General features: G+C 58.1%; 114 protein-coding genes, 1 tRNA gene, 1 other RNA gene and 1 pseudogene (2 of these 117 only partly in view). 55 read left to right on the plus strand and 62 right to left on the minus strand.

The features are described 5' to 3' along the window. Nucleotides 1-286, minus strand: partial view of a peptidase U32 family protein gene (locus ACVWZG_RS06095; RefSeq protein WP_457405664.1) — the 5' portion only. 2228 nt of this gene lie to the left of the window's left edge; 286 of the gene's 2514 nt are visible here — the first part of the coding sequence; its start codon is at nt 284-286; its stop codon lies off the left edge, out of view. Between the two features lie 145 nt (nt 287-431). Beyond that, a complete protein-coding gene (locus ACVWZG_RS06100) occupies nt 432-623 on the minus strand; it encodes a hypothetical protein (protein ID WP_011432601.1) in 192 nt (63 codons plus the stop codon). A 502-nt stretch (nt 624-1125) separates the two neighbouring features. Between ACVWZG_RS06100 and ACVWZG_RS06105 the strand changes: the two genes are divergently transcribed. The 3 genes from ACVWZG_RS06105 (at nt 1126) to ACVWZG_RS06115 (ending at nt 3777) form a co-directional block, all read left to right on the plus strand. Then, entirely contained in the window at nt 1126-1974 is an 849-nt protein-coding gene (locus ACVWZG_RS06105; RefSeq protein ID WP_457396708.1) for a Tic22 family protein, read from the plus strand. Between the two features lie 12 nt (nt 1975-1986). After that, on the plus strand, nt 1987-2874 hold the full coding sequence (gene prmC, locus ACVWZG_RS06110; RefSeq protein ID WP_457405667.1) for a peptide chain release factor N(5)-glutamine methyltransferase: 888 nt from the start codon (nt 1987-1989) through the stop codon (nt 2872-2874). Between the two features lie 120 nt (nt 2875-2994). Beyond that, a complete protein-coding gene (locus tag ACVWZG_RS06115; protein WP_457415302.1) occupies nt 2995-3777 on the plus strand; it encodes a sensor histidine kinase in 783 nt (260 codons plus the stop codon). A 24-nt stretch (nt 3778-3801) separates the two neighbouring features. On the opposite strand, the gene ACVWZG_RS06120 is transcribed toward ACVWZG_RS06115, so the two are convergent. Further along, nucleotides 3802-4305, minus strand: coding sequence for a YHS domain-containing (seleno)protein (locus ACVWZG_RS06120; protein WP_457392506.1), 504 nt, complete (start codon nt 4303-4305; stop codon nt 3802-3804). 176 nt (nt 4306-4481) lie between these two features. Next, nucleotides 4482-4883 (minus strand): photosystem II protein Psb27, encoded by a 402-nt coding sequence (gene psb27, locus ACVWZG_RS06125; protein ID WP_011432596.1) that lies wholly within the window; start codon nt 4881-4883, stop codon nt 4482-4484. Between the two features lie 65 nt (nt 4884-4948). Between psb27 and ACVWZG_RS06130 the strand changes: the two genes are divergently transcribed. Together ACVWZG_RS06130 and ACVWZG_RS06135 are read left to right on the plus strand one after the other, a co-directional pair. Next, nucleotides 4949-5689: an NnrU family protein gene (locus ACVWZG_RS06130; RefSeq protein ID WP_457392508.1), complete on the plus strand. Its 741-nt coding sequence runs from the start codon at nt 4949-4951 to the stop codon at nt 5687-5689. Between the two features lie 34 nt (nt 5690-5723). Then, the gene (locus ACVWZG_RS06135) at nt 5724-6116 is read left to right on the plus strand and encodes a thioredoxin family protein (protein ID WP_457405669.1); all 393 of its coding nucleotides are present in this window, start codon (nt 5724-5726) and stop codon (nt 6114-6116) included. Here the strand turns inward: ACVWZG_RS06135 and ACVWZG_RS06140 are convergent. The 5 genes from ACVWZG_RS06140 to ACVWZG_RS06160 form a co-directional block, all read right to left on the minus strand. Then, complete coding sequence (locus ACVWZG_RS06140; RefSeq protein ID WP_457392511.1) at nt 6053-7648, minus strand: hydantoinase B/oxoprolinase family protein; 1596 nt, start codon at nt 7646-7648, stop codon at nt 6053-6055. The genes ACVWZG_RS06135 and ACVWZG_RS06140 overlap by 64 nt on opposite strands. Before the next feature lie 5 nt (nt 7649-7653). After that, nucleotides 7654-7962, minus strand: coding sequence for a hypothetical protein (locus ACVWZG_RS06145; RefSeq protein WP_457392514.1), 309 nt, complete (start codon nt 7960-7962; stop codon nt 7654-7656). Nucleotides 7963-7993: 31 nt separating this feature from the next. Continuing rightward, nucleotides 7994-8533: a PDZ domain-containing protein gene (locus ACVWZG_RS06150; RefSeq protein ID WP_414344114.1), complete on the minus strand. Its 540-nt coding sequence runs from the start codon at nt 8531-8533 to the stop codon at nt 7994-7996. A gap of 240 nt (nt 8534-8773) precedes the next feature. Then, on the minus strand, nt 8774-9724 hold the full coding sequence (gene pip, locus ACVWZG_RS06155) for a prolyl aminopeptidase (protein WP_414344113.1): 951 nt from the start codon (nt 9722-9724) through the stop codon (nt 8774-8776). 27 nt (nt 9725-9751) lie between these two features. Then, the gene (locus ACVWZG_RS06160) at nt 9752-11959 is read right to left on the minus strand and encodes a glycoside hydrolase (RefSeq protein ID WP_457392517.1); all 2208 of its coding nucleotides are present in this window, start codon (nt 11957-11959) and stop codon (nt 9752-9754) included. Nucleotides 11960-12126: 167 nt separating this feature from the next. Here ACVWZG_RS06160 and ACVWZG_RS06165 point away from each other — a divergent pair, with 167 nt between their 5' ends. After that, complete coding sequence (locus ACVWZG_RS06165; RefSeq protein WP_414344109.1) at nt 12127-12645, plus strand: HNH endonuclease; 519 nt, start codon at nt 12127-12129, stop codon at nt 12643-12645. A gap of 166 nt (nt 12646-12811) precedes the next feature. Here ACVWZG_RS06165 and ACVWZG_RS06170 read toward each other — a convergent pair whose 3' ends face one another. Next, the gene (locus tag ACVWZG_RS06170; protein ID WP_457405781.1) at nt 12812-13045 is read right to left on the minus strand and encodes a zinc ribbon domain-containing protein; all 234 of its coding nucleotides are present in this window, start codon (nt 13043-13045) and stop codon (nt 12812-12814) included. Between the two features lie 745 nt (nt 13046-13790). Here ACVWZG_RS06170 and ACVWZG_RS06175 point away from each other — a divergent pair. The 3 genes from ACVWZG_RS06175 (at nt 13791) to ACVWZG_RS06185 (ending at nt 15833) form a co-directional block, all read left to right on the plus strand. Beyond that, a complete protein-coding gene (locus tag ACVWZG_RS06175) occupies nt 13791-14009 on the plus strand; it encodes a hypothetical protein (protein ID WP_414331694.1) in 219 nt (72 codons plus the stop codon). Between the two features lie 43 nt (nt 14010-14052). After that, entirely contained in the window at nt 14053-15333 is a 1281-nt protein-coding gene (locus tag ACVWZG_RS06180) for an MDR family MFS transporter (RefSeq protein ID WP_457405672.1), read from the plus strand. A 131-nt stretch (nt 15334-15464) separates the two neighbouring features. After that, nucleotides 15465-15833 carry a YccF domain-containing protein gene (locus tag ACVWZG_RS06185; RefSeq protein ID WP_414343163.1) on the plus strand — a complete coding sequence of 123 codons (369 nt, stop codon included), beginning with the start codon at nt 15465-15467 and terminating at the stop codon, nt 15831-15833. Nucleotides 15834-15980: 147 nt separating this feature from the next. Here ACVWZG_RS06185 and ACVWZG_RS06190 read toward each other — a convergent pair whose 3' ends face one another. Continuing rightward, the gene (locus tag ACVWZG_RS06190; RefSeq protein ID WP_457405674.1) at nt 15981-18335 is read right to left on the minus strand and encodes a transglycosylase domain-containing protein; all 2355 of its coding nucleotides are present in this window, start codon (nt 18333-18335) and stop codon (nt 15981-15983) included. Between the two features lie 3 nt (nt 18336-18338). Further along, nucleotides 18339-20246, minus strand: a complete 1908-nt coding sequence (locus ACVWZG_RS06195; protein ID WP_457405677.1) for a serine/threonine-protein kinase — start codon at nt 20244-20246, stop codon at nt 18339-18341. A 131-nt stretch (nt 20247-20377) separates the two neighbouring features. Here ACVWZG_RS06195 and ACVWZG_RS06200 point away from each other — a divergent pair, with 131 nt between their 5' ends. Beyond that, nucleotides 20378-21295 (plus strand): histone deacetylase family protein, encoded by a 918-nt coding sequence (locus ACVWZG_RS06200; protein WP_457405679.1) that lies wholly within the window; start codon nt 20378-20380, stop codon nt 21293-21295. 11 nt (nt 21296-21306) lie between these two features. On the opposite strand, the gene ACVWZG_RS06205 is transcribed toward ACVWZG_RS06200, so the two are convergent. The 12 genes from ACVWZG_RS06205 to ACVWZG_RS06260 all read right to left on the minus strand — a co-directional run bounded on the left by ACVWZG_RS06205 (nt 21307) and on the right by ACVWZG_RS06260 (nt 31327). Continuing rightward, nucleotides 21307-22026, minus strand: a complete 720-nt coding sequence (locus ACVWZG_RS06205) for a PP2C family protein-serine/threonine phosphatase (protein ID WP_011432581.1) — start codon at nt 22024-22026, stop codon at nt 21307-21309. Continuing rightward, nucleotides 22026-23768, minus strand: a complete 1743-nt coding sequence (locus ACVWZG_RS06210; RefSeq protein ID WP_457405681.1) for an ABC1 kinase family protein — start codon at nt 23766-23768, stop codon at nt 22026-22028. Before ACVWZG_RS06210 ends, ACVWZG_RS06205 begins: the two co-directional genes overlap by 1 nt. Then, nucleotides 23765-24076, minus strand: a complete 312-nt coding sequence (locus tag ACVWZG_RS06215) for a DUF6825 family protein (protein WP_414399370.1) — start codon at nt 24074-24076, stop codon at nt 23765-23767. The genes ACVWZG_RS06210 and ACVWZG_RS06215 overlap by 4 nt, the downstream gene beginning before the upstream one ends. A gap of 124 nt (nt 24077-24200) precedes the next feature. Further along, the gene (locus ACVWZG_RS06220) at nt 24201-24926 is read right to left on the minus strand and encodes a phycobilisome rod-core linker polypeptide (RefSeq protein WP_414406383.1); all 726 of its coding nucleotides are present in this window, start codon (nt 24924-24926) and stop codon (nt 24201-24203) included. A gap of 58 nt (nt 24927-24984) precedes the next feature. Continuing rightward, nucleotides 24985-25626, minus strand: coding sequence for a HEAT repeat domain-containing protein (locus ACVWZG_RS06225; protein ID WP_457405683.1), 642 nt, complete (start codon nt 25624-25626; stop codon nt 24985-24987). 64 nt (nt 25627-25690) lie between these two features. Next, complete coding sequence (locus tag ACVWZG_RS06230; RefSeq protein WP_457392537.1) at nt 25691-26461, minus strand: HEAT repeat domain-containing protein; 771 nt, start codon at nt 26459-26461, stop codon at nt 25691-25693. Nucleotides 26462-26534: 73 nt separating this feature from the next. Next, nucleotides 26535-26804: a phycobilisome linker polypeptide gene (locus ACVWZG_RS06235; RefSeq protein WP_414349914.1), complete on the minus strand. Its 270-nt coding sequence runs from the start codon at nt 26802-26804 to the stop codon at nt 26535-26537. A gap of 320 nt (nt 26805-27124) precedes the next feature. Continuing rightward, a complete protein-coding gene (locus ACVWZG_RS06240; protein WP_011432574.1) occupies nt 27125-27613 on the minus strand; it encodes a globin family protein in 489 nt (162 codons plus the stop codon). Between the two features lie 140 nt (nt 27614-27753). Further along, nucleotides 27754-28272, minus strand: a complete 519-nt coding sequence (locus ACVWZG_RS06245; RefSeq protein ID WP_011432573.1) for a phycocyanin subunit beta — start codon at nt 28270-28272, stop codon at nt 27754-27756. Between the two features lie 407 nt (nt 28273-28679). After that, nucleotides 28680-29495, minus strand: coding sequence for a tryptophan synthase subunit alpha (trpA, locus tag ACVWZG_RS06250; protein WP_457402160.1), 816 nt, complete (start codon nt 29493-29495; stop codon nt 28680-28682). 61 nt (nt 29496-29556) lie between these two features. Continuing rightward, entirely contained in the window at nt 29557-30972 is a 1416-nt protein-coding gene (locus tag ACVWZG_RS06255) for an ABC transporter substrate-binding protein (RefSeq protein WP_457405685.1), read from the minus strand. 139 nt (nt 30973-31111) lie between these two features. Further along, the gene (locus tag ACVWZG_RS06260; RefSeq protein WP_457405688.1) at nt 31112-31327 is read right to left on the minus strand and encodes a hypothetical protein; all 216 of its coding nucleotides are present in this window, start codon (nt 31325-31327) and stop codon (nt 31112-31114) included. A gap of 28 nt (nt 31328-31355) precedes the next feature. Here ACVWZG_RS06260 and ACVWZG_RS06265 point away from each other — a divergent pair, with 28 nt between their 5' ends. Beyond that, entirely contained in the window at nt 31356-32204 is an 849-nt protein-coding gene (locus tag ACVWZG_RS06265) for a class I SAM-dependent methyltransferase (protein WP_457405690.1), read from the plus strand. A gap of 8 nt (nt 32205-32212) precedes the next feature. Here the strand turns inward: ACVWZG_RS06265 and ACVWZG_RS06270 are convergent, their stop codons facing one another. Next, a complete protein-coding gene (locus ACVWZG_RS06270; protein ID WP_011432567.1) occupies nt 32213-33001 on the minus strand; it encodes an amino acid ABC transporter ATP-binding protein in 789 nt (262 codons plus the stop codon). 270 nt (nt 33002-33271) lie between these two features. Here ACVWZG_RS06270 and ACVWZG_RS06275 point away from each other — a divergent pair, with 270 nt between their 5' ends. The 9 genes from ACVWZG_RS06275 (at nt 33272) to ACVWZG_RS06315 (ending at nt 43571) form a co-directional block, all read left to right on the plus strand. Continuing rightward, nucleotides 33272-34309: an amino acid ABC transporter substrate-binding protein gene (locus ACVWZG_RS06275; protein WP_457405692.1), complete on the plus strand. Its 1038-nt coding sequence runs from the start codon at nt 33272-33274 to the stop codon at nt 34307-34309. A gap of 108 nt (nt 34310-34417) precedes the next feature. Then, the gene (locus ACVWZG_RS06280) at nt 34418-35590 is read left to right on the plus strand and encodes an amino acid ABC transporter permease (protein WP_457405694.1); all 1173 of its coding nucleotides are present in this window, start codon (nt 34418-34420) and stop codon (nt 35588-35590) included. A gap of 3 nt (nt 35591-35593) precedes the next feature. Next, a complete protein-coding gene (locus ACVWZG_RS06285; protein ID WP_457405697.1) occupies nt 35594-36799 on the plus strand; it encodes an amino acid ABC transporter permease in 1206 nt (401 codons plus the stop codon). Between the two features lie 158 nt (nt 36800-36957). After that, nucleotides 36958-37740, plus strand: coding sequence for a twin-arginine translocase subunit TatC (gene tatC, locus ACVWZG_RS06290; RefSeq protein WP_457405699.1), 783 nt, complete (start codon nt 36958-36960; stop codon nt 37738-37740). After that, complete coding sequence (locus ACVWZG_RS06295; RefSeq protein ID WP_414349906.1) at nt 37730-38344, plus strand: nucleotidyltransferase family protein; 615 nt, start codon at nt 37730-37732, stop codon at nt 38342-38344. The genes tatC and ACVWZG_RS06295 overlap by 11 nt, the downstream gene beginning before the upstream one ends. After that, the gene (locus tag ACVWZG_RS06300) at nt 38331-39779 is read left to right on the plus strand and encodes an NAD(P)/FAD-dependent oxidoreductase (protein WP_457405700.1); all 1449 of its coding nucleotides are present in this window, start codon (nt 38331-38333) and stop codon (nt 39777-39779) included. The genes ACVWZG_RS06295 and ACVWZG_RS06300 overlap by 14 nt, the downstream gene beginning before the upstream one ends. A gap of 82 nt (nt 39780-39861) precedes the next feature. After that, nucleotides 39862-40755, plus strand: a complete 894-nt coding sequence (locus ACVWZG_RS06305; protein ID WP_457415304.1) for an LmeA family phospholipid-binding protein — start codon at nt 39862-39864, stop codon at nt 40753-40755. A 224-nt stretch (nt 40756-40979) separates the two neighbouring features. Beyond that, nucleotides 40980-42575 carry a hypothetical protein gene (locus ACVWZG_RS06310; RefSeq protein WP_457405704.1) on the plus strand — a complete coding sequence of 532 codons (1596 nt, stop codon included), beginning with the start codon at nt 40980-40982 and terminating at the stop codon, nt 42573-42575. A gap of 78 nt (nt 42576-42653) precedes the next feature. After that, entirely contained in the window at nt 42654-43571 is a 918-nt protein-coding gene (locus tag ACVWZG_RS06315) for a methylenetetrahydrofolate reductase (RefSeq protein ID WP_457405705.1), read from the plus strand. Here ACVWZG_RS06315 and dapB read toward each other — a convergent pair. The 6 genes from dapB to rpsL form a co-directional block, all read right to left on the minus strand. Further along, entirely contained in the window at nt 43568-44428 is an 861-nt protein-coding gene (gene dapB / locus ACVWZG_RS06320; protein WP_457392707.1) for a 4-hydroxy-tetrahydrodipicolinate reductase, read from the minus strand. The two genes, ACVWZG_RS06315 and dapB, sit on opposite strands and share 4 nt — an antisense overlap. 121 nt (nt 44429-44549) lie before the next feature. Next, nucleotides 44550-44867 carry a 30S ribosomal protein S10 gene (gene rpsJ, locus ACVWZG_RS06325; RefSeq protein ID WP_414328725.1) on the minus strand — a complete coding sequence of 106 codons (318 nt, stop codon included), beginning with the start codon at nt 44865-44867 and terminating at the stop codon, nt 44550-44552. 124 nt (nt 44868-44991) lie between these two features. Further along, nucleotides 44992-46221, minus strand: coding sequence for an elongation factor Tu (gene tuf / locus ACVWZG_RS06330; RefSeq protein ID WP_414413642.1), 1230 nt, complete (start codon nt 46219-46221; stop codon nt 44992-44994). Nucleotides 46222-46252: 31 nt separating this feature from the next. Then, the gene (fusA, locus tag ACVWZG_RS06335) at nt 46253-48376 is read right to left on the minus strand and encodes an elongation factor G (RefSeq protein WP_011432555.1); all 2124 of its coding nucleotides are present in this window, start codon (nt 48374-48376) and stop codon (nt 46253-46255) included. Between the two features lie 153 nt (nt 48377-48529). Further along, nucleotides 48530-49000 carry a 30S ribosomal protein S7 gene (gene rpsG, locus ACVWZG_RS06340; RefSeq protein WP_011432554.1) on the minus strand — a complete coding sequence of 157 codons (471 nt, stop codon included), beginning with the start codon at nt 48998-49000 and terminating at the stop codon, nt 48530-48532. An 83-nt stretch (nt 49001-49083) separates the two neighbouring features. After that, entirely contained in the window at nt 49084-49491 is a 408-nt protein-coding gene (gene rpsL / locus ACVWZG_RS06345; RefSeq protein ID WP_011432553.1) for a 30S ribosomal protein S12, read from the minus strand. A 209-nt stretch (nt 49492-49700) separates the two neighbouring features. Here rpsL and ACVWZG_RS06350 point away from each other — a divergent pair, with 209 nt between their 5' ends. Further along, the gene (locus ACVWZG_RS06350; RefSeq protein ID WP_457405707.1) at nt 49701-50405 is read left to right on the plus strand and encodes a ComF family protein; all 705 of its coding nucleotides are present in this window, start codon (nt 49701-49703) and stop codon (nt 50403-50405) included. Here the strand turns inward: ACVWZG_RS06350 and ACVWZG_RS06355 are convergent. The 3 genes from ACVWZG_RS06355 to ACVWZG_RS06365 all read right to left on the minus strand — a co-directional run bounded on the left by ACVWZG_RS06355 (nt 50383) and on the right by ACVWZG_RS06365 (nt 53425). Next, a complete protein-coding gene (locus ACVWZG_RS06355) occupies nt 50383-51408 on the minus strand; it encodes an HD-GYP domain-containing protein (RefSeq protein ID WP_414356403.1) in 1026 nt (341 codons plus the stop codon). The genes ACVWZG_RS06350 and ACVWZG_RS06355 overlap by 23 nt on opposite strands. A gap of 194 nt (nt 51409-51602) precedes the next feature. Beyond that, nucleotides 51603-52541, minus strand: a complete 939-nt coding sequence (locus ACVWZG_RS06360; protein WP_457405709.1) for a prohibitin family protein — start codon at nt 52539-52541, stop codon at nt 51603-51605. An 80-nt stretch (nt 52542-52621) separates the two neighbouring features. Next, nucleotides 52622-53425, minus strand: a complete 804-nt coding sequence (locus ACVWZG_RS06365) for a prohibitin family protein (protein ID WP_414413669.1) — start codon at nt 53423-53425, stop codon at nt 52622-52624. A 248-nt stretch (nt 53426-53673) separates the two neighbouring features. Here ACVWZG_RS06365 and ACVWZG_RS06370 point away from each other — a divergent pair, with 248 nt between their 5' ends. After that, the gene (locus tag ACVWZG_RS06370; RefSeq protein WP_414330279.1) at nt 53674-53949 is read left to right on the plus strand and encodes a hypothetical protein; all 276 of its coding nucleotides are present in this window, start codon (nt 53674-53676) and stop codon (nt 53947-53949) included. A 19-nt stretch (nt 53950-53968) separates the two neighbouring features. Here ACVWZG_RS06370 and ACVWZG_RS06375 read toward each other — a convergent pair whose 3' ends face one another. Together ACVWZG_RS06375 and ACVWZG_RS06380 are read right to left on the minus strand one after the other, a co-directional pair. Beyond that, nucleotides 53969-54601, minus strand: a complete 633-nt coding sequence (locus tag ACVWZG_RS06375; protein ID WP_414330282.1) for a 4Fe-4S single cluster domain-containing protein — start codon at nt 54599-54601, stop codon at nt 53969-53971. 170 nt (nt 54602-54771) lie between these two features. Beyond that, the gene (locus ACVWZG_RS06380; RefSeq protein ID WP_457405711.1) at nt 54772-57048 is read right to left on the minus strand and encodes a ComEC/Rec2 family competence protein; all 2277 of its coding nucleotides are present in this window, start codon (nt 57046-57048) and stop codon (nt 54772-54774) included. A 257-nt stretch (nt 57049-57305) separates the two neighbouring features. On the opposite strand from ACVWZG_RS06380, the gene cphA reads away from it, so the two are divergent. The 3 genes from cphA (at nt 57306) to ACVWZG_RS06395 (ending at nt 61517) form a co-directional block, all read left to right on the plus strand. Further along, a complete protein-coding gene (gene cphA, locus ACVWZG_RS06385; protein ID WP_011432546.1) occupies nt 57306-60002 on the plus strand; it encodes a cyanophycin synthetase in 2697 nt (898 codons plus the stop codon). A gap of 322 nt (nt 60003-60324) precedes the next feature. Next, nucleotides 60325-60525, plus strand: coding sequence for a hypothetical protein (locus ACVWZG_RS06390; RefSeq protein WP_414330572.1), 201 nt, complete (start codon nt 60325-60327; stop codon nt 60523-60525). Nucleotides 60526-60650: 125 nt separating this feature from the next. Then, nucleotides 60651-61517: a prepilin peptidase gene (locus tag ACVWZG_RS06395; protein ID WP_457405782.1), complete on the plus strand. Its 867-nt coding sequence runs from the start codon at nt 60651-60653 to the stop codon at nt 61515-61517. 269 nt (nt 61518-61786) lie between these two features. Here ACVWZG_RS06395 and ACVWZG_RS06400 read toward each other — a convergent pair whose 3' ends face one another. From ACVWZG_RS06400 to ACVWZG_RS06410, 3 genes and pseudogenes are all read right to left on the minus strand, one after another. Next, nucleotides 61787-62161, minus strand: coding sequence for a DUF6883 domain-containing protein (locus ACVWZG_RS06400; protein ID WP_414330567.1), 375 nt, complete (start codon nt 62159-62161; stop codon nt 61787-61789). A gap of 117 nt (nt 62162-62278) precedes the next feature. After that, on the minus strand, nt 62279-66241 hold the full coding sequence (locus tag ACVWZG_RS06405; RefSeq protein ID WP_457405713.1) for a magnesium chelatase subunit H: 3963 nt from the start codon (nt 66239-66241) through the stop codon (nt 62279-62281). A 218-nt stretch (nt 66242-66459) separates the two neighbouring features. Further along, nucleotides 66460-66627: pseudogene (locus ACVWZG_RS06410) on the minus strand (tyrosine-type recombinase/integrase); the annotation flags it as partial. Nucleotides 66628-67095: 468 nt separating this feature from the next. Here ACVWZG_RS06410 and ACVWZG_RS06415 point away from each other — a divergent pair. The 5 genes from ACVWZG_RS06415 to ACVWZG_RS06435 all read left to right on the plus strand — a co-directional run bounded on the left by ACVWZG_RS06415 (nt 67096) and on the right by ACVWZG_RS06435 (nt 73331). Next, nucleotides 67096-67416 carry a hypothetical protein gene (locus ACVWZG_RS06415; protein ID WP_457405714.1) on the plus strand — a complete coding sequence of 107 codons (321 nt, stop codon included), beginning with the start codon at nt 67096-67098 and terminating at the stop codon, nt 67414-67416. 20 nt (nt 67417-67436) lie between these two features. Continuing rightward, on the plus strand, nt 67437-68276 hold the full coding sequence (locus ACVWZG_RS06420) for a VWA domain-containing protein (RefSeq protein ID WP_457405716.1): 840 nt from the start codon (nt 67437-67439) through the stop codon (nt 68274-68276). 11 nt (nt 68277-68287) lie between these two features. After that, the gene (locus tag ACVWZG_RS06425) at nt 68288-69052 is read left to right on the plus strand and encodes a protein phosphatase 2C domain-containing protein (RefSeq protein ID WP_457405718.1); all 765 of its coding nucleotides are present in this window, start codon (nt 68288-68290) and stop codon (nt 69050-69052) included. A 7-nt stretch (nt 69053-69059) separates the two neighbouring features. Next, entirely contained in the window at nt 69060-70712 is a 1653-nt protein-coding gene (locus ACVWZG_RS06430) for a hypothetical protein (RefSeq protein ID WP_457405721.1), read from the plus strand. 435 nt (nt 70713-71147) lie between these two features. Continuing rightward, nucleotides 71148-73331, plus strand: coding sequence for a DEAD/DEAH box helicase (locus tag ACVWZG_RS06435; RefSeq protein ID WP_457405723.1), 2184 nt, complete (start codon nt 71148-71150; stop codon nt 73329-73331). Between the two features lie 289 nt (nt 73332-73620). Here ACVWZG_RS06435 and ACVWZG_RS06440 read toward each other — a convergent pair whose 3' ends face one another. From ACVWZG_RS06440 to ACVWZG_RS06450, 3 genes are read right to left on the minus strand one after another with little or no spacing between them, the layout of a single operon-like run. Further along, complete coding sequence (locus ACVWZG_RS06440) at nt 73621-74613, minus strand: permease (protein WP_457405725.1); 993 nt, start codon at nt 74611-74613, stop codon at nt 73621-73623. A 15-nt stretch (nt 74614-74628) separates the two neighbouring features. Further along, nucleotides 74629-74871, minus strand: a complete 243-nt coding sequence (locus ACVWZG_RS06445; RefSeq protein ID WP_457392600.1) for a thioredoxin family protein — start codon at nt 74869-74871, stop codon at nt 74629-74631. Nucleotides 74872-74912: 41 nt separating this feature from the next. Continuing rightward, nucleotides 74913-75335, minus strand: a complete 423-nt coding sequence (locus tag ACVWZG_RS06450) for a heavy metal-responsive transcriptional regulator (RefSeq protein ID WP_457405783.1) — start codon at nt 75333-75335, stop codon at nt 74913-74915. A 220-nt stretch (nt 75336-75555) separates the two neighbouring features. On the opposite strand from ACVWZG_RS06450, the gene ACVWZG_RS06455 reads away from it, so the two are divergent. From ACVWZG_RS06455 to ACVWZG_RS06485, 7 genes are all read left to right on the plus strand, one after another. Further along, the gene (locus ACVWZG_RS06455; protein WP_457405727.1) at nt 75556-76755 is read left to right on the plus strand and encodes an alpha/beta hydrolase family protein; all 1200 of its coding nucleotides are present in this window, start codon (nt 75556-75558) and stop codon (nt 76753-76755) included. Nucleotides 76756-76891: 136 nt separating this feature from the next. Continuing rightward, on the plus strand, nt 76892-77116 hold the full coding sequence (locus ACVWZG_RS06460; RefSeq protein WP_414329510.1) for a hypothetical protein: 225 nt from the start codon (nt 76892-76894) through the stop codon (nt 77114-77116). Further along, nucleotides 77106-77441, plus strand: coding sequence for a putative toxin-antitoxin system toxin component, PIN family (locus tag ACVWZG_RS06465; RefSeq protein WP_414329508.1), 336 nt, complete (start codon nt 77106-77108; stop codon nt 77439-77441). The genes ACVWZG_RS06460 and ACVWZG_RS06465 overlap by 11 nt, the downstream gene beginning before the upstream one ends. Before the next feature lie 203 nt (nt 77442-77644). Beyond that, nucleotides 77645-77935 (plus strand): nucleotidyltransferase family protein, encoded by a 291-nt coding sequence (locus ACVWZG_RS06470; protein WP_414329506.1) that lies wholly within the window; start codon nt 77645-77647, stop codon nt 77933-77935. Then, a complete protein-coding gene (locus ACVWZG_RS06475) occupies nt 77925-78077 on the plus strand; it encodes a HepT-like ribonuclease domain-containing protein (protein ID WP_457392606.1) in 153 nt (50 codons plus the stop codon). Before ACVWZG_RS06470 ends, ACVWZG_RS06475 begins: the two co-directional genes overlap by 11 nt. Further along, nucleotides 78013-78264 (plus strand): HepT-like ribonuclease domain-containing protein, encoded by a 252-nt coding sequence (locus tag ACVWZG_RS06480; RefSeq protein ID WP_457392609.1) that lies wholly within the window; start codon nt 78013-78015, stop codon nt 78262-78264. Before ACVWZG_RS06475 ends, ACVWZG_RS06480 begins: the two co-directional genes overlap by 65 nt. 5 nt (nt 78265-78269) lie before the next feature. Then, nucleotides 78270-78584 carry a hypothetical protein gene (locus tag ACVWZG_RS06485; RefSeq protein ID WP_457405728.1) on the plus strand — a complete coding sequence of 105 codons (315 nt, stop codon included), beginning with the start codon at nt 78270-78272 and terminating at the stop codon, nt 78582-78584. A gap of 354 nt (nt 78585-78938) precedes the next feature. Here the strand turns inward: ACVWZG_RS06485 and ACVWZG_RS06490 are convergent, their stop codons facing one another. The 3 genes from ACVWZG_RS06490 to ACVWZG_RS06500 form a co-directional block, all read right to left on the minus strand. Continuing rightward, on the minus strand, nt 78939-79439 hold the full coding sequence (locus tag ACVWZG_RS06490; RefSeq protein WP_011432541.1) for a low molecular weight protein-tyrosine-phosphatase: 501 nt from the start codon (nt 79437-79439) through the stop codon (nt 78939-78941). 320 nt (nt 79440-79759) lie between these two features. Then, nucleotides 79760-80338: a leucyl/phenylalanyl-tRNA--protein transferase gene (gene aat / locus ACVWZG_RS06495; protein WP_414330332.1), complete on the minus strand. Its 579-nt coding sequence runs from the start codon at nt 80336-80338 to the stop codon at nt 79760-79762. A 17-nt stretch (nt 80339-80355) separates the two neighbouring features. Continuing rightward, nucleotides 80356-80808 (minus strand): hypothetical protein, encoded by a 453-nt coding sequence (locus ACVWZG_RS06500; protein WP_414424374.1) that lies wholly within the window; start codon nt 80806-80808, stop codon nt 80356-80358. Nucleotides 80809-81209: 401 nt separating this feature from the next. Between ACVWZG_RS06500 and purN the strand changes: the two genes are divergently transcribed. Further along, nucleotides 81210-81872, plus strand: a complete 663-nt coding sequence (purN, locus tag ACVWZG_RS06505; protein WP_414391117.1) for a phosphoribosylglycinamide formyltransferase — start codon at nt 81210-81212, stop codon at nt 81870-81872. Between the two features lie 26 nt (nt 81873-81898). Beyond that, a complete protein-coding gene (locus ACVWZG_RS06510) occupies nt 81899-82702 on the plus strand; it encodes a PIN domain-containing protein (protein ID WP_457405732.1) in 804 nt (267 codons plus the stop codon). Between the two features lie 454 nt (nt 82703-83156). Here ACVWZG_RS06510 and ACVWZG_RS06515 read toward each other — a convergent pair whose 3' ends face one another. The 5 genes from ACVWZG_RS06515 to mrdA form a co-directional block, all read right to left on the minus strand. Then, nucleotides 83157-84038, minus strand: a complete 882-nt coding sequence (locus tag ACVWZG_RS06515) for a hypothetical protein (protein WP_457405735.1) — start codon at nt 84036-84038, stop codon at nt 83157-83159. Nucleotides 84039-84320: 282 nt separating this feature from the next. Next, nucleotides 84321-84980 (minus strand): hypothetical protein, encoded by a 660-nt coding sequence (locus tag ACVWZG_RS06520; protein WP_457405738.1) that lies wholly within the window; start codon nt 84978-84980, stop codon nt 84321-84323. A gap of 25 nt (nt 84981-85005) precedes the next feature. After that, the gene (gene cobD, locus ACVWZG_RS06525; protein ID WP_457405740.1) at nt 85006-86139 is read right to left on the minus strand and encodes a threonine-phosphate decarboxylase CobD; all 1134 of its coding nucleotides are present in this window, start codon (nt 86137-86139) and stop codon (nt 85006-85008) included. Between the two features lie 35 nt (nt 86140-86174). After that, the gene (locus ACVWZG_RS06530; protein ID WP_414352206.1) at nt 86175-86480 is read right to left on the minus strand and encodes an HU family DNA-binding protein; all 306 of its coding nucleotides are present in this window, start codon (nt 86478-86480) and stop codon (nt 86175-86177) included. Nucleotides 86481-86796: 316 nt separating this feature from the next. Next, complete coding sequence (gene mrdA / locus ACVWZG_RS06535) at nt 86797-88776, minus strand: penicillin-binding protein 2 (RefSeq protein ID WP_457405742.1); 1980 nt, start codon at nt 88774-88776, stop codon at nt 86797-86799. Nucleotides 88777-88823: 47 nt separating this feature from the next. Here mrdA and ACVWZG_RS06540 point away from each other — a divergent pair, with 47 nt between their 5' ends. Further along, nucleotides 88824-90092: a lipopolysaccharide biosynthesis protein gene (locus ACVWZG_RS06540; protein ID WP_457405744.1), complete on the plus strand. Its 1269-nt coding sequence runs from the start codon at nt 88824-88826 to the stop codon at nt 90090-90092. Here ACVWZG_RS06540 and ACVWZG_RS06545 read toward each other — a convergent pair. Both ACVWZG_RS06545 and ACVWZG_RS06550 read right to left on the minus strand, forming a co-directional pair. Further along, nucleotides 90079-90444 carry an FHA domain-containing protein gene (locus tag ACVWZG_RS06545; RefSeq protein WP_011432528.1) on the minus strand — a complete coding sequence of 122 codons (366 nt, stop codon included), beginning with the start codon at nt 90442-90444 and terminating at the stop codon, nt 90079-90081. The genes ACVWZG_RS06540 and ACVWZG_RS06545 overlap by 14 nt on opposite strands. Nucleotides 90445-90561: 117 nt before the next feature. After that, nucleotides 90562-91398, minus strand: coding sequence for an SDR family oxidoreductase (locus ACVWZG_RS06550; RefSeq protein ID WP_457405746.1), 837 nt, complete (start codon nt 91396-91398; stop codon nt 90562-90564). 117 nt (nt 91399-91515) lie between these two features. On the opposite strand from ACVWZG_RS06550, the gene ACVWZG_RS06555 reads away from it, so the two are divergent. Continuing rightward, nucleotides 91516-92007, plus strand: a complete 492-nt coding sequence (locus ACVWZG_RS06555) for a YajQ family cyclic di-GMP-binding protein (RefSeq protein WP_011432526.1) — start codon at nt 91516-91518, stop codon at nt 92005-92007. Between the two features lie 187 nt (nt 92008-92194). On the opposite strand, the gene hemW is transcribed toward ACVWZG_RS06555, so the two are convergent. Further along, nucleotides 92195-93412, minus strand: coding sequence for a radical SAM family heme chaperone HemW (gene hemW, locus ACVWZG_RS06560; RefSeq protein ID WP_457405748.1), 1218 nt, complete (start codon nt 93410-93412; stop codon nt 92195-92197). A 68-nt stretch (nt 93413-93480) separates the two neighbouring features. On the opposite strand from hemW, the gene hisH reads away from it, so the two are divergent. From hisH to ACVWZG_RS06575, 3 genes are read left to right on the plus strand one after another with little or no spacing between them, the layout of a single operon-like run. Continuing rightward, nucleotides 93481-94137, plus strand: a complete 657-nt coding sequence (hisH, locus tag ACVWZG_RS06565) for an imidazole glycerol phosphate synthase subunit HisH (protein WP_457405749.1) — start codon at nt 93481-93483, stop codon at nt 94135-94137. Between the two features lie 6 nt (nt 94138-94143). Beyond that, nucleotides 94144-94617, plus strand: coding sequence for an EVE domain-containing protein (locus tag ACVWZG_RS06570; RefSeq protein WP_457405751.1), 474 nt, complete (start codon nt 94144-94146; stop codon nt 94615-94617). Beyond that, nucleotides 94614-94823, plus strand: a complete 210-nt coding sequence (locus ACVWZG_RS06575) for a pentapeptide repeat-containing protein (RefSeq protein WP_414328915.1) — start codon at nt 94614-94616, stop codon at nt 94821-94823. The genes ACVWZG_RS06570 and ACVWZG_RS06575 overlap by 4 nt, the downstream gene beginning before the upstream one ends. Nucleotides 94824-94845: 22 nt before the next feature. Here the strand turns inward: ACVWZG_RS06575 and surE are convergent, their stop codons facing one another. Continuing rightward, on the minus strand, nt 94846-95625 hold the full coding sequence (gene surE, locus ACVWZG_RS06580) for a 5'/3'-nucleotidase SurE (RefSeq protein ID WP_414328916.1): 780 nt from the start codon (nt 95623-95625) through the stop codon (nt 94846-94848). 416 nt (nt 95626-96041) lie between these two features. Here surE and ACVWZG_RS06585 point away from each other — a divergent pair, with 416 nt between their 5' ends. Both ACVWZG_RS06585 and ACVWZG_RS06590 read left to right on the plus strand, forming a co-directional pair. Then, nucleotides 96042-96707: a Crp/Fnr family transcriptional regulator gene (locus ACVWZG_RS06585; protein ID WP_011432518.1), complete on the plus strand. Its 666-nt coding sequence runs from the start codon at nt 96042-96044 to the stop codon at nt 96705-96707. Nucleotides 96708-96737: 30 nt separating this feature from the next. Then, nucleotides 96738-97655, plus strand: coding sequence for an alpha/beta fold hydrolase (locus tag ACVWZG_RS06590; RefSeq protein WP_457405753.1), 918 nt, complete (start codon nt 96738-96740; stop codon nt 97653-97655). On the opposite strand, the gene ACVWZG_RS06595 is transcribed toward ACVWZG_RS06590, so the two are convergent. The 5 genes from ACVWZG_RS06595 to ureG form a co-directional block, all read right to left on the minus strand. Next, complete coding sequence (locus tag ACVWZG_RS06595; RefSeq protein WP_457405755.1) at nt 97583-98194, minus strand: Ycf51 family protein; 612 nt, start codon at nt 98192-98194, stop codon at nt 97583-97585. The genes ACVWZG_RS06590 and ACVWZG_RS06595 overlap by 73 nt on opposite strands. Before the next feature lie 204 nt (nt 98195-98398). Further along, nucleotides 98399-98478 (minus strand) — tRNA-Leu (locus tag ACVWZG_RS06600). Nucleotides 98479-98536: 58 nt separating this feature from the next. Further along, the gene (locus ACVWZG_RS06605) at nt 98537-100051 is read right to left on the minus strand and encodes a hypothetical protein (RefSeq protein WP_457405756.1); all 1515 of its coding nucleotides are present in this window, start codon (nt 100049-100051) and stop codon (nt 98537-98539) included. A 51-nt stretch (nt 100052-100102) separates the two neighbouring features. Then, nucleotides 100103-100906: an urease accessory protein UreD gene (locus ACVWZG_RS06610; RefSeq protein WP_457405758.1), complete on the minus strand. Its 804-nt coding sequence runs from the start codon at nt 100904-100906 to the stop codon at nt 100103-100105. Then, entirely contained in the window at nt 100903-101565 is a 663-nt protein-coding gene (gene ureG, locus ACVWZG_RS06615; protein ID WP_457405759.1) for an urease accessory protein UreG, read from the minus strand. Before ureG ends, ACVWZG_RS06610 begins: the two co-directional genes overlap by 4 nt. A 59-nt stretch (nt 101566-101624) precedes the next feature. Between ureG and ACVWZG_RS06620 the strand changes: the two genes are divergently transcribed. Further along, the gene (locus ACVWZG_RS06620) at nt 101625-101879 is read left to right on the plus strand and encodes a hypothetical protein (protein WP_414331870.1); all 255 of its coding nucleotides are present in this window, start codon (nt 101625-101627) and stop codon (nt 101877-101879) included. A 165-nt stretch (nt 101880-102044) separates the two neighbouring features. Continuing rightward, entirely contained in the window at nt 102045-102602 is a 558-nt protein-coding gene (locus ACVWZG_RS06625) for a carboxymuconolactone decarboxylase family protein (RefSeq protein WP_414352218.1), read from the plus strand. Nucleotides 102603-102659: 57 nt separating this feature from the next. On the opposite strand, the gene ACVWZG_RS06630 is transcribed toward ACVWZG_RS06625, so the two are convergent. Beyond that, nucleotides 102660-102983 (minus strand): DUF3288 family protein, encoded by a 324-nt coding sequence (locus ACVWZG_RS06630; RefSeq protein ID WP_414383787.1) that lies wholly within the window; start codon nt 102981-102983, stop codon nt 102660-102662. 170 nt (nt 102984-103153) lie between these two features. Here ACVWZG_RS06630 and ACVWZG_RS06635 point away from each other — a divergent pair, with 170 nt between their 5' ends. From ACVWZG_RS06635 to ndhI, 4 genes are read left to right on the plus strand one after another with little or no spacing between them, the layout of a single operon-like run. Next, complete coding sequence (locus ACVWZG_RS06635; RefSeq protein WP_414331873.1) at nt 103154-104338, plus strand: NAD(P)H-quinone oxidoreductase subunit H; 1185 nt, start codon at nt 103154-103156, stop codon at nt 104336-104338. A gap of 39 nt (nt 104339-104377) precedes the next feature. Continuing rightward, on the plus strand, nt 104378-104581 hold the full coding sequence (locus tag ACVWZG_RS06640; RefSeq protein ID WP_011432507.1) for a hypothetical protein: 204 nt from the start codon (nt 104378-104380) through the stop codon (nt 104579-104581). 56 nt (nt 104582-104637) lie between these two features. After that, nucleotides 104638-105759, plus strand: coding sequence for an NADH-quinone oxidoreductase subunit NuoH (gene nuoH / locus ACVWZG_RS06645; RefSeq protein ID WP_414331864.1), 1122 nt, complete (start codon nt 104638-104640; stop codon nt 105757-105759). 38 nt (nt 105760-105797) lie between these two features. Then, a complete protein-coding gene (gene ndhI / locus ACVWZG_RS06650) occupies nt 105798-106421 on the plus strand; it encodes an NAD(P)H-quinone oxidoreductase subunit I (protein ID WP_457405761.1) in 624 nt (207 codons plus the stop codon). 583 nt (nt 106422-107004) lie between these two features. On the opposite strand, the gene ACVWZG_RS06655 is transcribed toward ndhI, so the two are convergent. Together ACVWZG_RS06655 and ACVWZG_RS06660 are read right to left on the minus strand one after the other, a co-directional pair. Next, complete coding sequence (locus tag ACVWZG_RS06655; RefSeq protein WP_457405763.1) at nt 107005-108558, minus strand: right-handed parallel beta-helix repeat-containing protein; 1554 nt, start codon at nt 108556-108558, stop codon at nt 107005-107007. A gap of 296 nt (nt 108559-108854) precedes the next feature. Beyond that, a complete protein-coding gene (locus tag ACVWZG_RS06660; RefSeq protein WP_457405765.1) occupies nt 108855-109208 on the minus strand; it encodes a hypothetical protein in 354 nt (117 codons plus the stop codon). Between the two features lie 220 nt (nt 109209-109428). On the opposite strand from ACVWZG_RS06660, the gene ACVWZG_RS06665 reads away from it, so the two are divergent. The 3 genes from ACVWZG_RS06665 to rnpB all read left to right on the plus strand — a co-directional run. After that, nucleotides 109429-109782 carry a rhodanese-like domain-containing protein gene (locus ACVWZG_RS06665; protein WP_457405768.1) on the plus strand — a complete coding sequence of 118 codons (354 nt, stop codon included), beginning with the start codon at nt 109429-109431 and terminating at the stop codon, nt 109780-109782. Nucleotides 109783-109803: 21 nt separating this feature from the next. Further along, nucleotides 109804-111027 (plus strand): C45 family autoproteolytic acyltransferase/hydolase, encoded by a 1224-nt coding sequence (locus tag ACVWZG_RS06670; protein WP_457405770.1) that lies wholly within the window; start codon nt 109804-109806, stop codon nt 111025-111027. Between the two features lie 32 nt (nt 111028-111059). Beyond that, nucleotides 111060-111205: RNase P RNA component class A (gene rnpB, locus ACVWZG_RS06675), an RNA gene on the plus strand (it continues 284 nt past the right edge of the window).

Here is a 111205-nt window from a genome sequence, read left to right on the forward strand (position 1 = left end):
TCAGCTCCCTTGGAAAAACCAGAGTATTCAAAGTAACATAGCCCCGTACCCCCCGCCGGTGCAGCCAGGCCATCAGTTCCGGCAAATCCGCTTCCGTAAAGTTGCGGGCGCGCATCCGGGCGTTGAAGCGCTCCAGCCCAAAGTAAATGGCATCGGCTCCGTTTTCCACTGCCGCCTTGGCACACTCCCAATCCCCCGCCGGGGCCAGCAGCAGGGGCAACTTGGTGGTCAGAGGCGGCGCCTCAAAGTGATCCGTTTCCGCGAAATCTATCCCAGCAGCTTTCATCGGAAGACAGCCCCACAAAGAGAACAAGGGATCCTTTCCCATTCAAAATCAAAAAACCTGAGAGCAGGATCCCCTTGTCTCAGGTCAAGCTGCCTCTGCCGGCGGCCTCTTAACAAAAAACTCGTTCCGTCCGCAAAGGGTCTAGCTAAGAAGCCACCAGCACATTCAGGATCCCGGTGAGGACGGCGCTGAACAAAGCCAGCGTTAGGTAGCGGCCAACAGCCGGGTTGTCACCCAGCAGCCGATCGGAAGCGCTGATGGTGAAAAACAAAGACCAGGCCTGAGTAGCGTTGATGGTCTCAAATTGGTTGAATTCAGCGGTGAAGATCTTAGCCATGACTCAATGCTCCCTACAGCTGTGGGTTCGCCCCCTACCTTAACAAAAGTTAACAGCAGCTGCCACGTTTGCGCGGCTACATCAGGACACCGCCGAACAAGGCTGGAATAGGCAGCGTTTTATGGGAGAGCTGGGTACACAACCCTCGGAGGGATCTGCATCTAGCGTGGATCAGTTGTATGCGACTCCGTATATAGTATTGGGTGATGCGGGATCCCCACCCAAAACAGGGGCTTTGCCCCTCGACAGAGGTCGAGCAGATGTTCTAACCTTGGCTTCTAGGGTGGCCCAAGAGCGCTCTTCAAGATAGGTGTGCCGGGGTGTTGTCAGCGATGGCCAACCGGGATCCTAAGGCTGAGAGTGTGCCGCATCGCTAGCCTAAGCCCTGTTGAGCGGGTTTAATCTAGGCAGCTTTTGATTTGCCCCAGGCTGTTGGTTAGTACTTAGGAAGCTGACCCCATAGCAACCAGAACAAGGCGCGATGCCGGGAGTTGAGATGAGAATGACGCGTTGTAATGTAGTATCGCCTGTGCGCTCCCTCTGCCGCTGTGCAGCTCAGGTGGGCGGCGTAGCCGGGATCCTGATCGGAACAGCTTGGGGGGGTTTGGCTGTGACTCCTGTTTGGGCTCAGGAGAATGCCCTACTGGCTCAGGCAGCCGCAGGCCCCATGAGCCGGCAAGAGGTGGCGGAGCGGCTAAATCTGGTGCCTGTTTTTGCCATTGTGTCTCAGAACGGCACCCCCGTTGTCGCCAATGTGGAGCGAGATGGCCGCACCATCCAAGTGGTTTCCTTCTGGCTGGATCAGGCCCAGGCCCAACAAATGTTGGAGCAGGTGAAAGCCAGCAACCCCGAGATAGCCAGTCAAGCCCGGGTGGTGCCTCTCTCGCTGGGGTATGCCTACGAAAAATCGGAAGAGGAGCGCGCCAAGAATAGTGACCTGTATTTTGAGGTGGTGCCTCGGGCTTCTGATGTGGAAGCAGCCAAGCAGGTGCTGAAGGAAACCGGACAAGATGTGCCCCCGGAGGCAATCGGCGTGCCTCTGTTCTATGGCCGCTCCGGAGAGGGGCTGCTGACCATCGAGCAGGATGGCCATGAGGTGGTGCCCTTCTTCTTCGACCGCAACGATTTGCGGAGGGCTTTGGATCGGGCGGCGGCGCAGAACCCGGATGTGGTTGGGAAAACCCAGATTGAAGTGACCTCGCTGGCCATTGTGGTAGAGCGTATGCTGGCCCCCGACGCGCAGGCCGATGTGCAGAAAATTGCCTTTATCCCCTCTCGCTCGGCGCTGGAGTATATCCAATCCCTGGCCCGGCCTGCCAATCCTTCTGCAAGTCCCCAGCCTCAGCGTTAACCTAAGCCCCTGATGGGATCCCCGTCTGCTCTGGTGAAGCGGTTAACAGAGTGGCGTGCCCAAGCCCTGAGGGCGGCAAAAGCGGCTGGGATCCCTGCCGAGGAAGTGGAGATTTTGCTCAAAGAACGGCTGGGGTGGGGGCCATTGGAGCGGTTGATGGGTCGCGCTCCGGCTGGGGAGGGGGATCCCCTGGAGGAGGTGCAGACCCTTTGGCGGCAAAGGGTGGAAGAGCGCATCCCCCTACAGTATCTGTTGGGCAAAGTTGAGTGGGCGGGCTTGAGCTTACGGGTGACGCCGGCGGTGCTGATCCCACGCCCGGAGACCGAGCTGCTGGTGGAGCAGGCTTCCCTTTGGCTACAGGCCAATCCTCTGCCGCCGGGATCCTGTTTTGCCGACCTGGGTACAGGCAGCGGGGCGATTGCCATTGCGTTGGCCCATCAGCACCCCCAGTTGCGGCTTCTGGCCGTGGATTCCAGCCCAGAGGCCTTGGCTATTGCAGCAGACAATGTGGCAGCCCACCATCTGCAGGAGCGGGTGAAGTTGCTGCTGGGATCCTGGTTTGTGCCCTTGGATCCCTGGCGAGGACGGCTGCGCGGCCTGGTTTCCAACCCTCCCTACATTCCCTCTGCCGAGCTGGCCTCGCTCATGCCAGAGGTGCGACTGCACGAGCCACGACAGGCTCTGGATGGCGGAGAAGATGGCCTAGCCCACTTGCGACTGTTGATTCAAGCAGCACCGGATTACTTGGCCCCGAACTCCTTTTGGGCGGTGGAAGTGATGCGAGGCCAAGCCCCTTGGGTGGCGGAGCAGTTGCGAGATAGGGGCTGTTATCGGCAGATCCAAGTTCACCGAGATCTGGCCGGGATTGAACGGGTGGTCAGCGCCCACTTCGTCGGATAGAAAAGGGTAGGATCCCATAAGATGGGGTATCGCCGGAGCCGGAACTGTCCAAAACTTAAAGCTCCGAGCCCAGAGATCTGAGCACGGATGGGATCCCCTGTCCTTCGCCAGGAGCACTTCTTGAGGGAGCCTTCGCCTACAGCCAAACCCGACCCACCCTTACAGCAGGCTGCCTCTGCCGACAAGCAAGAGGCTGTGGATTGGCAGTTTGCTTTTGAACGCTCTGAGGTGATGCGAGCCTTTCAACAAGAGTTGCTCGTCAGCATCGGCCATGAGCTGCGCAACCCCCTCAGCAGCCAGATGGGATCCCTGCAGTTGGTGTTGTCGGATCTATGTGACTCTCCCGAAGAGGAGCGGGAATACCTGCAAAGTGCCAAAGAGGCGGTAGAGCGCCTGATCAAGCTGCTCGAGGAATACACCCGCCTGGCTCGCCACGACCTGCCCATCCAACCTCTGCGACCGGAACCGACCCGACTACGCCCCCTCCTGCAGGATGTGTACAGCCTAACTCGCCTACAGGCCCAGGATCAGGGCATTCGCTACGAATGGCCGGCCCTACAACCCACCTCGGCCTTTGAGGTGCCCCTTCTCCCCGACAGCCTCACCGTTTGGGCGGATCCCCACGGCTTGGTGCAGGCGCTGCTGGGAGTGTGTCGCTGGGGCATCCGCACCCTACGCTACGGTTCGATGGCTTTGCACCCCTATCCCACCGCAGAAGAAGAGGGGCGACTGTGCCTGGGGTGGAACCTTGAGGGGCGATGCCATGTGCCCATTCAAACAGAGGGCTGTGCCGTCTGGCGGGTAAGCGAGCGGCTCCTGAGAGAAATGGGAGGCCAGCTGGAACTCTGCGAAAGCGGCCCCTACCGAGTTGGCATCAAGGTGACCCTGCGCCTCGCCCATTGAACCCCAGGCCAGAGGGACTTGGGCCTATCGGCTTCTCAAAGCTGGCCAGTTGGCATCTGCCCTCTTGATCAAGCCGGGGATGTCGCGCTCCCAGTTACGCTGTACCCGCTGGTTGGCGTTCAGGTACAGCTTGTCATCGACGATTTTCCAGGCAAAGGGATCCACCGGGTAAAGGTAGTTGTGGGCCACGGCCCAGGCACAAAACCCGCCGTACTGGGGGGCAAAGCGCTCTGGGTTGTTGCGAAACCGCTCTCGATTGTCGGCGCTGGCAAACCTCCAGGTCACCCCTCCCCACTCCCATTCATACTCTGGGGATCCCTTGACGGGCTTGCCGTCGATGAAATAAGCCACCGGGTCATAGCCCCGCAGGGCCAGGCCATCCGTCGCAAAAAAGGGGCCCGGGGATCCCTCCTCGACAGCCCCAACGACCTGTCCTTGGGCTGGGAGAGACAGGAGCCAAGCTGGGTGAGAAGCAACAGCCCCAACCATCAGCAGCAGCGGGATCAAAGCCCAACGATTTTTGACCATCACAACCTCCCAAGTCCTCAATCGAAAATCGAAATGAGCAAGAAAGCCTTACTCTTCCCCTTCAGGTTCCAAAAGACATCTGAGGAGATGCTGGCTTCCGGGGACTGGGAACAGTTTGGCCACAGCGAGGAGATTTGCCTGTGATTTGGATCGGGGAGATCCAATCTAAAAAAAGCTCAACCTTCTCGGCGCAGGGCCAATTCGGCCCGATCCAGTTGCATCAGCACCCGCTCCACCTTTTCGGGGTTGAGAGGCCGGTTGGAAGTGCGGTACTGGGAGGCCAGCGTGTTAAACACCGTGCGCAAAGTGGTAAAAGACTGCAGCTTATCGTAGCGATGGCCGTGGTAGCGCCCAGAAAACTCCTGGATGGCTTGCATGGCTTCCGCTCGCGCCTCTTCCGGGTTCATCAGGGGATCCCCTTCGGAAAGGACGGTGCGCAGGGTTTGGATCAAGGTCATGCTGTCTTCGTAATACTTGCCGGTGAGACGGGCAGCCTGAGCAACTGAGCTCGCTGAGCCCAGCAAAAGGGCTACAGACAGGAGCAGGCTGACAAGACGCAGAAAAAAAGTTTTGAGCATGGGGAACCTAATGTAACTTACTTTTAAGCATAAGCCACAGCAACACCAGAGGAGTCACCCAAAAGATGCTGTTCACCCCCTTCAGCGACTTTCTGCAGAAGCTGGGCCAGTACGGATCCCATTGGACAATGTTAGCCCTGATCTTGGGGTTTGCCTGTGCTCACAGCGGATTAGCCTACTTGCGACCCTGGGGGGAAAGCTGGCTGGGATCCCGTCTGTACCGCATCTTCTTTGCTCTGGTGAGCCTCAGTTTGGCACCGCTGTTGCTCATCTATTTTTTCAACCACCGCTACGACGGGGTGATTCTCTGGGATCTCCAAGCCGTCCCAGGCATTCGCACCACCGTTGCTCTTTTGTCTGCCCTCTCTTTTTTCTTTTTGTATCCGGCCACCTTCAACTTGCTGGAGATCGCCGCCATTCGCAAGCCGGAGATCCACCTGTTTGAAACCGGGATCATCCGTATCACCCGTCATCCCCAAATGGTGGGCCAGGTGATCTGGTGTGTGGCCCATTCCCTGTGGATTGGCTCCAGCTTTATGGCGGTGACCTCGCTTGGGCTCATTGCCTACCACCTGTTTGCGGTTTGGCACGGGGATCACCGCCTGGAGCGGAAATACGGGCAGGCCTTCCGCGATCTCAAGGCGCGCACCTCCGTGATCCCCGGCTTGGCCATTCTGCAGAAGCGACAGCAACTGCGCCCGCGAGAGTTTCTGCGCTGGGCCTATTTGGGGGTGTTCAGCTTTGTAGTGATTCTTTACGCCTTCCATCCACAAATGGTTTCTGCAGCCAGCCGAGTTGCCTGGTAGCATGATCCCAAAGAACTTCTTTAGTTTGGGAGTGATGGCCTTGCAAGTTGCTTTAGATGCTTTTAATCAAGAACTTTTGACAAGTGATGGGTTGGTTTTGGTGGATTTCGGCGCCCCTTGGTGTGGCCTGTGTCGCTTCATTCAGCCGATTACCGACCGTCTCGTAGCCGAGTGGGGAGGGGCGGTCAAAGTACTGCGGGTGAATGTAGACGACAATTTTTGGCTGCCGCGCCGCTATCGGGTGCGCTCTTTGCCAACCCTAATTTTGTTTGAGAAAGGTCAAGAAGTGCAAAGGCTGGAGCACTTCGCCAGCCGCGATGAGGTGCTTCGCCGCTGCGAGCAGTTGTTTCTTGAGCACCTGCGCTACCTGGGTTCGGGAGCCTGCTCATCCTCGTTTGAGCCCCAAGCCCCGCCGCCCGGCGTGTAGAGGGTGATCACGTCGCCGGCTTTTAGGGAGCGGCTGATTTTGCCGGGTAGGGGATCCCCGTTGAGGAGGTTGATCCCCACTTGGCCTGGCCCGCCTCCCTGTTCTCCTTGGGGGGCATAGTGGCGCCGCTCGGTGAGCAGGGAGAGGGTGCAATCCTGCAAAGTCTGGATGGAGCGGATTAGCCCCCAGCCGCCCCGCTGTTGGCCATGGCCGCCGGAATCCTGGCGTAGCTCGTAGCGCAGTACCCGCAGGGGATACTCCAGCTCCAGAGCCTCGATGGGGGTGTTGAGGGTATTGCTCATGCCCACATGCACTCCGTCCAAACCCGGTCGTTGCCGGCTGGCCCCCTGACCACCTCCCAGGGTTTCGTAGTAGGTGAAGCGGCGGTTGCCCAGCACACAGTTGTTCATGGTGCCCTGTCCCTGGGCGATGCTCCGCAATCCGGCCACGGGAGCCAGAGCTTTGAACACCACATCGGCAATGCGCTGCGAGGTTTCCACATTGCCCGCCACCACTGCTGCCGGAAACTGGGCATTCACCAAGCAGCCAGGCGGCGCCACGATCTCGATGGGATCCTCCAGGCCGACATTGCTGGGGGCCGTGGGATCCAACAGACAACGCAGGGCAAACAACACTGCCGAGCGGGTGACGGCCAGCGGCGCGTTCAGGTTTCCCGCCATGGCCGGAGCAGTGCCGGTGAAGTCCACCCGCAGCTTCTCGCCCTCTACTTCCACCTGCACCCGAATCTCAAGGGGCGCGGGCGGATCCCCGTAGCCCTCCAACCAATCCTCAGCCGTGTAGATCCCATCGGGCAGAGCCTGAATTTGCGCCCGCATCCGCCGGCGGCTGTACTCGATGACCCCTGCGATCAACTGCCAAGCTTCCTCTTCTCCAAAGCGGGCCAGCAACTCCCGAAACCGGCTCATCCCCACTGCGCTGGCCCCCACCTGGGCCTGCAGATCCCCCCGCCGCTGCTCGGCATTGCGCACATTGGCCAGGATTAGGCGCAGCAGATCCTCCTGCCAGGACAACTCTCCTTCTAGAGAGAGCCCAGCCAGCCGTACCGGCGGGATCACCAGCCCCTCTTGCCAAAGTTCTGTGGAGTCGGCGGGCATGGAGCCAGGGCGCATCCCTCCAATATCAGCGTGATGAGCACGGTTCACAGCATAGGCGCAAATCCGGTCGGGATCCCTCCAGCCGGGAATGGCCGCGACCACCGTAACGTCCGGCAGATGGGATCCTCCCTGGTAGGGATCGTTGAGGAGAAACACATCTCCGGGTCGCGGGTTGGCTGCCACCACCGCTCGCACTGCCTGCGAAAGGGCGCCCAAATGCACCGGGATGTGAGCTGCCTGGGCAATGCAAGCCCCTTGCGCGTCAAACAGAGCTGTGGAGCAATCCCGCCGCTCCTTGATGTTGGCCGAATAAGAACCGCGGATGAGGCGGGCTCCCATCTCTTCGGCAATCCCCGCCAGAGCGTTGGCCATGACCTGCAACCGGATGGGGTTGGAGACAGGACGGTTGCTATCCATATCCCTCAAAGCCTACGCCCCAGCCAAACGGCCACCCTGCGGATCCCTTGCCAGAACTGCAAACGACGTTGCCAGCGGGCAAGGGTATGGCGATTCTCGCGCAGACGATCCCGCAGACGCAGCAACTCAGCCGGGGTGGGAGCCAAGGCCTGTTGAGCTGCTTCTCGCCAATCGGCCATGGCCCGCTCTGTGACCCCAAGAGCCGAGCGCAGCTTCAAAATGACAGGAATGAGAGCAACCAGGGCCAAAAACAGCAAGCCGTTGAGGCCGCAAACTGCCCAGACAGCCCATCCCGAACTCCAATTGGCATTCACAGAGAGCTCCGGGTAGGGATCCCGACAAGGCTCACTGCTGCTGCAGCATCAAGGGGCGCAACACCCGGCCATCCCCCACCACAACCACCGTTGACAGCACCTGCTCACCACGGCGGAAGGTAATCGGCACCGATTGGCCTACCGGGGTATTTTGGATGATCTGCTGCACATGTTGCACGGAGGTGACCCGCTGCCCATCCACTCCAATCAAAATATCGCCCTGGGCCAGACCGGCTCGTTGAGCAGGGCCGTCTTGGAGCAGGCCGACCACCTGCACCCCTCGAACTTGCGGTGCGGGGCCGAACAGACGACGGCTGATGGCGCTCTGGGCTTGCTCGCCGTTCACCGTTTCAATGGCAACTCCAATGAAGCCGTTGCCGACAGCATAGGAGGCAGGCGACCACTGAACCCCGAAGCTGTTGGCGTCGCTGCTGACCTGAACCGTGGAGCCGTGGTGGTTGTAAGCTTCACCCCCAACCGAGTCGCAGGGGTAGGCCACAACTGCATCTGCCAGCAAGAAGGAGATGGGCAGGGCTAGGGCAAGCTTGAACAGATGGGTTGGTTTCTGCATGGTTCGACCCTGGAAACGGTGAAGTAGAAATGAGCTTGAATCCGCGAAGCACTTGGGTGGATGCACCAGCCAGGTGTGGGCAGCTTGCACCGCCCCTCCCTCAGTGATAAACCCAAAATCGCCAACTGTCGATAGGCTTGGCCGTGCTTCTGGGCTGGATCCCAAGGTTTTGCCGGCCTTCCTGTAGCAATTCTTCAAGGTCTTGGGATCCCTGGCAGCACTGGGTTGGCTCGGCGGGGCTCACAAACCGGCAAAGCGATCGGTGGCTTCCAGGAGGGCGGTGCGGATTCCGGGCTCGGTGATGGAATGGCCAGCATCGGGGATCATCCGAAACTCTGCTTCTGGCCAAGCCTGATGCAGCTCCCAAGCAGAGATGGGCGGGCACACCACGTCGTAGCGCCCCTGGACGATCACCGCCGGCAGATGCCGCAGCCGTCCCACCCCCCTGAGGAGCTGATCCTCCGGATCCAAAAAACCGCTGTGGACAAAGTAATGGCACTCAATGCGGGCAAAGGCCTCGGCAAACTCTCCCCGACCAAAGCGCTCGATGAGCTCTGGGCTGGGGATCAACTTGCTGGTGCTGGCCTCCCAGACGGACCAGGCGCGAGCTGCCCTCAGCCGTACCTGGGGATCTGGGTCGTTTAGGCGGCGGTGGTAGGCTGCCAGCAGGTCATCCCGCTCTTCGGGAGGGATCGGCTCCAGGTAATGTTCCCAAGCGTCGGGGAAAAAGTAGCCGGCCCCCGACTGGTAAAACCAGCGGAGCTCAAAAGGGCGCAAGAGAAAAATGCCCCGCAAGATAAACCCTAGGCAGGATTGGGGGTGGGTTTGCCCATAGGCCAGGGCAAGGGCACTGCCCCAGCTGCCCCCGAACACAAACCAGCGATCAATGCCCAGATGCTGGCGCAACTTCTCGATATCCGCCACCAGATCCCAGGTGGTGTTCTCCCGCAGCTCGGCATAGGGGCGACTTTTCCCGCAGCCCCGCTGATCGAACAGCACCACCCGCCAGCGGCTGGGATCGAAATACTGCCGGTAGATGGGATCGATCCCGCCTCCAGGCCCCCCGTGCAAAAACACCACCGGCTTGCCTGCCGGGTTGCCGCACTGCTCGTAGTACAAGGTGTGGAGGGAGGAAACCGCCAGAAAGCCTTGATCGTAGGGCTCGATGGGGGGATAGAGATCGCGCGACATAACTCGAAGCTCTGCTGGTCATCACTCTCAGGGTCTGCGCAGGGCAATGGTGGCCTTGGGCGGGATCCCTTCCTGAAAGGTCTCGCCATCCGCGGCCAGGATGACAAATTGCAGCTCCTGACCCGGCTGGGCGCCCAAATTGCTCCAGGGGATGGCCACCTCCAAACAGGCATCCACCACCGCCTTCACTTGATGGCCGATGGCGTGCCAGGTGTGGTACTCCCCTGCCTGCAAGAGCTGGGCTTGCACCTCTGCCGGATGCTGGCCGGTGCCGGGAGGCGGCAGTGACAACCGCAACAGGTGGCGGTAGTGGTAGTTGAGAGGGGCTTCTGCCGGCAATCCCTGCAGGGGAATGGGGCTGTTGACGGTGACGCGGTTGGGATAGAACCACAGCACCAGCAATTGCCTGGGCCGCTGCACCACCGAGTTAAAATCCAGCCGCAGATAGAGGTTGAAGTGATCGAACCCGTACCAGAGGCGGCGAACGGCGCTGTTGCGGTGCATGGTGCCTCGGGCCGCTCCAATCTCCACCCGCCCCGCTTGGCTCCACTCCCGTTCTGCCGGACGACCGTTGATGGCCGGGTGGATAAACCCCTGCGGCAGGCGATCCCCTAGGCCGTCATGATCCTCCAGGGGAAATTGCAGCACGGTCGGCACCGCCTCTCCCAAAGCAGTGTAGAGCGCCTGCAGGTGCTCCCGAAACAACTGGTCGAAAACGGCATCATGGGCGGAGGAGTGGCCTGCCCCAAACCACCAGAACCAATCGGATCCCTCGGCGGCCCAGAGGGCCTCCCAGGCTTGGGGATTGGCGCGGGGATGATCCTGAATCACCTGACGGGCTTGGGCCAGAAGCTCCCAAGCGCGGTTTTTGACGGGATCCCCAATCCAGGTGGTGAAGTCCGCCTCGATCCAAGAGCCACTGTGCAGCTGCTCTGCCGGCAAAAACTCAGTGGGAGGAAACTGATCCAGAAACTCGGAGACCGTCACCAAGCGCAGCGCCGGGTGCTGGCTGAGGCGGGTGTAAAGGTTTTCCAAGAAGGGCCGGCCATCTTGGGGGTAGTACTCCCAGCAGTTTTCCCCATCCAGAGCGATGGTCACCAGCCAGGGCTGCTCCTGGGGCAGGCGGTTGCGGATGCTCTCCAGATGGCCAATGAGATCTTTGGCGGCAGCATCGGCGGGCATGGCGCTGTAGCTGAAGCCGATCAAATCCGAAAGGCGGTGATCCCGAAAGACAATCGCCAAATCCCCCCGCTCGGTTTCCAGGCGGTAGGGGCGGTAGAGCTTCTCCGGCTCCAGAATGTGGCCCTGCCCATCGCGATGAAAAGGCTGGCCCAGGCTCCACCCCAAAACCCCTTCGTCGGAGATGATCCAATCAAAGCCCTGTTCTTGCACAATCGGCACAATGGCAGGGCTTACGGATTGCTCGGAAGGCCACAGGCCCCGCGGCTCGCGGCCAAAGCGCTCCCGATAGATCTGCTTAGCCCGCTCCAGTTGGGTGTGGACATCCTGCTCCCAGTGAAAGGGGTAGCGAGGTAAGGGCAACCCTGGGCGGGCCACCCGTGCCGAGCGCTCGCTCACCAACAGGGGCAAGATGGGGTGGGTATAGGGGCTGGTGGTCAGCTCCAGTTGGCCGTTGCTCTGCAGTTTGGCGTGTTGGGGCAAGATGGCGCCGAGGATCTGTTGTTGCTTGGCGTAGATCCGCTGCCGATCCGCCAGGGTAAAACCGGATCCCATTTTGATCCAGCCCTCAATCTCAGGATCCTCCTGAAAGAGAGGATCAAACCAAGACAGGTTGTGCCAGGCCAGCAAATCCCCGAAGTCCTGCGGAGTCCAGTACTGCAGACACCAGTTCACCCCCTGAGATTCCCGTTGGTTGTAGAGCTGCCGATAGCGGGGGTAGGGCTCGATCATGGTGGGGTAGTGGCTGTCGAAGAAGCGCTCGACCACAAAGCGCAGTTGATCGGGGCCGAGCTTTTCGACAGGGGATAGGGTCAGTTCCAGGTAAGGATCAAAAGCCGAGCCGGCTACGTACTCTTCGATTTGCACAATCAGGGAGGGCACCAAGTTGACCGTTTGGTGCAGGCGGGGATAGCGCTCCAACAGCAACACCAAGTCCAGGTAATCTTTGATCCCGTGTAGGCGCACCCAAGGCATGCGATATTTACCCGCCACCGGACTTTTGTAGAGGGGTTGGTGTTGGTGCCAAACCAGGGCGACGTGCAGCGGGTAGGTCATGGGCGGTACGGGATCCAACCATCACCCGGATACTAGCCCATCTGTCTGGCTGGCGATCGTAAGAAACTCTTGAATGTCTGAGCTCTGCCGGTGTCGATGGCGGTGGGGAAAAGCTTGCCATTCGGCAGATTCCTCAGGAGAATGGCGGCAAATGGAAGAGCTGAGCCATGACTGCCGCTACCCACCTTCTGGAACAGTCGATCGTTGTCTTTTCCCAAAACTATTTGCCCATTAGCCGGGTCAATATCAAGCGGGCAATCGTGCTGCTGCTAACAGGCAAAGCCGAACCGCTCTCGATGATGAATGTGCCGGTGTGGAAGGTGCGCTCCCCCAACCAGGTCATTGAAGTGCCCGAACATATTCGCCTGACCATCAAGGGCAAAGAGCGCGCTTGGCGCGTGCCCCCTGTGAATCGGCGGGAGGTTTTGCGGCGGGATCACCACACCTGCCAGTATTGTGGCACCACCCACAATTTGACCTTGGATCATGTCGTGCCCCTCTCCAAAGGGGGATCCCACAGTTGGGACAATGTGGTGACGGCTTGCGAACGCTGCAATCAACGCAAGGGCAACCGCACCCCTGAAGAAGCCAACATGCCCCTGCGCAGCAAACCCCGTGCCCCTCTCCACCCGACGGTGGCTTTTGCGGAGCAGTTCTGGCGCGAACACCAAAGTCGGCAAGAGTGACATCCTCCCGGCGCTCATCCTATGGACAGAGCGCGGGCCACCCTTCCCGTCAGCAGGACGGAGTCCTTACCTCGCGGTCGGGCATTCCTGCCCCACGCCACTTGTCTGGGTCTACAACCCCCGACAGAACAACTGGACAGGCGGTTCCCCTTCCCCAGCCTCCCCCCTAGGCACTGCCAGCTCGCAAAACAACCTCTAATCCACCCAGCACAGTTCCCAAGGCTGAGGCTGAGTCCCGATGCACCCGGTACCGGCATTCAGGGCACTGAGGCCCCCCGACGGCCCAGCTGTTGCTAACCATCCCCCAGCACTTGCAACCGATTTGGCCGCTTCCTTTGGGGTCAACCTTGGCAAAGTCCACCCCACCCTTCCAGCAAACCCACTCCAGAAGGCAGAGAATCTATCCCCAGGCAGCCTCGACGCAATCCTTGGGCAACATCCCCCTTGCCCAGCCCTTGGCCTTGAGGTCTTCCACAAAGATCTTCCACAAAGAAAAGATAGAGAGGGTCTGCCCTCGGTCTCAACGCCAATGGGCCCTCTGGAAATGAAACTCTTGGCAACCATTGGCAATGCCCTGCTGCATCCTGGCAACCTGCAGTGGTGCTCTCTTCCAGTGGCAAGACCCCTGCTGTTTTCTCGCCCCCCTGGGTTGCAGCCTTCTCAGCTGGCCTTGCAGGGCTTTGAAGCCCTTGGGCCGTTCCCAAAAGCGCCCTCTGAAGTCGTCAGGAATTGCTCCAAAACCAGGTCAATCCCCGTCGTCCGCCCGTGAGCTGGTTTGTTGGGAGGCATCTGGATAAGCCCAGTACTTGTAGGTTACCGCCAGCATAAGTAGGCTTTACTACAGATTTCGCTCAGGGGTATGGCGGGGATCCATGTATCCCAGTGCTCACCCTGCGGCTAGAGCATGGGACCTATTGCCCCCGCACCCCCGTTAGTTAAAATTGTTGGTACTAGAACTGTAAGGCACAGCTTCTTCTAGCTTTGTCCAGGTTTGCGGCTGAGCTACAGGTGCTCTGTTGTGGGCAAAGGGAACTTGCACCTCGGCTGCAGCAAGCAAGATGGGGGTTGGCTTCCTGCTCAGCAGGTTTTGGGAAAGGTTGAAGGTTGTAAGTTGGCTCAGAAGAGGACTGGGTGTTTTGGGGCAGATGAAAAGTAGCTTAGTGCAGCTCGATTATCGAGTTTATAAGTTGGCGCGGCTGTTGAGCGAATATTTGGAGTTGGGGAAATGGGTTGCCCTGTCTGCTGGCTCGCTGGGTGAAGAGCCTTCTGGCAACGAACATCAAGCCTGGCTGCACAAATTTTCAGTTTACTTGTCAGAGCAGGCTCCTTGCCCTGGCCTCAAGGATCGGGATCCCGTAGGCTAGGTAGGCCCTCCCCTGCTGCACTCAACATCCTGCTGCACTCAACATGTGGATCCCTTCTTGGTGGCCGAAGCTCAGTTTTCAGGTTTGGCTGATCTTTATCGGTCGGCTGCTTTCCCAAACTGGAACCGGCTTTACCTTGTTTTATGCCAGTCTCTTTTTTGTGAATCAGGTGGGGCTGACCGCCACCCAAGTGGGCCTGGGGCTAGGCATTATGGCTTTTGCCGGGGTGTTTGGCCGCATCCTGGGCGGCTCGATGGCCGATGGAGCTTGGGGGCGCCGTTCCACTTTGATCCTCTCTCTGGCTATTTCCACCTTGGGGTCGTTTGGGTTTGCGCTCTCCTATGACTTCTGGAGTTTTGCCCTGGCCAATATGGCTGCAGGCTTGGGGCAGGGGTTGTACTGGCCGCCTGCGGAAGCGATTGTAGCAGATCTAACCACTCGTGAGCAGCGCAACGAAGCCTACGCTCTCAACCGTCTGGGGGATAACCTGGGCCTCAGCCTTGGGGTGGCTATGGCCAGCACGCTGGTGGCTCTGACGGGGGCCTATCGGCTCTTGTTTGTAATCGACGGTGTCACTTTTCTAATCTTTCTGGCAGTACTTTGGTTTTTTATCCGGGAAACTCGGGCGACTTGTCCGGCAGCAAAGCCTGTGTTGGCAGGTTGGAAAACCGCCCTTAGAGATCGCTCCCTTTTGGTGTTTGGCCTGTCGAATATCCTGTTCACCACCTATGTGGCCCAGCTCAGCAGCAGCATGCCCCTTTACTTCCGCAATGGGGTAGGGATCCCAGAGGTGCAAATCGGCATTTTGTTTGCCTTACATGGGGCCTTGGTTGCTCTGCTGCAGATGCCGGTGGCCCGTTGGTTGAATCGCCGGACGCGCATCCAAGGGTTGCAGGGATCCGCCCTGATGTGGGGGGTGGGATTTCTTTTGGTTTGGCTTAGCGGTCTGGCGGCGGAATTGGGGGCTCCGGCCCCGGCGGTGGCAGTCTTGGCGCTGGCGGTGCTCTCTTTGGCGTTGGTGAGCTACAACCCCTCTGCCTCTGCTTTGGTGGCGGATTTGGCGCCGGATCACTTGCGGGGGGTGTATCTGTCGGTCAACTCCCTCTGCTGGGCGGCGGGGTTTGCTCTTGGCCCAATGATTGGGGGGATGGCCTTGGACTTGCCGCAACCGTGGGCAAGCGGGTTGTGGATCTTTTGGGTGATCACCGTCAGTTGGGTTTGGGGGATCCTCCGCTTTCTGAACCGCATTCTGCCCTGCAAGGTGAATAGGGCCGCAGTGCCTCCGGTGATGGAGCCCGCTCCCCTCGGTGACGCAGAACGCTAGAGCCCAGGAAAGAAGCAGATTTTGGGATCCCAGTCTTGGCCAACAGCTGGTTAGAGTATGGATGTCGAACAGGAAGGCTAGTTCTGCTCTTGTACCCTGCAATTTGGTCTCAACGGTGGAGGATCTGAATCATGAGCTTGATTGGCAACATCATCTGGCTAATCTTCGGGGGTTTGCTGACAGGTTTGGGCTACATCTTAGGAGGACTGAGCCTTTGCCTGACAATCATCGGCATTCCCTTTGGCTGGCAGAGCATCAAACTGGGGTTTGCAGTGCTTGCCCCCTTCGGAAAGGAAGTGGTGGAGTATCCCGATGCCAACAGCCCGCTGCTGCTGATCTTTAACGTCATCTGGCTATTGCTGTTTGGCTGGCCGTTGGTGCTTAACCATCTCTTCTGGGCTGTGATTCTGGCAATCACCATTGTTGGGATCCCCTTTGCCAAACAACACATGAAGTTAATTATTTTGTCGTTGTTGCCCTTTGGCCGAGATCTGCGCTGAGAAAGTGGGTGAACCTAGATTGTGGGTTTATTGAGGGGTACGGCCAAACTGGTTATTAGGCATTTCTCACTTGGGATGCAGGAGAGTTTTCTGTCGGGTTGTCAGGATTTGGGGTTGCCAATTGCCAAGGCTGCTCTCGGAGTTGCTCTATTGAACCATCGTCAAACTATTGGTAATGACTTGCCTCATGTAATTTCCCCAAGTTTGAGCAGCTATGCTGCTGCTTCCTCGTGTTGGGCTGGAGTCATCATTGCCCAACCAAACGCCGGTCACCAGAGGAGGGTTGGGCGTGTAGCCGATAAAGAGCAGATCCTTGTTGGCGGTGGTGGTGCCGGTTTTACCGGCTTCTCCAATGCCGAGCCGGGCAGTAGTACCGGTGCCGGAGCTGATCACCCCTTGCAGTACGGCTGTCATCTGTTGGGCGACGGTTTCTGGCAGGACAAGTCGCTGAGAGCGGGGATCCTCCCGACCAGGGTAAATCTCACGGCAGGTGCGAAAGTCGTTGGGGTTGGCGCAATCGCTGCTATCCAAGATGCGGCGGATGGTGTGGGGCCTTGACCAAAGGCCACGATTGGCAAAAGGAGTGAAGGCTGCTGTCAACTCCAGCAAGTTCACCTCCATTGTGCCGATCACCATAGAAGGATAGGGTTGCAACGGCGATTGGATGCCCATTTGCCGGGCCGTCGCCACCACTTGCTCTAGACCTACTTGTTGGGCCAACCGCAGGGCAATCACGTTTTCGGAGAGGATCAGGCCGCGGGCCAAATCCATAGGGGCCGATCCCGAGCGACAGCCCCGAAAGGTGAGGTTGCCCCAGGTGAGGGGCTCGCAAGACAACACTTGGGAGAGAGGGATCCCCTGGGTGAGGGCAGCCGCATAGGTGAACACTTTGAAGGTGGAGCCCGGCTGCCTTTGAGCTTGGGTAGCCCGGTTGAAGGGGCTGGCGTTGTAGTCGATCCCGCCCACCAAAGCCAGAACTTCGCCGTTGCGGCTGTCGAGACTGACCAAAGCGCCTTGGCTGAAGCCCAAGCGGGATCCCGACTCGCGCACAGTTTGGGCCAGGACTTGCTCTGCCAAACGCTGGTAGGGCAGATGCACCGTGGTTTCGATGATGAAGTTGCCCTCTGCCGAGAGGTCTTGGCCCAAGAGCTGCCGCAGCTCCTGGAAGACGGCACTGTAAAAGTAGGGAGCAACTGTCATGGTTTGGGAGCGCAAATGGGGATTGAGGGTGAGGCGACTGCGCCGGGCCCGCCGAATCTCCTCTTCGGGGAAGACTTTCAGCTCGCTCAGGCGATCCAACACCCGATCCCGGCCTCGAACGGCGGCATCATAGTTGGCGACGGGGTTAAAGGCGTTGGGCGCGGGCAAAATGGCCGCCAAGGTCGCAGCTTCGGAAAGGCTGAGCTGGCGGCTTGGGATCCCGAAATAGAACTGGGCGGCAGTCTCAAAGCCGTAGATGCCGTTGCCCAGGTAAACATTGTTGAGGTAGAGAGCGAGGATTTCGTCTTTGCTGTAGCGCTGTTCCAGCTTCAGGGCGGCGACAGCCTCCCGCAGCTTGCGCCCGAAGGTGTTGCCGGAGCCAGTGTAGTCCCGCAGCACGGTGCGGGCCAGTTGTTGGCTGATGGAGCTGCCCCCCTGCTGCACTTCCCCCGAGCGCAGGTTCACCCAAAAGGCGCGGGCAATGCCCAGCAGATCCACCCCAAAGTGGGAGTAAAAGCGGTGATCTTCAGCGGCGACCACCACCTTGGGCAAAATCGGCCCAAAAGCTTCCAGGTCGGGCAGCTCCCGGTAGGTGTCCCCCTGATGGCGGCGCAGCTCCGTCTGCTGATCCCCGGCCAGGACGATCAGGGGGTTGCGATCTGCGGAGAGGGGTGGCTCCACTGAGAACTTGCTCCACTCATGGCCGATCCAAATCCTCGCCCCCAGCCCCAAGACCACCATCAAGATGAGGCAGCCGCGCACCCCATACACCTGTGGTGGGGGTGGATCCAGCACTTGAATCCAGACGCTCTCCGGATCCCGAGGCGGGCCAAGGCTCAGTTGCTGGCCATGCCGCAAGATCACCCGGCGCACCCGCTCGACACCACCGAAGGGTTTGAGGCGGAAAACGCCGTTGGTCGAGTCTTGATCTTCTAGCTGGTAGCGACCGGCATTCCACCCCAGCCAGTAGAGAATAGGGGGCAACGGGATCCGCCAACCCAGACCGGGCAGGCGCCAATCCGGGCGGGGACGGATGTGGGCGTGGAGATGGCTCACCGCGGGGGCAGGGATGCGAATGGTGGCCACCGTCTGGCTGCGACCGAGAATGTCGGATCCCTTCAGGGCAACCACTCGAGGGGGCTCTCCCGGGCAGGTAATCCGCAGGCGCACCGGGCGCTTGGGGGGAGGAGGTTCGGGGGGTTTAAGGAGAGCCGTAGGCCCGATAGGGAAGGGCCTGGCCAGGGTTTTGAAGAAGCGAGCGACGGTGCCCAACAGCGGCTTTTTGTCTTCAGAAGCAGACATGGCTCAGTCCCCCCGCAATTCGCGCGCACGGCGCAGCAGCTCCTGCATGGTCTGGCCGGGACGAGGGCCGCCTGCTGCTGAATTGGGGTTGCGGGCCTTGGGAGGCCGGGCAACAGGGGCAGCCGGGGGTAGGGTAGGAAAGGAGGGGGAAGGTGGTGGAGCACCGCCAGGCAGCGTGGGATCCCAGAGGGCCATGTAAAGATGGCCTTGGGCGTTGCGTTCGATCCTGCCGGCCCAGGGGCCAACGCGGAATTGCACTCGCCCGGAACGTCCCTCGCGCACGGCTCGCAGTTCCCGCTGCAGTTGAGCAGGCAAGGGGGCTTGCAGCATATCCTCCAAGAGGCCTTCCACTTGCGGGGTGGGTACGCCAGCGGTGACGGTGGCTTCGGTTTGCCGCAGGGCCAGGCTGGATTCGTCGTAGGTGAGGCCCAAGTCCACCCCGCCAAAGCGGTACAGGTCGTACACGGTATTGGGCCAAGCGCCCTGCCCCTGCTGGCTGGGGGATCCCAGGCTGGCTCGTACCGTCTCGCGGGAAGTCTCCAAGGGAAAGGCGCGAAACACCGGCTCGCTCCTGTTGTAGGGTTCCAGCTCCGGCGCGGGATCCCGCCGTCCGTTCTGCTCTGAAGCCAAAACAAGGGGCTCAGGGACAAGCTCCCCAGGCATAGGATGGACATTCTCTGGGGCAATGGGATCTTCCACTGCCGGACGAGATCCTGGCCCGGAAACACGGGGGGCCGAGGGGCGCTGGAGAAACCGTCCCCATCCCCAACTCACCAAGGTCAAGCCCAGCAACCCGCCCATTAGAAGGGGAATCAGGCGCACCCAAAGCAGGGATCCCCCGTTCTCGACCTCGGCGACCGCCGTCAGGGGCCTGAGCCGCAGAGTACCTGATGCGGCCAAGGGCGGCGCAACAGCAGTGGGGTCTCCAGAAAGTGGGCCAGAGGCAACACTTCCAGAGGAGATCAGCGGAGATTGAAGGGCAACGGTCTCTGGAGATCCTTTTTGGGATCCCTGTGCTCTGGCTTGAATGTGCTCCAGCTCCGCCAACACATTGGCCACCGACTGCGGGCGGGCGGCAGGATCTTTGGCCAGGCAACCGAGGATCAAGTCAGACAAACCGGCGGGCAGCGGAAACTTCAGTCCCCAGTCTTCTAGAGGGATGGGCCGGTGCTTGTGGTGGGCCTGGTACCAGCCCGGGAAAGATTCGGTGGTGGACTTGAGGGGCATCTGGCCAGACACCATCTGGTACAGCATGATCCCGAAGCTGTAGATATCGGAACGGGCGTCCAGCGGCAACCCTTCCAGCTGTTCCGGGGAAGAATAGGCCAGCGTTCCCAGGTAGGCATGGGTAAAGCTCAAAGATTCATGGCTATTGAGCAGCTTGGCAATGCCGAAATCCACCAGCTTCGCCAGTTCCCCAAAACTGTCATCGGCCACCACGATCACATTGGCCGGCTTCAAATCGCGGTGGATCACCTGTACCCTTTGCCCTTCCATGAGGATCCCCTCGTGGGCCGCCTTTAACCCCAGGCCAATTTGGCGGGCCAGCCGGAAAAAGCGCTCCAAAGGCAAAGCCCCCGCGGCCAGAATATCCTTGAGGGTCTTGCCGTTCAGGTATTCCATCACATAGAAGGGCACCTCATCGGGGGTAATACCATAGTCATTGACTTTGACAATGTGCAGGCTTTTTTGGCCCAAAGCCGCGCAGGCTTTCGCTTCCCGTTCAAAGCGCAGGCGGGTGCGCCGATCCATTGCCGGCTGGGAAAGCAGCTTGACAGCCACTTCCACCCCACCAAAGAGCAAATCTTGAGCCAAATAGACTCGCCCCATGCCCCCCTGTCCCAGCAGATGTACAAGTCGATAACGCTGAGCCAAGAGGCGACCCAAAAAGGGATCCGACGCAGTAAACATAGGGAATCGCGGCGGTACAGAGAACAGGTTTGCAAGCCTCGCGAAGGGATCCGGCAGGAGCGGGCTACCTCTACCATAAGCACTGGAGCCGTTATAGGCCATGCTCACCGCCGTCAATCCAGTTGCCCTTGATGTCTTTGCCAATTGTTTACCACCCCGACTACAGTGCCCCCCTGCCGCCGGACCACCGCTTTCCCATGCCGAAATTTCGCCTCTTGCAAGAGCTGCTGCTGCGGGAAGGGGTGATCCGCCCCCAGCAAGTGCACCACCCTGAGCTGCCCCCTCTCGCCTGGATTGAGTCGGTACATACCCCTGAGTACGTCAGGGCCTACTGTGAGGGATCCCTGGAAGCCAAATTGCAGCGGCGCATCGGCCTGCCCTGGAGCCCAGAGCTGGTACAGCGCACCTGTCGAGCGGTGGGCGGCACCATCCTGACTGCCCAATTGGCCCTGCGCCATGGCTTGGCCTGCAACACCGCCGGTGGCACCCACCATGCCTTTCCCGGCTACGGCTCTGGGTTTTGCATCTTCAACGACCTGGCCATTGCCGCCCAAGTCTTGCTGCAGCAAGGGCTAGTGCAAAGGCTCTTGATCGTGGATTTGGATGTCCACCAGGGAGACGGCACTGCTTGGATCTTCCGCTCCGAGCCGCGGGTGTTCACCTTTTCCATGCACTGCGAGGCCAACTTCCCCGCCACCAAACAACAGAGCGACCTGGACGTGGCCCTGCCGGTAGGCATGGAAGATGAAGCCTATCTCCAGACCTTGGCCGACCACTTGCCCGATCTGTTGGCTCAGGTGCGCCCTGACCTGGTGCTCTACGATGCCGGTGTGGATCCCCACGAGGAAGATCTCCTGGGCAAGCTGGCCCTTAGCGACCAGGGCCTGTTTCGGCGGGACATGCAAGTGCTGAACACTTGTCTAAAGCAGGGCTACCCCGTCGCCTGCGTCATCGGCGGCGGCTACGGCAAAGACCTCGACCGCCTCGTGTATCGCCACTCCCTGCTGCACCGGGCTGCCAGCGAAGTGTACCGCCAATACCGTCTCTAGCCGGGGGCAAACTAGGCGTATTCGGCAATCACCACCGTGATGTTGTCTCGCCCGCCCCGCTCTTTGGCCGCCTCGATGAGCTTTAGGGGAAGCTGCTCCAAATCTTCCACCTGCAGGCAGTACTCGATGATCACTTCGTCGTCTAACTCCTCCGTCAGGCCGTCGCTACACAACAACAGGCGATCCCCTGGGTAAACTGTAATCGGCTGCACAGAAGGTGGACCCGCATCGGGTCGGCCCAGGCAGCGCTCGAGAATATGTCGCCAAGGGTGAATCCGGGCCTGCTCATAGGTCAGCTCCCCCAGTCGAATGGAGCGAGCCACTAAGGTGTGATCCTCTGTCATTTGCTGCATTTCGGATCCCCGTAGGCGATAGAGGCGAGAATCACCGATGTGAGCGCTCCAGCAGTTGCCCTTGGGATCCACCATGGCCACCACCACCGTAGTGCCCATGTCTGCCCGCTCTGGATTTTCCCGCTGATCCTTGAGGATGGCACTGTTGGCTGCTTCTACGGCTTCGCTGAGCAACCGGGGTGCCGGCACGTTTTTCCAGCCTCGATCCAGATATTCTCGGATGGTCTCGACAGCCAACAGGCTGGCTGTAGCCCCGGCAGCATGTCCTCCCATACCATCGGCAACAATAAAATAGCGCCCCTCTGGATCGCAGTAGTAGGCATCCTGATTGCTGCTGCGGATCTTGCCGGGATCCGTAGCGCAGGCATATCGTCGCATCACATCAATCGCTCTGACCGATTCAACCTTAAGAGTACTCTGATTAAAGCAAGAGCAGCGAGGGCAGCCAAAACCAAAGTGATAACCGTTAAGGTAGCATGTCCGGCCAAAAAGAGCTGAGTTGCGCTCAAAAAAAAGGCCGCAAACAACACCCCGTAAATGACTCCCAGCCCGGTGTTGTTCAGCTTGCGCAGCAAGCGCTCCGTCTCGCTGGATCGCACCCGCAGGCGCAGCTCCCCTTGTTCCAACTTGCTCAAGGTCAATTCAATCCGGCGGGGCAAACTGAGACTGCTGCTGGTGAACTCAGCCGCTTGACGGCCAACCTGGGCCAAGAGGGTCTCGGTCTCGCTTCCGTTCAAACTCATCAGCTCTTCCGCAAAGGGTTTGGCCACCTCCATAAAGTCGAACTCCGGATCCAGCCCCTTCCCCAGCCCCTCCAGCGTGGTCAGGGCCCGCATCACAAAAGTAAAGGTAGCCGGAAAGCGAAACGGCTGATCGTAGGCCAGCTCGTAAAGGTCTTCGCTAATGGCCGCCACCGAGATTTCTCCCGAGTTGCTGGAAAAGGGTTTGTCCATAAAGTGATCCAGCATGTACTGCACCGAGCGGCGCACGGGAGCCAGATCGGCGGTGGGCACCAGCACCCCCAGTTCCACCAGCGAGGCCACCACCCGATCGGCATTTTTGGAGACCACACCTGCCAGCGTGCCCATCAGCTTTTCTTTCACATCGGAGGGCAGGCGGCCCATCATGCCGAAGTCGTAGAAGATCAGCGTGCCATCGGGCTTCACGGCAATGTTGCCGGGGTGGGGATCGGCGTGAAAAAAACCATCCTTGAGCAGTTGCCGCAGATAAGCCTCTGCCCCCAGACGAGCCAAAACCTTGCGATCCAACCCCGCCGCGCTCAGGGCTTCGTAATCGCTGATTTTGATCCCCGGCAGGTATTCCAACGTCAACAGGCGAGGAGAGGTGTAACGCCAATACACTTTGGGGACGGCAATTTGCGGCATATCCCGAAAGTTGCGGCGGAAGGTATCGGCATTGCGGCCCTCATTGAGGTAATCCACCTCTTCCCAGAGGGTGCGCCGACACTCTTCGTAGATGCCGATCCAGTCGCGGCCCGGCCCGCCCCAAGAGGTGCGATACTGAAAGAACTCGGCAATCCCACGGCAGATCTCCAAATCGATGGTGAACAGCCGGGTCAGCCCTGGACGCTGCACCTTCACCACCACCTCTTCCCCGGTTTTGAGCTTGGCGCGATGCACCTGCCCCAAGCTGGCAGCGGCCAAAGGGGTGGGATCAAAGTAGCTGTAGATTTGGGTTATCGGCCTGCCCAGCTCCTGCTGCACAATTGCCGCCACCTGTTCGTAGCTGAAAGCAGGCACCCGATCCTGCAGCTTGGAGAGCTCCTCGACATATTCCGAGGGGAAGAGATCGGCGCGGGTGGAGAAAAACTGCCCCACTTTAATAAAAGTAGGGCCTAAGTTAAGCAGCGTTTCGCGGATCCAAATGGCTCTGGCCCGGCGGCGCTGGGCCTTTCGCTCGGGCGTGGGTTGTCCCCCATAGCTCCAAGCCTGCTGATCCAGCCAAAGGTAAAACAGCCAGGTGAGCACAAATCGCCAAATGTCCAGCATGCGGCCCTGGCGAGTATAGTTCTCCCGGGCCCAGCGGTAGGCGGTATAGGGCTTGACGGGTTGTGATCCCAAAGAGGTTGAAGCCTGGGATCCCAGTGTGCTGGCACTCAAGCGTTTCGACTCCGGTACTTCTGCAACTCGGAGCGCAGCTGCGCCACTTCCGCCCGCAAGTCGTCCAGAGTTGCCTGCAGATCTTCTGTCTGGAAAGGAGGCGGCACCCTTTCCTGGGCGGCCATGGATGCTTCTGCCTCAGCCCGGGTCATGACATCCTGGGCAAAGGTTTGCCAGCCCTCCTGCAGCTCGGCCCACACCTTGCCCACTTCCCCGGCAATATCGGTGAGGGCGCTTTCCAAACGCTCCCGTAGGACATCCGCCACAGCCTTGCCGACAAAAAAAGCCCGCACAACCGGATTCTTCATGCGACCCAAGTGTTAAGAAGCATCACCCAGATTATAACGAATCCTGCTCAAACACAGCAGCGAGCCGACCCACCCGAACAGCAGCGGATCGATCGGCCCGGCGGATTGGGGAGTTCGTCTAGTCCTAGCGGCGGTTGGTGGTCATGTCAGGGATCTTCAGATCGAAGACGCTGATGTTTTGCCGCGCTGCCGGCTTGGGATTGAGCATGCGGGCCATGTTGAGGAAGTTTTCTGGATCCCCGGGTTTGGGAGGACGGGTGAGACGATAGGTGCGCACCACTTCCCGCGTCGAGCGCTTCACGCCGGAGACATCGCGCCAACGGGCTCCATAGCGGGGGGTCACCAGGTTGGCGGGCTTTTCCGACAGACGACGGCGCTGGTAGGGCACCACATCGTCCCCAAAGGCGGCATTGTACTCTTCGCTATCCACCACAGCGTCGATGAAGCCATCTAGCCCCTTGGTGGCAACGATGATGGAGTACTTGATGCGCTCCTGTTGGCTGTAGGTGGGCCGACCCAAAAAGCGCTGGAAGGTGACCTCGATGAAGCGGTAGTTGTCGTTGGGAACCATGACCAGATCCCGGTACACCTCCGACTTGCCCAGGCCGCGCACAAACTCTTTGACCGAGATTGCCCCGTTGCGCAATTGGGACTCCAGAGCTTTTTGCCGATAACTCTCCAGCATCAGATGCTCGCTGAAGATCTGGCGATAGGCGGCGCGAATGATGTTGTCGATACCTGTCGGGTCGTCAGGACGGTAGACGGGCGGGGTTTCGTCGCTGGGCACAAAGTAGCGAGGCACCCGTTCATTTTGGGTGGTGGGGCGATCGGCAAGCAACGGAAGGGACATAGATGGTGCTCCTAAAAAAACGAGAAAAACTTAAGAAAAACACAGTGGGGCAGGGAAGCTAAGGCTCGGCAGCCAATTCCTGCCAGCTCATCTGGGCGCGGAGAGGGATCAGAGGATCGGCATCTTCCAGGGCCATCTGGAGCGCAGCCTCGACTGAGGGGCGCAGAGATTGTTCACCCTGGAGAGCCAAGTCCGTCAGGGATCCAACGGCGGCGTAGCGGACTCCCCAATCGGCATCGGCAAGACATTGCCGCAACAGTTGCAAGGCTCGCTCTTGATCGAGCAAGGGCCGCTTGGCCGCCACTCGTCCTAGCCCACGGGTCGCCGCCCGTCGCACACTGGGGGCAAAGTCCGCTACAATGGCTTCCGCCAAAAAGGGGTAGGCATCCCCATGGCCAATGCGGGCCAGAGCCCGCACCGAATAGGCCCGCGCCCCATAGTCAAAACCGTCAATATGGCTCAGCAAGGGCTGCACCGCGGCTTCCCCAAAGCGCAGCACCTCCTCCAGAGCAGCCTCCCCAACTGCAGGGCGATTAAACCCAAAGGCGCGAATTAAGATGGGGATCCCTTCCACTTGGCCCAAAGCGCCCAGCGCCCTCACCACCCGCAACAATTCCTCAGGCGACGTGGCCTGCTCCAATTCTGCTGCCAGTTGAGCCACAGCAATGGGAAACGCTTGAGCAGCCGAGGCGGAGGACATAGGCAACGAATAGTCAAAGGTACACTTGAAACCGCTGATCAAAGGCACTGAGCGCCCCAGGATCCTAGAAGAGCTTCTCCAGTTGCGGCAGGATCACCGCCGTCACCTGAGCCAGCGGCACCCACCCCAACTGAAGCGCCACATCGAACAGCCGCTTCAGAGCATTGATGCGCAGGTTGAGAGCCACGTCGGCTGTGGCCAGCAGCGGCGCCCCCGCCACCCATCCCGATTCGGCCAGGTCGAACAAAGCGGCCTGTCGTAGGCTGGAGTTGGAGTGGGCCAGTAGCGCCACCAGGATTTGGGTCAGCTCCTCGGCTTGCGTAAAGCGATAGAGCACCCAAGCCGCTGCCGAACGCACCCGCTCAGAGGGATGGTTCAAAAAGGGCCGGATCGCTGCCTCAGCCTCGGTGGCCTGAAGCTGACCCAAGGCCTCGATAAGGGCTTCCCAGGGCTGCTCCTGCTCGCGGGACTGCAACAGTGCCAGCAAGGGATCCACTGCTCGCTTGTCCCCCAATTGAGCCAAGGCATAGGCAGCCTCTTCCCGCACATGAAAGTCGGTACAAGTGAGCGCCTCGATCAAACCGGGCACGGCCCGCACGTCCCCGATTTGCCCCAGGGCCTTAGCGGCATTGCGGCGCAGAGGATAGCCCCCCAAGGCGGTGCGATCCCGTTCATCCTGCAACGCCAAAAGCAGTGGCTCTACCCCACGTGGATCCCGAACTGTGCCCAAGTACCAGGCGGCATAGTAGCGATCTTGCAAGTCATCCCCTTGCAGCCGGGCTATCGCCTGCTCCCAGCTAAGCTGCTGTGGCAGCACCGCCGTGTTGGATGCCATACGAACCGTTGCAGAGCTGTTCATGACACCTGGGCAACCTTGCCGGTAACTTCAGTTAGCCGTCGAGCATCCCTTACTCAGCAGCACCGTTGTCCTGAGCAGGAGAGGCATTGGCTCCCGACAAGGCAGTGACCTGCACGATTTTGCCACCCATCCGCAGAATGCGCTGCATCTCGGCAGACAACCGACTGTAGGGAACGGTGGCGCTCAGGGTGCTGCGGCGAACTTTGGCAGAGGTGGCCAGAGCATCGGGAGGGTTGAGCAGGCCGGTGTACTCAACTCGGTAAACCCGGCTGCCGGCTTCTGTCAGAGCTTCAGGGCTGGTGGTGCTTTGACCGAACATCGCTTTCCCCAATTATTATCAGATTTCGTTTAGAGGACTGTCAGGGGCAACCAAGCGCCGGACAAGCTGTACCGGCTACTTTCGCGGGCCAGCCGCGTTGCCACCAGGCAATGTCTAGAACCCAGAGGTTAACTCCCCCAGACTAGAGAGCAGGCGACTAACCCAACTGGCTCAAAGGGAGCCGAGGCGCTAAGCCAACCTAGAAACAGGTGGAATAGACCTCTCTGGAGCCGCCGCCTGCTCTGGAGAGATACACACTTGGAAGACGAAGAAAGAGATCGTCCCCTCCCAACAAGCGGGGATCTTTGCCCTGGGATCCCTTAGCTGAGGGCGTTGATGGCGTAATCGAAGTAGATGGCAGCTTCGTTGGCCGCTTGGCCGCTCAGCATGCCCAGAGCGCGGCTCTTCATGTACTGCAGAGCCACGATGTACCAGCTGGGAGAGAGGTTAAAGGAGCGGTTCACTTCCCGCAGCCCGGCTACCAAGTATTCATCGAGGGGGCCGGTGCCACCCGCAACCAGGGAATAGGTGATGAAGCGGAGGTAGTAGCCGATGTCGCGGGCACACTTGGCCTGAAACACATCGCCGTGGCCCATTTCACCCGGCTGGGTCAAGTAAGGGAACCTCTTGAACACCTCCTGCACCGCTTCCCGCACCAGGGTTTGCTGGTTGTTGGTTAGGACACGGGCCGCTTCCAGAGAAGCAGCAGCACGCTGGTAACGACCATTCACGGCCTGCAGCTCGCTGGCATTCAGAAAACGCCCTTGATTGTCAGCGGCAGCAATCGCTTCAGTGATGACGGTTTTCACCTTGCAACTCCTAAATTCATCAATTGTGTTGTTAACGAACATTCTGTAGGAAAGGCGGACTGGATCTCCACCTGCCTATCAGAAATGAAGGGATCTAACCGATCTAAAAAGGGACGACTAAGCCAGCTTCGACCCAAAGCTCAAACGATGGCGGCAGCAGCCTTATCGAAGTAGCTGGCCACTTCGCTTTGCAGCGCAGAGCAGTCGCCAGGGGTGATGCCTTTCGGATCCATGATCTTGGCCAGGGCTTCTTTCTTCATGGCAGCAATGCCGTTGGCCACAGAAGTGGTGGGCACCCCCAGAGCAATGTAGGTTTCCCGCAGGCCGTTTAGGCAGCGATCTTCCAGCACAGAGCTATCCCCGGCCAAAGTGGCATAGGTGATGTAGCGCAAGATGATCTCCATGTCCCGTAGGCAGGCGGCCATGCGACGGTTGGTGTAGGCATTGCCACCGGGAGCGATCAGATCCGGCTCTTGAGCAAACAAAGACCGAGCTGCGTTGGTTACGATTTGGGCGGCGTTGCTGGTCATGCGGTTGACGGCATCCAGGCGCTTGTTGCCCTCTGCCACCAAAGCCGCCAGACGGTCAAAGTCTTGGTCACTTAAAAAGGCACCGCGTGCATCTGCCTGAGCGATCACCCGGGTAAAGGCGTCTTGCATGATGGATCTCCTTCTGGTCTTTCCAAAAAGCGATGAGCGACTGGCTGAACCTCCCAAAAGCCGAATCCCAAGCTTTTTTGCGGGATCCTCTTTGACCTCCAAAAACTGGGGATTCCGTGGCAGCAGGCTGCTCAAAACTACCCCCACCGAACCCCCCAATTTTTAGATAGGTCAAGAACCTCTGCGACTTTCAGACAGCCGAGCATCCAGCCTAATTTTATATCGCGGGATGGATGAGTGTTTTGTGAAGATTTGCAAACCTACCAACCCCAAAATGTCTGCCCAGGCTGGGATCCCTGGACTATGGGGCGCAGCAGGGGGGAAATGGGTCTGCGGGCTGGCTCACAAAATGTAAACATTTGTTTTGAGATGGAAGCAGTCTGAGTGGGCACCTTCCTGAACGGAAGTTAACACTCTGGAGTGGTCACCTCTTGCAGAGCCGCTTTGAGGGCTCGACAAAAGTGGGCTATTTGCTGCAGTCCCTCTTCAGGCGTGGGGGCTTTCGCCAGCCGTTGCACAAATGCGCTGCCCACAATCGCTGCATCTGCCCCCCAGAGGGCGATCTGGCGGGCCTGGTCGGGAGTGGAGATGCCGAAGCCCACCCCAATCGGCAGAGGGGTTTGTTGGCGCAGTTGCTGCAGCAAAGCCGGGATCCGTTTTTCCAGGGTGGCCCGTTCGCCGGTAACGCCGGTGGTGCTGACCAAGTAGACAAAGCCACTGGACTGCTGGGCAATGCGGCGCATGCGCTCCGGGGGGCTGGTGGGGGCCACCAGCAGGATGAGGTCGATCTCTTCGGCCTGGGCTGCTTGTCGCAGGGATCCCGCCTCTTCCAGAGGCAAATCGGGGACGACCAAACCGGCACAGCCGGCCTGCCGCAGTTGATGCAGAAAGTTGGGGATGCCGAGCTGGTGGATGGGGTTGTAGTAGGTGAACAGGATCAGGGGGGCCTGCAGAGAGAGACAGCGCAAGCCTTGTAGAATGGCGCCCAAAGTGACTCCCCGGCTGAGGGCGCGGGTGGCTGCCGCTTGGATCACCGGCCCATCCGCCAAGGGATCCGAGTAAGGTACTCCCAACTCGATGAGATCGGCGCCACTCTGATCCAGAACCTGCAAAGCCTCAAAGGTGGTTTCCAAGTTGGGATCCCCAGCGGTGAGGTAGGGGATGAGGGCTTTTTCGCCGCGGCTGCGCAGCGCCTGAAAGCAGGCTGTGATCCGAGTGGGCATGGGATCCATTCGATTCTGAGGAGATTGAGAGCATCCCCCACTGTAGCGTCTGCCGGGATCCCTAGGGGAGAGGCACAAAATCGTAGCCGGTACCGGAGCGGTTGCCGGGCTCAACCCGCACCAGCACATGGGGAGCATTGCGGTCGCCGGAGGGCAAGAAGCGCACTTCTCCGGAAGCGCCGTCCGGCAAGCGGAAGTTCGGGTCGCCCAGGGCGGCGAGAACAGCGCTGCGGCTGGGGGATCCCTGCTGGATGGCTCGCAAAAAAGCCCGGGTGGCGTCGTAGGCCAGAGCGGTGCGCCAGCTCACCTGCCCTCCCCAAAGCTGAGCCGCCGCCTGGGCAAAGCCGCGGTTGCGCGGCACCTGAGGATGCCAGGGTACCGCCACCACCAAGCCCTCTACCGCTGCTCCCCCGTCTTGCAACGTGGTGAGGCTGAAGAGCACATCGCCGCCCAGAAGAGCAAGGGGCTTACCGGTTGCAGCGTTCTCGCGGGCTACGGCCAGCGCTTTTTCGGCTACGGAAGCCGTGGGAGCTAAAAAAGCTACCTGGGATCCTTGGCCGACGGCCCTTTGCAGGCTGGCCTGGGGGTTGAAGTCCGACGCCGATAAGTCGAACTCCGCCAGCACGATGCCCCCTTCGCTGGTCAGGGTGGAGGCAAAGGCATCGCGCAAGCTGGAGCTGTAGGCGCTGTTGGGGTTGTAGAAGATGGCCACCCTTTGCAACCGCAACGTGTTGAGAGCATAACGGGCCAGTTGCGTGCCGGCCACTTGATCCGAGGGCACGGTGCGAAAAATGGCATCCCCCAGCATGCTGATGCGGGTGCTGGTGGAGGTGGAGGAGATCATGGCCAAGCCGGCAGGCTGATAAACCTCGGCTGCAGCCAGGGTGGCGTCGCTGGTGTTATGGCCAATCACCCCCAAGATCTCGGGCTGGCTCACCAGAGCCTTGGCCACCGCCGTTGCTCGCTCAGGGTTGTCGCCATCGTCGGCAATCACTACCCGCAGCAGCCGTCCTCCGATTCCCCCCTGTTGGAAAAGCTCCTCCTGAGCTTGCGCCACCCCGCGCAGGGTCTCTTTGGCGCGGTTGGGGTTGCTGGAGATGGGCACCACCACCGCCAGGCTCAAGGGACTGCCCTGCTGCTGGGCACGGGCATTGTTCAAGAAAATGCGAGCTTCCGGGTCGTTGCGGTTGCTTTGCAGCCCCATCTCCAACACCGGGATGGCTGCGCTGAGGTTACCTTGGCGCAACAGCTCTGCAGCGGCAACGGCAGCGGGACTGCTATCGGCAAACAAGGTGCGCTCGCCGCTGGTCAGGAGCAGATCTTGTGCTCCACCCCCCAACCCTGGCAGCGATACTGGCGGTAGAGAAATGCTTTCCGGCCAGCGAACATAGCCCGCCTGCCAAGCGCGATGACCGCCCCAGAGTAGCAATAGCCCCAAGGCAATGTAGACAATGGGTGGTGGAGACTTGGCAACCATATATCACACTATAGAGAGAGAAAACGCTAGCTTTTGGCCAGCAAAGACACTGCTTGTATCCTCAGGAATCCTCAAAAGTCATCTTTCCAAGGATCTCTAAGGATCTCCGACTATGCATCAGCATGAGTGCGGGAGTATGTCACGGATCGGGACGGTAGGAAGGGCTGTTGCGGTATTGGCGCTCTAGCTGCTCCACAATGGAAATGGGAACGGATGAGGTCTCGGAGGGCTCTTCTGGCGAGGTGCCGATCTGCGTCTCGGTCTCCGCGTTGAACTGCCGAGATGTTGCCCAAACCACCGCTGCAATCAGCAAAAGGACGATAGCGGCACCGTAAAGAAAGGCGACGATGGCCATCGGGTCAATGGTTTAGCTTTCCCCTTCCATGATAAAGGCTGTCGAGAATTACCCACTTCAGGATCCCTTGGAGCAAGCGCTGTGGGACTGGCATCGGGGACAGGCCAAGGGATCCCTTCTCTTACATGCCTACAGCCTGGAGGGGATCCCGCTGGCGGAAGAGCCCCAGGTGGTCTCCCCAGAGGTGTTCTTCACCCAAGAGTTGCCGGAGGTGGAAGCCTTGGCCTTGGAACTCTGCCGCGGTCGGGTGCTAGACATCGGCGCCGGTACGGGCCGCCACAGCCTGCTGCTGCAGGAGGAAGGATTGGCCGTGGCTGCCTTGGATCGCTCCCCGGTGGCGTTGCAGATCATGGCAGAGCGGGGGGTGCGTTGCTGCATTGCCGCCGATCTTTTCCACTGGGCGGGGCCAGGAGAGCCCTTCGATACCCTACTCCTGCTGATGAACGGCGTCGGCTTGGCGGGATCCCTGTCGGGCTTGGAGCGTTTTTTGCGCCTGGCTCGCCACTGGGTTCAGCCCACTGGCCAGTTGCTCCTGGATTCCACCGATTTGAGCAATGCCAGCGACCTCGCAGATCTGCGGAATCTGCCGGCAGAAGAGGGAGGGCGTTTAGAAAACTTGGAAGATCCCTCTGGCAAGCTGGCCGCTCCTGCCCACCTCGAAGCAGGTGGCTCAGAAGATTGGCAGGAAGGGAGCGAGGCAAAAGCCAAGGTAGTGAACTTTGTAGCCGAGTACAACGGCCAGCGGGGGGATCCCTTTCCCTGGCTATTTGTAGATCCGGAAACCCTGCTGCAGTGTGCCCACGCCAACGGCTGGCAGGGGCAGATTGTCTATCAAGAGCCGGAGGGGGCTTTTCTGGCACGCCTCACCCCCTTCTGAAGGACTCGCTAGTGGGAAAGGATCTGGGATAAAAACAGGCGGGAGCGCTCTTCTTTCGGATTGCTGAAAAACTCTTGGGGGGTGTTTTCCTCCACGATCTTGCCGCGGTCGAAGAAGATAATCCGATCCGCCACCTCGCGGGCAAAGCCCATCTCGTGGGTTACACACACCATGGTCATCCCCGAGCGGGCCAACTCCCGCATCACGTCCAGCACCTCCTTGATCATCTCTGGATCCAAGGCCGAGGTGGGCTCATCGAAGAGCATCACCGCCGGATTCATGGCCAAGGCGCGGGCAATCGCCACCCGCTGCTGCTGCCCCCCCGAAAGTTGCCCCGGGTATTTTTCTGCTTGCTCGGCGATCCCCACGCGGCTTAGCAGTTCCATAGCCCGCTCTATCGCCTCACTTTTTTTCATCTTTTTCACGTGGATTGGGCCAAGGGTTACATTTTGCAAAACCGTGAGATGGGGAAACAGGTTGAACTGTTGAAAAACCATGCCCACCTCGCGGCGAATGGCATCGATGTTGCGCAGGTCGCTGGTTAGCTCAATGCCATCTACCACAATGCGCCCTCTCTGGTGTTCTTCTAAGCGGTTCAACGTGCGAATAAACGTGGACTTGCCCGAACCTGAAGGCCCACAGACCACCACCACCTCTCCGCGGCGGATGCGGGTGGTAATGCCCTTGAGGACGTGGAAATCGCCGTACCATTTGTGAACATCTTCGCATTGGATAATGTCAGCGCTGGCTGCACTTTGCGGAGAGAGTGAAGACCTTATGTGCGGGGATCCTTGCATGGGTGGGTGACTCCCTAAGTTTCACCAAAGCAGGCATGGGTACCATGGCAGAACTGGCCGAGCCACAACCGTAGCCTCTGCAACATTTCCATACGCCCTGACATGTAAGGCTTTGAGAAAATCGTAGGCGCCTATGGCAAACCATTCTATGGGGTGTGGGGTGTGGGGTGTGGCAGGAGTGTAACCCAATGGCACGGTATCTCGGTTGAAGTGCCGTGTATGAACGACTGTTGACGACGAAGATCTTGAGGATTGACATGGGGTAATTTTATGAACTGGATAAAGCATTTGAACGGATTGGCTCCCTTGGCCGGGGCACTGGCGTTGTCTATGGGCCTGCAGTCCCTTCCCGCTTGGGCGCAGCTGGGGCCGCTCACCGACCGCATCAAGGCTCGGGGCGAGTTGATCTGTGGGGTAAACAACCAACTGCCCGGATTCGGCAACCTGGATGACCAAGGCAAGTATGTGGGTTTTGATATCGACATCTGCCGGGCAGTAGCTGCCGCTCTCTTTGGAGATCCGGACAAGGTTCGATACGTCTACCTGACGGCGGCCAATCGCCAGTCTGCGATTCAGTCGGGCGAGGTCGATATGATTAGCCGCAACACCACCTGGACCCTCACTCGGGATCGCGAGTGGGCGGTGACCTTCGGCCCCACCACCTACTACGACGGCCAAGGATTTATGGTGCGGAAGTCGCTGGGGGTGGAAAAGCTGGAAGACCTGAACGGGGCCACCATCTGTGTGATTGCCGGCACCACCACCGAGCTGAACTTGGCGGATACCTTCCGCGCCCGTGGCATTGCCTTTACGCCAGTAACCTTCGACGGCGATGATTCCTCTTTCAACGCCTACGAAGAGGGCCGTTGCGATGCCATCACCAGCGACCAAAGCGCCCTCATCTCCCGCCGGGCCAGCTTGGCTTCTCCCGACGACCACGTGATCTTGCCGGAGGTGATCTCCAAAGAGCCCTTGGGGCCGCTGGTTCCCCACGGAGATGAGAGTTTTTCCGACATTATGAACTGGACGGTCTACGCCCTCTTCTATGCAGAAGAAAGGGGGATCACCAGCGCCAATGTGGACGAGTTCCTCAAGTCCGAGGATCCCGACATTCGCCGCTTCTTGGGCCAGGAAGGCAACCTGGGAGAGCTGCTGGGCCTGAAGCCGGATTGGGTGGTCAATGTCATCAAGGCGGTGGGCAACTACGGCGAGATCTTCAACCGCCACCTGACCCCCTTGGGCGTGCCGCGGGGCTTGAACCAGCCCTACACCAAAGGCGGGATCCAGTACGCGCCGCCTTTCCGCTAATCGCAAATCCGGGAGCCATCGCCCCCCCTGGGACAGGGATCTCGGTTAGTCAGTACCAGCCAGGGATCCCCTATTCTCTGCTGTGCTCTGAATTTTTGCTTGCCCCGCATGACTTCTCTGTCCGACCAGTCCCACCTTCGCCCCCCCTGGTGGCGGAATGAGCGCATCCTAAAAGTTCTGCTGCAGGTGGCCTTTGTCGTGGCCGTGCTGCTGGTGTTCGGGATCCTCGCCCAAAATCTCCTCGCCAGCATGCGTCGCCTGGGCATCAGCTTGGGATTCCGCTTTTTGGGCAACTCTGCCAACTTTGGGATCACCGAGGGGCTGATCCCCTACGACCCTTCCGAGAGCTACCTGAAGGCTCTGGCGGTGGGAGCGGTGAACACCCTCTGGCTGTCGGCAGTCAGCATTGTGTTGGCGACGGCGATGGGCTTTGTCCTGGGGATGGCTCGCCTCTCCAGCAACTGGCTGGCCCGCCAATTGGCTACCGTCATCACCGAGATCTTTCGCAATGTCCCGGTGCTGCTGATCGTGATCTTCTGGTACCAGGGGGTGATCCTCACTCTGCCAGGGGTGCGCAACAGTCTCTCCATCGGCGGGCTTGTCTTTATCAACCAGCGGGGAGTGAAGCTGCCCGGGTTGGATCCCAGCGGCTGGCTGGTTCCCGCGCTGGCCATTGTAATCGCGGCTGGGTGGGGGATCCGCAAGCTGCTCCTAGTCTGCCGACCCGAGCTGGGATCCCGGCAGCGGAACCTGTGGGTGGCTGCGGGGGTGGCGCTGCTGGCGGTGGCCTGCTGGGTGCTCTTCCCAGAGCCGCCGGTGCGGCTGGATGTCCCGGTACTGGAGCGCTTTAACTTCCGGGGTGGGATCCAGCTTTCGGCGGAGTTTACCGCCATGATGCTGGGCTTGGTGACCTACACCGGCTGCTACATTGCCGAAGTGGTGCGGGGATCCTTTTTGGCGGTGCCGCGGGGGCAGTGGGAGGCGGCCCGGGCCGTCGGCCTGTCGGAGCTGGAAACCTTTCGCTTGGTGATTGTGCCCCAGGCCCTGCGGATCATGATCCCCTCCTTGAACACTCAGTATCTCACCTTGATTAAAAACTCCAGCTTGGCCATTGCCGTTGGCTTCTCCGATCTGTTCAACATCAGCAGCACCATCATCAACCAGTCGGGACGTTCGGTGGAGATGTTCGCCATCCTCATGGCCACCTACCTGACCTTTAACCTGGTGGTTTCCTACGGCATGAACTGGCTCAATGCCCGCGTCAAATTGGTGGAGCGCTAACCCATGCCCAGCAGTCTCTCCTCTCCCCTTGTAGAAGAAAAGGTACTCCCCCCCAGGGAGAAACAAAGTCCGCTGGCTTGGGTGCGCCGCAACCTGTTCGACTCCTGGCTGAGCACCTTGCTCACCTTGGTCTCTGCCTTGGTGTTGGCCTGGGCAATTTCCCTGTTCTGGAACTGGGCGTTCACCCAAGCCCGCTGGGAGGTGATCCCGGCCAACCTGAAAATCTTTGCCAGCGGCACCTACCCCAGCAGCCAACTGTGGCGGGTGTGGGCGGTGTTGGGAATTGTGCTGGCCACCTTGGGGGTAGCGGGGGGGGCTTGGGGCGGTGTGCTGCTGCACTACCTCATTCTCTTGGGAGCTGCTATGGGCTTGGCCGCTTTCCTGCCTTTGGGAACCCAGTCGCAGGGGTGGCTGGCGGTTTGCTCTGGCGTCACTTTTGCCGCTATTGCCCTCAGTCGGGGACGGGAATCCTGGCGGCTGGCTTCCATCTGGGTTTGGGCCCTGATCTTGCCCCTCTGTCTGCAGCTGCTGCTGGGCGACCTGGGCCCCCCTTGGCCGGCAGTGCGAACCGAGCAACTGTCTGGACTGCTGCTGACCTTGATCTTGGCGGCAGCCGCCATGATCATCGGCTTTCCCATCGGGGTGTTGCTGGCATTGGGCCGAGCCAATCGGGCGTTGCCGGTGATCCGGATCTTCTGCACGCTGGTGATCGAGCTGGTGCGGGGGGTGCCCCTGACCACCATTCTGTTTGCCGCCTGGCTGTTGGTGCCCTTCTTTCTGGGGGGGATCAGCGTCAACCTGATCATCAGGGCGGAGGTGGCCTTCATCTTGTTTACAGCCGTGTACGTGGCCGAGGACGTGCGGGGCGGCCTGCAGTCGATCCCGCTGGGCCAGCTGGAGGCGGCACGGGCGCTGGGCTTGAACCCCTTTCAAGTGACGGCTCTGGTGATTTTGCCCCAGGCACTGCGGGCAGCCGTTCCGGCGCTGGTGAACGAGTTCCTCACTCTCTTCAAAGACACGTCGCTGGTGTTCATTGTCGGCCTCATCGACCTGCTGCAGGCGGGGCGCGTGGTGTTCACCAACCCCAACTGGCTGGGCACCCAGCGGGAAGTGCTGTTTTTTATCGGCCTGATCTACTTCATCTGCTGTTTTGCCATGGCCTATGCCGCCCAGCAGGTGGAAAAGGCGCTGGGCTTGGGCAAGCGCTAGAAATTGCAGCCACTCCCCTTCCCCGTCCCCTCTGCTCAGGCCCCAAGATCCCCTTAACAGGCCAGGGCTACATCCCCCTATAGCGGCTCGACAAGTGCTTTTCCCTGGAGAGGGGGCAGCGCTAAGATAGCGGGGAACGTCTCGTTACACCTTGGCCCATGACCCTTGCCTCTGAGACCGAGTCCCCGGAGCAAGCCGCGGCGGCCCCTGAGCCTGGTCGGGTGCGGGATCCGGAGTTTCCCTACGAGGTCGAGATGACCTTGATGGAGCACTTGGAAGAGCTGCGCAGCCGCCTGTTGGCCAGCGTGATCGCGGTGGCGATCTGCATCATCGCCTGCTTTGCCGTGGTGAACCGCATTGTCGCCCTGCTGGAGGTGCCCGCGCAGGGGGTTACCTTTTTGCAACTGGCGCCGGGGGAGTATTTTTTCGTTTCTGTGAAGGTGGCGGCCTACTCGGGGCTATTGCTGGCCACACCCTTTTTGCTCTACCAAATTGCCCGCTTCGTCTTGCCGGGGCTGAGCGTGAAGGAGCGCAAGCTGCTGGGGCCGGTGGTGCTGGGATCCAGCCTTCTCTTTGTGGCCGGCTTGGTCTTTGCCTACTATCTCCTCATTCCGGCGGCGCTTAACTTTTTCATCCGCTACGGCGAAGGGGTGGTGGATCAGGCTTGGTCCATCGACCGCTACTTTGAGTTTGTGCTGCTGCTGCTGTTCAGCACCGGCCTGGCCTTTCAGGTGCCGATTTTGCAGGCGCTGCTGGGAGGATTGGGTCTGGTGACTGCCGAGCAGATGTTCAAGGGCTGGCGCTACGTGGTTCTGGGCGCGGTGGTGGCGGGGGCCATTCTCACCCCTTCGACGGATCCCCTCACCCAGAGCCTTTTGGCCGGGGCTGTGACGTTTCTATATTTGTTTGGCATTCTGCTGGTGAAGCTCCTTGGCAAATGAGCCGAAGCTGCATGCGCTGATCTTGGCGGCTGGGTTTTCCACGCGGATGGGAGAGCCGAAAGCCTTTCTGCCCTGGAAAGACGGGCAAACCCTGCTCTCTTACCAGATTTTTCAGTGGCGACAGGCGGGGTTTCAACCCTGGGTGGTGCTGGGATCCCAGCATTTGGCGGCAGCCCAACCCCACTTGGCAGGGGCAGAGGTGCTGGTCAATCCGGCTCCTGAGCTGGGCAAGACCCACTCCATTCGGGTAGGGGTGGAAGGGATCCCTGCCGATTTTCAGGTGCTGGCCATTTCGGCGGTGGATCAGCCCCGCCCGGCGTGGATCTACCACAGCTTGCTGGAGTACCATCTGCGCCATCGCGCTTGGGTTACTGTGCCGGTGCATCGAGGGCGACGGGGGCACCCTACCCTGATCGACAGGCGCTTGCGGGAAAAGCTGTTGGATCTCCGAGAAGAAACCCTGGGCCTGCGCCGGTTGTTGCAGGATCTGGGCAGGCGGGTACAGGAGGTGGAGCTCTACACTCCTGAGATCTTCCTGGACTGCAATACCCCTGCCGATATGGAGGCCGCTGCTGCCGGTTGCGACAGCGTTGCCCAGGAGTGAGGGGATCCCCTTCAGCACTTGTCCTGCGACCGGTCGCCTCAGCGGTACCGAGCACTTCGGCGTTGCCCAGCAAGATGTTCTTCCCATTGCTCGTATGAGAAAGGGCCTTTATCCTGCCAGCACCTACGATCCTGCCTGCCCGGTCGGCAGCTACTGGGACAGCACGATAGCAGATCCCGGTTGGCGGCATCCGGCACCTTTGCAAGCGCAGGTGGGCGCTGAGGTGGTCATTGTGGGGGGAGGATTGACGGGGCTATCGGCGGCTCTGCACCTGGCCCGCGACTATGGCATCCATGCTTGTCTGCTGGAGGCGGGATCCCTGGGTTGGGGGGCCTCGGGACGCAACGGTGGCTTTTGCGGGGTGGGGGCGAGCCACCTCACCCACGCCCAGATGGTGCGGCGGGTGGGCCTGGCAGAGACAGAGCGCTACTACCGGGATCAATGGCAGGCGGTGGAAACCGTTCAGGAGCTGGCGGCCAGCGAGGGCTTCTCCCTAGAGGCTCAGGGACAGGGCTGCTATGCAGTGGCCCATCGTCCACAGGCATGGTCGGAGTTAGAGGCCGAGTACCAGATCTGTACTCAGGTGGCGGGCTACCCGGCCCAGCTCCTCAACCCCAAAGAGCTGCGGGAACGCGGCTTCAACAGCCAAGAGAACCACGGCGCTTTGCACATCGGGGTGGGGTTTGGCCTCAACCCCCTCAAGCTCACCCAAGGACTGGCCCAAGCGGCCCACCGGTGGGGGGCGAAGCTGTACAGCGGCAGTCCGGTCACGGCCTGGGAAAAGGTGGGATCCCACCACTGCTGCCACACGCCGGGAGGAACGGTGCGCGCTCGGCACTTGGTCATCGCCACCAACGGCTACACCCCAGAGGCCCTGTATCCCCAACTGGCGGGATCCCTGCTGCCGGCACTGTCCAACATCCTGGTCACCCGACCTCTGACGCCTCAGGAGCAGAAAGCGCAAGGGTGGTGGAATCCGACGCCACTCTACGACATGCGGCGGCTGCTGTTTTATTACCGCCTACTGCCGGATGGGCGTTTGCTGTTTGGGGGACGGGGCGGCACCCGCGATACCCCGACGGAGCGACAGCAGTTGCGCACTTGGATGACCCGACAGCTCTATCGTCTTTTCCCCGCCTGGGAAGGGGTGGAGATCGAGTACGCCTGGAATGGACTGGTCTGCCTTTCTCGGCAGTTTCACCCCCATATTGGCCCTTCGCCGGCGGATCCCAGCCTGTGGTACGGCTTGGCCTATCACGGCAGCGGTGTGGCCACAGCAGTGTGGGCGGGCAAAATGCTGGCCCAGGAGATCGCCGGGATCCCTTCCCAGATGAGCGCTCTGTTTCGCCAGCCGCCCCGCTCTTTCCCTTTGCCCTGGCTACGGCTTCACTACCTGCGGCTGGGGTATCTTTGGTGGCAGTTGACGGATGGATAGCCTCTCCAAGTGTGCGGGGGATCCCTCTGTTCGGCAGAGAAGTCCTGCCCTAGTCTGGTTGTAGTTGGGTGGAAACCATCGCTTGTCGTTGCTCCTGAGGTATCCAGTGCTGCTCACGTCTTGCCATCGGCCCAGTCCAGATCCGTCTCCTCTCCAAACCCAATCGGCAGCCTGTCGCCGCCAACGGCTTTCGCAAGCAGGGCAGCGGCTGGGGTTTGCTCTGCTGCTCAGCCTACCCACCATGTTTTGGCCTTGGCCCCCCGGATTTGCCCAGATTGCCGGATCCCTTCTCAGCCCCTTGGTGGCCGCTTGGATCCGTTCGGAGGTTCAGAGGGTCGATAACCTGCAAGTGCAAATTGCCGGCTCCGACGCCCAGATTTTGAACGGGCAGATCCCTCAAGCCCAGGTGTCGGGAGACAACCTCAGCTATCAAGGCTTTCAGGTCAGCCATCTGCGGCTGCGGGGCCAGGATATTCGCCTCAATGTGGGCGAAGCCATCCAGGGACGGAGCCCGCTGCGGCTATTGGCCCCTGTGCCGGTGCAGGTGAGTTTACGCCTCACCGAGGAAGACCTGAACCGCACCCTCCAGGCTCCCCTCATCCAAGCCCAACTGGCCCAGGCCCAGGTGCAGTTGCCCGTTGGGGGCCAAGTGGTGCCTTTTCTTATCCGCCAGCCTCAGGTCACGCTGGAACAGGGTCGGCTGCGCATCCAGGCCAACTTAACCACTCCCGAAGGGGTGGAAGCGCCGGTGACGGTGCTGACCGGCCTAGAAGCCCAAGGTCCCAACCGGTTGCGGCTGGTCAATCCCCTCTGGGTGAGCGAAGGCCAAGAGATCCCCATCCCCGGCCTGGCCGATTTCCCCATTCAGTTGGATCCGGGCGTGCGCATTGACCGCCTGGAGGTGCAGCCCGGCCAAATCCTCTACGAAGGGATCCTGACCATTTACCCAGAAGTCGCAACCGTGCCGCAGGGATAGTTCGCCTGGGCAGGACGGAGACCTTTCCCGTTCAGCAACGGGTGTGATCGGGATCAATCTCAAAGGGTGTGCCTCTGGGCGAGGATCCCTCTAGCAACCGGAGGGAAAGGGATCTTGCTGGCCGTTTGCGTTGGTGCCCCGTCGGGAACCGCACCGTCCACAAGACGAGAGCGGCATCGACTCCCTTCGGTAGCCGGGCAGGAGTGGTGTATTGAGGTGAGATCATGATCCAGCCATCCAACTGCAAACTCGACCCCTGGGTCGCGGTAGCGGTGCGGAGCACTTGCGGCTGGGCGCTGCTGCTGATTTTGTCGGTTGGTTTTTTGGGGGGATGTGCTGACGACCCGGTTTCTACAGTCCCTCTGGATGGCGCTGCTGTCGGCACGCGGACGGCCACTCCCGAAGGCCGATCCTTTTCCGATATTCAGCCTGGTCGGGAGCCCCGTCTGAAACACCTTTGGGCCAGTTTTGTCATCACTGCTGAGCAACTGCAATCCGCCCGCGAGGCTCCCGTTTCGCTCCATCCGCAGGCCATTTTTCCCTGCACCGACTGCGAAAGCCTGCCGGGATCCCCGCCCCCCACTGCTTCCCCCGCTCCAGGCACCTACCGATCTGACCAGCTCACCTTCTCCTTCCGGGTTGAGCCCAATGAGACGTCCACCCGCCTCAGGGGTAGCTTTCACCTGGATACCACCACGCCTCTGATCCACCCCGGCGCAGGGGTGCGCTTGGTAATCCAACGGGCTTTCTGGGGGGAAGACCCGCTGGAACCGCTGCCACCTCCCCAGGACTTTCACCCTCAGCAGATCATCCGAGGCCAGTTCCAGGAGCGCAGTTGGATCCTCCCTTTCTCCCTGCCGCATCCCCCTGCCGGTGAGGTCTTGCCGCCGCTGCGGCTGGAGGTTGTTCTCACCTCGCCAATCCCACCCGATTCCGCCCCCTTTCTGCGGGGTAGGCCGCTGCCGCCACCTCCGGGTCGGCTGTATCACGGGGTCGCTTGGCCGGGCATTCCCACTTGGGATCAACTCCTCGCCTATCGCCAGGCCATCGGTCAACCCCCCGCCTGGGCAGCCGTGGATCACCTCTGGGATCCCCGCCAGGACTTTCCACAGCAGTTGGCCAGTCGCCTGCGGGAAAGCGGCTCAGTCCCCTACCTGCGCCTGCGGCTAGATCCAGCCCAACTTTCTGCCTTGGCCAATGGGGATCACGATGAGACCTTGCGCTCTTGGGCCCGCGGGATCCAGCGCTTTGCCACCCCCATCATCCTGGCCGTCGTTGTTGGCGACGGGGATCCCGAACGCGCTCGCGGTAGCGGTGGGGAGCCCTTTGGTGGGACGGAGTCCTCGCTGCAACAACGGGCTTACCAACACCTGATGCAAACCCTGCGCTCTGTTCGCGTTAGCGGGACGGAGTCCCCGGCCAATTTGCTCTGGGTGGTGGAGCTGGACGGAGAAGATGCCAAGGCCGTGTCCACCTGGGCTCGGTTCCCTGAGATGGACTGGCTGAGCCTACAGGTAACGGGGGATCCCGCCGCTTTTGAACCGCTGTACCGCCGCCTTGAGGCCCTCAACCCGGAAGTGCCTGTGGTGATCCGCGGGCCAGCCCTGGGCTCGGAAGCCTCTCAACCGCTGCTGGAAGGTCTGGAGGCGCAGCGCTGGCCTCAGGTGATCGGCTGGAGCTGGACTTTAAGCCCGGACGGGATCCCTCCTGCAGCAGCACAGGATTGGCGGCAGCATCTGCAACAGGGGGATCCCAAGATATGGCTGGGGGAAATGCGGGTACAACTCCCGCCCAGCCCCCTTCCCTCGCCCAAGCCTTGAGAAAGGACGACCTGTCTGGAAAAACCTCCTGGAAAAGTCGATAATAGGCCAGCCCGTTTTACCCTTTCTGCCGAAATTGTGGCCCTGATCCCCTCATCACCTCCCCTGTCCCGCTTCGCCCAGGCCATCCAGCGGGGGGAATTTCTGCTCACCGCCGAGATTACCCCCCCCAAGGGATCCGACACCAGCACCCTGCTGTCTCTGGCCCAGCAGCTCAAGGGGCGGGTGCATGCCATCAACATTACGGACTCCAACCGAGCCATGGCCCGCATGAGCCCGTTGGCAGCTTCGCTGCTGTTGCATCAGGCAGGCGTTGAACCGATCCTGCAGTTGGCCTGTCGGGATCGCAACCGCCTGGCCCTCCAGGGGGATCTGTTGGGGGCCTCAGCTCTCGGCCTGCGCAATGTGTTGGCCCTCACCGGGGATCCCATCCACATCGGCGATTGCCCCGATGCCCGCGCCGTGTTCGATCTGGAGTCGGTGCGCCTGCTGCAGCTTATCCAACGGCTGAACAATGGCCTCGATTGCAACGGCAAACCTCTCCCGGATGGGGGCACGCATCTGTTGCCGGGGGCAGCAGTAGAACCCCAATCGGGCAGCTTTTCCGGCCTGGAGCGGCGCTTCCACCGCAAGCTGGAAAACGGAGCCCAATTTTTCCAAAGCCAGATGGTCACCGACTTCGAGCAGCTGGAGCGCTTCATGGATAAGTTGGGCCGTCCCGCCGGCAAGCCCATCCTGGCTGGCATCTTTTTGCTCAAGTCGGCCAAAAATGCCGAGTTTATCAACCGCAACCTGCCAGGAGTGAAGATCCCAGACGGGATTATCCAGCGGCTGGCCAACGCCGCCCACCCCCTCGAAGAAGGGATCCGCATTGCCGCCGAACAGGTGCGTCAGGCCCGCCAGATCTGCCATGGGGTGCATCTGATGGCCGTCAAAGCCGAGCACCTCATCCCCCGCATTCTGGATGAGGCCGGGATCCCTCCCCTGACCGGCTAGCTCAACACTTGCTCCAGCCCGTAGACCAAACCTTTGAGCTGCAGCACCTTGCGGATCCCCAGGATCACTCCTGGCATAAAAGCTATCCGATCGGTGGTGTCGTGTCTCAACGTGAGGGTTTGCCCCATCCCACCAAAAATGACCTCCTGATGGGCGATCAACCCCGGCAGACGAACGCTGTGAATGGGAATGTTGGGGCCAGAGAGCCCTCCCCGCGCACCGGGGATCAGCTCTTTTTCTTCCACTGAGGACTCCGTCCCGCTGTCGCGAACGGGCGGGTTAAAGGTTTTGCCCAATTGTCCCAGCCGTTGTGCCGTCTGTAGAGCCGTGCCGCTGGGGGCATCCGCTTTGCGGTTGTGGTGCAGCTCGATGATCTCAACGTGGTCAAAATACTGGGCCGCCTGCAGGGCCATCTGCTGCAGCAAAATCATGCCGATGGCAAAATTGGGCGCGATTAAACAGCCCACACCCGACTTGTCCGCCAGATCCCGCAGCCGCTCCACCTGCTCCGGCGTCAGGCCCGTCGTCCCCACCACCGGACGCACGCCAAAGGCAATGGCCGAGCGAACATGTTCAAATGCCGACCGAGGATGGGTAAAATCCACCATCACGCTGCGGTTGCTGCGCTGCGACAACCTCAGCAACTGCCCCGACAAGTCATCGGTAATCTCCACCCCCAGGGATCCCAGGCCCAGCACCTCGCCAATATCCGAGCCCAGTTGAGAGCGGGCCACCGCCCCCACCAACCTCATGTCGGGCGTCTGGGCAACGGCTCGCACCACCTCCCGCCCCATTTTGCCCAAGGCCCCCACCACCAAAACCGGAATGGGGGATGTAGCCGCTTCTGGAGCTGTCAACTCCTGAAAGTGCTCCCCACCGCTATCGTGGTCAACTGGATCAACCGATGTTGTCACCCGCTGCTGCCCTCATCCAAGCTCTACGAAATGACTGCGAAAGCGGGGGATCCCTGCAGATCCATCACAGCTTCACCTCGATATCTACCCCTGCCGGCAGATCCAGCTTCATGAGAGCATCGATGGTTTTGGAAGAGGGGGAATAGATGTCGATAATGCGCCGGTGGGTGCGGGTTTCAAAATGTTCCCGCGAGTCCTTGTCGGTGTGGGGGGAGCGCAGCACACAGTAGATGCGGCGCCGAGTAGGCAAAGGAATCGGGCCAACCGGCACGGCGTCGGTACGACGAGCCGTATCCACGATTTTGTCGCAGGAAGTATCCAGCAGCCGATGATCGTAAGCCTTCAGGCGGATACGAATTTTCTGTTGAGTCAAGGTAGGCATGGCCGGAGAGCAATCCAGAGAACGGTGGACTCGAAAAGGTCAGCAGGGAAAGTGCTCCGCACCACTGTTGCGACCGAGTTGGTCTGGGGCCGCCAGCACTCAATCCCTGCCGAGAAAAAGCAGCTTACTTCAGGATCTTGGAGACAACACCCGCTCCGACGGTACGGCCACCCTCGCGGATAGCAAAGCGCATCCCCTGCTCAATGGCGATGGGCTGGATCAGCTCCACCGTCATCCTGACGCGGTCACCAGGCATCACCATCTCTGGCTGGGATCCGTCATCAGCCGTGAAGGAAGAGATGGTGCCGGTTACATCGGTGGTGCGCACATAGAACTGAGGACGATAGCCGGCGAAGAACGGCGTGTGGCGACCTCCTTCCTCTTTCTTGAGGACATACACCTCAGACTCGAAGCTGGTGTGAGGAGTAATGGTCTTGGGCTTGGCCAGCACCATGCCGCGCTCCACTTCGTTCTTCTGAATGCCCCGCAACAGCACACCAACGTTGTCGCCGGCGATCCCCTCATCGAGGGTTTTTTGGAACATTTCCAGGCCAGTAACGGTGGTAGAGCGAGTTTCCCGCAGGCCCACCAGTTCCACCGTTTCGCCCACTTTGATGCGGCCCCGCTCGATCCGGCCCGTGGCCACCGTGCCCCGACCGGTAATCGAGAAGACATCCTCCACAGCCATCAGGAAGGGCTTATCCACATCCCGCTCAGGCGTGGGAATGTAGGAGTCCACCGCATCCATCAGCTCATAAATTTTGTCCACCCAAGGATCTTCGCCCCGCTGGGTTTTGGGGTTGGCGGTCATTCTTTCTAGGGCTTTCAGCGCCGATCCTCTGATGATGGGAACGTCGTCGCCGGGGAAGTCGTATTTGGAGAGAAGCTCCCGCACTTCCAGCTCCACCAACTCCAGCAGCTCTGGATCGTCCACCATGTCTGCCTTGTTCAGAAAGACCACCAAGCTGGGCACCCCTACCTGACGGGCCAACAGGATGTGCTCCCGTGTTTGGGGCATGGGACCATCAGCTGCAGACACCACCAAGATGGCCCCATCCATCTGAGCCGCGCCTGTGATCATGTTCTTCACGTAGTCGGCGTGGCCGGGACAATCCACGTGGGCGTAGTGACGGTTGGCAGTCTGATACTCGACGTGGGCGGTGTTGATGGTAATGCCGCGAGCTTTTTCCTCTGGCGCTGCGTCGATCTCATCGTACCTTTTGGCTGTGGCCTGACCCAAAGCAGCCAAGGTGGTGGTGATGGCAGCCGTCAGGGTGGTCTTGCCGTGGTCAACATGGCCGATGGTGCCAACGTTGACATGGGGTTTGGTGCGTTCAAACTTAGCGCGTGCCATGAATCGTCACTTCCTTTTTGGTTTCAGTCAGCTACTCATTTCCTTTGTTTTTGGCAATGATGGCTTCGGCGATACTGCGAGGAACTTCCTCGTAGTGGCTGAACTCCATCGTGAAGGTGCCTCGACCCTGGGTTTTGGAGCGAATGTCGGTGGCATAGCCAAACATCTCCGCCAACGGAACCTTGGCATTGACTTTGGTAATGCCGCCTTCTGTATTCATCCCCTCCATCTGGCCGCGGCGGGCGTTGATGTCCCCGATGACATCCCCCACAAAGGCTTCAGGGACTTCCACCTCGACCTTCATCATCGGCTCCAGCAGGGTAGGGCTTGCCCTGCGAGCGGCCTCCTTCAGAGCCATCGAACCGGCGATCTTGAAGGCCATTTCGCTGGAGTCCACCTCGTGGTAGGAGCCATCCACCAGAGTGGCGCGGATGTCGATCAAGGGATAGCCCGCCAGCACACCGGATTCGCAGGCTTCCCGGATCCCTTGCTCGGCTGGCCCAATGTATTCCTTGGGCACAACGCCACCCACAATTTTGGAAACGAACTCAAACCCTGTACCCGGCTCCGCCGGCTCTAGGTCGATCACCACATGGCCGTACTGGCCACGGCCACCGCTCTGGCGAACAAACTTGCCTTCCACGCGGCTGACCGGCTTGCGAATGGTTTCGCGGTAGGCCACCTGTGGGTTGCCAACATTGGCTTCTACGTTGAACTCCCGCAGCATCCGATCCACCAAGATCTCCAGGTGCAGCTCGCCCATCCCAGAGATAATGGTTTGATTGGTCTCGGGATCCACAGACACGCGGAAGGTGGGATCCTCCTTGGCCAGGGCCTGTAGGGCCTTGGAGAGCTTATCGATATCGGCTTTGGTTTTGGGTTCTACAGCCACCGAGATCACCGGCTCTGGGATGAACAGTGACTCTAGGATCACCGGCGCATTTTCGTCGCAGAGGGTGTCCCCGGTAGTGGTGTCCTTGAGGCCCACCACAGCTCCCAGATCTCCTGCCCGCAGCTCATCCACGTCCAAGCGTTCATCGGCCTTCAGCACCACCAACCGCGAAATTCGCTCCTTCTTGTTCTTGGTGGAGTTGAGCACATAAGTACCTTTGGTCAACACCCCCGAGTAGACGCGAATAAAGGTGAGATCCCCGTACTTATCACTCATCAACTTGAAGGCCAGGGCGGAGAAGGGCTCATCGTCGCTGGCACGGCGGGACACTTCTGAGCCATCTGGCAGCACCCCCTTGATGGCCGGAATATCCACAGGCGAGGGCAGGTAATCCACCACCGCATCCAGCAGCATCTGGACTCCCTTGTTCTTGAAGGCAGAGCCACACAGCATGGGCACAATTTGGCCGCTGATCGTGCCTTTGCGCAGACCCGCCATCAAGTCGGCTTCGCTCAGATCTTCTTCGGCGAAGTACTTTTCCATCAGAGCTTCGTCCGTCTCGGCCACTGCTTCCACCAGCTTGGCCCGATACTCTGCCACGAGATCTTTCATCTCCTCAGGGATGGGGGCCGGACGAATATCTTTGCCGATCTCATCCATATAAATGCGGGCTTGCATCCGCACCAAGTCAACAATGCCGCAAAACCCGTCTTCGGCACCGATGGGCAGTTGGATGGGCACAGCATTGGCCTTGAGGCGCTCCCGGATCTGGTTGTAAACCTTGAGGAAATTGGCCCCCATGCGATCCATTTTGTTGACGAAGGCAATGCGGGGCACATTGTAACGATTGGCTTGCCGCCAGACGGTCTCAGACTGAGGCTGCACGCCGCCCACCGAGTCAAAGACGGCGATCACCCCATCCAGCACCCGCATGGAGCGCTCAACTTCAATGGTGAAATCGACGTGCCCAGGAGTATCGATGATGTTGATGGTGTACTCCGGTGCGCCGGAGAGGGGCTGGGAAGGATTTGCGGGATCCCGCTTAGTCCAACGGGTGGTGATGGCCGCAGCGGTGATGGTGATGCCCCGCTCCCGCTCCTGGGCCATCCAATCGGTGACCGCAGTTCCGTCGTGAACTTCGCCAATTTTGTGCACCAGACCGGAGTAGAAGAGAATCCGCTCTGTGGTCGTGGTCTTGCCAGCATCGATGTGAGCCGCGATGCCGATGTTTCGGACTCGTTCTAGGGGAACTGTGCGTGCCACGTCAACCTCCCAATCCTCGTCGCCCTGCGACTTGGGCAAACTAAAAAATCCTTTACAATTCTAATCTTTTTTGCCGATTTTTCTCCACCTCGCTGGAACTCGGGCTGGGCAGAACAGGGATCCCAAAAGTCTCCACTGCTCCGCCAGGCTAGTTCAGTAGCGGTAGTGGGCAAAGGCCTTGTTGGCCTCGGCCATGCGATGCACCTCTTCCCGCCGTCGAATGGCGCTGCCGGTTTCGTTGGCTGCATCGATCAGCTCATTGGCCAACTTGGCGGCCATGGTGCGACCTGGACGAGTGCGCGAAAAGGTCACCAACCAGCGCAGCGCTAGGGAAGTGCCCCGTTCTCCTCTCACCTCCACAGGCACCTGATAAGTGGCTCCGCCCACCCGGCGGGCTTTCACCTCCACCAGTGGGGTGGCGTTGCGAACAGCATTTTCCAGCAAGGGCAGTGGGTCTTGGCCAGTGCGCTCCCGCACAATGTCCAGAGCTTCATAGAGGATCCTGGCAGCCAGGGATGCCTTACCCCTCATCATCAACTTGCGGATCAGCATGGTAACCAGACGGCTCCCATACTTGGGATCCGGGGGCACATCACGACGAGGGGCACGGTTGCGGCGAGACATAGGAGCTGGGTTGCTTGTTCAGATGGGGATGGCAGAAAGAAAGATGACGAGTGGGATATGGAGGGTTGAGGGTGAGGGCAAAGCTATTTTTTCTTGCCAGCGGCGGCTGGAGCTTGGCCCGGCTTGGGCCGTTTCGCCCCGTATTTGGAGCGGCCTTGTTTGCGGTCTTTGACCCCTGCAGCGTCGAGGGTGCCCCGGATAATGTGGTAACGCACGCCGGGCAGATCCTTAACCCGCCCACCGCGAATCATGACCACAGAGTGCTCCTGCAGGTTGTGGCCGATGCCAGGAATGTAGGCAGTGACCTCAAAGCCGGAAGTGAGGCGAACGCGAGCCACTTTTCTCAGGGCCGAGTTGGGCTTTTTGGGCGTTGTCGTGTACACTCGGGTGCAAACCCCCCGCCGCTGTGGACAAGCCTTCAGGGCAGGGGACTTGGTTTTGCGAGCGGCAACGCTGCGCTCCTCACGGATCAGTTGCTGAATGGTGGGCATGGGCTGGCAGAGAAGGTCACGGCTTAAATTTTAAATTATCCGGTTGAATTATCCGGCGATATTGAATCCTAGCAAGGCGGGATCCCAGCGTCAACTTGGGGATGGACTGCTGGGCTGTTAGCCTGGCCGAGTCTGAATTTCGGCCTCGTTCCCCCCTTGCCTCAGCTTTTTAGGAGACTCTGCACACCAGAAAGGATCCCTAGCAGACGATGGGCTGGTTAGATTGGTGGATTGTGCCTCCATGTCCGCTTTGCCGGCGCCCTGCCAAGGCCGTGTTCTGTCAAGACTGTCAAAGGCGGTTGCAGGCGGAGCGCCTTGCCACTTGGCCAGTCACCACCTCGCCTTGGCCACTTTACGCCTGGGGGATCCACCGGGGGGCGCTGCGCAGGGCCATCTACTGCCTGAAGTACGAAGGACAACGGCGCATTGGCTCGGTTTTGGGAGAATGGCTGGGATCCCGCTGGGTGGAAAGCCGACAGCCGTCTTCAGGCTTCCGTAGGGCCTATGGCTTGGACTATACGGTGGTGCCCATCCCGCTTCATGCGGAGCGCCTGCGGCAACGGGGCTACAACCAAGCCGCCTTGATCAGCCAAGCCTTTTGCCAGCGGACAGGTCTGAGACATTGGCCTGAGGCTCTGGTGCGGGTGCGGGCCACAGCGGCTCAACATGAGCTCAACCCGCTGCAACGACAGCACAACTTGGCCGGGGCCTTTGCCCTGAAACAAGTTCCGGCCACACCGGTTCTTCTGGTGGACGACATCTACACCACCGGCTCTACTGTGCAAGCCGCCCAGCAGGTATTGGCCGCTGCCGGGATCCGTGTAGCCGGGGTAATCGTTGCCGCTCAAACCCCAAAAGCCGCCTCTCCAGACTGGCCCGGCCCTCCAGACCCTATCCCGCCTCCACCAAATTAAAGGCCGTAACAAACATAAAGTCACAAAACTCGCGCACCAAGTTCGGATCCCGCCAGCCCTTGCGGGTTTCCTCCCGCAGCACTCCTATGGCCTGTTCGGCAGTCAAGGCGGGTTTGTAGGGGCGAGGAGAGGTCAGAGCGTCGAAAATGTCGATCACCTGAAAGACGCGGGCCAACAGGGGAATCTCTTCGCCTGCCAGCCCATCCGGGTAGCCGCTGCCATCCCAACGCTCGTGGTGGTGGCGGATGATCGGCAGCACATCCTGCATGGTGCGCAAGCCCCGACAAATGTCTTCGCCAATCAAGACGTGGGACTTCATGATCTCCCATTCTTCCGGGGTATGCTTGCCCTGCTTGCACAAAATCGCATCCGGGATCCCGACTTTGCCGATGTCGTGCAGGTAGCCGCCCCAGCGCAGGGCCTTGATCTGTTGACGAGACAGCCCCAAGTAACGGCCAAACTGTTCCCCCATGGCCACCAAGCGTTCGCAATGGTCACCCGTGGTGGGATCCCGGCTCTCCACAGCGCGGGCAATGGCAAACAACACCCTGGCAGCGTGATCCAGGTCTTCGTTCAAGCGCTTTTGGTGGATGGATGAGCGTACCCGCGCCAGCAGCTCCACGTGATCGAAGGGCTTGGTCAAAATGTCGTCGGCCCCCACCTGCATCCCCATCAGGCGATTGGAGCGGTCGGTCAGGGCAGTGATCAGCACAACGGGGATCAGGCGGGTCAGCTCATTGGCCTTCAGTTGCCGGCAGACATCGAACCCGCTCATGTTCGGCATCAGCACATCCAACAGCACCAAGTCTGGCCGAAGCCGCTCCACAGCCTCCAAAGCCTCTTCGCCGTTGGTGGCCTCGCTCACGCGGAAGTGGGCCGACCGCAACAGCTCACCGATGTAGAGGCGGCTGCTGGCCTGATCGTCCACCACCAAAACATGATCCGCCTCCGCCAGCTTCGGGTTTAGACGGGGAAAGGGGGTGTGAGTCAGGCGGGAGTTCATGGCGGCCAAAATCTAGTCTTGCATCGAGTACGAGCTTTCCCCCTCAGCCGGATTCGGCGCAACCCCACAGGGGATCCCAGTCCAGACCCCTGGCGGTAGGATGTCAACGAACTCGAATGACATCCCTTCGCCTTCACATCTGGACACACTTTATACTCAGACTTTTAAGTCTGTACTCCGCAACTTTGCTGAACCTACTGCGCTCTTTGTAAGGCTGCCTGATGGGGATCCACATTGAGAAACACGGTGGCATCTCCCTCGACGCGGATGATGCGCAAAGGGGGCAGCGAGCCCGTCGGGTTTTGGATGCGCTCTTGCAGCTTCTCGTAGAACAGCAGATCCGCCAGTTGCGCGTTCTGCGCTGCCGCTTGTCCTTTCAGCTCGATGGCCCGCTGGTTGGCCGCCGCCAGGATTAACAGTCGCTCCGTCTCTTTTTCCTGGATCTGCGCCCGTACTGCCGCCGTCTGTGCTGTAATCGAGGCTACCTGTTTGCGTTCAATGGAATCTCGCAGGGCTTGTGGAAAGTCAGGGTTGCCCAGAAACAGGCCCTCCACCTGCACCAGAGGCAGGGTTTGGCCATCGCGGTTGACAGTGGGCATCTCTTGGCGAATCAAGTCCAGCGCTCGTTGTTCGATGGCAGCCCGCTGGCTTTTCCGGTAAAAGTCTTCCGAATTGAAAGAGGCGGAGATATCCCGGATTTTGGAGCGCACCACCGGCACCACCACCGTGGAAAGATAGTTCTCGCCGATGTTGGCGTGCAGCTCGTCCAAAGTGGCGAGGTTGGGCTTGAGGGCAATGGCTACATCGATGGCAAAGGCTTGCCCATCGGCAGTGTTCACGGTGATGGCGTTGCTGATGGCATTGGCCGAGGCGGGGTCGTTGGTAAACTCCCAAACGCGGGTGAGCACGGTGTAGGTGATCGGCGTCTCGATCCCTGGGATCCGGAAGATGGCCCCTGGCAGTTCCACCCGCCCCTTCTGCAACCCGGAAAAGGTATTGAAAACTACAGTGGCATGTCCGGGCAAAGTGACGTACAGGCAAGCGCGGAGCACTCCCAGGGCCGCCAAGACGGCGATCCCTCCCGCGGTTAGCCAACCGGCTCTGCTGTGGGGTGCTTCTCCTGTTGGATACATGGCGGCTGCTCCCGTTTTAGGGTCGGTGAGAAGAGCTGAGGAAATTGGGGACAGGCTAAAAGGATTGATTTCCTGTTGAGTTATTTGGTGATCAAAGTTTCCAGACGGGATCCCAGTACCGCGGCTTTGACCACCTCTAGGTACTGCGGATTTTGGGTGAGGGCCTGTGCTTTGGCTCTCAATTGACCGGCTTCTGCCTCCGCTTGAGAAATGATGGCGCGGGCATCTTGGCGGGCCTGCTCGATCTCAAATTGCTTTTGCGCCAGTTGATTTTCGGCAATGGTTTTTGCCTCAATGGCCGCTACGAAATCAGGATCGAAATCCACATCCCGCAGCAGAAAATCCAAAACCTCGATGCCGTATTCCTTCAGCAGAAGAGCCACCCGTTCGCGGATTTGGCCCTGGAGCAGCGGACGCTCGGTAGAATACAGAGCCTGGGCGGAAAAGCCGCTGGTCTCATTCAGAATGACCGACCGGACGATGGGGGCGATGCGATCCAGGTAATTTTCCCCCAGTTGCGTATAGACCTTGGGGGCGTCCACAATGCGAAACTGCAGCGTCGCCTCAGCCGCAATCTGCTGCCCATCCTGAGAAAGGGCCACCAGCCGCGGCGCGTAGGCAGTCGGGTCGTTGTCCTTCCAGGTGAGGGCCTGCGTTTTTACATCGAAGGTAACCGTGCGCGAGACAAAAGGCGGCACCCAATGCAGACCTGGCTGCAAAGCCATCGGGCTCACCCCCCCTCCCCAGGTGAACACCACCATATTTTCTCCGTTGCCCACCAGTCGCAGCGGCCTGCCCATCGCCACTAGGATCAATACGGCTCCGGCAAGGGTGGCCTTGGGCAACCAGCGACCAACCCGCCTCTCCCAACCTTCTGCTCGCATCTCCCCATCTCCTGCGCATGCAGCCATTCTCGCGGCTGTGGGGAAATGAGGCTGAGAAATCGCCGCTATCTTTTAAGTTTTCTCCAGGGATCCCGCGAGAGATCCCGCGCTTGCTCGCCCACTGTTCTCAACGATGTCGAGAACTCTACAAAGTTTACAAAAGATTACTTCATACTTTGCAAAGACCCGTGACAGACAAGCGAAAAGGGAAGAAGATTAAAACATAATAAAGATTTGGGTTGCCGTTCATGCTACCTACTGTCGACTACGAGCGGCGAGACATCCAGGTGCCACCCTCGTGCATTCCCGCTGCCGCCCAGGCCTTGATCCGGCAGGGGGTATCCATCTGCTGGCGGGAAGAGAGCCTGTCTGCCCTAATTCGTCTCGGATCCAAAGGCGCCGCCGACCGGGCCGCCATTTTGCTGGTGGAAATGAGCCTCATGGGCCAACCGGAAGAGCTAAAAAACTGGCTGGAGATGTGCTGGCAACTGCCCGCTTGTCTCAGGGAACCGCTGCAGGTGTAGGATAAAGGATCACTGCAGTTCAAGAGCCTGCCTCGTCGAGGAGAAACTGGCTGCCGTAGCCGGTAACGATGCGGGTTCCATCTTTGAGGATATGAATTTCCACCTGGTCACTGGCCCAATTAAGCTGGTTTTGCAAGGCGGGGTTGAAGACGTGCACCCGCTGGTTGCGGGAAGAGACCAGCGAGTGGGGGGAGTGAATGGCCTGAGATTGGAGATAGGGGCCGTCCACTAAAATATCCAGCTCTTGCAGCAGCTCCTGGGCGCCGGGAGGAGCTTGGGGGGAGTGCAACTGTTCTAGGGTAAAGCCGGTAAAAGACATCACTGTCAGCCCTTTGGCCTTGAGAAGCCGCGCCAAGCTGGCCAGGGCAGGAGCCTGCCAGAAGGGTTCCCCGCCGGAGAAGGTTACCCCTTGATTTTTGGGGTTGCTTAGGATTTGGGCTGCTAGGTCGGTCACGCTCACCAGTTGATGGATGACAAACGGCCAGGAAGCCGGGTTGAAACAGCCTGGGCACTCCCGCAAGCAGCCCTGCACCCACACCACCGCACGGCAGCCCGGCCCATTCACTTCCGACTCGTCCACATACCCCATCAGGTTGAGATAGCCGGGAGGAATCTGGGCCAGAAAGCTCAGCGCCATCTCTGCCTTGGACATGGATCACCCGCTGCAAAACCTCTTGAGGCTATTCTTAGCCTAATTGGCAGCTATGCTCATAAGGCAGTCATGAATCAATAATTAACGCTTGAGAACGATTGAGGCTCGTAGTTGCAAAAACAGGATAACTGGGAGGCTGCTGAGAAAGCTGCCTGGTCTGGAAACCGGCCCTACTCCAATTGCGCCCTCAGGGTTTGCACTCCCCGTCGCGACCAGCTCACCGCTCCAGCTCGATCGGCTACGTAGAGGGGCCGTTGTTTTTGCCGAAACCAGGCAGTCACTGCTTCGCTGACAGGGCCAGAGCTGATGCCCGCCTGCACCTGAAAGCGCTCCAACAGATCCAGAATCAGGGATCCTCCGTCCCACCACAGCCAGTCGATCTGGGCCGGCATCAGCGGGGATCCGGTTAGCTCGGCTTGCACATGGGTGCCGGCAGAGCCCAGCAGCAGCCAATGGGATCCCTCTGTTTCTAAAGTCAACACCAGGGGGTTGGTGTAGACAGCTTGCAGCCGCAGCCGCTCCGAGAAAGGCATCCGATCGCCTGGCTGCAGCACCTGATAGGGGATCTGGGCAGCTTGCACGGCACTAAGGGAACGCAGGTAACTTTCGGAAGCCGCATTAGCCCCTCCCCCATCCCAGAATTGCCCAATCGCGTTGGCGGGACGTACTCCTTTGGAGAAAGCCGACAGCAGGATCTCCCAGCCGCCATTGGCAGAGCCGGCGGAGGTCATGGCCACCGCCCCGTCCAGACGGTGCAAGCCCTGCTGCCGCAAAAAGGGCAACACCGTGCGTTCTGCCAAACGGGGATCCCCGCTGTTGAGCAAGAGGTGGCGCCCTTCCGCTTGAATGGCCAGGATGGGAATTCGTCCACTGGCCAAGGCGGTAATTTGGACCGGCGGCCCCGGCCACATCCTTGGACCCAGGAGGATGGCGGCCATGATCAGGGCTGTGCCCTGCCAGCGGAAGGCCTGTCGCCACCGCGGCCAAAAGGTTAGGGCCACCAGCGCCCCGTAGAGGAGCAGGCACTGGAGCAGGGAGACCCGGCCGGTGTAGTAGGAACTCAGAGGCCAGCTGGCCATCCAGTTCACCCAGTTGATTAAAGGCGTGATCAAAAACGTCAAGGGCCGGGCCAGCAGGGATCCCAGCCCCGGCCAGAGCAAAGCCCCAAACGCCACCCCGAACCCCGCCACCAGCAGCGGCACTAGCAGAATCAGCAGCAGCGGGTTGGCCAGCAGCGAGTAGGTGGGGATGCGGCCAAAGATGGCCACTTGCAGCGGCAAGGTCCAGATCTGGGCTGCCAGCGGAACGGCCAAGGCGGTGGCCACAGCCGGAGGCAAAAAGTCCAGCCGGGAAACAATTGGGGCTGTTCCGACCAGCAGGCCCAGGGTGGCGGCAAAGCTGAGCTGAAACCCCAGGTCTGTAATCCACAGCGGCTCGTAGATTAAGAGCAAAACCGCCGCCACCAGTAGCGTCCCCAGGGGATTGAGCTTCACCTTTCCTTCCAGGCGCGGCTCCGTCAGCACCAGCATGGCCGCCGCCCCCATCAGTGCCGCTCGCAACACCGAAGGGCTGAACCCCGTGAGGGCGGTATAAAGCCCCAGCACCGCCAGGATGCTCCCCTGCTGCAGGCGCACCGCCAACCGCCGTGTTAGGACAAACACCACCCCCACCAACAGCGACACATGGAACCCAGAGGCGGCCAGCGCATGGGCCATGCCGATTTCCCGGAAGGCATCCTGCAAGTCGAAATCCAATTGGGCGGCCCGGGATCCCAGCACCAAGGAAGCCAACAGATTCCCCTGCCGCTCCCCCAATCCAGCAACGAACGCCTCTCGCACCCGCCGCCGCAACACCCAGCCCCCCCAACCTCTTCCCCCCGGCTGCAGGATCACCTCACGGGCGCTGAAGCCGGCAAAAGCCCCCTGGCGCTGCAGGTAGGCTTGAAAATCGAAGCTGCCCGGGTTCAAGGCCGGACTGGGAAGGTACAGGGATCCCGTCAGGCGCACCCGTTGGTTGGGGTGGAGATCCTTGTCCTGGAGGGCCTCAGGGCCGGTGGTGACGTAGAGCTTGCCGCTGACCTGGCGGGCCGTGGAGTCGGCGTTGAGCACCTGCTCTGCTCTCAGCCAAAATTGCCGCCGTTCGCTGCGGGTGGGACGAGGTTCCGAGAGGACGGTGCCCACCAAGTTCATCTGCTGCTGGGGGGCCAACAGGCTGATATCCGTCGGCCCGGGAAAAGGCTGCCGCCAACCCAGGTAATTCCAAGCCAGACACCCCACCAGACCCATCGCCAGCCAAGTGCGGGCCAGACGCGGTTGCCGCCGGCACAGCAGGGATCCCGACAGCCCCAATCCCAGCAGGATCCCCCAGCCCCACCCGGCAGCCTGGGGCCAAGCCCGCACCAGCAGGCCCAAGATCCAGCCCAACCCCAGCAGATAGGTTCTTTCCATGTGCCGCAGACCCGTCTGCCCCCCACTGTACCGATGTGGTCAAGCGGGATCCATTGCGTTGTCTTAACCTTGCTCGCCTGCCGAAAGAATTGTATTAGAGGATACTCTTTCTCGACCTTGGCAAAGGGAGTGTAGATTAGGGCTGGTCGCGCCAGCGGGATGTAGTCCTTGGCAGTTTCCTGCGCCGGCATCCTGAAAACGACCCTAAAACGACCCTAAGTTATCTGTCCCCTTCCCCGCTGTTTCCCCTAGACCCTATGCGCATCCGATCCATCCGCGTTCTCAGTGGCCCCAACTACTGGAGCATCCGTCGTCATAAGCTGATTCAAATGCGGCTTGATCTGGAAGACTTGCAGGAGCGACCCACCAACACCATCCCGGGTTTCAAAGAAAGGTTGGAGGCCCTGTTGCCGGGACTGTGGGAACACCAGTGCTCCCGCGGCTGCTATGGGGGATTCTTGCAACGGGTGGAAGAGGGCACCCTCATGGGCCATGTGGTGGAGCATGTGGCCTTGGAACTGCAGACTCTGGCCGGCATGAAAGTGGATTTTGGCCGCACCCGCGAAACCTCCACCCCCGGCACCTACAACGTCGTGTTCGAGTATCAAGAGGCAGAGGCCGGGCGCTTTGCGGCCAAAGCTGCAGTCTACCTCTGTCAAGCTTTGGTGGACGGAGAAGACTACCGTCGCGACCTGGAGCTGGACATCCAAGAGTTGCGAGAGATCCGAGAGAACGTCCGCTTCGGCCCCAGCACCCAAGCTTTGCTGGACGAGGCCGCCCTGCGCGGGATCCCCTATCTGCGCCTCAACAAGGGATCCCTGGTGCAACTGGGGTACGGCGTCTACCAAAAGCGCATCGAAGCCACCACCACTGAAAAAACCAGCATCATTGCCGCCGACCTGGCCGCCGACAAGCGGGCCACCAAAGAACTGCTGCAGGACATGGGGATCCCGGTGCCCAAGGGCTATACGGTGCGTCGCCGCAGCGAGTTGGCAGCCACCATCGAGGATGTCGGGGGCTTTCCGGTGGTGATCAAGCCCCTTAACGCCAACCACGGCAAGGGCATCACCGTCAACATCACCAGCCTGGAAGCCGCCGAGATCGCCTACGATGCCGCCAGCCAATACTCCGATGTGGTGTTGGTGGAAAAGCACCTGGTGGGGGATGACTACCGACTGCTGGTGATCAACAACAAGCTGGTGGCTGTGGCCAAGCGGATCCCAGCCTATGTGGTGGGAGATGGCCGCTCCACCATTCAAGAGCTGATCGACGAAGTCAACAGGGATCCGCGGCGGGGGTTTGGCCACGAAAACGTGCTGACCCAAATCAGCGTTGATGACATGACCCTGCGTATCCTCGAAAGCAAAGGCTACACCCTGGATACGGTGCTGCCCAAAGGAGAACATTGCACCCTCAAATCCACCGCCAACCTGAGCACCGGAGGCATCGCCGTCGATTGCACCGATATCATCCATCCCTACAACGCCTTCATTGCCGAACGGGCAGCTCAGATCATCGGCCTGGATGTGGCGGGCATCGACCTCATCTGCCCGGACATTGCCCAGCCCGTCAACGAAACCGGTGGCGGCATTGTCGAGGTGAACGCTTCTCCGGGTTTGCGCATGCACCTGGCCCCCAGCGAAGGGATCCCGCGCAATGTGGCTGAGCCCATCATCGACATGCTCTTTCCCCCCGGCAGCCACACCCGCATCCCCATCCTGGCCGTCACCGGCACCAACGGCAAAACCACCACCACCCGCCTGATCGCCCACATCCTCAAAGGCATCGGCAAGCGGGTCGGCTTTACCACCACCGACGGCGTTTACATCCAAAACCATCAAATTGCCAAGGGAGACATGACCGGCCCCCACAGCGCCCGCCTGGTGCTCAGGGATCCCACCGTGGAAGTAGCAGTGCTGGAAACGGCGCGAGGCGGCATTTTGCGAGAGGGGCTGGGGTTTCCGGAATGCGATATTGGCGTGGTGCTCAACGTAACCTCAGATCACCTGGGGTTGGGGGATATCGAAACCCTAGAAGACATGGCCCGCGTCAAATCCGTCTTGGTGGAAGCGGTACACGAGCGGGGCTACGCTGTCTTGAATGCCGATGATGGTCTGGTGGCCGCCATGGCCGCCAATGTCAAGGCGACAGTGGCCTATTTCAGCATGAACCCGGAAAATCCCCTCATTCAAAAGCACATTGCTTCCGGGGGCATAGCAGCTGTCTATGAAGAGGGCCACATCTCCATTTTGAAACGGGGCTGGAAACTGCGCATAGAAGATGTAACCAAAATTCCCCTCACCCTCTCTGGCAAGGCCAGCTTCATGATCCAAAATGTGCTGGCCGCTACTTTGGCAGCCTTCCTGCACGGGGTTTCCATCGACGACATCCGCATGGCGCTGGGCACCTTCACCAGTTCTGTAGCCCAGACCCCCGGTCGCCTCAACTTGTTTGATGTAGGGGGCTACCAGGTGTTGGTGGACTATGCCCACAACCCAGCAGGTTACGAAGCCATTCAAAGTACCCTGGAGCGCTGGGATTGCCAACGAAAAATTGGGGTTATCGGCGGGCCTGGGGATCGGCGCAACAGCGACCTACGAGAGCTGGGAGTCTTGGCAGCGCGCATGTTCGACCGGGCCATCGTCAAAGAAGATGATGACCGGCGAGGACGGGAACCAGGCGAGGTGGCCGCCCTAATCCGGCAGGGTTGGGAACAGGAAAAGGCAGGGGATCGTCTGCAGGAAATCTTGGATGAGGCAACTGCTATCGAAACCGCTCTGGAGAAAGCCGAACCCGGAGACCTGGTGGTGATCTTTCCGGCGGATGTACAGCGCACCATCCAGATCATCACCCGCTTTCAAGACAAGCTCAACCCCAAACCCAGTTACCGTGGCTCCTCCTACAGCATCGGCCCAGATTTGATCTCCCCCAGCCCTGACGTCAAACTGTCTTAGGCTGGCTGCCGACAACTCCAGAGTGCTCTATGGCCTCCATTCCTGGACAGACCTCGAGAATTGAGTGGGCGGAGGTGACCCATAAGTCCTCGGCGGCGATATCCTAAGTTTAGGCTGGCGGGGGCGGGTGACTTGTCTTTTGGGAAGCAGCAGGTGTTCGGCTCAGGGGATCCTCGGCTTTTCAGAAGCCTTAACCGTTCTAAAAAAGTCTGAGGGATGGCAGACAGAACTTTGGGGATCCCAAAAGGTCTAAAGACTCCGTCCCGCCGACGCGATGGGAATGTCGTTAGGGTAGTTGTGAATTTGGCAAGGAAAACAGCTCATGGACAGCGCTCTGCTTCAAGCGGCTCGCCAGATTTATCAATTTCATCTGCAGCATCGACCGGAAGTGCTGGAGCAACCCCCGCGGGGAGTAGTCATCCACCGCCGTACCCTGCGAGGGGATCTGATCTTTTCCGAGTTCCCCATCCTGCTGCCCCAGGAAACTTTTATTCCGCTGCAGCAATTGGAGCCGCTGCGGTGAGGCACAAGGAGCTACGCTGACAGAGCAGATCCTTCCTTTTTCTGCCTTTAGGGACTCCGTCCTGCCGACGCGATGGGAATGGCTGCCATGCTCGAGATTCTCCCCTACTGCACAACGCTCACATGATGTGGCTGAGCATGATGTGGCTGAGCAGCGCCGACGCCAACAGAATCTGGGAGCTGCGCCTGTTGGCCTGGGTGCTGGTACTGGTGCTGGGGGCCTGTGTGGGCAGCTTCTTGAACGTGGTGGTCTATCGCCTGCCGCAGGGTCTTTCTCTGCTCCATCCCGGATCCCATTGTCCAAGCTGCAAGACGCCGCTGGGCCCCACGGAGAACATTCCCATCCTAGGCTGGTTGTTGCTGCGCGGTCGCTGCCGCCATTGTGGAGCGCAGATTAGCTGGCGCTACCCTGCCGTTGAGGCGTTGACAATGGGCCTGTTTGCCCTCAGCATCGGCGCTTTGGGGTTTTCTGCCCAAGGGATCCTCACCTGCATCTTGTTGAGCTGGCTGTTGGCCCTGGCGCTCATCGATCTGGATACCTTTTTGCTGCCGGAGGAGCTGACCCGTTCAGGCCTGGTGGTGGGGCTTTTGGCCCGCCTGGCTCTGCCGTGGCTCCAGGGATCCGGATCCCTGGCCGCTACAGGCCTGTCACTGGTGGAAGGGATTGCAGGAGCTGTGCTGGGCCTCTGGCTGCTGGAGGGCATTGGCCTCTTGGCCCGTTGGGTCTTGGGGCGGGAGGCTATGGGCGGGGGAGATGGCAAGCTGTTGGCCCTGATCGGCATGTGGTTGGGGTGGCAGGGGGTGGTGGTGGCCCTTCTTTTGGGTTCCGGGTTTGGCCTGCTGGCTAGCTTGCTGGCCATGACCAAGGGGCGGGCCCGCCTGGGAAAGCCCATCCCCTTCGGCCCCTACTTGGCTATGGGCGGAGGGGTAGCCGCTCTAGCCGGATCCCAACTGGTGGAGGGCTACCTACGCTGGGCCGGATTGGTGGGGTAGAGGGAACGTCCATTCAACATTGGATACTTCATGTTTCGGGATCTATGACTTCAAACTGATCGGGAAAAAGAATGAGATTAAAATATCGAAAACCTCCTACCAAGCTCAAATCCGGAACCGCTAAATCAACCGCATAGCCTTCAGTGGGATCTGAGTAACATTCCACAATGGATCCCTGAGTTCCAGCAGGAATAGTGGTCTCGCTGAAATACTCCTTGACATCTGCCACAGTTTTGACTCTACTGTATGGCTTGATTCTAGAAGTGGTTTTACTCATCATTGTGTACCTCTAGCCAATTGGTGACCAAACGAGGGATTAAACTTTCCTTATCAACCTGCCACACGGTCACTAAAGTGCCTTTTTTCTGATTGAGGCCCAAAATTTCAATCTTGACTCGATAGCGGCTTCCATAGGGTGTTGGAAACGGATCCCCGGCTAAGGCGCAAGGCAGAGCAGCAGTAACCTGTTGCAGAATGTGAGCAAATCCCACCCTTCTTCCCTCTGGTGTACTGACATCATAGCCAAGCTCTGCAAAGGCAATCCACTTGCCTTGATTTCCAGGATTAGCTGGATTCATAGAGTAATCAACGAACTTGGCAGGATCCACTGCTGCTTCAGAAGCCCTGGGCAAGGATCCGGCCATGGTTGCAGCTTTTGCCGACTTCACGTAAGGTCTAGGGACTCCGTCCCGCTGGCGCGAACAGTAGCCCAGACGTCTCACGCTAACCTGAAACAACCATATTAATATTATTAATATTAATTACTCCACCCCCTCGATTCGGTCTTCCACTTCCTGGTACAGCTCCTGCAGACGCTCGATATTGGCCTGGGAAGTCTGCCAATAGCCACGCCCATGCACCTCCAGCAGGGATCCGACAATGCGCCGGAAGGAGTGGGGGTTGAGGTTCATCAAGCGCTGCCGCATCGCCTCGTCCTTGATGAAAGTCTCGTTGGTTTCCTCGTAGATCCAGTTGTCCACCGCGCCTGCCGTAGCTGACCAGCCGGAGGTGTTGACCAGCCGCTTGGCGATCTCCCTTACCCCTTCGTAGCCGTGCTTGAGCATCCCCTCATACCACTTGGGGTTGAGGAGCTTGGTGCGGGCGTCCAGACGGATGGTTTCGCTCAGGGTGCGGATCTGGGCGTTGGGCGTGGTGGTATCCGCCATGTAGGCAGAGGGGGCCTTGCCGTCGGGGCGCAGGCTCTGCACCAGCTTGGTGGGATCCGCGTCGAAGTAGTGGCTGACATCGGTCAGGCTGATCTCCGAGGAGTCCAGGTTCTGGAAGGTCACATCCACCGTCTTCAAGCTGGCTTCAAAAAGCTGCCGCATCTGCTGGTTGGGCAGATTCGAGCCAAAGGCAAAGGACTTGCGGGATAGGTACATCTCCCGCAGCTCCCTCTCGTCCTCCCAGGAGCTGTTTTCCACCGCCAGGTTGATGTTGGCGGAGTAGGATCCGGAAGCGTTGGAAAAGACCCGCGTTGCCGCCTGCTCCAACGTCAGCCCCAGTTCTTCTGCCTGCTGCAAGGCGTGCTTGCGCACAAAGTTCAGCTCCGGTGGCTCCACCGCTGCGGCCGCCAGCTTCACCGCCCGGTCGATCAGGTCCATCTGGTTGACAAACAGATCCCGGAATACCCCAGAGCAGTTCACCACCACATCGATTCGGGGACGGCCCAGCTCCTCCAAGGGGATCAGCTCCACCTTGTTCACCCGCCCCAGGGCATCGGGTTTGGGTCGCACCCCCAGCAAACACAGCACCTGCGCCAGCGACTCCCCGTAGGTCTTGATGTTGTCGGTGCCCCAGAGCACCACCGAGATGGTTTCCGGGTACCGGCCACCGTTACTGCTCATCTCGCGGGCCAGCAGCCGTTCCACCACCATCTCCGCCGACTGGATGGCGGCTGCCGTGGGGATAGACTGGGGATCCAAAGCGTGGATGTTGCGCCCTGTCGGCAACACATTGGGGTTGCGGATGGGATCCCCTCCTGGCCCCGGCAAAATGTACTCCCCTTCCAAGGCCCGCAGCAGGGATCCCAGCTCATAATCTGCCGTAATTTGCTTGAGGCACTCCTCCAGAAATTCAAACAAGGGCTTCAAAAGATCCGGATCCACCTGGGGGTAGCCCGCTTCTTTTAGGACTGCCAACCAGGGGGCTTGCCGGCCCATGTTGAAAAAGTTGAGCTTGGCCACCCGCGCGACCCGGCCCTGGGCGTCGGTCTGCTCCTGCACCAGCGCTGCCACCGCCTTCTGGCAGGCCTTGTTGATGCGATCCAGCAGCTCCGTATCCGCCAGGTGTCCCCGATCCCGGTTGCGGTAGATCTCGTCGATGTCCCGGCCCAGGCTTTGGGCAAGAATGCGCGGCAGACCCAGGATCCCTTCTTCGGGGCGGTCAATGCTGGCAATGCTCACCAAGGTGGCAATCGCCTCTTCGGCGGTGGGGGGCGCCCCGATCACGTGCAGGCCACAGGGCAACAGCCGCGACTCGATCTCCATCAGCTGGGCGTAGAGCTTGCCCACCACCCTGTCCCGCTCTTCCAAGCTCAACTGGGCGGCGTCCCCCTGGGGCAACTCCACATCCTTGTCCAGGTTCACCAGCCGCGCCTTGTCGCAGATGGCGTTGACGATGGCGATGCCCCGCGCCCCCTCCCGCAGGGTTTGGTAGGAGCCGATCATCTCCCGCAGCTCTTGCAGCCCCTTGTAGAGGCCGGCGTTTTCTGCCGGCGGCGTCAGGTAGCTGATGGTACAGGCGTAGCCCCGCCGCTTGGCAATAGTGGCCTCACTGGGGTTGTTGGCGGCGTAGTAGTACAGGTTGGGCAGGGATCCAATTAGATTATCCGGATAGCACTCGCCCGACATGCCGATCTGCTTGCCCGGCATAAACTCCAGGGATCCATGGGTGCCAAAGTGCAACACCGCATCCGCCCCCCAAACTTTCTCCAGGTAGGTGTAGTAGGCAGCAAAGCCGTGGTGGGGGCTGGCTGACCTGGAAAAAAGCAGCCGCATGGGATCCCCTTCATAGCCGAAGGTGGGCTGCACCCCGATGAACACATTGCCAAAGTGCTTGCCGTAGATGAGCAGATTTTGCCCATCGGTATTCAGGTGCCCCGGCGCTGGCCCCCAGTATTGCTCGATGGCTTTCACGTAGGGTGTCAGCGCCTCGTACTCCCGCACCGACAGTTTGGCGGCCACATTCAGCTCCGGGCTGGCGTACTGGGCCTGGGGATCGTGCAGGATGGACTCCATCAGCTCCTGCGGGGTTTTGGGCAGCTCGGGGCCGAGGTCATAGCCGTTGTGGGCCAGGGCCTGCATCACCCGGTGAATAGAGGCAAATACATCCAAGTAGGCTGCTGTCCCCACATTGCCCTTGTCCGGCGGGAAGCTGAAAACGGTGATGGCGATCTTCTTCTCCAGCTTGGGCTTGCGCCGCAAATTGGCCCATTTAATGGCCCGCGCCGCGATCAGCTCGATCCGATCCTGCATTGCGTGAGCTTTGCCGGTGGCCGCATCCCGCCCTGAGAGGATGATGGGATCAATGGCCCCGTCCAGCTCGGGAATGGCAATCTGCAGAGCCACCTGCACCGGGTGCAGCCCTAGATCGCTGCTGGCCCATTCTTCCGTCGATTGAAACACCAAGGGCAGCGCCACCATGTAGGGGCGATTCAGCCGTTGCAGCGCTTCCACCGCCTTGGGGTGATCCTGCCGCGCCGGCCCCCCCACCAGGGCAAATCCCGTCAGCGACACCACCACATCCACAACCGGAGTGGTCTTTTGGGCATTCCAGAAAAACTCGTTCACCGGCTTGGAGAAGTCCAGGCCCCCGGCAAACACCGGCACCACTCGCGCCCCGCGCGACTCCAGCTCTTGCACCATGGCCACATAGTGGGCATCATCCCCCGTCACCAAGTGGGTGCGCTGCAGCACCAATCCCACACAGGGGGCCAAGGGATCCTTCACTTCTGCCGGCAAATCCTCACGGGCGTTGTACCAGTCCAAATACTCCGACAGGCTGGCAAACATCTGGGGTGCCAGGGGGTGCCAAATGCCCATCTCCAAATAGGTGACCGGCTCGGCAAACTGCACCTGATCCCGCATCCCCGGCAGGTAGCGATCCGCCAACATCAGCAAAAAGTTCTCCAGGTTCTCGCGGGATCCCCCCAGCCAGTACTGAAAGCTGAGCATGAAGTTGCGGGCATCCTGCGCCTTGTCGAAGGGCAGATACTTCAGCACCTTGGGCAGGGTCTGCAGCAGCTTCAACATCCCCTCCTGGAAGTTGGATCCCTGCTGGCGCTTGCGCATAAACTGGGCGATGGCGCTCTTGGACTGGCCTAGCTGCGCCATGGAAAAGGATCCCATCTTGTTCAGGCGCATCACCTCCGGCATGGAGGGAAACACCACCACCGCATCCAGCCGTTCCCGCAGGGGTTCTACCGCCTGCACCACCTTCTGGGCAATGTCTTCGATAAAAATCAGGGATCCAATAAAGACATTGGCCGTTTCCAGATCCCGCCGAAAAGCCTCATAGCCCGCGGGATCCCGCAGCTCCTCCACCAGATAGCCGGACAGCTCCACCGCCAGCTTGGAGTTGTGGGCGTTGATGTGCTGCACTGCTGCGGTCAGGGCACTCTGATATTGCGGCTCCAACACCACATACACCACCTTCATCAAGCGGCGATCCCCTACCTCGGCAGGGGTAACGTGGCGGGTGATGGGCTTAACCAGAGTAAACATGCGGTCGCTCTCCGTCGTGCAATGCAAAAGATGGGGTGAACTGGGGAAAGGACTCCGTCCCGCTGACGCGATAGGCAGGATCCCCTATTGTCTGTTTCCCGTTCTACCAGAGAAACGGATCCCTGCTGAGGGTATGACGGCAAGGTCGTAATAATTCGCAATGATCGCTGAGGTACTGTAAAGGGGAAGAGGATCCCTTCCCCAGAGAGCGTCCCCTTCTAAGGATCCAATGGACTTCTCACCCCGCGCCCGCCTTTATTCAGCACATGGGTGTAAATCATGGTGGTTTTGACATCTTTGTGGCCCAACAATTCTTGGACGGTGCGGATGTCGTAGCCGTTTTGCAGGAGATGAGTGGCAAAACTATGGCGGAAGGTGTGGCAAGTAAACTACCCGACTCTGTACCGCTTTAGCGATACAGAGTAGGCTTTTAGTAGCCCTGGGCCTGCTCTGCTCTACCAGAGAACAAAACAGGCCCGAACCTCTAGGCTGGTTTACAGCAGCCCCAATCGACCGTTACCAGTGCCTTAAATAACCGTTTCTGGTGCCCGCAACGTTATTATAGCACAAGGCAAGTGAAGTCGCACATTCCTCCCGACACTGACTTTATGAGTACAGTGCGAGGCTCCTGCGATTTCTAGCTGACTTGCTCCAGGAGCTTTCTGGGTCTAGGTATAGGTGTGTTAATGCTCATTCAGCCAGATAAAAACCCTTTGGAGGTAATTATCGCTCAAAATGTTGACTATACAGACAAATTAGGGCAGCATTACACTAGGCGATGGAAAAGTCTGCTTCTTAGGTGATTATCAGTCATCTAGCTGCAGAAACACATGTTAGGCGACAGGGAGCTTTTAATGACGACCGAGTTGCTCTATCACCAACCAGTGGCACTGATCGCCATCGCGCTGTTTGCATGCATGGTGATCGCTGCGGGCTCGGGGTACAAACTCGGTCGCAGAGGACGCCAAGCACAAAACGAGCTGACGCGAATTCAGATCGGGAGCATTCAAGCGGCAACCCTGGGACTGCTTGCCCTTCTTCTTGGATTCACCTTCGCCATGGCGCTGTCCCGATTCGAGTACCGGAAGCTAGTTCGCAAAACGGCGGCGTTGTTTGCCGAGACGTTATGTGAAAGTGCGGCTCTGCATTCTACAAGTCAACAATTAATAATGTAATAATCTGAAAGGAAATCGCAATGCCATATCAAGCCGAAATTAGTCGAGCCAATCCGAGTTGTTTCTTGTTCCTCATTGACCAGTCGGGATCGATGTCAGACCCGTTCGGTGGTAGTGGGCCAAACAAAAGAAAAGCGGATGGTGTCTCCGATGCAATCAACAAGCTGCTTCAAAACTTAGTCATCAAGTGTGCCAAGAGCGATGGAGTTCGAGACTATTACTATGTTGGCGTAATTGGTTATGGTGCTTCAGTCGGTTCAGCCTTTATGGGCTCTCTCGCTGGCAAGGATTTATCACCCATTAGCCAAATCGCAAATTCACCGGCTCGAATCGAGGAGCGTAGCAAGAAAGTGGATGATGGAGCCGGCGGGCTCGTGGAACAGACTATCAAGTTCCCAATTTGGTTTGATCCCGTCGCTAACGGAGGAACTCCAATGTGCCAAGCATTAACGCAGGCCAAGACGATCGTTCAAGACTGGATTGCCCAGCACCCTTCCTGCTTTCCTCCCATTGTGATAAACATAACAGACGGTGAGGCGACAGATGGAAACCCTTCTGATACTGCAAACGAAATCAAATCATTAGCGAGCTCTGATGGTAACGTTTTGCTATTCAATGTTCACTTGTCTTCTCAGAAGGCTAATCCTATTGAATTTCCAGACTCCGATAGCGGACTGCCCGATGAGTTTGCCCGCTTACTCTTCAGTATGTCGAGCATACTGCCAACACACATCCAGAATGCAGCAAAACAGGAAGGATATCATATCTCGGAGGCAAGCCGTGGGTTTGTTTTCAACGCTGATATCGTTTCGGTAATTCGTTTCTTGGATATTGGAACGCGTCCAAGCAATCTGCTCTAGTTTTGGAACCTATGAGACTCTCACTACACCATTTCTGGCTGCAAAAGCTTGGCAATGAAGAAGCCGATTACGAGGACGCTTTCGCCCCCAAAATAGATGGCATAATCGATCAGGAGACTTTTGCAATAGCTATTGCCGACGGTGCAACTGAGAGTTCTTTTGCATCCGATTGGGCTAAGATGCTCACTCGTGCTTTTGTCAAACAACGCTTCACGAACATCCAGGCTCTGCAGGCCCGCACGGAAATATTATCGAAGCGATGGCACACTTTTGTAAACCGTAGACCATTGCCTTGGTTTGCAGAAGAAAAGGTTCGCCTTGGAGCCTTCGCAACGCTGCTCGGCGTCGAACTCACCTCAAACTCAAACGATTCAAACGAATCGGGATCTTGGTCAGCAATAGCAGTCGGTGACAGTTGTCTCTTTCAAGTCCGCAATGATGATCTTGTCCTCTCTTTTCCCATTTCCAGCGCAAGCGAATTTGGAAGTTCTCCGACTTTGCTTTCCACCAATTTGGCCCGCAATTCGCAACTCTGGGAGAAAGTCAAGCGCCAAACTGCAGAATGGCAATCAGGCGATCTCTTGCTACTTGCCACAGATGCCCTCGCGTGTTGGTTCCTCACCGAGCATGAGAACAATGAAAAGCCCTGGAACATTCTCTACGGTTTTACCGAGAATTCGTCGCCTCAGGAATCATTCAAAGCGTGGGCGAATGATGCGCGTCGTTCTACCCGCCTGAAAAATGATGACATCACCTTACTCTTAGTGAGGCTCTGAATTTGTTATGCGATTACCAAGAGGCGATGAATACTTAGCTGCAGTTCAAAACCCCAGCACAGCTTTCAGCGATCCGGAATTAAAGGTTTCCATCCCAGATACTGATCAGTTCGGAATTCCTAAGCCTTACTCCGGAGGGTTCACAACCACATTTCATCTCAAAAATCATTCGCAACATTGGGCAGTCCGCTGTTTCACCAGAACCATTCCAGATTTGCAGAGACGCTATGAAGCTATTGGGCGGTTCCTGCAATCCTGTGCAGACGGTTTTTTTGTAAAGGCCATTTGTCTTAATGAAGGAATTAGAGTTGGCAACCAGTGGCATCCCATCATAAAGATGCAGTGGCTCGATGGCGAAACTCTGAACACCTTCATCGACCGCAATATCTCTAAGCCTGGAGAGATTTCTAAGCTCATTCCAGAGTTTGTCGATTTGGTGGAACGTCTTGAAAGCCTCAAAGTAGCTCACGGGGATCTCCAGCATGGTAATATTCTCGTCAAGCAAGGGAAGCTCTACCTTATTGATTATGATGGATTCTACCTCCCCGAACTCTCCAGCCTTAGGACAAATGAGATCGGACATCTTAACTATCAGCATCCTTCAAGAACCGCTGCTCATTACAATTCAACGATAGACCGGTTTTCGGCCATCGTGATATATCTCGGTCTTTCAGCGGTCGCCGCTTCGCCCCCTCTCTGGCGCAAGTACGACAACAGCGAGAATATCCTATTTCGCTCAAATGACTTTGCAGATGTCGATTCATCTCCACTTCTCATTGACATTTCTAAAATCTCCAAACTTGCCCCTCTTGTGGAGAGATTCAGGGGCGTTTGCAGGCTCGAATTTGATAAAGTTCCGTCTCTTGATCAGTTCATTTCTGGCAACTTCACCTTTCCAAAGATCACAGTCCGCCCTCCCGCTCCAGCCGTTACTGTTCCCCAAAGGCGCAGCCAGTATCCAGTCATTGACGCTTCTCTTTCTGGCTCACTCTCAGAACATATCGGCGACCGGGTGGAAGTAATCGGACTGATTACCGATTACCATTCTGCACAAACTAAGCACGGACAACCTTACATATTCCTCAACTTCGGTTCTTACCCACACCAAACCTTTACACTTGTTTTGTGGTCGACTTCCCTGGCTGCGTTCCACCGTGATAAAGTTGATCCTCTTTCTCTCGTTCACAAGTGGGTCAAAGTTACTGGCGTAATTGGTAGGTATTGGGACAGACTGCAGATGACAATTGAACTTCCGTCTCAAGTTCAAATATTGTCAGGCGAGGAAGAAGCTCGCCAATGGCTTGGAGTCAAGCCGTCTGTATCGCCATCTCCACAGATTCGACGCCCAATTTCACAACCTGACGAATCAGTTTTTAATACTATCTATTCGGGCAGACGTGCTACTCCTAGTGGTACTCAGTCATCGACCACATCTCCGTCAAAGAAATTTGATTCTTCACTTTTTAATACTATCTATTCGGGCAGACGTGCTACTCCTGGTGGTACTCCGTCATCGACCACATCTCCGTCAAAGAAATTTGATTCTTCCCACGGCATCCTTGGCGGATTAATACTCGGAATCGTCGGTGCATTAGTTTTGGGTTTCTGGGGTTTCGTGGCAGGCGCCGTGCTCGGTTACCAAATTGGCAAGCGATTATGAAAGGACAACACACTCTATGAGCTGGCGATTCAGAAAAATCTTCCGTTGGGGTCCATTCCGCACCACTTGGACAAAACGAGGCTGGGGATCCTGATGCTTTTGGGGCTGATGGGTTACCCAACATAACAAGTCACTGCACCCGACCTTGAGGTAGATTACTGATTGGGATCCTTGGTTTGGGGTGGCGGGTGAGTTCGGCCGTTATGTTGCCAGCGCCAGAGCTGTGCCTTGTCAAGGCTGTTGGTGAAGGGGCGCTGGCGTCTGTGGGTAGTTGAACCGATCGGTGGAAAAATTTACACAACATAACAAGTCACTGCACCCGACCTGATGTTAAAATTCGAGAAATACCCAAAACTGCTGGCGGCGGGTGAGTTCAGCCGTTATATTGCTTGTCTTATTAGTCAAATAGATTTAGTTTAGTCATTTGGAGACAGCATGTCAGAAGGTAAGTTCCAGAACTATGCTCCACTTAACCCAAACACAGCAGAGAAAAAGTTTTGGGAATGCCTCAAAAAGACATTTCAGAATGAGCCATGCGTAGCTTACTTTAGGTATCCAATTTTTAAACGCACAGGCAATCTCACCAGAGAACCTGACGTTATCTTTATGCACAGAGATTTAGGATTGTGGGTATTTGAGTGTAAAGGGTGCAGTATCGCTAACATTGAAAGTATCGAAGGGCATCAGTGGAAAATGACTAATTGGCATAGGGAAGAGGAATTGCCTATGCTTCAAGCTGAGGATGGCATGCTTGCAATAAGTGCGAAACTCGCAGAACGAAGAGAAACACGAGGACTGGTCACCTCACACTACAGAGTGGTGTTACCCTTTGTTAAAGGGCAAGAATGGCAAGATAAGGGATTTTCTGACTTGCCCTGTACCCAAGGCGTTGTTTTGCTGGAGGAGGATCTCAAGCCATCGACTCTCCGAGAAAAACTACAGTTGGGCGCTTGCGAAAAACCACAGCGTCCTCTATCTGATGAACAGTGGCAAAACATCGTTGCTTTACTGGGCGGTTCGCTACCAAGACAAGAACCTAGAGCCATACCCACAGGAACACCACCCGAAAATCCTGTAAGAGTCATCCATTATCTGGAATCTCGCCTTCGTTTTCTGGACGATCAACAGCAAAAGGTAGCTTTTGAGGTTCCAGATGGCCCTCAGCGTGTTAGAGGATTAGCAGGAACAGGGAAAACCGTTCTATTTGCCAAGAGAGCCGCAAAAATCCATGCCGCGCACCCTGACTGGAAAATTGCTTTTGTGTTTTTTACACAGGCACTTTACGACCAAATCATAGGTTTAATCAGTCTTTACTATCGTGAAATGGTTCGGCAGGATGAAGGAGATGTAGAGCCAAACTGGCACAATGTACAAGTACTACATGCTTGGGGTTCAAAAGAGCGTAACGGTTTCTACCGTGACTTAGCCCAAAAATCGGGAATATGTCCTCTGAGTGTCAAGGATGTAAGAGAGAGGATGGGGCGCAACTGCTCTCCATCAGAGGCTTTTGAGTATGTTTGCGATGATCTGGAGAAAAGGGTACCGAACATACCTGTACTTTTTGATGCGATCTTGATAGACGAAGGACAGGATTTGCCCCCATCCTTCTATCGATTAGCTTATAAAAGTTTATCTGACCCAAAACGACTTTATTGGGCATACGACGAAGCACAGGGGATTGGAACCCTGACGGTACCTCGTCCTTTGCATATCTTTGGGCTTAATCCAGATGGAACACCAGTAGTAGATTTAGGTGGGAACAAACTTCCTGATGGAACCATAACCAGCCCTACCTACGAAGGAGGACTGCGCAAGGCACACAATTTAAACCGATGCTACCGAACACCTAAAATGCTTCTCATGGCTGCTCACGCTATCAACATGGGCTTACTGCGACAAGAGGGTTGTTTGCAAGGAGTGAGTAACAAAGAGGATTGGGAAAAACTAGGTTACACTGTTCTGGATGGAGATTTTTCAGATGCAAGTGTCAAAGCTGGCAAAACAGTCACAGTTACGCGCGAGGCAAAAAACAGCCCTCACCCCATAGACAGTGATGATTTTCCTCACAAGGACGCTTTAGGCTCACCTTTACGCATCCAGACTTTTTCGGATGAGTTGGAAGAGCAGGAATGGATTGCTCAACAAGTGGAGGAAGATCTGAAGTTAGGCTTCGACCCTTGGGACTTGTTGATTACTTGTCCCACTGGTGATAAAGAACAGCAGTACTTTGAAGCAATAAAATCTAAACTCTCAAAGCGAGGTATCCAAAGCGTTATTGCAGGTGTTGATACAAATCGGGATATCTTTCGCATGGATAACTGCATCACGATCTCAACAATTTTCCGAGCCAAGGGCAATGAGGCGTGGAAGGTTTATGCTTGCAGATTTCATTGTGCTACCCAGCCATTAGCTTGGAGAGGAGAGTCAGAACTACAGAAGCGTAACGAAGCCTTTGTTGCACTTACACGAGCGCGTATCTGGTGCGTTGTAACTGGGGTTGAGGGTGCGAGCCCAGTTTTTGAAGAATTGAGAGCTATTGTGCAACAGTACCCAAATCTAACCTTTAAAGCATTCAATCAATCCTCATTGAAAAGGATTAATGATGAAGATTTTGAATAGCAAATTAGAAACTCGTATCAATATTTACTACCAATTGTAAGTGCAACATAACAAGTCACTGCACCCGACTTGAAGCTATACTTTAGTCATTACCCAAAACTATAGCTAGGTAGGTTAAGGTTGTCGCCTTAAGATTCTGGGAAACCAATGTGGGGCTACGCCCAGCGACCCATATCATGCCAACCTTTGTATGCTTAGCTATACTGGTGGCGGGTGAGTTCAACCGTTAGATGCCCTTATTCCCTGGTTGTGGCTATCCTCCCAGTCCTGATTGAGAGCAAAGGGGTAGTTAGACAAGGAGTGCATTAAACAGGTAGCCGATACTGATGATTCCAAAAGTCATTAGGCTAATAAACACAGCTAAAAGTTGAGGGCGAAGAACTTTTCTCAGGATGACCATCTCAGGCAATGAGAGAGCCGTCACAGCCATTGTGAACGCTAATACAGTACCCATCGGCATTCCTTTGTTAACCAATGCTTCGGTAATTGGCATAACACCAGCAATGTTTGCATAGAGAGGTACACCCAACACTACAGCAACAGGAACAGCGAATGGGTTGCTAGACCCTGCTAATTGTGTAACTAAAGTGGTTGGGACATAGCCATGAATTCCAGCACCGATCGCAATACCGACAACGACACAAAGCCATACCGATCGCACAATTTCACTGGACTGAAACCATCCCTGCTGAAACCTCTGTTTCCAAGTGACATGATTGGCGTTAAGGTTGTCCTCTTGAGCATTGTCTTGGTGGGCTTTTTGAAATTGCCATACAAAAGATTCAACCCATTTTTCCAACTTGAGCCATCCGATGATATAACCAGCTAAGATCGCTAATCCAACCCCAAAGCCAATATATAGAAGTGTGACTTTTAACCCGAATAACCCCCACAACAGTACAACAGCTACTTCATTTACCATTGGGGCAGAAATCAAATAAGAAAATGTCACACCCAGAGGGATACCTGCTTCCAAAAAACCAATAAATAGGGGTACGGCAGAACAAGAGCAAAAAGGTGTGACAATCCCCACCATCGCCGCTAGAATATTTCCGCCCAAAGTGCGCTTACCTTCTAACCATTGCCGCACGTTTTCAGGTTGCAAAAAACTCTGAAATGTTCCCACAACAAAACTAATAACAATCAATAAGGTCAAAACTTTGGGGACATCGTAAAGGAAAAAATGCAAGCTAGCTCCGAGATGAGATTCAACTGACAGTCCTAATAGACGAGTGACGATCTGTGTTGCCAGCCAGTCGAATGGATAAAACGGATCGAACATTGTTTGTCCTCTCTTCTACATCTGTAAGAGTCGCTGAATTTCCTCACTGGTCATCACTTTACCTTTACCCACGACCTTACCATTAACAGTCAGTGCAGGTGTAGACATAACTCCTCGCTTGGCAATTTCAATGGGGTCAGTAATGTGAAAAATTTCTGCTTCTAGGTTAAGTGCAGCGATCGCTTCTCTGGCATTAGCTTCTAGTTGCTGACATTTTTTGCAGCCTGTTCCCAGTACTTCAACTGTGATCGGTTTCATAAGAATTTTCCTCCCAATGTTTACGTCAGATCGCAATAGCATTAATTTCTCAAAGGCTTGACTTGAAACTGATCTAGGACAACGCATTCTTGATCATTTTTTTGCAAATTGTGCAAATTGGCATAGCACTGTTGAGCCAGTGGTGTTAGCTCATTATGAAGAATTTGTAATTGGCGAATCTTATCTTCAATTTCATTAACTTTTTTGCTGAGACGTTCATAAACCGCCTGACAAGTGAGCGATCGCCCATCCTTTAACGCAAGAATGTCTTTAATTTCATCTAGACTAAGCCCCAAAGATTTAGCCCGTGTAATAAAGGTAAGCCGCTCCACATCTTGTTGACTGAATAGCCGATACCCTGCTTCTGTGCGCTGTGGGGATGGAATTAACCCAATTCGCTCATAAAAGTAAAGGGTTTGTGGATTAATATCTAACAGACGCGAGACTTCCCCCACTTGAAACATTGACATCACTCCATTACAGCCTGATAAGCTCATAGTAAACCTTATACTTTGATATAAGGTCAAGGGTCGTCAGGTAAAGTTTGTTAAAGTTGTCAGGTTGTCAGGCATCTAACACTGCGTTGGTGCGGACGGAACAGAGGTTATTGGTGGGTATTCAAGGTTATCTGCCGCCACACAACTTCACCGTTGGGCGACAGGAATGCCATAGTGGAGGGGTAATATGGGACAAGAAAAAGTATTCCAAAGACACCAGCAACGCGTCTTTTTCAAGAGTCAAGACCTTGATTTCTACCTGGTATGGGCAATGGGCTTCTCGACCTATCAAGGGGCTGAACTTGGAGAATGCTTGCGTATTGCATCACAAATCAACGAGAGTGATCTGGCAAGCTGGGTAAGAGCATGGAAAACGATGGCCGCTCACCTGGAACAAGTGGCTGCGGTTATGCAGACCAAGGGTCACCTAGTGAGTGCCCATGAAACCTACCTGCGCGCGATGACCTACTACCGCTTCGCCTCCGTTTGTCAACCTCCTCAAGACCCCGATTTGCCTGCAACCTGGCAAAGGATGAGGGAGTGTTTTCGCAAGGTGGCCGAGTTGTCCAATCCACCCATCACCCCGCTTCAGATACCCTTTGAGGGCAAGACGCTCACGGGTTACTTTATGCGACCCGCTATGTCGGGCACGAAGCGCCCGACCTTGCTGGCAGTCAGCGGCGGCGAAGGTGTGGCCGAAGATATGTATTTCTTCGGTGGCTTAGCTGGCATTCGGCGCGGTTATAATGTCTTGATGTTTGAGGGGCCAGGACAAGGTCAGGCAATCCTGGATGGAATGACCGTTCGTCTAGACACCGAAGTAGTTGCAAGACAGATTGTAGACTTTGCATTAGAGTTGCCCGAAGTAGACGGTAAGCGCCTGGCGATTTACGGGATTAGCGGCGGCGGCTATGCGGTCACAAGAGCCGCCGCTTTCGAGAAGCGAATCAAGGCATGTATTGCTAATCCGCCGATCATTGATCTTCCGCGCGTTTTGCAGTCGGAATGGGGTGCCTTCCAGAAAGCCCCAAATACAGTCAAGGAGATGGTGCTGGGAATTCTTACCCGCCGAAATCCCGTGGCGCGGCTTGCATTGAGCAAACTTCTCTGGTCGGCGGGCGTTGACCGAATTACTGAATATATGATGAAAGTCAGCGAGGCACGCGTTGAGGTGGAGAATATCGAGTGTGCCCTGCTATGCATGGTTGGTACTGCTGATCCAGTAGAGTGTATTCGGCAAACGCACGAGTGTTACGACCGACTGCGAGGGCAAAAAGCTATCCGCGTATTCACCCCCGAAGAAGGTGCCGACGCCCATTGCCAGGTGAACAACTTGAGTCTTTCTAATCAAACGCTGTTTGATTGGTTAGATGAGGTTCTAATGTAGCGTCAAAGTGCCGCCCAACCTGCGCTTGCGCCTGACGCCGCTCCGCTGCGCTTCGCGGCGCAGGTGAAGCGCAAGCCGTTAGCCAGCGCGACTTAATCTCAAGTGTAATAATATCCAACATCGAGGAGTTGGAAAGATGAACACAGTGATTACCATTCCTCTGGATGCAGATACAGCGAGACTTTACAGTCAAATTCCTGCTGACCTGCAAAGAAAGTTTCAGTTGTTACTTAACCTTTGGCTACGCGACCTCATCGTACCACCGCGTCCCCTTCAGGTTGTCATAGATGAAATCAGCCAAAAAGCACAGGAGCGTGGCTTAACTCCTGAGATACTGGAATCTCTGCTGAATGTCGAATGAACCATGCTTTGTTTTTGATACCAATGTTGTTATCAGTGCGCTCCTGTTGAGATGTTCTGTCACTCGTCAAGTCTTTGACAGGGCAACACAGAGAGGCAAATTGCTTATCTCACGTGTGACCGTTGAAGAATTGAGCGATGTCCTGCGGCGCAAAGGATTTGAAAGGTATATAACCGAGGAAGAACGGATGGAGTTCTTGAGCACTTTTGTTAGAGATGGCGTCTTGGTGGAGATTGTAGAGCGCGTGGCGACGTGTCGTGATCCCAAAGACGACAAGTTTCTTGAACTGGCTGTTAATGGCAAGGCAAGATGTGCGTGCCGTTAGATGTACCCAGAGACAAGATGATGAGCAAGCTCAAATGCCCTCATTGCGGGAACCCAGGGATCCCTGTCCTCTGCAAGGTGTGCCTCGGCTCAACTGTGCCTGCGACCTGCAAAGCGTTATGAATCTTTGTTTGAGTCGTAATTGAGAGGAAATAGGTGAGCTATAATTCCTAATGGACTTTTCTTTTCATTGCAGGTTGGGTAATGCAAAAACAGGAAGTCCTTACATTACTGGCAAATCACCAGAACACTCTGAAGGACTTTGGCGTAAAGTCTCTAATGCTCTTTGGTTCAGTAGCAAGGGATGAAGCGCAAACAGACAGTGATATCGATCTGCTAGTAGAGTTTGACCGTCCAGTTGGATTGTTCACTTTTGTACGCTTGAAACGATATCTAGAGGAAATTTTAGAGAGTCCGGTTGATCTAGGTACGCCTGACTCCCTCAAGCCCTATCTGCAAGAATCCGTTCTCCGGGAGGTGGTTCGTGCCTTCTAGAGATTGGCAGAACAGAGTAAGAGACGTGCTAGCTGCGATTGAAGAGATCCGAGAGTTTATAAAAGACATCACGTTCGATGAATTTCAAGTCGATCGAAAGACAGTTGGGGCAGTTTTGTATAATCTTGCAATTAATTGGTGAAGCAGTTCGCGGCATTCCACCAGAGGTGGAGGCTTCGCATCCTGAAATTCCATGGGACGAAATGCGGGGAATGCGGAATATTGTGATCCATGAGTATTTTCAAGTGAGTTTGTCCATCATCTGGCAAACGATTCAAGAAGATCTTATTTTATTAGAAACCTCTCTTCGACAATTGATAAACCCTTAAGAGAAATGTATAATGTCGGAAGTAACAGCAGCATTAGACCTCACCTCATGCCCGGCTCCGATCCAGCGCGCCCATTTACTGTGGTGGTTGCCGACAACTTCCACTATGTGGAGAAATATAAAGAGTACGAGTACGGAAAGTTTGAGACCCTCGAAGCCGCAATTGCCGCTTGTAAGCGTATCGTCGACGAGTTTTTGATTGAGGCTTTGCGGCCCAGCATGACTGCTGACGAGCTCTACAGCGAATACACTTCGTTTGGAGACGACCCGTACATCGTTGGCTCGGAGGAGCCGGAAGTTCCCTTCTCAGCCCGTACCTAAGCAAAGGCGCGGTGTCTGGAGTTATATGGATCCCAATCTGCACAAAACGCTGATGAGGATGAATCCGACAAATTGCCGGAGCAGCATCGGAAATAGAGGCAATTAAGTTAGATGAGGATCCCTCTGGGCCAGGATATATGGTTGTTTCAGACTGCAGGAAAGCAACTTGGGGATCCCAGGTTCCCCTAGTCTGCTTTGGGAGACAGATAAGGGGTATGTTTGTGTTGGCCGGTTAGAGATCGAAGGCAGGGCAAATGTCCCAGACTTATTCGGAATGACTATCGCGAACGGAGCTATTGTACTGGCTACCGTCTCATCGCCATTTGAATTGACTGTAAATAAACACACAAGCTCTCAAGCACGGGGGGGCAACGGTGGGCATTGGATCCCGGGAACCAGGGATTCCAGCAAGCCGCTACAGGCATCCCAGAGCAGCTCGATCACGTAATGGAATCCAGCTTCACCCCCGTAGTAGGGATCCGGAACTTCTTCGTCAGAATGAGAGCGGCAATAGCTGCACATCAGGCGCACTTTCTCGGCATATTTTCCCTGGGGATCCAAGCTGAGAATGTCGCGGTAATTTTGTCGATCCATAGCCAGGATCAGGTCAAACTCGCGCAGGTCGGCAGGTCGAATCTGGCGGGCCTTGCCTTGTAGCTCTAGGCCATAGCATCGGGCTGCTTGTTGCATGCGCCTATCTGGGGGGCTGCCGATGTGATAGGCTGCCGTACCTGCTGAGTCGCAGATAATTGCTTCCTTATGGCCGCTGCTGCGCAAAAGGTGATTGGTGATGCCCTCAGCAGTGGGAGAACGACAGATGTTGCCCAGACAGACGAACAGAAGCTTTTGGCTCATGACAATCTCAACAGCAGTAGAGAACTCCTCTCACCTTATAACAATGCCCATCTAATCTAATGGTTCTTTGGTCTGAGCATAATAGTTCTTCGTTCTGAGCGCAGAAGAGCACAGACGGCAACGAACGGTGTTTGCGAGCCAGTCTCATCTGCCACTGACGGGAACAGAGCGGATCCCATGTGCTGGCCCACCACGGGATGTATTCGCTCACAGCAGCAGAGTGGAGTCCTCCCTCATTTTCCACCAAGTTTCCCACCAAGAGCCGCTGCAATGATCTAACAGCAGCTATTGGGAAGCCTGTCGCTTTGAGCATCACAGGTCTAATCGAACCGACAAGGGATCCCCAGGCACTGCTGCAATAGCTTCAGGTACTCTTGTCCATCCATGAGAAAGGCGCCGAAACGGGCCAGATGCGGGTTCATCAACTGAGCGTCGAAGAGGCGAAAGCCCCGCTCTCGCAAGTGCTCCACCAACTTCACCAGGGCCACCTTCGAGCCGTTGGGAATGCGGTAGAACATGGACTCGCCGATAAACGCCGCTCCAAGGGCAATACCCAGGATCCCGCCTGCCAAGGTCTCTCCCTGCCAGGTTTCAAAGCTGTGGGCAAAGCCAGACCGGTGCAGAGCTGCGTAAATCTGCTTCAGCTCGGGGCTAATCCAGGTTTGGGGACGAGCGGCACAGCCCTCTACCACCTGCTCAAAAGCGCAGTTCAGCCGCACCTGAAAGCGACCGCTGCGCACCAAGGGCCGCAACGAACGGGGGCAGTGAAATCGCTCATCGAGGGGGATCACCGCGTGCCGGTCGGTGCCGTACCAGGCCAGGGATCCCGTCTCTTCGTCGGCCATCAGAAAGTAGCCTTGGGCATAGCCTGCCAGAATGGTGGCCAGATCCACCTGCATCGCCTCAGTTGCGCTCCTCAAGATTGCCATTCTGGAGAGAGACTGGCAAAGTCTCCCCCATTAGCCCTGGGGTGGCAATCCACACAGCCGCTCACCCGCACAGGAGTGGGAAACTCCACTTGCAGATGCAAAGCGCGGAAATAGCGGGAATCTGCCAAGCGATAGGGCACCTGTTCCCCTTGTCGCAGGGGCCGGGAGTTGGGCCGCAAATAGCCCCAGGCCAGTTGTAAAGCCACACCGCTCAGGGGCTGGATCTGCTGGCCATAGTGGTTGGGATCCTGCAGCAGCCGTCGCCAGGTTTCAGTGGGCAACACTTGGGCGGGCAACGCCACATGGCAACTGCCACAACTGCGCACATATTGAGCTTGCTCCAGTTGGGCTTGAGTCAGGCCCTGCTGGGCTTGTGCTCCCAGGTTCTGCGCTGATCCCGCCAGCAGGGATCCCATAAACCCGGACAGGATGACTACCATGCTCCAGATCCAAAACCGCCGGCGTCGTCCTTGCAAAGGAGCCATGCTCTCACACCCACTGCCCATGCTTTCCCACTCTAGATCAGGTGGCCGCTCGCCACAGTGGGACGGAGTCCATAAGATCCGGCCTCAACTGCTGGGATCGACTTGATCGACTTGGCCTATTTTTGGAGGAGCTTGAGAGATCGCGGATCTCCTGCTGCATTTTCCGCATTTCTTGAGGCATCTCCCGCAGCTCCTCTTGGGCTTGATCCGTGCAGCGCTCGATGGCGCGGGTGCGCCTGTCAAAGCCGGCGACGGTCAAGTTTTTGGATCCCTCTCAAGCTGAACCCGGCCAGAACCAGAGGGGAGGCTGTCTGGGTTTAAAATAGCGGGGCTGCAGACTTTCCCACCAAACGCTCATGAACTCGCCCAGCTTACTCTGGCCGGATCCCGACGGGATCCCAGTGCCCTCTCAACCGGGGATCCTTGGCATTTTGGCTTCCGGCAATGGCAGCAATTTCGAAGCTATTGCCCAAGCCATTGAGGCTGGGGAACTGCAGGCCCAGATTGCTGTGGTCATCACCAACAATCCCAAAGCTTATGTGCGGCAGCGGGCCCAAAAGCGAGGGATCCCTTGCGTCTTGCTCGACCACCGAGACTACCCCTGTCGCGAAGACCTGGATGCAGCTATCCTCCAAGTGCTCTGGCAGCATCACGTGGAATGGGTGATCATGGCCGGGTGGATGCGCCTGGTTACCCAGGTGTTGTTGTCTGCCTACCCGGATCGCGTCCTGAACCTGCATCCTAGCCTGCTGCCCAGCTTCAAGGGCCTGCGGGCTGTTGAACAAGCCCTGAAGTGCGGTGTGAAAATCGCCGGCTGCACCGTTCATCGGGTCACCTTGGAAATGGACAGTGGCCCCATCGTGGCCCAAGCAGCCGTGCCGGTTCTGCCCGAAGATACTGTGGAATCCCTTTACCGGCGCATCCAGACCCAGGAGCACCGCCTCTACCCACTGGCCATCCGCCTCTGCCTGGCAGAGGGATCCCTGCTACCCAAGTCTTCGGGGAAGCTGCACAATTGAGGTTAAGTCCAACGCTGGCGCATCCCATGGCCGAGATCCCGCCTCTCCTCGTCTTCGATAGCCCGGTGATCCTGGCCGGTCGTCTGGCTCTATGGCAAGAGTGGGCTCGATTTGGGGTGTGTGTGCTGCCGCAGGCAGTGATGGCCGAGCTAGAACGCCTGAGCCGGCAGGCTATTGATCCCCAAGAAGAATCGACAGCCCGCGAGTTTTTGCGCCACTGGCCCAGTCTAGGGTTTGCCGTCTCAGAAGCCCGTGCCCTGGTGGGTGGTGCCGGTGCCGGCGATCAGTCCATGAGGGTACGTTTGGAAGAAGCGATTGCCGAATGCGCCTATGCCCTGGCCCAGCAGCAGCCGGGAACGCTGGTGGTTTTGGTCAGCAACGACCGGCCTTTGGTGGGGCGAATTCAGGGTCTGGGTCTCAACAACCTCTGTGCCATCTCTCTGGCAGAGCTGAACCGGTGGATGCGTCAGCAGCAGCGCCCTCAGGCTGTGGTTATGGCTTTGAATCGGTTACCAGGGCCACCCATTCCTGCCGCCCAGTTGACGTCCTCTACCCTCGCTCCACCTGCCCGTCCCTTGAGTTCCTCTCCAGCTTCCGGGAACCCCCCCGCCCAGGCGCGGCAGCGGTCTGGAGCTGCTCAGGTGGGGCCGAGTACAGCCCGCCTCTGGCCCTTTTTGAAAAGCCTACAGAATGCCCTTGCGTTGTTGCTGGCCCTGGTTTTCCTCTCGGCAACCGGGTTGCTGGCCTGGCGCCTGCTCGATCCAGAAGGAAGTGAAGGGATCTGGCAGCGGCTACCTCTCTCTCGGATCCCTTGGATTCGGGATCTATAGCCAGTTATTCCGAACCAACTTAAGACCCTTTCCGGTCTTCAGCCGGCCGCAGTCATTTTATAGTCGTTTCAGTTATTTCAGGTTAGGGTGAGACTCCTGGGCTGCTGATCGCGCCAGCGGGACGGAGTCCTTGAAAAGCCCTCTGGCCCTGTGCATTTAACGTTTGTTTTAGTGTTGTTTTAGGTGTGAGTGCAGTGTCCTAGTTGGAATGAAACGACCGTAATGAGGAATGAAACTGTTCCGTCGCATTGCCTAGGGGTGGTCGCGGAAGCGGCGTGGAAGGCTTGGGCGGCACCGCTGAGCAGTTGGGAAGCGTCTTAACCTAACTTGAAATGACTACAATGGGATCGACTCCAGCTCTTCTCCCAAGATGGGATCCCTGAAATACAAAGTTTGCTGCCAACCAGGATGAATTGGGTTTTGGCGCAGGTCAGCAGTGACGGGATGGCCAAAGTTACTGCTCAGCAATCGTAACGTTAAAGCCCTTATTTTTCAGGGTTTCCGCATGATAGCGGGCATACTCCAGTTGCTTAAATGCTGCCAACTGCACAAACTTCTGGCCATTCACATCTTTGACAAAGGCCCCATCAGAAACTTCTCGAGCACGTGCCAAGCTCTCATCTCCCGAGTAGATAGTGAGCACCAAGAAGGTTCCCTCGCCGCGGTTCGGCCCCAGAGAGTCTACGCTGTTGTCGCTTAGGGGCACCACGTTCTGGGATCCCGCAGAAGTAGGCGATGAAGGTTGGGATGGGCGCTCCAGGCTGGCTGCCAACTGCTCCACCGTTTGCAAGCTGGGGGGAGAGGGTTCCTTGGAAGCCAAGGCCAAGTCGGTCTGCAGGCTGTCCAGCAGGTTAGGAACGCCTTGAAGAGGATCCACCTGTACGTCCTTCAAGTCCGGGGTGGCCGTCAAGCCCAGCGCCAGCCGATCCGGATCCAAGCCACCGAAATAGAACTCCTCTCCCACCTGCCCTTCCACCGGTTCCAGTGGGATCAGGGGCAACTGGGCCAAATCCAGCTGGGCAGGGATCCCTTCTTCCGCCCTGCTAGCAGCACTTTGGGGCAGGGACAGTTCTTCCGGCCAGATCAGCCAGCGCACCCCAAAGCCAATCCCCGCGCAGGAAAGCACCCACAGCAGCAAGACCCAGAGGGGCGAAAAGGCCCCGGAGGGCCGCGGCATCTCTTCCTCTTCCAAGTCTTCCACCACCTCTTGAATGAGTACAGGTGAAGGGCGCTGTACAGAGCTGGTATTCCCAAGCTGACCTGCTCGTGGGGGCGGGACAGAGTCCATGCGCTGCAAACGCTGCCAGAGGCGGAATCGCTCCAGTTCTTTCAGCACATCCAAATGCAGATGGCTCAGCGCCTCCTGAAGAGCAAGTTGAGGAACTGGATGTGAATGGGACTGCTGTGCCGGAGACAGGGGTTGGGTAGGGTCTGGGGGAAGCGGAGAAGGACTCATAGACAGCCCACACTCAACTTGATGTAAAGTCGGAGAGCAAACAATGCCGATCCACTGTTACAGCCGGAAACAGCCTAACAGGAGAACCCACCTTGGGAACAAGGATTGCCAGCGCCCCATACCTTGCCATAAACCACCATGCCACAGGGCTATGGCAGTCTTCTAGGGCTTTGCCTCCAGATAGAGGGCACGCACATCTGTCGGTAGGTTCTGAAGCAAGATCTGGCGGGCAGAGGCAACGATGGCATCCACGTCTTCTGGGGCGAGGTAATATCCGTCAGCCTTGAGTTGGTCGGCAATGCGAACCGGTGGCCAGCCAAAGCGATCCCGCAGCAGCAGAATGAAGCGCAGATCCCCCGGCAAGGTATCCAAACCAGCAGTCAAATAACAGGCCAGTGCCGGTGAAAGAGAGGACTTCGCCCCGCCTCTGGTGGAGTCGAGACTGCAAGAAGCTTGAGGGCGGGTGGGGATCCCATCCAAGGATTGGATCAGCTCACGGGTTTGCTCCGCCAGCCAGGGTCGCAGCACAGGATCCCCTTCGCCAGCCGCTTCTTCCACAAGGCTGTGGACATCTAGGCGCTGTAGGCGCAGGTAAAGCCGCAACCAAACCTGCTCTCGATAGGCAGCCCACTGCTCGGGCGGCAGATGTTCGGCAAGGATCCCGTCCACCCACTTGCAGTAGCGGCAAAACAGGCTGATGAAGTAGCGGGCCACCTCCGGCTGCCGTTGAAAGGCCCGCAGCAACTCCAGATCGCTGTAATGGGCCACCCCCCGCACGATAGGGGCGTTGCATTCCGGCCAAAAGGCGGTAGCTTCGGGCATGAGAATTTCTCCCGCAGAAAAATCCCTAGCTATTCTCCAGGATCTCCCGGCAGGCGGATAACAACTGCTCCTGCTCCGGCAGGGTGCGCAGGCCAATGCGCAGGTAGCGATCTCCCAGCTCGGGAAAACTCAGGCAATCCCGCACCAGAATCCGGTGCCGCTGCAGCAGCGCCCGCTGAATTTGCGTGGCAGAGCCAGGGCAGCGCACCAACACAAAATTGGCTTGACCAGGCCAGGGATCCCAGCCGGGCAGTGCTTGCAAACCCCTGAACAAATGCTCTCGGGCCACGGGTAGCCAGGCGAAGGTGCGCCGGCGAAAGTCTTCATCGGCCAAAGCTGCCGCCACTGCCACTCCCGCCAATCCGTTGACGCTCCAGGGATCCCGCCACTGTCGCCAGCGCTGCCAGTGATCCGGGTGCCCCACCGCAAAGCCAATGCGCAAGCCGGGCAGTGTGAAGAACTTGGTGAGGGAACGGATGACGATGGTGTTGGGGTGAGCCGCCAGGTGGGGGATCAAGGTTTGGCTGCGGGGCATTGCCGACGGGCTGGAGTTTAAGCTCAGGGTGGGCTCCCCCGGCAAAAAGTCCATAAAAGCCTCGTCCACCACCACCTGGTTGAACTGGGGCAGGAGAGGCAGGATGTCTTGCTGCGGGATGAGCTGGCCCGTCGGGTTGTGGGGGTTGTTCAGCCAGAGCACTCGGCTCCCTTTGCCTGCCGCCGGAAGGGGTTCCTGCAGAAGGGTAAAACCGGCGGATCCCTGGCCGGGGAAAAAAGGCAGCGGCTTGATGGTTACCCCTGCTGCCCGCAGAGCCCGCGCATAATCCCCAAAAGCAGGCTGGGGCAGCCATACCTCCCGCCCTTGCGCATCCCGGGCTGCCCAGGTGAGCAACTCCGCTGCCCCATTGCCCACAAAGATCCACTCAGGATCGACGGCCCAATGGTTGGCCAAACAGATGCGCAAGTCCCGATAGTCGGGATCCGGGTAGCGGCTGATTACAACCGGGTCTGCTGCAGACAGCGCCTGAGTCAGAGCTTGCAAGACCGATTCCGGTGGGCCCAGCGGATTCAAGCTGGCCGAAAAATCCAGAATCTCCTGGGGAGAGCAGCCAGCGATTGCTGCTCCCCAAGCCCAATTGCCACCATGTCGAGGCTGCTCCACGCCCTACCCAGCAGCCGAGTCCCAACCCGGCGAAATTAAGATTTCCCCCCTGCTACTGCTTCGCGGAATGACTTGCCCACCCTAAAAGTGGGGACGATGCTCTCTGGGATCACCATTTTTTGGTTGGTTTTCGGGTTGCGACCTTCCCGCTCTTTGCGCTTGCGAGCCTCAAAGGAGCCGAAGCCCACCAGGGTCACCTTCCCCTTGGGTTCACCGTTTTCATCGCGGGATGCGACCTCTTCGACAATGATCTCCAGTGCGGCGGAAATGACAGCCTCCGCTTCTTTTTTGGTTACATTGGCGCGATGAGCGACGGCATCAACAAGTTCTGCCTTGTTCATCCTGATCTCCTTTTGAGTTAGGCAATAAAAGTTAGAGCGTTCCCTGGATCGCGGATTCGCTCAGGCGTTGCAGAGCGGCCACGGCCCAGAGTGTTCTCAGTGTGTGGGAGCGGGGCTTGCCCTGCAATGCGCCAAGGCGCCACTGGCGCGAATGGCAGGATTGTGGCAGTTGAGCTCCAAATCACTGACATATTCTACAGCTAAGTTAGGGCAGAAGCCTGCTGGGCAAGGGGTTTTAGGGGATCTTAACGCAATTTTCTGGGAGACAAGAGACTGCATATACCCAGTTGGCTCGGATCCGACAGAAAGCTAGGGCTCACGACTCGGGTCGGAAGTAGGCCCGCATCACCTCTCGAAAGATGGGAGCGGCCCGTGATCCACCCCCACCGCCGCTGTTTTCCAGAAAGACCACGACCACCAATTCGGGCCGGTCGTAGGGAGCATAGCCAACATACCAAGCGTGGGATCGCCGCGGCGGATCCTCTGCGGTGCCGGTTTTACCAGCCGTTGGGGGAAATCCTGGCCCCAGGTTGGCGTTGCCGCCGGTGCCGTAAACCACGACATCTCGCAGCCCCTGCTGCAGAATCTCCAGCGTGGCAGGGGAGAGCCCCACCTTCTGACGCAGCGGTACGGGACTGTCAGGGATCACCTGGTGGGAGAGCAAAGGTCGCACCCGCCAGCCCCCATTGGCCACTGCCGCCGTTACCACCGCCATTTGCAGCGGCGTAGCGGTAATAAATCCCTGGCCGACGGACATGTTCACCGTGTCGCCCACATACCAGGGCTCGCGCCAGTGGCGCTGCTTCCACTCAGCATCCGGCACCAGACCCGCGGCTTCCCCTTTGAGGCCAATCCCGGTCAGTTGTCCCAACCCAAAGCGGCGCGACCATTCTTGCAAAGGGGCAGCCTTGGTGCCGAGGGCGATTTGGTAGAAAAAGGTGTCGCTGCTGTAGGCCATCGCCTGCCGGTAGTTCAGCCGCCCGAAGCCGGCCCGGTTCCAGTCCCAAAAGCGCCACCCTCCCACCTGGATGTAGGGGCCGGTCTGCAGCACCGTATTCGGGGGAAAGGCTCCCGACTCAATCCCGGCAGCGGTGGTGATGATTTTGTAGGTGCTGGCGGGGGGATAGGGCCGCAGGCCGCGGTTGAGGAAGGGAAAATCCTGCTGCTGCAGGCTCTCCCACTGGGCTTGGGTGATGCGGCTGGAAAAGAGGTTGGGATCAAAGGTGGGATAGCTGGCCATGGCCAGGATCGAGCCATCGCTGGGATCCATGGCGATCACCGCTCCTTTTTGCTGGCCGAGGGCTCGCTCTGCCGCCTGCTGCAGCCGCACATCCAAAGTGAGCTGCAGGGTGTTGCCCGGTTGGGGCGCTTGTTCCCCCAGCACCCGCAGCACCTCTCCCATGGCGTCCACCTCCACCTGTCGCCCGCCCCATTGGCCGCGCAGATGGTTCTCGAACAATTCCTCCACTCCCATCAGGCCAACGATATCCCCCAGGCGATAGCTAGGGTCGGCCCGCAGTTGCTCTAGGGAGATCTCGCCGGTGTAGCCCAGCAGGTGAGCAGCCAAGTCGCCATGGGGATAAAACCGCGCCGTCTCGGCCTCCACCATCACTCCCGGCAGCTCGCGGCTCATCTCCTCCAGTTGAATGACCACCTGGGGGCTGGCGTTGCGCAGGATGCGCAGGGGAAACGGGGAACGATATCCGGCCTGTTCCAGTTTCTGGGCGATCTCCTCGGGGGCCATGTTCAAGTATTCTGCCAACTTGGGGATCATCTCCTGCCAGCGCTGCCGCGACTGCACCAGAGGCCAGAGGAAGACCGAGTGGGACAATCGGCTGCTCGCCAGCAATACGCCGTTGCGATCCACAATGCGTCCGCGTTCTGGCGGCTGGGGCAACAGGCGAATGCGGTTGGTATCGGCCAGCTGGCGGTAATACTGGGTGCGCGCTAGCTGCAGGTAGGCCAGACGGGATCCCAGCCCTCCAAACAGCAGCAGACTGGTCAGCAAGAGCAAGACAACGGCCCGATAGCCCTGCCCCACCGTTTTGGCCGATGCGGATCCCAGCCAGCGAGGGCTACCGCCGTCCGGCAGGGGTGGGGGAAGTACCCGGCGGGGGGCAGGCGGTCTGGAATGGGGGGAGAACAGGGCTTGCGGATCCCGTCCTGCCAAGGTGTGGGGGCTTCGCGCGGCGTTGCTGACGGGGTAGAGTTTGGCCATGAAATTGCCAGAAGAGTTGCAACCGATACACCCAAAATCGAGAGGAGATGCCCGCTCTCGGGCAGGCAGTCTCAGCATCCATCCAGTATCCCTGGCTGCGGCAAGCCTCGTCCAGGAGTGGCAGCGTGGATAGAGCAGAACAACAACGGCTGCGCCAGGCTGCCTGGCTGATGGTGGGCAATGGCCTGCGCCTGGGGTTGTCCGGGGCCTATTTCATCCTGTTGGCCCGTCTGTTGGGGCCGGAAGCCTTCGGGGTTTTCTCTGCCATCTTGGCCTGCAGCAACCTGGCCGCCCCGTTTGGCTATTTGGGCCAATCGGAACTGCTGATCCAGCGCCTCAGCCGGCAGGGATCCCCGACTTGCACCCAGGGGGTTGGCCCCAGCTTATGGTTGGCGGGATTGGGCTGTGGGGGGATGGCGCTGGTGTTGTGGCCCCTCTTGAGCGTTTGGCTGGCCGGGACGCCGGCAGCGGTGGTGGGGGTATTGCTCTTGAGCGATCTGCTGTTCGTCGCAGTGCCAGAGGTGTACAGAGGGATCCTGGTTGGGCGAGAGCAGGTTGCCGGCGTAGCCCTCATCGACACGGGCATGGCGCTGGGGCGATTGGGGGCAGTATTGCTGGCGGTGGCCTTAGGCTGGGGATCCCTGGTGCAATGGGCTGTTCTGTACGGCCTGATGGTGTTGGTCGTGCTGCTGCTGATCGCGAGGGGGATGGGGCGGTGGAGCGAGCCTTCTCCCCCCTTGGCCCTGAGCTGGCGAGATCTGCGGGAACGGCTGATAGCGGGCTGGGACTTTGCGGTGGGGCTGGCCGCGGTGAAAACCTTCACCGATTTGGATAAGCTGCTCTTGCCCCGTTTGGCCTCAGCAGCGGCGGGGGGTCTTTACAGCGCTGCCTACCGGGTGATCAACTTCTCGCAAACGCCGATGATTGCTCTGCTCACCAGCCATTTTGCCGAGCTGTGCCGCCAAGGCCAAAAAGGACTCCCACAAGGCTGGCGCTACGCCTGTCACCTTTCCCCTTGGGTGGTGGGCTACGGCAGTTTGGCTGCTCTGGGGCTGGCCCTGGGATCCTACGGGATCCCCTGGGTGCTGGGATCGGCTTACCGGGAAACGGCCCTCATCCTGCGCTGGCTCAGCCCGGTCATTTTGCTGGAAGGGATCCACCTTTTGCTATCTCACCTGCTCACCGGGGCAGGGTTGCAAAAGCCCCGCAGCCGTCTGCAACTGATGGCTCTGGGGCTGAATGGGCTTTTGAATGCGGTTTGGATCCCAAGGTGGGGTTGGCAGGGGGCGGCCCTAGCGACCTTGCTGTCGGAGATGGCCTTGGTGCTGGCTTTGCTGCTGTTGATTGGGGGGCGATTGCACGCTCTGCAGAGATCTGGGCCTAGGGAGCCTTAACAATTTTGTAGGTGGCTTTGGCATCGGGGCCAAAGGTGATCACATCCCCCGACTTGAGCTGGTGGGTGGTCAATTTCTGGCCGTTGATCAACAAGCCATTGGTGCTGGGGCGACCTTCCAGATCCCCATCCAAAATGCGGTAGCAATATTCTCCCTCTCGCTCGGCGGGAATCCGCAGCAGCATGGCGTGGTAGCGGGAGGCATACTGAGAGTTGAGACAGATGTCGTTCGCCAAGTCCCGACCGATGAAGTATTTGGCGGATCCCAGCACCTGGGTACGGCGGCCATCTCGGTCTTCCACGATCAAGATGTGCTGGTGGGTACCGGAAGGAGAAGGCACAGATTCAACCATACTTCCGCTGCCAATACCAGTGTTTAACGGTACCTCAAACTATACCCAAGTTTAGCCCTCTTCCTGCTGTTGCTGGGTCTGCAAAACCGCTTATTATCCAGCACCCAAGAACCTGACCTAGCGAGGAACATTCTGGAGCAGTGAGCCGACCCATCCGGGGAAGAGGGTGTAAGCTCCTACCGCCCATTGGGCCATGCCCACCACCACCTCTGACTTGGACTGGCGAGCGGCGTCCCAAATGGCTTCGGCAACTTCTTCCGGCTGGCTGGCCCAGAAACTCTCCAGCGCCTGTTGCATTTGCTCGCGGGCTTTGCCACCTGAGGTTTGGGAGTGGCCATCGGGAGAGGACTCTGGCCCCACCTCATCCAGAAAAATGGCTCGCTTGAGGAAATTGCTGCTGACGATGCCCGGATGGACGCCGATCACCTGGATCCCTTGGGGTTGCAGTTCCAGACGCAGCGCCTCCGTCAGCCCACTGACCGCGTACTTGCTGGCACAATAGGCGCTCATCTGGGGCAGGGGCATTTTGCCGCCAATGGATCCCACGTTGATGATCTGACCTTTTTTGCGCTTCAACATGTCGGGGAGCACGGCTCGAATGGTGTGGAGGTAGCCCCAAAAATTGACCGCCATCAGAGCCTGCCAGTGCTCCGGGGTGGTTTGCAAAAAAGGGCCACTCATGCAGATGCCGGCGTTGTTGATCAGGCAGTCGATGCGGCCATAGCGTTCTAGGGTTCTCTCCACCAGGTTTTGCACCTGTTCTGGCTGCGTGACATCGGTGGGAACGGCCAAGACCTCGGCATTTAGGCTTTGCTCCAGGTCGATGGCCGTTTGCTTCAGGGTTTCGGCAGTGCGGGCAGCCAGCGCCAATCGGTAACCCCCACGGGCAAAGGCAAAGGCAGTAGCTCTGCCGATGCCTTCAGAGGCGCCTGTAATTAAAACAACATCGGCCATCCTGCTTCTCCGCAAATCTGGACTGGGATCCTTCTACCTGTTGTAGCTTCTCCGAGAGTTAGGGATCCCTGCTTGGCTGAGGGCTTAAGATACTGAACGATAGCGAAGATAAGGTTTATGGCCTCTACCTACTCATTTGATATCGTCAGTGATTTCGATCGGCAGGAACTGGTGAACGCTGTGGATCAAGCCCGACGGGAGATCAAACAGCGCTACGACCTCAAGGATACTCAGACGGAAATTGAGCTGGAGGAGGGATCCCTGACCATCACCACCGCCAACGACATGGCCCTCAACTCCATTCGGGATCTGCTCCTCACCAAAGCGGCCAAGCGGGGTCTATCCCTGAAGATCTTCGACTTTCAACCGCCGGAGAGCGCCGGCGGCAACCGAGTGCGCCAGGTGGTTCACCTGAAAAAGGGCATTGATGCCACGCTGGCCAAACAGATCGCCAAGCAAATCCGCGACAACTTTAAGAAGGTGCAGCCCGCCATTCAAGGGGATCTGGTGCGCGTTTCCGGCAAGGATAAAGACGAGCTACAGGCGGTCATTCAAATGCTTAGGCAGCAGGACTACCCGGTGGCGCTGCAATTTGTCAACTATCGATAGGGATCCTCTGGGCTTCCGTATCTTTCCCCTCAACCCCTCTTGCAAGATTAGAGATCTCAGGATCTGTGAAATGTTGGGTTTAATGGCTGCTGGAAATGGTGATGGCCTACGCTCCTCAAAGCTTGAGTTTTCGGCCAATTGGGATAGGGGGCTCTGGTGAGAAATCTTGTGAAAGTAACCGTCGGAATCAAGCCAGCAAGTCTCTGAGAATCTCATTGGAAAATAGCCAGCCATCGGGCGGAATCAGCCGTAGCCGGCCTGCCTCACAACTGGCCCATCCCTTCTCAAAATAGGGATCCAGCCTCTCCAAAGCTTGCTCGACCTTTGGGTGGCCAAAACGCTCCTGTAAATGGCACAAATCCAGACCTTCCTTTAGACGCAACCCCAACATCAAAGTATCCATCCAAACTTCCTCTGGGGATGCTTCAGGAGGGAGAGGGTGGACTCCGACTTTCACCTGCTCGAAGTAGTGGTAAAGGGTTTTGGGCTGCTGAATGCGCCGTCCCCCCTCGTGGCCGACGGATCCCATGCCAAAGCCAAAGTAAGGGCGATTTTTCCAGTACACTCGGTTGTGGCGACAGGCGTAGCCGGGGCGGGCAAAATTGGAGATTTCGTAGTGGATGTAGCCCGCTTCGGTGAGCAGCTCCCGCGCCATTAGGTACATGGCAACTGTGGTTTCCTCGCTGGGCAAAGGTGCTGCTCCCGGTCGGTACATCCGACCAAAGCGGGTTCCCGGTTCAATCGTCAGATCATAGACGGAGACATGGGTGGGGTTAATCTCAAGAACAGCTCGTAGAGACTGCTGCCAGTGTTCCAAAGTCTGGTAGGGCAGCCCAAAGATCAAATCCAGGTTGAAATTCTCAAAGCCCGCCGCCTGCAAGTCGGCCACGGCTTCGTAAACTTCCTCCACTCCATGCAGGCGACCACAAGCGGCCAGCAGCTCTGGCTGAAATGCCTGTACCCCTAGGCTGATGCGGTTGACCCCCAGCTCCCGGTAGCCCGCCAACTGCTCCCGCGTCAGGGTGCCGGGGTTGGCCTCCAGAGAAATCTCGCAGTCGGGATGAAACGGGATCCTCTCTTTCAGCTCGTTCAAAATCCGCCCCACTTGCTCCACCGTCAGCAGAGAAGGGGTGCCACCCCCGAAAAAAATGCTGGTCAACGGTCTGGGATCCCCGGCCAGATGGCGGTAGCGGTAGGCGCCGCCGATCTCCCGGCAGAGCATCTGCACGTAAGTTTCTATCAACTCTCGGGTGCCCAAGCCCGTGGCAAAATCACAGTAGTGGCAGCGCTGCCGACAAAAAGGGATGTGCAGGTAAGCTGCTTCAGGCCAATCAACCTGGTCGCGGCAGCATTGCAGAGCAGTATCGGTCGGAGTGGGATTGTGCAAAGCCGTTGCCACAGCCATGGGTCAGCTCAAACGGGATAGAACCACTATACTGATAGACTCCGAAACTCCTCACGAGGAGGGATCCCATGGGAGCTGTGCGCCTGGCGGTAATCGACTATGATGCCGGAAACTTGCATTCGGCTTGCAAAGGGCTGGAGCGGGCCGGAGCTGAGGTGCAGCTAGTAACAGAGCCAACTGGACTAGCGGCTTTTGACGGCATTGTCCTGCCCGGCGATGGGGCCTTTGACCCAGCCATACAGCAGCTGCGGGCGCGGGGCTTTGGGAAAGCGATCCGGGAAGCTGTGGAGCGGCAACAGCCTTTTTTAGGCATTTGCCTTGGGCTGCAAGTTTTGTTCGAAAGCAGCGAAGAGGGAACAGAGCCAGGGCTGAGCATTGTGCCTGGACGGGTGCAGCGCTTTCGGCCAGAGGCGGGCCTGCGCATCCCTCACATGGGCTGGAATCAACTGCAACTCACCCAAGCCCACTCTCCCCTCTGGGCAGGGATCCCGAATCAAAGCTGGGTTTACTTTGTCCACTCCTACCACGCAGTGCCCAATGACCCAAGCTGGGTGGCTGCTACCACCCAACACGGCAGCCAAACCTGTGTAGCCGCTATTGCCCGCGGCACCTTGTTTGCTACCCAATTTCACCCCGAAAAGTCGGGCCCTGTTGGCTTGCAGATGTTGCAAAACTTTGTCGAGTTTGCTGCCCGTTGCTCCCTTTTATCTGCTCCCAGAGCTTAGTGCCCCATGAACTATTGGCTGATGAAATCTGAGCCCAGCATCTATAGCATCTGGGATTTGCAGCGGGAGGGCCAAACCCTTTGGGATGGCGTGCGCAACTACCAAGCCCGCAACTATCTGAAGGCAATGCAGCCTGGGGATCGCGCCTTTTTCTACCATTCCAATGCCGAGCCACCCGGAATTGCCGGTTTGATGGAGATCCTGGAAACCCAGGTGGTGGATCCCAGCCAATTCGACCCTGCCAGCCCCTACTATGATCCCAAATCTAACCGCGAGGATCCCCGCTGGCATACGGTGCGAGTGCGGTTTGTCTCAGCCTTTGGGCGATTGATCCCTTTGGCTGAATTGCGAGACACCTTCACCCCAGAGGAGCTGGAAGTAGTACGACGGGGCACGCGACTGTCGGTCATGCCGGTTGCCGAAGGGGTGGCGAAACGATTGCTGGCGCTGACGGGAGTTTCTACGCAGTCTCCTCTATGATGGGCGAGGCCAACCTGAGTGGGGCCAATTTGCGTGGCGCCGACCTAAGTGGGGCGGATCTAACGGGGGCGGATTTGCGAGGGGCCAATCTGTCGATGGACAACCTAAAGAGCGCTTTTCTGGAAGGGGCAATCTACAGTGCCAACACCCGCTTTCCCGCCGAGTTCGACCCAAAATTTGGAGGGGATGACATTGTTCGGCGCTGACCCCAGCTCACCGGCTTAAAATTCATGAGCCAAAGGCTGAGAGGCCCCAGCGCTGTAGGCTATCGAAGGCCGCGTAGGCCGTTAGATCCGGCTGCAGGGGCGTAATCGACACATAGCCCTCAGCAACCGCCCGCACGTCCGAACAGGGATCCACCTCCTCTTCCACCACCTCTCCAGCTAGCCAGTAGTAGGCCTTGCCGCGCGGATCCACCCGTTTCTCGTAGAGATCTGTGTACTTGCGCCAGGCCAGGCGGGCCAAGACCATGCCGCGTATTTCAGCCAGCGCTAGGGGGGGCACGTTGATGTTCAACAGCATCGGCTCCCCCAGGGGTTTCAGGCTCAGTTTCTCCAGTAGCTTCAGCACCACCTGGGCCGCTGGTTGAAAATCCTGATGGGTAAAACTGGCCAAGCTTACTGCCAGGCTAGGGATCCCTTCCAATAGCCCTTCCATTGCCGCCGAGACGGTGCCGGAGTAGAGCACATCCGTGCCCAGATTGGCTCCCTGATTGATGCCGGAAATTACCCAATCGGGAGGACGATCCAATAGCCCGTCCAGACCTAACTTGACACAGTCGGAAGGGGTGCCCGAACAGGCCCAGGCCTGCACTTCTGGAGGAAATCCCTCCCGCACCGGATCCACCCGCAGCGGCTTGTGCAACGTCAGGGCGTGGCCGGTGGCCGAGCGCTCCCGATCCGGACAGACCACCGTTACCTGGTGCCCCCCCAGCTGGGCCAGCGCTGCCGCCAAACACCGCACCCCTGCCGCCTGGATGCCATCGTCGTTGCTGATGAGAATATTCATCCCAGCCACCCCACACCCGCCCTTAGACATACACCAGTCTGACCCAATGATCTGCGCTGATCCCCCAGGTAGCCGAGTTCAGCGGCAGAATCTGAAAATTTACGGCTTCTTGGGGTTATTATTGGACGTAGCCTTTTGAACAATATCAGTAGGAACACAATGTCACCCTATGAGGTCAAGTGCCATTATGAAGCTAAGGTAAAGTAAACCCTGCGGTTTCCTTCCTCTTTGTATTTGCCTTCTTGTGTGTATCTTGCTGTTTCTCCATCCCCATCTTCCTAAGACTCCGTCCCGTTGACGTGTAGGTGCTCCGCACCGCCGGCGCGAACGCGGAAGCGTTGCATAGCCTACAGCCGGGTAAAGCTGGAAAGTCTGTAAAACCCATCAGGTCGCTCGAGCGACAGGAAGTTGATCTCATGTCACTTGTTTCCATCACATCGGCAACAGAGGCTCAGGAATGGCGTGAGCTTTGCCAGTGGGCCGAGGAGCACTACCGCTGTCGCACCTTTCCCAAAGACGTGCGCATTCCCACTCGTCCGGGATTGGTGTACATCACCCAAGAGGGAGTGGTGCGCCTGGTCAGCCAAACTCCAGAGCGGCGGGAGGTCTTTGTTGGGTTCATCACGGCTGGATTTCCTTTTGAGCTGAGCAACCCAGAGCGCTTTGAGTTGAAAGCCTGCACCCACGCCGATCGCACCACGGTGATGTGGTTTTACTGGCAGGATCTGGAGCAGTGGCCCTATCTGCACCAGAAGATTCAGGAAAACTTCCGCCAGCAACTGCAACGGAAGCTGCTATGGTTGGGAAATCTGGGCCAACGGCGCGCCATCGATCGCCTCAAGGGCTTCTTGAGCCTGTTGATCGAAGAGTATGGACAGCCCTGTGAACAAGGGATGTATCTCCCCTGGCCCCTTACCCATGCCCAGATTGGGGATGCCATTGGGGCCACCCGCGTGACGGTGACTCGTCTTCTGGGATCCCTGCGTTCGAAAGGGTTTGTGCAGGTGCTGGATCAAAACTTAATTTGCATTCCCAACGGGGTAAAGCTCCAGCCCACTCCGAAGAAGGCGGCCAGCGCCTAACCCTGCTGTCTAGATGCTATCCAGAGTGTTATGCCTACAGCAGTCGGGAACTGCACTGCTGACGCGATGGGCCTGCAGCTCCACTACCGTACTTGGGGAAAAGGGATCCCCTCTCTCCCAATCTTGATGCTCCACGGCCATCCGGGCAATGCCGACTGCATGGCGGTATTTGCAGAGGCAGTGGCGGGGATCCACCCCTGTGTGGCGCCAGATCTGCGTGGCTACGGGCATTCCCAGGTGACGGATCCCTTTGAGATGCAGGATCACCTAGAGGACTTGGAGCGGCTGCTGGATCGCCTGGGCTGGCAGGAGTGTCTGGTGCTGGGCTGGTCCTTGGGCGGGATCCTGGCCCTGGAGTTGGCTTTGCGGCTGCCGCAGCGGGTAAAGGGTTTGGTCTTGGTGGCCAGTGCCGCCTGCCCCCGCAGCAACCATCCCCCCACCGATTTTTGGGATCAGGTCAACACCGGCGTTGCCTCGCTGCTCAACTGGCTTTGGCCCGGCTGGGAATGGAACATCGAGACCTTTGGCCGTCGCTCCCTTTACCGCTACCTGATGCAGCAACAGACCCCAACGGCCTATCGGTATTTGGCGCACATGGCCTTGCCCGCCTATCTGCACACCTCCCCCCAGGCTCGCCAAGCTCTGCGCGCCGCTTTGCAACGGGGCTACAACCGCGAGGGAGATCTGCACCGAATTCGCATCCCGGTACTGCTTATGGCCGGCGAGCGGGATCGCCACATCACCGCCAACAGCAGCCTGGCCACAGCCCGCGCCCTGCCCCACTGCACCTGCATTGTCTATCCCAACGTGGCTCATCTCTTTCCCTGGGAGATCCCCGACCGGGTGGGACAGGATCTGCGCCGCTGGCTCAGCGCTCAAGACTGGGCAAGTAGGATCCCGGTGGTTGGCTCTTCCGCTCCCTCTGCAGACAAGGCGGCAGAAGCCTGACCCTGGGCCAACTTCCGCAGCCGGGCAAAGGCCTCTTCCTCCAGATGGATCTGCTGCTGCTGTTGTTCTTCTGGGGTGCGCAGGCGCTTTCCCAACGGCTGTTGCAGCGTGCCCAAGAGCAACGGCTCGGAAACTCCCGGCTCGGGATGGATGACGGTGCGGGCCCGCAAGGTGAACACCGGCGAACCGGTGGAGAAGCGGCCCGGGGATCCCAAATCGCTGGCCGCCTGCTTCAGGGTGAGGATCAATTGCTCTGGGGTGATATCCGGGCTGACAGCAATAACCGCTCGATCCGCCCCTTGGTCATAGACGGTGGTGTAGGGGGCAGCACCGGGAATGCGGGAGCGAAAGATCGGCCCCAAGCTGAGGGCAAAACATCCCGCTGTTAAAACCAGCGCAAACGCCGTGTAGCCCACCAGCGCAAACTTCAAGGGCCAATTGCGGATCCAGGCCAGCAGGGTGAGCACAGCCAGCAAGCCTGCCAGACCTAGCCCAATTCGGGTGGCAGAGGCAAAGAAAGATTCCAAAGTTGCATCCATGATTCCCCAGTTTAGCGGCTAGAGCTTCATCTCTAGGATGCAGGATGAGCCCGATTCTGGCTGCCCTATCTAAGGACTCCGTCCCGCCGGCACCCTGCTCCAGAAGGGCTTGGCTGGTTCTATCACCAAACCCCTGTGAGAAGAGGCAAGACGGATCAACCTACCAAACACAGAAAGCGGCGAGCCCTACAGATTTGAGGAGCATGGGCAAGGTCGGATTCGAACCGACACGGTTTCCCGCCGCATTTTGAGTGCGGTGCGTCTACCAGTTTCGCCACTCGCCCGACTTGGAACCATTATCCTACTGAACTGGCGAAACCTCGTCAACCAATCCCCCGAACTCTATCGGCGGCGGTCTTTCTCCAGTTGCTGGGCCTTTTGCCGAAGCTGGCGGGTTTGCTCCATCACCTCCTCCAGATCCTCGTGGGATAGCCGCTCGACGTAGTTGATCTTGATCTCTTCCAGCAAGTCTTGCAGGAGAGAGCGAATTTCCTCCAAAGCGTGCTCCTGGGTGAGTTCTCGTGCCAAGACTTCACCAAACCGCTGCATCAGTTGCGCTGCCAGCTTGGAGCCGACGGGATCCTCGAAACTGCCCGTCAGGGTTTTGTAGGTGGTGGTGGTCAGCTCGTTGGCCAGGCGCTCCGTCAGTTGGCCAGGCAGGGATCCCAGGCCGGGAAGCTGTTCTAGAGTTTGCATGGCAGGCAACTGCTTGAGCAGGCCATCCAGGTTGTAGCGGAGCAGTTGTTGCAATTCCGGTTGCACCTGGGGCAAAACGCGGTAGAGAACAATGCGAAAAACCAGGTTGGCAATCGCCTCCAGCTCGTTGGTGTTGTTGATATCAATGTAGTCGCGCTGGGTACGCGCTGCCGGCAGCAGGGGCAGGGATCCCCGCTGAATGGATACCTGGATTTGGTTGATCACCCGCACGACAATGACTTCCGTCAGATCCTCGGCGAAGTTGGTAACAAAGCCCTGGCTCACCTGGGCGCGTACCCGCTCCAGATCCAGCAACTGTGCTTGTCCCAGCCGGATGGTGACGGGGATCACCCGCAGCCAGCGCCAAAAGGGCAGCAGCAACAGCACATCGTACCAACGCCAGAGCATGGCATCCAGCCAATTGACGCCGGTGTAGCGGCGGCTGATGGCCACCGTGCGCAGCAAAAATTCCAGCCCAAACAGAAGCACGAAGGGAAAATCCAGCACCGGGAAAAAGTCAACAGGGTTACCGCTCTCACCAATGGGGCGGAAATAGTTGGTCTCGAAGAGGGGGCGCAGCCGGGTCTGGAAAAATTCAATTCCATCTGCGGGATCGGCGCTGGCCAAGTACTCAGCAGTCCAAAAGCGGGCAAAGGCGGCTCTGGCAGAGTCGGCTTCTGGGATGTGCTCCCGCATCAAATTGAGGATACGCACAAACTGGCCAGTTTTGTTGGCGCCCTGAAAGGGATTGGTCTCAATCATCTCGTCGCTGAGCTCCCGCAAGCGGGCCAGGATTGGTGCTGCCGCTTCCGACTCCACGCCAAACCGCAGGGTAACCTGGCGCAGCTCATCCACCAAGGCCAAGTAGCGCTGGGTTTCGGGGTTGGGCTCGATACCTTTGATGGGATCGTATAGGTCGGTCACCGGGGAACGGCTGGTTTCTTCGGAGAGAATCGGCAGCGGAATGGGAGGACCAAAGGCGCCAAAAATTTGCACCCGACCCTGGAGCCAAAAATCTCGCCCAGGCACGTAGCTCATGTCGAAGAGCACCAAGCACAGGTTGCTCAGGGCCAGCAGGGCCATCCCCTTCTCGTAGAGGAGCAGCCAGCGACTTCGCCCCCTGAGGACAGAGCGTCTGAGAATCCGTTGAGCAGCGTTCAAAGGACTCCGTCCCGGCCTTGGGTCAACCGGTTGGTTTGAGTCAGCCTTAGTCTACCACCCCTGGGGTGAGCCACCCTTAGCTCGAGCAAGCTGTAGTGCAACCTGGCCAAAATGCCGCCAAATGGCCTCTGCCTGTGGCCCCACCTGGCGCAGAATCCAACCCTTACAGATGGGATCCGGAGACTTGACCAGCCAGTATGGGGACTCCGTTCCGCTGATGTGAACGGTCAGCCAAGTGGGTTCCGGCCAATCCCCCAGCAAGTACAGGGATCCCCAACAGAGATGGGATCCCAGCACTGACGCGGCGGAGACCTGCCGATGGGGAAAGTGCAGGTCTATGTGTTCCTGCAGCCAGAGTTTTCTCCCCTCGGGGGAGGATGGGATCCCAGCAGTGACCCAAACTTGCAAGCAGTTGGCAAGATGTTCAAACTGCCAGCGTTCGTCCATGGCCAGCCGTCCGGCAGTCCAGATCTCGGCATAGGCCAGGCGGGCTGTGGGATCCAGCTCAATTTGCACCTGCTGGCGAAAGTCTGCCCCTGCCCCCGGAATGGTCGGGTGAGGGATCCAGATCAATTGGCTGGTGGAGGCCAGCTTGACCCTGACCTGCTGACGAATCAAGCCGGGATGCAGCCGCGTTGCCCCTTGGGTGCGAATTTCCAGCGCCGAGCCTGGCCCCAGCCCGATCTCGATCCGGTGGCGATCCCCACCCAGCAGGCCGCCGTTGGGGTTGCGCAGGTAGTACACAGGTGGCTCCCCAGGGGATCCCAGCCATTGCAAGGGAGCCTGAGAATACTCCCAAATGTGGGTATGGTCGCCTCGGCGGGTTGCCTTCAAGATGGCCTTACCGAAGTTCACAGGCGGCTCACCGAGGGGGGGTCGGCCTTGATGGGGCGAAACAGCACCTCCCGCTCCAGCCAACTGAGAACCTGCTCCAGCCCCTCACCCGTGCGCAGGTTGGTAAAGACAAAGGGCCTATCTCCCCGCATGCGACGGGCATCCCGTTCCATCACCCCCAAGTCTGCTCCCACATAGGGAGCCAGATCGATCTTGTTGATCACCAGCAGGTCGGAGCGGGTGATCCCCGGCCCGCCTTTGCGCGGGATCTTGTCCCCTTCGGCCACGTCGATGACGTAAATGCAGGCGTCCACCAGCTCCGGGCTGAAGGTAGCCGCCAAGTTGTCCCCCCCCGATTCCACCAAGATGAGATCCAGGGGGCAAAAGCGGCGCTCCAGCTCCTGAATGGCGTCTAGGTTGAGGGAGGCATCTTCCCGAATGGCGGTGTGGGGGCAGCCGCCGGTCTCTACGCCAATGATCCGCTCTGCCTCCAGGGCCTTGGCCCGCACCAAAAACTCGGCATCCTCGCGGGTATAGATATCGTTGGTCACCACCGCCAAAGACAGGTGGTCCCGCAGCGCCAAGCAGAGCTTTTCCACCAAAGCGGTTTTTCCAGATCCCACCGGGCCGCCAATGCCAACCCGTACCGGCTGGGAAGCCTGCACAACTTTGCCCGACATCGGATACCTGCTCCTCTTTTTGGGCATTCTAGAACCAGATGCTTGCAAGGGATCCGAGTATGGTTCGGCTTTTGGTGGCAACTGCTGTGGTGCTGGTGGGATTTTTGCTGGTTAACCGCCTCTATCGCAACCCGCTGAGTTCGGAGCCGAGACCAGAGCAAGCCAGCCCAGAAGCTGCCCAGCAAGGGATCCCTCAAGGTGGGCCGCTGCAGATTTACCAATCTCGGGATCAACTGCAGCAAACCCTCAACCAAGGGGCCACAGCCACCCAGCAGCAGGTGGAAGCCGTTGAGCAATCCTTGGGCAATCCTTGACAGGTTGCAAGCCCTGCAGGAGTGTCTGGAACGAAACCAAAAGACCAAGGCCCCCTTCTCAACGGGAGAAGGGATCCCTCCCCCAGACCGTGAAGCGCCCCTCAGGCTTGGGCGGATCCCCCAGACGCGCTAAAGTCGAGAATGCTGCAATTTTACAGACTGTCCATGCGGATCCCTCCTGTTACCCCAGAGAAAGCCGATAAGCAACTGCAAAAGGTTTACGAAAGCCTGGAAAAAACCTACGGCACCGCCCTCAACCCCCTGCAGGTGATGGCCCACAAGCCCCAACTGATGCGAGCCGTGATGAACCTCTACGGGGCGCTGCACACCCAAAACCCCAACTTGCCTGAAGAGCTGAAGGAGCTGGTCAGCATCCGCATTGCCCAAATCAACGGCTGCCGCCACTACTGCCTTCCCTACCACACCCTGCAGGCGCAAAAGTACGGCGCCTCCCCTGCCAAAATTGCGGCGGTGGCCCAGGCCCGCACCAGCACCCTCTACACCGAGGCGGAAAAGCTGGCCATCGAGTACGCTGAGCGGATGACCGTGCCCAGCATGGTGGTGACCGATAGCTTCTTTGCCCAGCTAAAAGCCATTTGGTCAGATGAAGATCTGGTGGAGCTATCGGCTTGGATTGGCTTTATGAACTTCTGGACTAAGGTGATTGCCGCCCTGGATGTGCCTTTGGATCCTGTCTTTGCCGAGCAGCTTCACGTCTCATGAACAACCGGCAAACTCCCCTCTCTCAGGGGGGTAAGGGATCCCGACCCAAACCCTCCACTAGGCCCAGTCGTCTCGCGTGCTAAAGCTGCGGTCGTACACCTGGCCGCGGGCATGGATCTGGCGAGTCCGGGCGAACAGCTCTTCTTCGCTCAGGCCCCACTGTTCCAGGATTTGATCCAAATCCCGCTGCAGATCCCAGGCGCCGGGGAAGCCGTGGTAACGGATGCGCAAACGGGCAACTTCCGCCAGTACCCAATCCGAGAGGGGCCTCTCCTGGGCCTGCACCATCAGCTCATCGAGCACAGCCCGGTCGGTGGCATACTGCGGATGTTGCTGCTCTCTCCGGGATGGGCCATTCGCGGGTGAACGGGATATAGCCATCGGTCTCCCTCCTTTTTCTCTCACTCTAGTTGAGTTCCCCTGGAGATTTTCAATATCGAGGATTGGGATCCTTGATGGCATGGGATCCCGAGAAGGCAGAAGAAAACCGCTATACTGCAAATGTTGCAGACCATAAACATTCTTCAGTTGCGGAGGCGGCGGCTATGCCCATGCCCATGATCGAGACCCGTACCGACCGGATGTTGCTCAACTTTGGGCCGCACCATCCCTCCATGCATGGGGTTTTGCGCCTGCTGGTCACCCTAGACGGTGAAAACATTGTCGATTGCGAACCGGTGATTGGCTACTTGCACCGCGGCATGGAAAAAATCGCCGAAAACCGCACGGTGGTGCAATACCTGCCCTACGTCTCCCGTTGGGACTACGGGGCCGGCATGTTCAACGAGGCCATCACCGTCAATGCCGTTGAGAAACTGGCCGGGATCAGCGTGCCCAGACGGGCCAGCTACCTACGGGTGATCATGCTGGAGCTGACCCGCATCACCAACCACCTGCTTTGGTTTGGTCCCTTCTTGGCGGATTTGGGCGCCCAAACCCCCTTCCTCTACGCCATGCGGGAGCGGGAGTGGATCCTAGACTTGTTTGAAGCCGTCACCGGCATGCGCTTGATCAACAACAACTATTTCCGGGTGGGCGGCGTGGCGGTGGACTTGCCCTACGGCTGGACGGAAAAATGCCTAGACTTTTGCGAGTATTTCTTGCCCAAAGTGGATGAGTACGAACGGCTGGTGACCGACAACCCCATCTTCCGCCGACGGCTGGAAGGGGTGGGCACCATCTCCAAGCAGGATGCCATCAATTGGGGGCTGTCCGGCCCCATGCTGCGGGCCTGTGGCGTCAACTGGGATCTGCGCAAAGTGGATCACTACGAATGCTACGACGACTTCGACTGGGAGGTGGCCGTTTATCCCGAAGGGGATTGCCTAGCCCGCTATCGGGTGCGCATGAAAGAGATGCGCGAGTCCTGCAAGATCGTGCAGCAAGCGGTGAAGGCTCTGCCGGGCGGCCCCTTTGAAAACCTAGAAGCCAAGCGCATGCTGGAGGGGCCGAAGTCGGAGTGGAACAAAGGCGACTACCAGTTCATCAGCAAAAAGCCTTCGGCCAACTTCAAGATCCCCAAGGGGGAAGCCTACGTGCGGGTGGAGAGCGCTAAGGGGGAGCTGGGCATTTACATCGTGGGTGACGACAACGTCTGCCCGTGGCGCTGGAAGATCCGTCCCCCCGGCTTTGTCAATTTGCAAGTGTTGCCTCAGCTCATTCGCGGCATGAAGGTAGCCGACATGATCGCCATCCTCGGCAGCATTGACATCATCATGGGCGAGGTGGATCGCTAGGAATCGCTAAGATACTTACGGAAAGCGAGGACAAAGGCGATGGCCTGGGCGATCTTGGTTCTGCCGCTGTTGATTGTGTCTGTCATTGCTGCGGTTATCGGCCCCAAGCAATGGGCTAAGTACCAAGAGGAAAGGCGCCGCCGCGCGGAAGAGCTATCTGATGCTCGCCTTCAGGCCATCATCCAGCAGGAGCTACGCCGCCGCAACCGTCCCCCCCAATCGGATCCCAACGGGAAAACTTAGCTACAGGGATCCCAAACCCTACCCAACCCGCCATCTCTAGGGAGCTACTCACCCCCATGACAAACGCTGGTATCGACCTACAACTTGGCTTCGAGACTGCCCTACAGAACCTAGGCTTGGGAGCAGGTGCAGCCCATGCCCTCTGGATGCCCCTGCCGATGTTGCTGCTGATCATCGCCGCCACCTTGGGGGTGATGGTCATGACTTGGCTGGAGCGCAAGATCTCGGCAGCAGCCCAACAGCGGATTGGCCCCAACATGGCTGGCCCTCAGGGGGTGCTGATCCCGATTGCCGACGGCATCAAGCTGCTGACCAAAGAAGATGTTCTGCCCATCTTGGCCGACCCAGTCTTGTTTACGCTGGGGCCGATATTGGTTTTCCTGCCCGTCTTTTTGTGCTACCTGGTGGTTCCCTTTGGCCAGAACCTATTGATCTCCAACATTGCCATTGGCGTGTTCTTCCTGATCGCCACCTCCAGCGTGCAACCCATCGGTTTGTTGATGTCGGGCTACGGTTCCAATAACAAGTACTCCTTGCTGGGTGGGCTACGCGCGGCAGCTCAATCGATCAGCTACGAACTGCCGCTGGCCCTGTCAGTGTTGGCCGTGGTGCTGATGAGCAACGGTCTGGACACGGTGGGGATCGTGGAACAGCAGAGTGGCCTGGGCATTCTGAGCTGGAACGTCTGGCGGCAGCCCATTGGCTTTGTCATTTTCCTGATCTCGGCTCTGGCGGAAACGGAGCGGATCCCGTTCGATTTGCCGGAAGCAGAAGAAGAGCTGGTAGCCGGTTACCAAACGGAGTACTCCGGCATGAAGTTTGCCCTCTTTTATCTGGGATCCTACGCCAACTTGCTGCTGGCTTCTCTGATTGCGGCAGTGCTGTACTTGGGGGGCTGGTCGTTTGTGGTGCCGGTGGAAACGATTGCTGCACTTGCCGGGATTCCTTTGGATAACCCTTTCTTGCAGATCGGCGCGGCGGCCTTAGGCATTGTCATGACGATGGTCAAAGCTTTTATCTTCATCTTCTTGGCCATCCTGCTGCGCTGGACCTTGCCGCGGGTGCGCATTGACCAACTGCTGGACTTGGGGTGGAAGTTTTTGCTGCCCGTATCCTTTGTTAACTTGCTGCTGACGGCAGCCCTAAAGCTCGCCTTCCCCACCTTTTTTGGGGGTTGAATGAGAAGTAAAGAGGCCAGAGAGGGAGAACATAGACCATGACTTTTCTAAAGCGTGTCAAAGAATATGTGGGCGATGCCTTCCGAGCCGCCAAGTACATCGGCCAAGGGATGGGGGTTGTCTTCGACCACATGGGTCGGCGCCCAGTAACTGTGCAATACCCCTTCGAAAAGCTGATCCCCTCTGAGCGCTTTCGGGGACGCATCCACTTCGAGTTCGACAAGTGTATTGCCTGCGAGATCTGCGTTCGGGTTTGCCCAATTGACCTGCCAGTGGTGGATTGGGCCTACAACCCAGAGCTGAAGAAAAAAGAGCTTTACAGCTACAGCATTGATTTTGGGGTGTGCATTTTCTGTGCCAATTGTGTGGAGTTTTGCCCCACCAACTGCCTCTCGGTAACTGAGGATTATGAGCTGGCCGCCTACGACCGCCACGACCTCAACTACCATCAGGTGGCGATGGGCCGTTTGCCCTCCAAGGTAACTGAGGACCCAATGGTGACCCCACTGCGGGAGTTTGCCTATCTGCCCAAAGGGGTGATCGATCCCCACGACTTACCTGCCGGATCCCAGCGTGCCGGTAAACGACCCGAAGAGATTTTGGCGGAAATGCGCGCTGCCAAGGCAGCCAAAGAGAAGGAAGCCAAAGCTGCAGTGGAGTAGTCGGAACAGCCAACGGCCTAGATTGCTGGTGGAGAGACCTATCCCTAGGGGCAAAGAGAGTGTGAACTTACCCGCAGATTCCCCTGAGGCGGCTAACCCGCTAAAGGCTTGGGCGACAATTCCGCTCCTGCGAACTGTTTGCGAAGTGTTATGGTAAAGCGAATGGAAGCAGTTGACTGGGAGCAACGTTCAAACAGTTTCATCATAGGGTTCGGAAGAAAAAGAACAGGCAGCCGCCCCCTCTTACTAGGAAGGAGGCTAGAAGCACGGAGGCTAGCGAAGAACGCTGGCTGCAACTAGGGTTGTAGGTAGCCATCGCAAATCTCTAACAAGAAAACGAAATTAAGAGCCAAAGCTGCTTGCAAGGTTTGCCAACCCCCCTTCAGGGAAACCGAAAGGCAGGGTCACCCATATGGTAGGTACCCAAAGGGACATCAAAACCCGGCGGCAGGGCAACTGCTAAGTCTCCAGGGGAAGAAACGGCAGAAATACCCATAGCATCCTCACATTTCAAAAGGGTAGCCTTCCACGCCTGAGCAACCTTGAGCCAAAGGAAAACCAATCGCCTAAACACAGACAAAAGCTAGTTTACGGGAATGCTAGGTCCAAGGTTGAAATAAGTCGTGCTGCCAGGGTTAGTTGTGTTGTCGAAGGTGCTAAGGGTGATGGTTCCCACTGTGATGGGCGCTGGGGAAGGGACAGCAGGGGTGATACGAACCTGACCGCCAAAGGGAAGGATAAACGGAGCCGGGAAGGTGACGACATCCCCAGACACCGATGTGGAAGTGGCAATAACTGTGCCGTCTGCCTGAGTAATAGTTACCGTTGCAGCTGCAGGTAAGCTAGGGATTGTGATCCTTGGGCCAGAAGGTATGGGCGTGGGTGTAGGCGTCGGGGTGGAAGGAGGCGTCGGCCTAAGTGTGGGCACGGGTGTAGGTGTCGGGGTGGGAGAAGGCGTCGGCCTAAGTGTGGGCACGGGTGTAGGCGTCGGGGTGGGAGAAGGCGTCGGCCTAAGTGTGGGCACGGGTGTAGGTGTCGGGGTGGGAGAAGGCGTTGGCTCAGGTGTGGGTGTGAAGAGTCCCACAGCAACTCTCTCAGCAAAGTTCCCCTGGAAGGCATTGCCGGCTAGGTAGGCTGCAATCACCACATCTGGGGTGCCGGGGGCCGCTTGAATTGCTATCCCTCTGCCCTCGCCCCGAGCCAGAAATGTATTTCCAGAAAGGGTACGGGCTTGTGTTCCTTGCAAGATGCGAATGCCGACGCTCCCGGCTATCCCACCCACGCCGATCCTGTTGGATTGAATGGATGGAATTGAGCCTGCCCCATCCAGTTGAATCCCGGTAGTGCCGCTCCTACCTGCTTGCCGAGCCTGCAGCACTAAGCCAGCCCCAGCGGTAGGTGGATCCCCTTCGATTTGGTTGTTGCGGAAGATCCCGCCGGAGTTGTCGCTGTAGCGAACAGCCAAAGTCCCTAAAGCTTGTAAGAGAATCGTGTTGTTCTCGAGGGTTGGGTTACTTCCTGGTGTTGTGCCTATGCCCACCCCGCCTGTTTTGCTAACGATTGACGAAATGCCGCTGACTCGACTGTTTCCGGAGATCTGCACACAGGGATCCAAAAATTGCTGGCACAAAATCTCGGCCAATTGGTTCAAGGCTCCCTCTAGAACCGCAGCATTGCCGTTGACCAAGATGTTGGAGCGAGGGTCGTTGAGGGTGACCTTGCGCGGCTGAAAAGTGCCGTTGTTCACCTGCACCCGTCCACCCCCCAGCACCACATCTACCCCCTGCAGGCTGGTTTGGCTGGCTACAATCACGTCAAAGAGCCCGGTCAGGATCTCATAGGCGGTGGAGCTGGTGATGCGAATGCGACCGCCGTTGGTGCCATCGCCGCCATCCAGGGCCAGGTTGCTTTGCAAAGTTTCCCTGCCCGTCCCCAAAATCTCGATCAGCACCTCCAGGCCGGCTGTGGCAGTCTGAAGTCGCTGCGCCTCTGCAACTGCGTCTGCCAGTTTGGTAAAGGGGCCACTGGCCGGATCCACTCTCAGGATGATGGGCCCGCCACCTGGCGGAGGAAGAGGTGGAGAACTGCCGCCGCCACCCCCACAGCCGAGGGCAACCCCCGCCAACAGAGGCAGCAAGGCTGAACAGATCCCCCAACCAGATTTGGATACTTGGCCAAGCATAGGTGGAAAGCTCCTTACAAGCGCTTAGCGGTTAAGGTTGTTACAGCAACAAACAAGAGCAGCAAACAACTGCCACGAGGTCAAAGTGCAGGTGGCCAAGTTGCGATCCAATGCCCTCAGCAAAAGCATCCTCTGATGGATCCTCTGTTTAGTCAAGGCTTCGCCAGGGATCCGCAATCAATCGGCAACAAAAATCTCAAAAATCTAGCGCTCTTCAGGTACTTCGAGGGTTCCGGCGAGGATGTCTTGCTTCACCGCTTCCACAGCAGCCACCAAATCCGCTGAGAGCAAGGCTTGGTTGTATTCATCCAGGGCATAGCCCACACCCTCGTTCTCCAGGCCAAAGGTTTGAATGCCGCCGACAAAGTTGCCTTAAAGTTGCCTTCCACCACGCTGCGAATCACTTCATAGGTGGCCATATCCACCCGCTTCAGCATCGAGGTGAGACCGTAGTTGAGGGTGGCAGGGTTGTTATCGGTATCCCCCAGGTAGTTTTGGTTAGCATCCACACCGATAAAGAACAGCGGACGGGTATCTCCGCTGCAGATGCTGGCATAATCGGCGGGTTTGGGCACTTCCGCAAAGGGATCTCGAATGAAACTCACCCCGGCGGGCAGCCCTGTAGGATGCTGTTGGGCCAGAGCAGCCCAAAGAGCAGCGAGGTAACATCATCTCCCGCCGTATCCGTGTCGATCAAAAAGCGTTGCACAGCCATACCCAGGCTAAGCCCAAATCAGGGTGACATCTTAACCTTTGCGGGCAGTCTCAGGGCAGCCACTGAGCCGGTGTATCTTGAAAAGGGATCCCTGTAGACCAGAGTTGGCGATGTCCTTCTCCATCCGCTCCATTACACCGCAACAGATGGCCCAACACCTACGGGATCCCGAGGCCGGCCCTCTGCAATTGATCGATGTGCGGGAACCGGCAGAGCTGGAGCTGGTGAATTTAAATGCCCTGGGCTTTCGCAACTACCCCTTGAGCCAGTACGAGGAATGGAGGGAACGGATCCTCACAGAGCTGGATCCGAATCAGCCAACTTTTGTGCTCTGCCATCATGGCATCCGCTCTGCTCAGATGAGCCGGTGGCTACAGGCCAACGGGTTCACTCAGGTTCATAACATCAGCGGCGGCATTCACGCTTGGGCTTGTGAGGTGGATCCCTCCCTGCCCACCTATTGAGGTCACGGGCAAACCAGCACCATGTTCCCCATTCTTCATCTGCAGGGGGATCCCCAACAACGAGGCCAACAGTATGGATCCCAGGCGGCCCAACTCATTCGCCACAGCATTGCTAGTTACGCCCGCCAATTTGCCTACCGCTGTGGTCTCACCTGGCAGCAGGCCCAGACCCAAGCAGAGGGATCCCTGCCCTGGCTAGAGCGCCACGTGCCCCACCTGCTGGAAGAAATCCAAGGCATTGCCGCGGGGAGTGGCTTCCGTTTTGCCGAGATTCTGGCCCTCAATTTGCGCACCGAGATTTTATCCAGATCGGTTCCCAGGGGATCCCATCCCAACTGCGCCGCTGCTCTGGAACACAATCTCCAAAACGGGGTGCCCCAGCACCCACCGGATCCTGCTCATGAATTCAAGGGGATTGATCTCATCGATCCAGCCCAAGCCAACCCGGATGGGGGAGAATGCACCACCCTGGCGGCCTTGCCCCAGGTTACCTCCACCCACCACACCTACTTGGCCCAAACCTGGGATTGGATCGGAGAGCAGCGCAGGGCCTGTGTGCTGTTGCGCGTTCACTCCGATACCCACCCTGCCTACCTCACCCTGACCGAAGCTGGGATCCTGGCCAAAATTGGCCTCAATCAAGCAGGGTTGGCCGTAGCCCTCAACCTCTTGCGCTCTACCCTAGATGGGCAAACCGAGGGAATGCCGGTGCATCTGCTGTTGCGCTTATTGTTGGAGTGCGAGGAGTGGCAGCAGGCTGTAGAGAGGGTGGGATCCTACCCCTACACCGCCTCCTCTTGTGTCAGCGTTGCCGGTATTACAGGACAGGCGACAGGCCTACAGCCCGCTAAGGCGACCAGCTTTGAAATCAGTCCACGAGGAATTGGCCTGCATCTCCCTCAAGGAGGGATCCTCGCCCACACCAATCATTTCCTGGATCCGGCCTTGCGAGAAGATGAGCTGCCCCCCCACACAGGATCCTCCACAAGGCTAGAACGGGCCTATCATTTGCTTCGCCAGAGCGCTCAAACCGGAACCCTAGACGCGGTCGCTCTTCAAAAAATCCTACAAGACCGGACGAATGCCCCCCACTGCATCTGCCGCCATCCGGATCCCCATCTGCCCGTCTGGGATCGCACCGAAAGCGTGGCGGCTGTGGTGATGGATTTGAACCGGCAAATCTTACACCTGGCCCCCAACATTCCCGATCAAGTGGAGTTTGTACCGATTTCCGGGATTTTCTAGGTTTGGAAGATGCAGTAGGATCGAGCTGAAGAGAGAGGAGGGGCAGGCGATCGCGTCCTTGCTGTCGCCACCAGACAGCGGGATGAGGAAAGTCCGGGCTTTCAGAAGAACACACCGCTGGGGAAAGCCCAGTGCGGGTAACCGCGAGGATAGTGCCACAGAAACATACCGCCGATGG

It is taken from the genome of Thermostichus sp. OS-CIW-33, from assembly GCF_054059615.1.

Coding starts and splice junctions, on each gene's coding strand:
- ACVWZG_RS06175 (WP_414331694.1), top strand. CDS start 13,791: ATGAAAAGTAGCTTAGTGCAGCTCGATTATCGAGTTTATAAGTTGGCG.
- ACVWZG_RS06380 (WP_457405711.1), bottom strand. CDS start 57,048: ATGGAAAGAACCTATCTGCTGGGGTTGGGCTGGATCTTGGGCCTGCTG.
- ACVWZG_RS06465 (WP_414329508.1), top strand. CDS start 77,106: ATGTCGAATGAACCATGCTTTGTTTTTGATACCAATGTTGTTATCAGT.
- ACVWZG_RS06360 (WP_457405709.1), bottom strand. CDS start 52,541: ATGTATCCAACAGGAGAAGCACCCCACAGCAGAGCCGGTTGGCTAACC.
- ACVWZG_RS06520 (WP_457405738.1), bottom strand. CDS start 84,980: ATGCCCGAAGCTACCGCCTTTTGGCCGGAATGCAACGCCCCTATCGTG.
- ACVWZG_RS06140 (WP_457392511.1), bottom strand. CDS start 7,648: ATGGATAGCAACCGTCCTGTCTCCAACCCCATCCGGTTGCAGGTCATG.
- ACVWZG_RS06280 (WP_457405694.1), top strand. CDS start 34,418: ATGACTTCTCTGTCCGACCAGTCCCACCTTCGCCCCCCCTGGTGGCGG.
- ACVWZG_RS06570 (WP_457405751.1), top strand. CDS start 94,144: ATGAACTATTGGCTGATGAAATCTGAGCCCAGCATCTATAGCATCTGG.
- ACVWZG_RS06100 (WP_011432601.1), bottom strand. CDS start 623: ATGGCTAAGATCTTCACCGCTGAATTCAACCAATTTGAGACCATCAAC.
- ACVWZG_RS06510 (WP_457405732.1), top strand. CDS start 81,899: ATGGCCGAGATCCCGCCTCTCCTCGTCTTCGATAGCCCGGTGATCCTG.
- ACVWZG_RS06590 (WP_457405753.1), top strand. CDS start 96,738: ATGCCTACAGCAGTCGGGAACTGCACTGCTGACGCGATGGGCCTGCAG.
- ACVWZG_RS06420 (WP_457405716.1), top strand. CDS start 67,437: ATGCCATATCAAGCCGAAATTAGTCGAGCCAATCCGAGTTGTTTCTTG.
- trpA (WP_457402160.1), bottom strand. CDS start 29,495: ATGCCCACTCGGATCACAGCCTGCTTTCAGGCGCTGCGCAGCCGCGGC.
- psb27 (WP_011432596.1), bottom strand. CDS start 4,883: ATGCTCAAAACTTTTTTTCTGCGTCTTGTCAGCCTGCTCCTGTCTGTA.
- ACVWZG_RS06545 (WP_011432528.1), bottom strand. CDS start 90,444: ATGGTTGAATCTGTGCCTTCTCCTTCCGGTACCCACCAGCACATCTTG.
- ACVWZG_RS06480 (WP_457392609.1), top strand. CDS start 78,013: ATGAATTTCAAGTCGATCGAAAGACAGTTGGGGCAGTTTTGTATAATC.
- ACVWZG_RS06400 (WP_414330567.1), bottom strand. CDS start 62,161: ATGGCCGGATCCTTGCCCAGGGCTTCTGAAGCAGCAGTGGATCCTGCC.
- ACVWZG_RS06130 (WP_457392508.1), top strand. CDS start 4,949: ATGCTGTTCACCCCCTTCAGCGACTTTCTGCAGAAGCTGGGCCAGTAC.
- ACVWZG_RS06260 (WP_457405688.1), bottom strand. CDS start 31,327: ATGGCCATCGTCGCCTTTCTTTACGGTGCCGCTATCGTCCTTTTGCTG.
- mrdA (WP_457405742.1), bottom strand. CDS start 88,776: ATGCTGAGACTGCCTGCCCGAGAGCGGGCATCTCCTCTCGATTTTGGG.
- ACVWZG_RS06670 (WP_457405770.1), top strand. CDS start 109,804: ATGTTCCCCATTCTTCATCTGCAGGGGGATCCCCAACAACGAGGCCAA.
- ACVWZG_RS06595 (WP_457405755.1), bottom strand. CDS start 98,194: ATGGATGCAACTTTGGAATCTTTCTTTGCCTCTGCCACCCGAATTGGG.
- ACVWZG_RS06275 (WP_457405692.1), top strand. CDS start 33,272: ATGAACTGGATAAAGCATTTGAACGGATTGGCTCCCTTGGCCGGGGCA.
- ACVWZG_RS06190 (WP_457405674.1), bottom strand. CDS start 18,335: ATGTCTGCTTCTGAAGACAAAAAGCCGCTGTTGGGCACCGTCGCTCGC.
- ACVWZG_RS06255 (WP_457405685.1), bottom strand. CDS start 30,972: ATGGTTGCCAAGTCTCCACCACCCATTGTCTACATTGCCTTGGGGCTA.
- ACVWZG_RS06575 (WP_414328915.1), top strand. CDS start 94,614: ATGATGGGCGAGGCCAACCTGAGTGGGGCCAATTTGCGTGGCGCCGAC.
- ACVWZG_RS06135 (WP_457405669.1), top strand. CDS start 5,724: ATGGCCTTGCAAGTTGCTTTAGATGCTTTTAATCAAGAACTTTTGACA.
- ACVWZG_RS06165 (WP_414344109.1), top strand. CDS start 12,127: ATGACTGCCGCTACCCACCTTCTGGAACAGTCGATCGTTGTCTTTTCC.
- rpsG (WP_011432554.1), bottom strand. CDS start 49,000: ATGTCTCGCCGCAACCGTGCCCCTCGTCGTGATGTGCCCCCGGATCCC.
- ACVWZG_RS06245 (WP_011432573.1), bottom strand. CDS start 28,272: ATGCAAGACGCCTTTACCCGGGTGATCGCTCAGGCAGATGCACGCGGT.
- purN (WP_414391117.1), top strand. CDS start 81,210: ATGAACTCGCCCAGCTTACTCTGGCCGGATCCCGACGGGATCCCAGTG.
- ACVWZG_RS06220 (WP_414406383.1), bottom strand. CDS start 24,926: ATGTCCCTTCCGTTGCTTGCCGATCGCCCCACCACCCAAAATGAACGG.
- ACVWZG_RS06630 (WP_414383787.1), bottom strand. CDS start 102,983: ATGGCTATATCCCGTTCACCCGCGAATGGCCCATCCCGGAGAGAGCAG.
- ndhI (WP_457405761.1), top strand. CDS start 105,798: ATGACTTTTCTAAAGCGTGTCAAAGAATATGTGGGCGATGCCTTCCGA.
- ACVWZG_RS06430 (WP_457405721.1), top strand. CDS start 69,060: ATGCGATTACCAAGAGGCGATGAATACTTAGCTGCAGTTCAAAACCCC.
- ACVWZG_RS06235 (WP_414349914.1), bottom strand. CDS start 26,804: ATGTTCGGTCAAAGCACCACCAGCCCTGAAGCTCTGACAGAAGCCGGC.
- ACVWZG_RS06390 (WP_414330572.1), top strand. CDS start 60,325: ATGGACAGCGCTCTGCTTCAAGCGGCTCGCCAGATTTATCAATTTCAT.
- ACVWZG_RS06185 (WP_414343163.1), top strand. CDS start 15,465: ATGAGCTTGATTGGCAACATCATCTGGCTAATCTTCGGGGGTTTGCTG.
- ACVWZG_RS06635 (WP_414331873.1), top strand. CDS start 103,154: ATGCCCATGATCGAGACCCGTACCGACCGGATGTTGCTCAACTTTGGG.
- tuf (WP_414413642.1), bottom strand. CDS start 46,221: ATGGCACGCGCTAAGTTTGAACGCACCAAACCCCATGTCAACGTTGGC.
- ACVWZG_RS06405 (WP_457405713.1), bottom strand. CDS start 66,241: ATGTTTACTCTGGTTAAGCCCATCACCCGCCACGTTACCCCTGCCGAG.
- tatC (WP_457405699.1), top strand. CDS start 36,958: ATGACCCTTGCCTCTGAGACCGAGTCCCCGGAGCAAGCCGCGGCGGCC.
- cphA (WP_011432546.1), top strand. CDS start 57,306: ATGCGCATCCGATCCATCCGCGTTCTCAGTGGCCCCAACTACTGGAGC.
- surE (WP_414328916.1), bottom strand. CDS start 95,625: ATGAATATTCTCATCAGCAACGACGATGGCATCCAGGCGGCAGGGGTG.
- rpsJ (WP_414328725.1), bottom strand. CDS start 44,867: ATGCCTACCTTGACTCAACAGAAAATTCGTATCCGCCTGAAGGCTTAC.
- ACVWZG_RS06105 (WP_457396708.1), top strand. CDS start 1,126: ATGACGCGTTGTAATGTAGTATCGCCTGTGCGCTCCCTCTGCCGCTGT.
- ACVWZG_RS06415 (WP_457405714.1), top strand. CDS start 67,096: ATGACGACCGAGTTGCTCTATCACCAACCAGTGGCACTGATCGCCATC.
- hemW (WP_457405748.1), bottom strand. CDS start 93,412: ATGGCTGTGGCAACGGCTTTGCACAATCCCACTCCGACCGATACTGCT.
- rpsL (WP_011432553.1), bottom strand. CDS start 49,491: ATGCCCACCATTCAGCAACTGATCCGTGAGGAGCGCAGCGTTGCCGCT.
- prmC (WP_457405667.1), top strand. CDS start 1,987: ATGGGATCCCCGTCTGCTCTGGTGAAGCGGTTAACAGAGTGGCGTGCC.
- ACVWZG_RS06195 (WP_457405677.1), bottom strand. CDS start 20,246: ATGTTTACTGCGTCGGATCCCTTTTTGGGTCGCCTCTTGGCTCAGCGT.
- pip (WP_414344113.1), bottom strand. CDS start 9,724: ATGTCGCGCGATCTCTATCCCCCCATCGAGCCCTACGATCAAGGCTTT.
- ACVWZG_RS06585 (WP_011432518.1), top strand. CDS start 96,042: ATGTCACTTGTTTCCATCACATCGGCAACAGAGGCTCAGGAATGGCGT.
- ACVWZG_RS06435 (WP_457405723.1), top strand. CDS start 71,148: ATGTCAGAAGGTAAGTTCCAGAACTATGCTCCACTTAACCCAAACACA.
- ACVWZG_RS06550 (WP_457405746.1), bottom strand. CDS start 91,398: ATGGCCGATGTTGTTTTAATTACAGGCGCCTCTGAAGGCATCGGCAGA.
- ACVWZG_RS06200 (WP_457405679.1), top strand. CDS start 20,378: ATGTCTTTGCCAATTGTTTACCACCCCGACTACAGTGCCCCCCTGCCG.
- ACVWZG_RS06265 (WP_457405690.1), top strand. CDS start 31,356: ATGATAAAGGCTGTCGAGAATTACCCACTTCAGGATCCCTTGGAGCAA.
- ACVWZG_RS06665 (WP_457405768.1), top strand. CDS start 109,429: ATGTCCTTCTCCATCCGCTCCATTACACCGCAACAGATGGCCCAACAC.
- ACVWZG_RS06355 (WP_414356403.1), bottom strand. CDS start 51,408: ATGAACTCCCGCCTGACTCACACCCCCTTTCCCCGTCTAAACCCGAAG.
- ACVWZG_RS06555 (WP_011432526.1), top strand. CDS start 91,516: ATGGCCTCTACCTACTCATTTGATATCGTCAGTGATTTCGATCGGCAG.
- ACVWZG_RS06375 (WP_414330282.1), bottom strand. CDS start 54,601: ATGTCCAAGGCAGAGATGGCGCTGAGCTTTCTGGCCCAGATTCCTCCC.
- ACVWZG_RS06500 (WP_414424374.1), bottom strand. CDS start 80,808: ATGGTAGTCATCCTGTCCGGGTTTATGGGATCCCTGCTGGCGGGATCA.
- ACVWZG_RS06205 (WP_011432581.1), bottom strand. CDS start 22,026: ATGCGACGATATGCCTGCGCTACGGATCCCGGCAAGATCCGCAGCAGC.
- ACVWZG_RS06625 (WP_414352218.1), top strand. CDS start 102,045: ATGCGGATCCCTCCTGTTACCCCAGAGAAAGCCGATAAGCAACTGCAA.
- ureG (WP_457405759.1), bottom strand. CDS start 101,565: ATGTCGGGCAAAGTTGTGCAGGCTTCCCAGCCGGTACGGGTTGGCATT.
- ACVWZG_RS06150 (WP_414344114.1), bottom strand. CDS start 8,533: ATGCAGAAACCAACCCATCTGTTCAAGCTTGCCCTAGCCCTGCCCATC.
- ACVWZG_RS06640 (WP_011432507.1), top strand. CDS start 104,378: ATGGCCTGGGCGATCTTGGTTCTGCCGCTGTTGATTGTGTCTGTCATT.
- ACVWZG_RS06230 (WP_457392537.1), bottom strand. CDS start 26,461: ATGGCATCCAACACGGCGGTGCTGCCACAGCAGCTTAGCTGGGAGCAG.
- ACVWZG_RS06490 (WP_011432541.1), bottom strand. CDS start 79,439: ATGAGCCAAAAGCTTCTGTTCGTCTGTCTGGGCAACATCTGTCGTTCT.
- ACVWZG_RS06620 (WP_414331870.1), top strand. CDS start 101,625: ATGGTTCGGCTTTTGGTGGCAACTGCTGTGGTGCTGGTGGGATTTTTG.
- hisH (WP_457405749.1), top strand. CDS start 93,481: ATGGGAGCTGTGCGCCTGGCGGTAATCGACTATGATGCCGGAAACTTG.
- ACVWZG_RS06120 (WP_457392506.1), bottom strand. CDS start 4,305: ATGGTCAAAAATCGTTGGGCTTTGATCCCGCTGCTGCTGATGGTTGGG.
- ACVWZG_RS06445 (WP_457392600.1), bottom strand. CDS start 74,871: ATGAAACCGATCACAGTTGAAGTACTGGGAACAGGCTGCAAAAAATGT.
- ACVWZG_RS06450 (WP_457405783.1), bottom strand. CDS start 75,335: ATGTTTCAAGTGGGGGAAGTCTCGCGTCTGTTAGATATTAATCCACAA.
- ACVWZG_RS06425 (WP_457405718.1), top strand. CDS start 68,288: ATGAGACTCTCACTACACCATTTCTGGCTGCAAAAGCTTGGCAATGAA.
- ACVWZG_RS06470 (WP_414329506.1), top strand. CDS start 77,645: ATGCAAAAACAGGAAGTCCTTACATTACTGGCAAATCACCAGAACACT.
- ACVWZG_RS06310 (WP_457405704.1), top strand. CDS start 40,980: ATGATCCAGCCATCCAACTGCAAACTCGACCCCTGGGTCGCGGTAGCG.
- ACVWZG_RS06215 (WP_414399370.1), bottom strand. CDS start 24,076: ATGAAGAATCCGGTTGTGCGGGCTTTTTTTGTCGGCAAGGCTGTGGCG.
- ACVWZG_RS06350 (WP_457405707.1), top strand. CDS start 49,701: ATGGGCTGGTTAGATTGGTGGATTGTGCCTCCATGTCCGCTTTGCCGG.
- ACVWZG_RS06180 (WP_457405672.1), top strand. CDS start 14,053: ATGTGGATCCCTTCTTGGTGGCCGAAGCTCAGTTTTCAGGTTTGGCTG.
- aat (WP_414330332.1), bottom strand. CDS start 80,338: ATGCAGGTGGATCTGGCCACCATTCTGGCAGGCTATGCCCAAGGCTAC.
- ACVWZG_RS06395 (WP_457405782.1), top strand. CDS start 60,651: ATGTGGCTGAGCATGATGTGGCTGAGCAGCGCCGACGCCAACAGAATC.
- ACVWZG_RS06365 (WP_414413669.1), bottom strand. CDS start 53,425: ATGCGAGCAGAAGGTTGGGAGAGGCGGGTTGGTCGCTGGTTGCCCAAG.
- nuoH (WP_414331864.1), top strand. CDS start 104,638: ATGACAAACGCTGGTATCGACCTACAACTTGGCTTCGAGACTGCCCTA.
- ACVWZG_RS06440 (WP_457405725.1), bottom strand. CDS start 74,613: ATGTTCGATCCGTTTTATCCATTCGACTGGCTGGCAACACAGATCGTC.
- ACVWZG_RS06225 (WP_457405683.1), bottom strand. CDS start 25,626: ATGTCCTCCGCCTCGGCTGCTCAAGCGTTTCCCATTGCTGTGGCTCAA.
- ACVWZG_RS06530 (WP_414352206.1), bottom strand. CDS start 86,480: ATGAACAAGGCAGAACTTGTTGATGCCGTCGCTCATCGCGCCAATGTA.
- ACVWZG_RS06285 (WP_457405697.1), top strand. CDS start 35,594: ATGCCCAGCAGTCTCTCCTCTCCCCTTGTAGAAGAAAAGGTACTCCCC.
- ACVWZG_RS06485 (WP_457405728.1), top strand. CDS start 78,270: ATGTATAATGTCGGAAGTAACAGCAGCATTAGACCTCACCTCATGCCC.
- ACVWZG_RS06160 (WP_457392517.1), bottom strand. CDS start 11,959: ATGACCTACCCGCTGCACGTCGCCCTGGTTTGGCACCAACACCAACCC.
- ACVWZG_RS06460 (WP_414329510.1), top strand. CDS start 76,892: ATGAACACAGTGATTACCATTCCTCTGGATGCAGATACAGCGAGACTT.
- ACVWZG_RS06370 (WP_414330279.1), top strand. CDS start 53,674: ATGCTACCTACTGTCGACTACGAGCGGCGAGACATCCAGGTGCCACCC.
- ACVWZG_RS06455 (WP_457405727.1), top strand. CDS start 75,556: ATGGGACAAGAAAAAGTATTCCAAAGACACCAGCAACGCGTCTTTTTC.
- ACVWZG_RS06270 (WP_011432567.1), bottom strand. CDS start 33,001: ATGCAAGGATCCCCGCACATAAGGTCTTCACTCTCTCCGCAAAGTGCA.